At 57.6% G+C, this 115,343-nt stretch carries 107 protein-coding genes and 4 riboswitches (2 of these 111 running past the window's edge); of the genes, 59 read left to right on the forward strand and 48 right to left on the reverse strand.

Annotation, left to right across the window (positions count from 1 at the left end; all coding sequences use genetic code 11):
* On the forward strand, window positions 1-731 hold the 3' portion of the coding sequence (locus FB556_RS09865) for an MsnO8 family LLM class oxidoreductase (RefSeq protein WP_141867191.1). The gene continues 292 nt to the left of window position 1, outside the view; the window shows 731 of its 1,023 coding nt (coding positions 293-1,023); its start codon lies off the left edge, out of view; the stop codon is at window positions 729-731.
* On the opposite strand, the gene FB556_RS09870 is transcribed toward FB556_RS09865, so the two are convergent.
* Entirely contained in the window at window positions 728-1,225 is a 498-nt protein-coding gene (locus tag FB556_RS09870; protein WP_141867192.1) for a MarR family winged helix-turn-helix transcriptional regulator, read from the reverse strand. The genes FB556_RS09865 and FB556_RS09870 overlap by 4 nt on opposite strands.
* A gap of 199 nt (window positions 1,226-1,424) precedes the next feature.
* On the opposite strand from FB556_RS09870, the gene FB556_RS09875 reads away from it, so the two are divergent.
* On the forward strand, window positions 1,425-2,192 hold the full coding sequence (locus FB556_RS09875; RefSeq protein WP_141867194.1) for a hypothetical protein: 768 nt from the start codon (window positions 1,425-1,427) through the stop codon (window positions 2,190-2,192).
* Between the two features lie 111 nt (window positions 2,193-2,303).
* Here the strand turns inward: FB556_RS09875 and FB556_RS09880 are convergent, their stop codons facing one another.
* On the reverse strand, window positions 2,304-3,710 hold the full coding sequence (locus FB556_RS09880) for an LLM class flavin-dependent oxidoreductase (RefSeq protein ID WP_141867196.1): 1,407 nt from the start codon (window positions 3,708-3,710) through the stop codon (window positions 2,304-2,306).
* Window positions 3,704-3,793: riboswitch (SAM riboswitch) on the reverse strand. It overlaps the preceding gene by 7 nt.
* 120 nt (window positions 3,794-3,913) lie before the next feature.
* Between FB556_RS09880 and FB556_RS09885 the strand changes: the two genes are divergently transcribed.
* The 8 genes from FB556_RS09885 (at window position 3,914) to acs (ending at window position 15,958) form a co-directional block, all read left to right on the forward strand.
* Entirely contained in the window at window positions 3,914-5,374 is a 1,461-nt protein-coding gene (locus FB556_RS09885; protein ID WP_141867198.1) for an APC family permease, read from the forward strand.
* Window positions 5,375-5,512: 138 nt separating this feature from the next.
* Window positions 5,513-5,602, forward strand: a riboswitch (SAM riboswitch).
* A 9-nt stretch (window positions 5,603-5,611) separates the two neighbouring features.
* Window positions 5,612-6,403, forward strand: a complete 792-nt coding sequence (locus tag FB556_RS09890) for an ABC transporter ATP-binding protein (protein WP_141867200.1) — start codon at window positions 5,612-5,614, stop codon at window positions 6,401-6,403.
* A gap of 2 nt (window positions 6,404-6,405) precedes the next feature.
* A complete protein-coding gene (locus FB556_RS09895) occupies window positions 6,406-7,395 on the forward strand; it encodes an aliphatic sulfonate ABC transporter substrate-binding protein (protein ID WP_141867202.1) in 990 nt (329 codons plus the stop codon).
* Between the two features lie 3 nt (window positions 7,396-7,398).
* A complete protein-coding gene (locus tag FB556_RS09900) occupies window positions 7,399-8,274 on the forward strand; it encodes an ABC transporter permease (RefSeq protein ID WP_141867204.1) in 876 nt (291 codons plus the stop codon).
* 329 nt (window positions 8,275-8,603) lie between these two features.
* Entirely contained in the window at window positions 8,604-10,745 is a 2,142-nt protein-coding gene (locus FB556_RS09905; protein WP_141867206.1) for an HNH endonuclease signature motif containing protein, read from the forward strand.
* A 103-nt stretch (window positions 10,746-10,848) separates the two neighbouring features.
* Entirely contained in the window at window positions 10,849-12,375 is a 1,527-nt protein-coding gene (locus FB556_RS09910; RefSeq protein ID WP_141867208.1) for an FAD-dependent monooxygenase, read from the forward strand.
* 49 nt (window positions 12,376-12,424) lie between these two features.
* A complete protein-coding gene (locus FB556_RS09915) occupies window positions 12,425-13,678 on the forward strand; it encodes a type III PLP-dependent enzyme domain-containing protein (RefSeq protein WP_141867210.1) in 1,254 nt (417 codons plus the stop codon).
* Between the two features lie 67 nt (window positions 13,679-13,745).
* A riboswitch (SAM riboswitch) is annotated at window positions 13,746-13,833 on the forward strand.
* Between the two features lie 238 nt (window positions 13,834-14,071).
* Complete coding sequence (acs, locus tag FB556_RS09920; protein ID WP_141867748.1) at window positions 14,072-15,958, forward strand: acetate--CoA ligase; 1,887 nt, start codon at window positions 14,072-14,074, stop codon at window positions 15,956-15,958.
* Between the two features lie 27 nt (window positions 15,959-15,985).
* On the opposite strand, the gene FB556_RS09925 is transcribed toward acs, so the two are convergent.
* The 8 genes from FB556_RS09925 to FB556_RS09960 form a co-directional block, all read right to left on the reverse strand.
* A complete protein-coding gene (locus FB556_RS09925; RefSeq protein ID WP_141867212.1) occupies window positions 15,986-17,227 on the reverse strand; it encodes a winged helix-turn-helix domain-containing protein in 1,242 nt (413 codons plus the stop codon).
* Window positions 17,227-18,036: a hypothetical protein gene (locus tag FB556_RS09930; RefSeq protein WP_141867213.1), complete on the reverse strand. Its 810-nt coding sequence runs from the start codon at window positions 18,034-18,036 to the stop codon at window positions 17,227-17,229. Before FB556_RS09930 ends, FB556_RS09925 begins: the two co-directional genes overlap by 1 nt.
* 149 nt (window positions 18,037-18,185) lie before the next feature.
* Window positions 18,186-19,079, reverse strand: a complete 894-nt coding sequence (locus FB556_RS09935) for an alpha/beta hydrolase (protein WP_141867215.1) — start codon at window positions 19,077-19,079, stop codon at window positions 18,186-18,188.
* A 187-nt stretch (window positions 19,080-19,266) separates the two neighbouring features.
* Entirely contained in the window at window positions 19,267-20,073 is an 807-nt protein-coding gene (locus tag FB556_RS09940) for a hypothetical protein (protein WP_141867217.1), read from the reverse strand.
* 70 nt (window positions 20,074-20,143) lie between these two features.
* Window positions 20,144-20,953: a DUF2382 domain-containing protein gene (locus FB556_RS09945; protein ID WP_246057373.1), complete on the reverse strand. Its 810-nt coding sequence runs from the start codon at window positions 20,951-20,953 to the stop codon at window positions 20,144-20,146.
* Between the two features lie 211 nt (window positions 20,954-21,164).
* Window positions 21,165-21,785 carry a DUF3618 domain-containing protein gene (locus FB556_RS09950; RefSeq protein ID WP_141867219.1) on the reverse strand — a complete coding sequence of 207 codons (621 nt, stop codon included), beginning with the start codon at window positions 21,783-21,785 and terminating at the stop codon, window positions 21,165-21,167.
* Complete coding sequence (locus FB556_RS09955; RefSeq protein ID WP_141867221.1) at window positions 21,782-22,267, reverse strand: phage holin family protein; 486 nt, start codon at window positions 22,265-22,267, stop codon at window positions 21,782-21,784. Before FB556_RS09955 ends, FB556_RS09950 begins: the two co-directional genes overlap by 4 nt.
* Window positions 22,264-22,926, reverse strand: coding sequence for a hypothetical protein (locus FB556_RS09960; protein WP_141867223.1), 663 nt, complete (start codon window positions 22,924-22,926; stop codon window positions 22,264-22,266). Before FB556_RS09960 ends, FB556_RS09955 begins: the two co-directional genes overlap by 4 nt.
* A gap of 321 nt (window positions 22,927-23,247) precedes the next feature.
* Between FB556_RS09960 and FB556_RS09965 the strand changes: the two genes are divergently transcribed.
* Complete coding sequence (locus tag FB556_RS09965) at window positions 23,248-24,531, forward strand: MFS transporter (RefSeq protein ID WP_141867225.1); 1,284 nt, start codon at window positions 23,248-23,250, stop codon at window positions 24,529-24,531.
* On the opposite strand, the gene FB556_RS09970 is transcribed toward FB556_RS09965, so the two are convergent.
* On the reverse strand, window positions 24,528-25,625 hold the full coding sequence (locus tag FB556_RS09970) for a Zn-dependent alcohol dehydrogenase (RefSeq protein ID WP_141867227.1): 1,098 nt from the start codon (window positions 25,623-25,625) through the stop codon (window positions 24,528-24,530). The two genes, FB556_RS09965 and FB556_RS09970, sit on opposite strands and share 4 nt — an antisense overlap.
* 223 nt (window positions 25,626-25,848) lie before the next feature.
* On the opposite strand from FB556_RS09970, the gene FB556_RS09975 reads away from it, so the two are divergent.
* Complete coding sequence (locus tag FB556_RS09975) at window positions 25,849-27,264, forward strand: aldehyde dehydrogenase family protein (RefSeq protein WP_211344022.1); 1,416 nt, start codon at window positions 25,849-25,851, stop codon at window positions 27,262-27,264.
* 177 nt (window positions 27,265-27,441) lie between these two features.
* Window positions 27,442-28,413 (forward strand): AraC-like ligand-binding domain-containing protein, encoded by a 972-nt coding sequence (locus FB556_RS09980; RefSeq protein ID WP_141867229.1) that lies wholly within the window; start codon window positions 27,442-27,444, stop codon window positions 28,411-28,413.
* A gap of 1 nt (window position 28,414) precedes the next feature.
* On the opposite strand, the gene FB556_RS09985 is transcribed toward FB556_RS09980, so the two are convergent.
* Window positions 28,415-28,705 carry an MGMT family protein gene (locus FB556_RS09985; RefSeq protein ID WP_141867231.1) on the reverse strand — a complete coding sequence of 97 codons (291 nt, stop codon included), beginning with the start codon at window positions 28,703-28,705 and terminating at the stop codon, window positions 28,415-28,417.
* A 320-nt stretch (window positions 28,706-29,025) separates the two neighbouring features.
* On the opposite strand from FB556_RS09985, the gene FB556_RS09990 reads away from it, so the two are divergent.
* The 4 genes from FB556_RS09990 to FB556_RS10005 all read left to right on the forward strand — a co-directional run bounded on the left by FB556_RS09990 (window position 29,026) and on the right by FB556_RS10005 (window position 34,857).
* Complete coding sequence (locus tag FB556_RS09990) at window positions 29,026-29,877, forward strand: Rieske (2Fe-2S) protein (RefSeq protein WP_141867233.1); 852 nt, start codon at window positions 29,026-29,028, stop codon at window positions 29,875-29,877.
* A gap of 80 nt (window positions 29,878-29,957) precedes the next feature.
* Complete coding sequence (locus FB556_RS09995) at window positions 29,958-30,485, forward strand: DUF488 domain-containing protein (RefSeq protein ID WP_141867235.1); 528 nt, start codon at window positions 29,958-29,960, stop codon at window positions 30,483-30,485.
* Window positions 30,486-30,529: 44 nt separating this feature from the next.
* Complete coding sequence (locus FB556_RS10000; RefSeq protein WP_141867236.1) at window positions 30,530-33,049, forward strand: excinuclease ABC subunit UvrA; 2,520 nt, start codon at window positions 30,530-30,532, stop codon at window positions 33,047-33,049.
* Between the two features lie 296 nt (window positions 33,050-33,345).
* Entirely contained in the window at window positions 33,346-34,857 is a 1,512-nt protein-coding gene (locus FB556_RS10005) for an MFS transporter (protein WP_246057374.1), read from the forward strand.
* Between the two features lie 86 nt (window positions 34,858-34,943).
* On the opposite strand, the gene FB556_RS10010 is transcribed toward FB556_RS10005, so the two are convergent.
* On the reverse strand, window positions 34,944-35,819 hold the full coding sequence (locus FB556_RS10010) for a siderophore-interacting protein (RefSeq protein ID WP_246057376.1): 876 nt from the start codon (window positions 35,817-35,819) through the stop codon (window positions 34,944-34,946).
* Window positions 35,820-36,031: 212 nt separating this feature from the next.
* Between FB556_RS10010 and gatC the strand changes: the two genes are divergently transcribed.
* From gatC to FB556_RS10050, 8 genes are all read left to right on the forward strand, one after another.
* Complete coding sequence (gatC, locus tag FB556_RS10015) at window positions 36,032-36,337, forward strand: Asp-tRNA(Asn)/Glu-tRNA(Gln) amidotransferase subunit GatC (RefSeq protein ID WP_141867238.1); 306 nt, start codon at window positions 36,032-36,034, stop codon at window positions 36,335-36,337.
* Window positions 36,334-37,878 (forward strand): Asp-tRNA(Asn)/Glu-tRNA(Gln) amidotransferase subunit GatA, encoded by a 1,545-nt coding sequence (gene gatA / locus FB556_RS10020; RefSeq protein WP_141867240.1) that lies wholly within the window; start codon window positions 36,334-36,336, stop codon window positions 37,876-37,878. The genes gatC and gatA overlap by 4 nt, the downstream gene beginning before the upstream one ends.
* Window positions 37,875-39,380, forward strand: a complete 1,506-nt coding sequence (gene gatB, locus FB556_RS10025; RefSeq protein WP_141867242.1) for an Asp-tRNA(Asn)/Glu-tRNA(Gln) amidotransferase subunit GatB — start codon at window positions 37,875-37,877, stop codon at window positions 39,378-39,380. Before gatA ends, gatB begins: the two co-directional genes overlap by 4 nt.
* A gap of 49 nt (window positions 39,381-39,429) precedes the next feature.
* Window positions 39,430-40,194, forward strand: coding sequence for a dihydrofolate reductase family protein (locus FB556_RS10030; protein WP_141867243.1), 765 nt, complete (start codon window positions 39,430-39,432; stop codon window positions 40,192-40,194).
* Window positions 40,187-40,690 (forward strand): flavin reductase family protein, encoded by a 504-nt coding sequence (locus tag FB556_RS10035; protein ID WP_141867245.1) that lies wholly within the window; start codon window positions 40,187-40,189, stop codon window positions 40,688-40,690. Before FB556_RS10030 ends, FB556_RS10035 begins: the two co-directional genes overlap by 8 nt.
* Before the next feature lie 63 nt (window positions 40,691-40,753).
* Entirely contained in the window at window positions 40,754-41,503 is a 750-nt protein-coding gene (locus tag FB556_RS10040) for a hypothetical protein (protein ID WP_141867247.1), read from the forward strand.
* Window positions 41,504-41,578: 75 nt separating this feature from the next.
* Window positions 41,579-42,937 carry an MFS transporter gene (locus FB556_RS10045; RefSeq protein ID WP_141867249.1) on the forward strand — a complete coding sequence of 453 codons (1,359 nt, stop codon included), beginning with the start codon at window positions 41,579-41,581 and terminating at the stop codon, window positions 42,935-42,937.
* Window positions 42,938-43,088: 151 nt separating this feature from the next.
* Window positions 43,089-44,528, forward strand: coding sequence for an MDR family MFS transporter (locus tag FB556_RS10050; protein WP_141867250.1), 1,440 nt, complete (start codon window positions 43,089-43,091; stop codon window positions 44,526-44,528).
* Here the strand turns inward: FB556_RS10050 and FB556_RS10055 are convergent.
* The 3 genes from FB556_RS10055 to FB556_RS10065 all read right to left on the reverse strand — a co-directional run bounded on the left by FB556_RS10055 (window position 44,525) and on the right by FB556_RS10065 (window position 48,988).
* The gene (locus FB556_RS10055; protein ID WP_141867252.1) at window positions 44,525-46,507 is read right to left on the reverse strand and encodes a BCCT family transporter; all 1,983 of its coding nucleotides are present in this window, start codon (window positions 46,505-46,507) and stop codon (window positions 44,525-44,527) included. The genes FB556_RS10050 and FB556_RS10055 overlap by 4 nt on opposite strands.
* Before the next feature lie 107 nt (window positions 46,508-46,614).
* Window positions 46,615-48,189, reverse strand: a complete 1,575-nt coding sequence (locus FB556_RS10060; RefSeq protein ID WP_141867254.1) for an arylsulfotransferase family protein — start codon at window positions 48,187-48,189, stop codon at window positions 46,615-46,617.
* A gap of 43 nt (window positions 48,190-48,232) precedes the next feature.
* Window positions 48,233-48,988, reverse strand: a complete 756-nt coding sequence (locus tag FB556_RS10065) for a DUF8175 domain-containg protein (RefSeq protein ID WP_141867256.1) — start codon at window positions 48,986-48,988, stop codon at window positions 48,233-48,235.
* A gap of 214 nt (window positions 48,989-49,202) precedes the next feature.
* Here FB556_RS10065 and FB556_RS10070 point away from each other — a divergent pair, with 214 nt between their 5' ends.
* Both FB556_RS10070 and FB556_RS10075 read left to right on the forward strand, forming a co-directional pair.
* The gene (locus FB556_RS10070) at window positions 49,203-50,495 is read left to right on the forward strand and encodes an O-acetylhomoserine aminocarboxypropyltransferase/cysteine synthase family protein (RefSeq protein ID WP_141867258.1); all 1,293 of its coding nucleotides are present in this window, start codon (window positions 49,203-49,205) and stop codon (window positions 50,493-50,495) included.
* A gap of 9 nt (window positions 50,496-50,504) precedes the next feature.
* The gene (locus FB556_RS10075; RefSeq protein ID WP_141867260.1) at window positions 50,505-51,017 is read left to right on the forward strand and encodes a CoA-binding protein; all 513 of its coding nucleotides are present in this window, start codon (window positions 50,505-50,507) and stop codon (window positions 51,015-51,017) included.
* Window positions 51,018-51,189: 172 nt separating this feature from the next.
* On the opposite strand, the gene FB556_RS10080 is transcribed toward FB556_RS10075, so the two are convergent.
* On the reverse strand, window positions 51,190-52,512 hold the full coding sequence (locus FB556_RS10080) for an HNH endonuclease (RefSeq protein WP_141867262.1): 1,323 nt from the start codon (window positions 52,510-52,512) through the stop codon (window positions 51,190-51,192).
* Window positions 52,513-52,732: 220 nt separating this feature from the next.
* Here FB556_RS10080 and FB556_RS10085 point away from each other — a divergent pair, with 220 nt between their 5' ends.
* Window positions 52,733-53,341, forward strand: a complete 609-nt coding sequence (locus tag FB556_RS10085) for an STM3941 family protein (protein WP_141867264.1) — start codon at window positions 52,733-52,735, stop codon at window positions 53,339-53,341.
* Between the two features lie 19 nt (window positions 53,342-53,360).
* Here FB556_RS10085 and FB556_RS13770 read toward each other — a convergent pair whose 3' ends face one another.
* Entirely contained in the window at window positions 53,361-53,483 is a 123-nt protein-coding gene (locus FB556_RS13770) for a hypothetical protein (RefSeq protein WP_281280493.1), read from the reverse strand.
* A 23-nt stretch (window positions 53,484-53,506) separates the two neighbouring features.
* Here FB556_RS13770 and FB556_RS10090 point away from each other — a divergent pair, with 23 nt between their 5' ends.
* The 3 genes from FB556_RS10090 to FB556_RS10100 all read left to right on the forward strand — a co-directional run bounded on the left by FB556_RS10090 (window position 53,507) and on the right by FB556_RS10100 (window position 56,355).
* On the forward strand, window positions 53,507-53,983 hold the full coding sequence (locus tag FB556_RS10090) for a Fur family transcriptional regulator (protein WP_141867266.1): 477 nt from the start codon (window positions 53,507-53,509) through the stop codon (window positions 53,981-53,983).
* 106 nt (window positions 53,984-54,089) lie between these two features.
* A complete protein-coding gene (locus tag FB556_RS10095) occupies window positions 54,090-55,601 on the forward strand; it encodes a catalase (protein WP_141867268.1) in 1,512 nt (503 codons plus the stop codon).
* A 79-nt stretch (window positions 55,602-55,680) separates the two neighbouring features.
* Window positions 55,681-56,355: a mismatch-specific DNA-glycosylase gene (locus FB556_RS10100; RefSeq protein ID WP_141867270.1), complete on the forward strand. Its 675-nt coding sequence runs from the start codon at window positions 55,681-55,683 to the stop codon at window positions 56,353-56,355.
* Here the strand turns inward: FB556_RS10100 and FB556_RS10105 are convergent.
* Window positions 56,352-57,170, reverse strand: a complete 819-nt coding sequence (locus FB556_RS10105) for an SDR family oxidoreductase (RefSeq protein ID WP_141867272.1) — start codon at window positions 57,168-57,170, stop codon at window positions 56,352-56,354. The two genes, FB556_RS10100 and FB556_RS10105, sit on opposite strands and share 4 nt — an antisense overlap.
* A 164-nt stretch (window positions 57,171-57,334) precedes the next feature.
* Here FB556_RS10105 and FB556_RS10110 point away from each other — a divergent pair, with 164 nt between their 5' ends.
* Window positions 57,335-58,714, forward strand: a complete 1,380-nt coding sequence (locus FB556_RS10110; RefSeq protein WP_141867274.1) for an aldehyde dehydrogenase family protein — start codon at window positions 57,335-57,337, stop codon at window positions 58,712-58,714.
* A 36-nt stretch (window positions 58,715-58,750) separates the two neighbouring features.
* Window positions 58,751-59,683: an MBL fold metallo-hydrolase gene (locus FB556_RS10115; RefSeq protein ID WP_141867276.1), complete on the forward strand. Its 933-nt coding sequence runs from the start codon at window positions 58,751-58,753 to the stop codon at window positions 59,681-59,683.
* Window positions 59,684-59,939: 256 nt separating this feature from the next.
* Here the strand turns inward: FB556_RS10115 and FB556_RS10120 are convergent, their stop codons facing one another.
* The 4 genes from FB556_RS10120 to FB556_RS10135 all read right to left on the reverse strand — a co-directional run bounded on the left by FB556_RS10120 (window position 59,940) and on the right by FB556_RS10135 (window position 64,599).
* Window positions 59,940-61,334 carry an MFS transporter gene (locus FB556_RS10120; RefSeq protein WP_246057378.1) on the reverse strand — a complete coding sequence of 465 codons (1,395 nt, stop codon included), beginning with the start codon at window positions 61,332-61,334 and terminating at the stop codon, window positions 59,940-59,942.
* 131 nt (window positions 61,335-61,465) lie between these two features.
* Window positions 61,466-62,665 (reverse strand): cytochrome P450, encoded by a 1,200-nt coding sequence (locus FB556_RS10125; protein WP_141867278.1) that lies wholly within the window; start codon window positions 62,663-62,665, stop codon window positions 61,466-61,468.
* A 15-nt stretch (window positions 62,666-62,680) separates the two neighbouring features.
* Window positions 62,681-63,661 carry a PDR/VanB family oxidoreductase gene (locus tag FB556_RS10130; protein ID WP_141867280.1) on the reverse strand — a complete coding sequence of 327 codons (981 nt, stop codon included), beginning with the start codon at window positions 63,659-63,661 and terminating at the stop codon, window positions 62,681-62,683.
* 146 nt (window positions 63,662-63,807) lie between these two features.
* Window positions 63,808-64,599: an IclR family transcriptional regulator gene (locus FB556_RS10135; protein WP_141867282.1), complete on the reverse strand. Its 792-nt coding sequence runs from the start codon at window positions 64,597-64,599 to the stop codon at window positions 63,808-63,810.
* Window positions 64,600-64,729: 130 nt separating this feature from the next.
* Between FB556_RS10135 and FB556_RS10140 the strand changes: the two genes are divergently transcribed.
* Complete coding sequence (locus FB556_RS10140) at window positions 64,730-66,013, forward strand: MFS transporter (RefSeq protein WP_170200438.1); 1,284 nt, start codon at window positions 64,730-64,732, stop codon at window positions 66,011-66,013.
* Between the two features lie 279 nt (window positions 66,014-66,292).
* Here FB556_RS10140 and thrC read toward each other — a convergent pair whose 3' ends face one another.
* Both thrC and FB556_RS10150 read right to left on the reverse strand, forming a co-directional pair.
* Complete coding sequence (gene thrC / locus FB556_RS10145; protein ID WP_141867286.1) at window positions 66,293-67,714, reverse strand: threonine synthase; 1,422 nt, start codon at window positions 67,712-67,714, stop codon at window positions 66,293-66,295.
* Window positions 67,715-67,719: 5 nt separating this feature from the next.
* Window positions 67,720-69,012, reverse strand: coding sequence for an adenylosuccinate synthase (locus FB556_RS10150; protein WP_141867288.1), 1,293 nt, complete (start codon window positions 69,010-69,012; stop codon window positions 67,720-67,722).
* Between the two features lie 617 nt (window positions 69,013-69,629).
* Here FB556_RS10150 and FB556_RS10155 point away from each other — a divergent pair.
* The 4 genes from FB556_RS10155 (at window position 69,630) to FB556_RS10170 (ending at window position 73,121) form a co-directional block, all read left to right on the forward strand.
* Window positions 69,630-70,244, forward strand: a complete 615-nt coding sequence (locus FB556_RS10155) for a TRAP transporter small permease (RefSeq protein WP_141867290.1) — start codon at window positions 69,630-69,632, stop codon at window positions 70,242-70,244.
* Window positions 70,241-71,614: a TRAP transporter large permease gene (locus tag FB556_RS10160; RefSeq protein WP_141867292.1), complete on the forward strand. Its 1,374-nt coding sequence runs from the start codon at window positions 70,241-70,243 to the stop codon at window positions 71,612-71,614. The genes FB556_RS10155 and FB556_RS10160 overlap by 4 nt, the downstream gene beginning before the upstream one ends.
* Before the next feature lie 15 nt (window positions 71,615-71,629).
* Complete coding sequence (dctP, locus tag FB556_RS10165; RefSeq protein ID WP_141867294.1) at window positions 71,630-72,757, forward strand: TRAP transporter substrate-binding protein DctP; 1,128 nt, start codon at window positions 71,630-71,632, stop codon at window positions 72,755-72,757.
* A 106-nt stretch (window positions 72,758-72,863) separates the two neighbouring features.
* Window positions 72,864-73,121, forward strand: coding sequence for a PspC domain-containing protein (locus FB556_RS10170; RefSeq protein WP_141867296.1), 258 nt, complete (start codon window positions 72,864-72,866; stop codon window positions 73,119-73,121).
* 36 nt (window positions 73,122-73,157) lie between these two features.
* On the opposite strand, the gene FB556_RS10175 is transcribed toward FB556_RS10170, so the two are convergent.
* Window positions 73,158-73,616, reverse strand: coding sequence for a general stress protein (locus FB556_RS10175; protein WP_211344023.1), 459 nt, complete (start codon window positions 73,614-73,616; stop codon window positions 73,158-73,160).
* A gap of 303 nt (window positions 73,617-73,919) precedes the next feature.
* On the opposite strand from FB556_RS10175, the gene FB556_RS10180 reads away from it, so the two are divergent.
* The 3 genes from FB556_RS10180 to FB556_RS10190 are packed head-to-tail and all read left to right on the forward strand — an operon-like array spanning window position 73,920 to window position 77,293.
* Window positions 73,920-74,768: an ABC transporter permease gene (locus tag FB556_RS10180; protein ID WP_141867298.1), complete on the forward strand. Its 849-nt coding sequence runs from the start codon at window positions 73,920-73,922 to the stop codon at window positions 74,766-74,768.
* Complete coding sequence (locus FB556_RS10185; protein WP_141867300.1) at window positions 74,761-75,636, forward strand: ABC transporter permease; 876 nt, start codon at window positions 74,761-74,763, stop codon at window positions 75,634-75,636. Before FB556_RS10180 ends, FB556_RS10185 begins: the two co-directional genes overlap by 8 nt.
* Before the next feature lie 7 nt (window positions 75,637-75,643).
* Window positions 75,644-77,293, forward strand: coding sequence for an ABC transporter ATP-binding protein (locus FB556_RS10190; protein WP_141867303.1), 1,650 nt, complete (start codon window positions 75,644-75,646; stop codon window positions 77,291-77,293).
* A 553-nt stretch (window positions 77,294-77,846) separates the two neighbouring features.
* On the opposite strand, the gene FB556_RS10195 is transcribed toward FB556_RS10190, so the two are convergent.
* A complete protein-coding gene (locus FB556_RS10195) occupies window positions 77,847-79,058 on the reverse strand; it encodes an MFS transporter (protein WP_141867305.1) in 1,212 nt (403 codons plus the stop codon).
* 336 nt (window positions 79,059-79,394) lie between these two features.
* Window positions 79,395-79,488: riboswitch (SAM riboswitch) on the reverse strand.
* Between the two features lie 423 nt (window positions 79,489-79,911).
* On the opposite strand from FB556_RS10195, the gene FB556_RS10200 reads away from it, so the two are divergent.
* Complete coding sequence (locus FB556_RS10200; RefSeq protein ID WP_170200439.1) at window positions 79,912-81,606, forward strand: choline/carnitine O-acyltransferase; 1,695 nt, start codon at window positions 79,912-79,914, stop codon at window positions 81,604-81,606.
* A 12-nt stretch (window positions 81,607-81,618) separates the two neighbouring features.
* On the opposite strand, the gene FB556_RS10205 is transcribed toward FB556_RS10200, so the two are convergent.
* The 6 genes from FB556_RS10205 to FB556_RS10230 all read right to left on the reverse strand — a co-directional run bounded on the left by FB556_RS10205 (window position 81,619) and on the right by FB556_RS10230 (window position 87,003).
* Complete coding sequence (locus FB556_RS10205; protein WP_141867309.1) at window positions 81,619-82,770, reverse strand: ABC transporter ATP-binding protein; 1,152 nt, start codon at window positions 82,768-82,770, stop codon at window positions 81,619-81,621.
* 138 nt (window positions 82,771-82,908) lie between these two features.
* On the reverse strand, window positions 82,909-84,243 hold the full coding sequence (locus tag FB556_RS10210; protein WP_141867311.1) for an ABC transporter substrate-binding protein: 1,335 nt from the start codon (window positions 84,241-84,243) through the stop codon (window positions 82,909-82,911).
* A 50-nt stretch (window positions 84,244-84,293) separates the two neighbouring features.
* The gene (locus FB556_RS10215; RefSeq protein WP_141867761.1) at window positions 84,294-85,187 is read right to left on the reverse strand and encodes a carbohydrate ABC transporter permease; all 894 of its coding nucleotides are present in this window, start codon (window positions 85,185-85,187) and stop codon (window positions 84,294-84,296) included.
* Between the two features lie 32 nt (window positions 85,188-85,219).
* On the reverse strand, window positions 85,220-86,215 hold the full coding sequence (locus FB556_RS10220; protein WP_141867313.1) for a carbohydrate ABC transporter permease: 996 nt from the start codon (window positions 86,213-86,215) through the stop codon (window positions 85,220-85,222).
* A 158-nt stretch (window positions 86,216-86,373) separates the two neighbouring features.
* The gene (locus FB556_RS10225; protein WP_141867316.1) at window positions 86,374-86,595 is read right to left on the reverse strand and encodes a helix-hairpin-helix domain-containing protein; all 222 of its coding nucleotides are present in this window, start codon (window positions 86,593-86,595) and stop codon (window positions 86,374-86,376) included.
* 9 nt (window positions 86,596-86,604) lie between these two features.
* Entirely contained in the window at window positions 86,605-87,003 is a 399-nt protein-coding gene (locus FB556_RS10230) for a DUF3151 domain-containing protein (protein WP_141867763.1), read from the reverse strand.
* A 127-nt stretch (window positions 87,004-87,130) separates the two neighbouring features.
* Between FB556_RS10230 and FB556_RS10235 the strand changes: the two genes are divergently transcribed.
* From FB556_RS10235 to FB556_RS10260, 6 genes are all read left to right on the forward strand, one after another.
* Window positions 87,131-88,135: a methionine ABC transporter ATP-binding protein gene (locus FB556_RS10235; RefSeq protein ID WP_141867318.1), complete on the forward strand. Its 1,005-nt coding sequence runs from the start codon at window positions 87,131-87,133 to the stop codon at window positions 88,133-88,135.
* On the forward strand, window positions 88,132-88,812 hold the full coding sequence (locus FB556_RS10240) for a methionine ABC transporter permease (protein WP_141867320.1): 681 nt from the start codon (window positions 88,132-88,134) through the stop codon (window positions 88,810-88,812). Before FB556_RS10235 ends, FB556_RS10240 begins: the two co-directional genes overlap by 4 nt.
* Before the next feature lie 50 nt (window positions 88,813-88,862).
* Window positions 88,863-89,729 (forward strand): MetQ/NlpA family ABC transporter substrate-binding protein, encoded by an 867-nt coding sequence (locus FB556_RS10245; RefSeq protein ID WP_141867322.1) that lies wholly within the window; start codon window positions 88,863-88,865, stop codon window positions 89,727-89,729.
* Between the two features lie 249 nt (window positions 89,730-89,978).
* Window positions 89,979-90,290, forward strand: coding sequence for a hypothetical protein (locus FB556_RS10250; protein WP_141867324.1), 312 nt, complete (start codon window positions 89,979-89,981; stop codon window positions 90,288-90,290).
* A 276-nt stretch (window positions 90,291-90,566) separates the two neighbouring features.
* A complete protein-coding gene (locus FB556_RS10255) occupies window positions 90,567-91,319 on the forward strand; it encodes an OBAP family protein (RefSeq protein ID WP_141867326.1) in 753 nt (250 codons plus the stop codon).
* 27 nt (window positions 91,320-91,346) lie between these two features.
* Window positions 91,347-92,402 (forward strand): SDR family oxidoreductase, encoded by a 1,056-nt coding sequence (locus FB556_RS10260; protein WP_141867328.1) that lies wholly within the window; start codon window positions 91,347-91,349, stop codon window positions 92,400-92,402.
* An 85-nt stretch (window positions 92,403-92,487) separates the two neighbouring features.
* Here FB556_RS10260 and FB556_RS10265 read toward each other — a convergent pair whose 3' ends face one another.
* The 4 genes from FB556_RS10265 to FB556_RS10280 all read right to left on the reverse strand — a co-directional run bounded on the left by FB556_RS10265 (window position 92,488) and on the right by FB556_RS10280 (window position 97,124).
* Complete coding sequence (locus tag FB556_RS10265) at window positions 92,488-93,603, reverse strand: hypothetical protein (protein ID WP_170200440.1); 1,116 nt, start codon at window positions 93,601-93,603, stop codon at window positions 92,488-92,490.
* Between the two features lie 278 nt (window positions 93,604-93,881).
* The gene (gene aqpZ, locus FB556_RS10270; protein WP_141867332.1) at window positions 93,882-94,613 is read right to left on the reverse strand and encodes an aquaporin Z; all 732 of its coding nucleotides are present in this window, start codon (window positions 94,611-94,613) and stop codon (window positions 93,882-93,884) included.
* A gap of 143 nt (window positions 94,614-94,756) precedes the next feature.
* Window positions 94,757-96,730 (reverse strand): BCCT family transporter, encoded by a 1,974-nt coding sequence (locus FB556_RS10275; RefSeq protein ID WP_141867334.1) that lies wholly within the window; start codon window positions 96,728-96,730, stop codon window positions 94,757-94,759.
* 205 nt (window positions 96,731-96,935) lie between these two features.
* Window positions 96,936-97,124, reverse strand: a complete 189-nt coding sequence (locus tag FB556_RS10280) for a hypothetical protein (RefSeq protein WP_141867336.1) — start codon at window positions 97,122-97,124, stop codon at window positions 96,936-96,938.
* A gap of 177 nt (window positions 97,125-97,301) precedes the next feature.
* Here FB556_RS10280 and FB556_RS10285 point away from each other — a divergent pair, with 177 nt between their 5' ends.
* Window positions 97,302-97,790: a heme-binding beta-barrel domain-containing protein gene (locus FB556_RS10285; RefSeq protein ID WP_141867338.1), complete on the forward strand. Its 489-nt coding sequence runs from the start codon at window positions 97,302-97,304 to the stop codon at window positions 97,788-97,790.
* Here the strand turns inward: FB556_RS10285 and FB556_RS10290 are convergent.
* The 5 genes from FB556_RS10290 to pyrE are packed head-to-tail and all read right to left on the reverse strand — an operon-like array spanning window position 97,787 to window position 100,732.
* A complete protein-coding gene (locus tag FB556_RS10290) occupies window positions 97,787-98,122 on the reverse strand; it encodes a YqfO family protein (RefSeq protein ID WP_141867340.1) in 336 nt (111 codons plus the stop codon). The two genes, FB556_RS10285 and FB556_RS10290, sit on opposite strands and share 4 nt — an antisense overlap.
* Window position 98,123: 1 nt before the next feature.
* Entirely contained in the window at window positions 98,124-99,146 is a 1,023-nt protein-coding gene (fbaA, locus tag FB556_RS10295; RefSeq protein ID WP_141867342.1) for a class II fructose-bisphosphate aldolase, read from the reverse strand.
* A 42-nt stretch (window positions 99,147-99,188) separates the two neighbouring features.
* Window positions 99,189-99,830: a TrmH family RNA methyltransferase gene (locus FB556_RS10300; protein WP_246057380.1), complete on the reverse strand. Its 642-nt coding sequence runs from the start codon at window positions 99,828-99,830 to the stop codon at window positions 99,189-99,191.
* The gene (locus FB556_RS10305) at window positions 99,827-100,135 is read right to left on the reverse strand and encodes a hypothetical protein (protein ID WP_141867346.1); all 309 of its coding nucleotides are present in this window, start codon (window positions 100,133-100,135) and stop codon (window positions 99,827-99,829) included. The genes FB556_RS10300 and FB556_RS10305 overlap by 4 nt, the downstream gene beginning before the upstream one ends.
* Window positions 100,136-100,168: 33 nt before the next feature.
* Complete coding sequence (gene pyrE, locus FB556_RS10310) at window positions 100,169-100,732, reverse strand: orotate phosphoribosyltransferase (protein ID WP_141867348.1); 564 nt, start codon at window positions 100,730-100,732, stop codon at window positions 100,169-100,171.
* Between the two features lie 122 nt (window positions 100,733-100,854).
* On the opposite strand from pyrE, the gene FB556_RS10315 reads away from it, so the two are divergent.
* Together FB556_RS10315 and FB556_RS10320 are read left to right on the forward strand one after the other, a co-directional pair.
* Entirely contained in the window at window positions 100,855-101,325 is a 471-nt protein-coding gene (locus FB556_RS10315) for a hypothetical protein (RefSeq protein WP_141867350.1), read from the forward strand.
* 13 nt (window positions 101,326-101,338) lie between these two features.
* Window positions 101,339-101,716 (forward strand): hypothetical protein, encoded by a 378-nt coding sequence (locus tag FB556_RS10320; protein ID WP_141867352.1) that lies wholly within the window; start codon window positions 101,339-101,341, stop codon window positions 101,714-101,716.
* On the opposite strand, the gene FB556_RS10325 is transcribed toward FB556_RS10320, so the two are convergent.
* From FB556_RS10325 to FB556_RS10335, 3 genes are all read right to left on the reverse strand, one after another.
* Window positions 101,708-103,225: an MDR family MFS transporter gene (locus tag FB556_RS10325; RefSeq protein ID WP_141867354.1), complete on the reverse strand. Its 1,518-nt coding sequence runs from the start codon at window positions 103,223-103,225 to the stop codon at window positions 101,708-101,710. The genes FB556_RS10320 and FB556_RS10325 overlap by 9 nt on opposite strands.
* A 170-nt stretch (window positions 103,226-103,395) precedes the next feature.
* A complete protein-coding gene (locus FB556_RS10330; protein WP_141867356.1) occupies window positions 103,396-103,983 on the reverse strand; it encodes a CueP family metal-binding protein in 588 nt (195 codons plus the stop codon).
* A gap of 102 nt (window positions 103,984-104,085) precedes the next feature.
* Entirely contained in the window at window positions 104,086-104,535 is a 450-nt protein-coding gene (locus FB556_RS10335; RefSeq protein ID WP_141867358.1) for a DUF3810 domain-containing protein, read from the reverse strand.
* Window positions 104,536-104,754: 219 nt separating this feature from the next.
* Between FB556_RS10335 and FB556_RS10340 the strand changes: the two genes are divergently transcribed.
* The 4 genes from FB556_RS10340 to FB556_RS10355 are packed head-to-tail and all read left to right on the forward strand — an operon-like array spanning window position 104,755 to window position 108,091.
* Window positions 104,755-105,576, forward strand: coding sequence for an exodeoxyribonuclease III (locus FB556_RS10340; protein WP_141867360.1), 822 nt, complete (start codon window positions 104,755-104,757; stop codon window positions 105,574-105,576).
* Between the two features lie 8 nt (window positions 105,577-105,584).
* Complete coding sequence (locus FB556_RS10345; protein ID WP_141867362.1) at window positions 105,585-106,541, forward strand: DUF8083 family protein; 957 nt, start codon at window positions 105,585-105,587, stop codon at window positions 106,539-106,541.
* 14 nt (window positions 106,542-106,555) lie between these two features.
* Complete coding sequence (nadE, locus tag FB556_RS10350; protein ID WP_141867364.1) at window positions 106,556-107,374, forward strand: ammonia-dependent NAD(+) synthetase; 819 nt, start codon at window positions 106,556-106,558, stop codon at window positions 107,372-107,374.
* Between the two features lie 48 nt (window positions 107,375-107,422).
* Window positions 107,423-108,091, forward strand: a complete 669-nt coding sequence (locus FB556_RS10355) for a DUF6308 family protein (protein WP_141867366.1) — start codon at window positions 107,423-107,425, stop codon at window positions 108,089-108,091.
* Window positions 108,092-108,127: 36 nt separating this feature from the next.
* Here FB556_RS10355 and FB556_RS10360 read toward each other — a convergent pair whose 3' ends face one another.
* Complete coding sequence (locus FB556_RS10360; RefSeq protein ID WP_141867368.1) at window positions 108,128-108,412, reverse strand: NADPH-dependent FMN reductase family protein; 285 nt, start codon at window positions 108,410-108,412, stop codon at window positions 108,128-108,130.
* Window positions 108,413-108,553: 141 nt separating this feature from the next.
* Window positions 108,554-110,242 (reverse strand): potassium channel family protein, encoded by a 1,689-nt coding sequence (locus FB556_RS10365; RefSeq protein WP_246057382.1) that lies wholly within the window; start codon window positions 110,240-110,242, stop codon window positions 108,554-108,556.
* A gap of 204 nt (window positions 110,243-110,446) precedes the next feature.
* On the opposite strand from FB556_RS10365, the gene FB556_RS10370 reads away from it, so the two are divergent.
* From FB556_RS10370 to FB556_RS10385, 4 genes are all read left to right on the forward strand, one after another.
* Window positions 110,447-110,710, forward strand: a complete 264-nt coding sequence (locus FB556_RS10370) for a hypothetical protein (RefSeq protein ID WP_141867370.1) — start codon at window positions 110,447-110,449, stop codon at window positions 110,708-110,710.
* Window positions 110,711-110,820: 110 nt separating this feature from the next.
* Complete coding sequence (locus FB556_RS10375) at window positions 110,821-111,078, forward strand: hypothetical protein (RefSeq protein WP_141867372.1); 258 nt, start codon at window positions 110,821-110,823, stop codon at window positions 111,076-111,078.
* 377 nt (window positions 111,079-111,455) lie between these two features.
* On the forward strand, window positions 111,456-112,841 hold the full coding sequence (gene nhaC, locus FB556_RS10380) for a Na+/H+ antiporter NhaC (RefSeq protein WP_211344024.1): 1,386 nt from the start codon (window positions 111,456-111,458) through the stop codon (window positions 112,839-112,841).
* A 34-nt stretch (window positions 112,842-112,875) separates the two neighbouring features.
* Window positions 112,876-114,000, forward strand: a complete 1,125-nt coding sequence (locus FB556_RS10385) for a histidinol-phosphate transaminase (RefSeq protein ID WP_141867376.1) — start codon at window positions 112,876-112,878, stop codon at window positions 113,998-114,000.
* Window positions 114,001-114,248: 248 nt separating this feature from the next.
* Here the strand turns inward: FB556_RS10385 and FB556_RS10390 are convergent, their stop codons facing one another.
* On the reverse strand, window positions 114,249-115,343 hold the 3' portion of the coding sequence (locus tag FB556_RS10390) for an MFS transporter (RefSeq protein WP_246057384.1). The gene runs 378 nt beyond the window's last position; 1,095 of the gene's 1,473 nt are visible here — the last part of the coding sequence; its start codon lies off the right edge, out of view; it ends in the stop codon at window positions 114,249-114,251.

The following is a 115,343-nucleotide window of genomic DNA, read 5'->3' on the forward strand; positions in this document are numbered from 1 at the left end:
GTACCTTGCAGGCGCTGCTGGGCTCTCGATTCGATGCCGGGTTGGGCGCGTCGGTGGGATTCACCAAACCCGTACGTGCCGCATTACGTCAGCCCGATAACGCCAAAAACTCTTATCCCGACGACGTCGATCAACTCATCGCCTATTTAGATGGCACCGGCCAGATCACCGCCTACCCGCAGGATGATTCACAGACCGATCTGTTTGTGCTCACGGGTGGCGGCTCGGCCGAGTTCGCCGCACAACGCGGCATGGGCCTGGTACTGGGTGGACCGGCCGTGACCAGCGGGCTCAAGGCCACCCCAGACACCAATGCGTCCGTTGCGGCCTATCGAGAAAACTTTGCGACCTCACCGCAGCGCCAGCAGCCACCCCATGTCATCGCCTCGGTCAATATTGCCGTGGCAGAAAGCCACGAGGCCGCCAAAGACCTGGTGTTATCCGAGGCCTGGGCGCTCACCAGATCCCGCAGTGTCGGGGTTTTCCAGCCGCTCGAGGACCCTGCCAGCATCCGATTGACACACCCCTCACAGCAAGAACAGCGCCGACTCGACCGAGCACTCGCCACCACCATCTACGGGACCCCGAACGATGTCGTCGAACAAATCCACCAGGTGCTGGCCTATACGCAGGCTGATGAGGTGATGGTCACCGGCAATATTTGGGATCCAAAGAAACAGCTTGCGTCAGATCAGTTACTTATAGAAGCCTGGCGTGCTGCGGCAGGCTAACGGGTTTTCGGCCGATCGGTGACTTCACCGGTCGGTGAGACGGCTTCGGCAATTCGGGCCGCAGCCTCCCCCAGTGCACGGGATTGTTCCTCGGTCAGCTGGTCAAAGATCGCCTGGTGGACGGCCTCGACGTGGCCGGGAGCCATCTCGACAACTTTCTGCATACCTGCATCGGTGAGTTTGCCCAGGGTATACCGACCGTCTTCTGGATCTGGGATGCGTTCGACCCAGCCGGATTTCATCATCCGGGAGATGACGCGCGATAAGTGCGACAGCGTCATATTGGTGATGCTGGCCAGCTCAGACAAGCGGATCTGGCGATCCGGGGCTTCAGAGATCTGCGACAGCGCGTAGTACTCGTAGAGACTCAAACCAGTATCCTCGCGCAATTGGGCGTCGAGCTTGACCGGAAGCCAGGTCATCAGCGACCACACAGCACGCCATGTATAGTCTTGATCTTCGGTCAACCAGCGGGTTTCGGGTGTGTCAGACATGACACCAACCCTACATTACTTGACGCAGAAAGTTACGGCGGTCAGGTGGGCCTACATAGCGCGAAGTTGATTGACCTTGCACACGATTTTGATGCCGCTTGTGGATCACCACGGGTGTGCACTGGTAGCGAACGATAGGCGGTGTCTGAGCAAGCTTGCCTTGACCTTGCTCCGGTTGACTCGCAATACTGGTGTGCAAATGAGTGAAACCAAAGGTCTAGAAATTAACTGGCTCGGGGCAACAGGTTCCGCCCTCGGGTCTGTCACGTCAGCTGTCCTGCTGTCCACGCTCGGGGCCTCCGGTACGGTCATCGGAGCGGGGCTCGGAACGCTCATCATTGGTGTGGGCGGCAGTATCTACGCCTACTATCTCCAGCGAGCGAAATCCAATATTGAAAAAACGGCGGACAAGGCCAAACGCACTCGTCGGTTCTCGAAACGCCCAAAGGACCAGCTCGCGGACAACGCACCGATCACCGCTCAGAAGGATGCTACCCACGCTATTGGTGCAGCCCGTGCACAGTCTGCAAAACCCGGGTTGAAAGACGTGCTGCGGGACATGCCGTGGAAGCGTGTCGCATGGTGGGTTGCTGGGCTCTTTGTTGTGACGATGGCGATCATCTTGGTATTCGAACTTGCAACCGGCCGTCCGGTATCGTCCTACACCGGTGGGACCAGCCCGGCTAGCAGCGGCACGTCATTCACCGGGGTCACCGATCCGGCTCGCGACGATCCCGAATGGACACCAGATCAACAGCACCAGCCGGGGATCCAAGACCAGTCTGAGATACCGCAGCCCACGCAAGCACCGACCGACGGCGAGGAAGACTCTGTTGTTCCGGAAAATGAACCCACAGCAGCACCAGAAGCGCCTCGTGAGCTGCCCCAGCAACAACCCGAGCAGGCCCCACAACAGGCACCCCAGCAGGCGCCTGTGCAGGAAGAACCTGCCGAGCCAGTTGACTAACGTGGGCTGGTCCGTCTAGCACTATCTGCCACGTCAGCAGCTTCCAGATACATCGACCCCAGTGCCACAATGACCAGGCAACTGGGGTCGATGCATTTACGAGGTTGAACGCTAGACTGCGGCGTTGGCGCCGAGTTTATAGCCGGCACCGATGTGGTTTTCTGGGAGACGGTCGCCACGGCCAAAGAGTTTGTGGCGTAGCGTGCCGTCGGAGTATTCGGTCTTGTAGCGACCGCGCTCTTGCAGCTCCGGGACAACGTATTCTACGATGTCTTCAAATGTGCCCGGAGTGATGTGGTAGGCCAGGTTGAAACCATCAACATCCGTCTCATCCTGAATCTTGATCAATTCTTCAGCGACCGTTGCACCGGATCCAATGAGCACCGGACCGAAGCCACCCACGCCGGTCCATTCGGCAAGCTTGCGAACAGTCCACTCCTCGCCGTCACCGGAGGCTTTCCGGAAGGTTTCGGCAGCAGACTGGATGGCGTTGGATTCGATATGACCGATCGGGGCATCGAGATCATATTTTGCAAAGTCCGTACCCATCCACCCGGACATCAGTGCCAGCGCGCCTTCAACATCTGCGTATTGGGCTAGCTCGCGGTATTTCTCTTGGGCTTCTTCATCGGTGGCTCCGGTGATAATGGTTTGCATGCCAAAGACCCGAATATCATAGGGGTCACGGCCTACTTCAACCAGTGCCTGACGGGTCTTGGCGATCGAACCCGCCAACAGCTCATAGGTCGGTGAGTTCAAGAACGTGGCTTCAGCGTGCTTCGCGCTGAACGCGCGCCCACGAGTGGAGGCACCGGCCTGGTAAATGACCGGGGTGCGCTGTGGCGATGGTTCAGTCACCGCTGCTCCTGGCACCTTGAAGAATTCACCATCATGTTCAATGTTGTGCACTTTGGTGTGGTCCGTGAAGACGCCGGTCTCACGGTTGAACTGTACGGCGTCGTCTTCCCACGAACCTTCCAACAGCTTATAGATGACTTCTAAGTACTCATCGGCATGATCGTAGCGACGGTCGTGTTCCATCTGGTCATCGTTGCCCATGTTGCGGGCCGCCGATGGTAGATACCCGGTGACGACATTCCACCCCACGCGGCCGTTGGTCAGATGATCCAGGGTGGCCAGACGACGGGAGAACGGGAAGGGGTGTTCATAAGCCGTACCGGCGGTGACGCCGAAACCAAGATGCTCGGTCACGGCTGCCATCGCTGAGACCAACAAGAAAGGGTCATTGACGGGTACCTGAGCGCCGGATTGCAGCGCAGCATTCGCGTTGCCACCGTAGACGTCATAGGGGCCCAAGACATCAGCAATGAACAGGCCATCAAACAGGCCCTTTTCTAGCGTCTGCGCCAGGTTCATCCAGTAGGACAGTTTGTTGTAATCGCGTGATTGGTCCCGCGGGTGACGCCAGAGACCTGGTGATTGGTGGCCGACACAGTTCATGTCGAAGGCGTTAAAGAGGATTTGACGTTGTGATGACACGATGAGTTCTCCTTCCATCGGTTCTGGCGGTAGCACCTTCCCCTACAGGGTGGTTGCTGCGGCGTCGTCGAGCCAGATCTCTTAGCCGCTCTGGATGGTTTCCACTACCGATTCAAACACATGTGTGACCAACATTGCCAGTCGCATCGTCACATTGTTGCGCAGCACATGGTGCCGCGGTCGTATACTCAGTCGGGTCAATTTGTACGAAAGGTAACAACATGTCAACGCAAACCACAGGTCAGCAGCCGGTTAAACTGGCCAAAACGCTGACCAATATCGACGCGCTGGCCTTAGGCTTTGGCGCCATGATCGGTTTCGGTTGGGTTGTCCTCACGGGCGGCTGGATTGAAAACGCCGGCACCATGGGGGCCGTGGTGGCCATCCTGGTCGGTGGCGCGATCATGGCCGCCGTCGGGCTGGTTTACTCGGAACTCACCTCGGCCATGCCATTGGCCGGCGGCGTGCATCAGTACGTGTTGCGCGGCTTGGGTCCGCGTTTCGCGTTCATCGGTTCGTGGGCGCTGGTGGGCGGCTACGTCACGATCGTCGCCTTCGAAGCCGTCGCGTTCCCACGCACCGTGGCCTATATTTTTCCCGAAATTAACGCGATTCCACTGTGGGACGTGGCCGGTCATACGGTGCATCTGACGTGGGCGATGATTGGCGTGATCGGCGGCCTGGTGATTACCTGGCTCAACGTGCGCGGCGTCAAACAGGCCTCAATTGCCCAAAACTTTACGGTCATCTTCCTGCTGGTCGTCGGTGTCCTGATGATCTTCGGCTCGACCACCCGCGGCCAAGTGTCAAACATGGAGCCGTTGTTCACCCCGGGTACCGCCGGGTTCTTCACCGTGCTGATCGCCATCCCGTTCCTCTTCATCGGTTTCGATGTCATCCCGCAATCGGCGGAAGAAGTCAACGTCCCGGCGCGCAAAATCGGCCGCCTGGTGATCATCTCGGTTGCGATGGCCACCGCCTGGTACATCATGGTCGTGGTGACGACGTCGTCGGCAATGGGTGTCGAAGAACTGGCACAAACCGATATCGCCGTCGCCGATGCGTTCGGTACGCTGTTCAATTCCCAGGTGATGGCCAATATTCTCATTGCCGGTGGGATTGCCGGGATCTTGACCTCGTGGAACTCGCTGTTGCTCGGCGCTTCCCGCCTGGTGTACTCGATGGCCAATACCGGCATGCTGCCAGCCTGGTTTGGCACACTGCACCCGAAGTACAAAACCCCGGCCAACGCCCTGTATTTCCTTGGGGGCCTGTCGCTGCTGGCACCATTCTTCGGCGAAAACATGCTGACTTGGCTCGTGGACTCGGGCGCACCATCGATCATTATCGCTTACTTTATGGTCTCGGTGATCTTCATCGTGCTGCGTCGTCGCGACCCTGACATGTCCCGTCCACTACGGATCGGTGGCGCCGGCCGAGGCGGCGAGATCATCGGCTGGGCTTCGATCATCCTGACCGGCGTGCTATTTAGTGTGTACCTACCCGGCATGCCATCAGCACTGGGGTGGCAGCCGTGGCTAATCTTTGCGATCTGGTGGGGCATCGGCGCACTGTTCTTCTTCAAAGTGCCCACGGGTGTCACACCCGGCCCGGATGCCGGTCAGCGCGTCCTGGAAATCGTGCAAGAACGACGGCGAGCGAAACAAAACTCAGAGCGCTAACGGGCTGAACCTACGTTGAACCGGCGTGGTGCCCTAGCCTGTTTTCAGGTAGGCACCACGCCATTTTTACATCCTATGACGCCTCGCAGCATGGCCGTATTTTCACTTTGGCTTGCACTATGACTATGCTAGATGCGGTAACCATCCAGAGCGACTGAGAGACTTGGCTCGTTGACGTCGCAGCAACCACCCGCACGGGCAGGTGCTAACGCCAAGAGTCGATGGAGTGAATTTTTCATGACTCATGCAAATACCTCTGCCGTGGTGTGCCGCAATGTTGGCCGTGCTTTCGGGACCAATGGCACCAGCCGTCAGATCCTGACCAACATTGACCTGGAGATCGCCGCCGGGGAGATCATCTCGATTATTGGGGCTTCCGGCTCCGGGAAGTCGACGTTATTGCGCGCCCTGGGCGGGCTCGATGTGGGATTCACCGGCGAAGTGCTCATCGATGGCACCGCGGTCGCGGCCTACGATCCGCGCTGTGCGATCGGTTTCCAAGAGCCACGTTTACTGCCGTGGGCAACCGTGACCGATAATGTCGCGATCGGCCTGCCCGAAGGCACACCCAAATCAACGGCTACCGCTCGCGTGGCCGAACTCCTTGACCTCGTCGGTCTCGCGGAGGCCGCCGATCACCGGCCGCGTGAGATCTCCGGTGGGATGGCCCAGCGCGCTTCCCTGGCTCGGGCCATGGCACGCGACCCAGAGATCCTGCTGCTTGATGAACCCTTCGGCGCGCTTGACGCGCTCACCCGCATCAAGATGCAGCAACTCCTACTCGACGTCCACGCCCAAACCGGCACCACCACCGTGATGGTCACCCACGACGTCGACGAAGCCCTGCTGCTCTCCGACCGGATCGTGTTACTCGACGCCTCACCCCACACTGAAGGCGCCACCATCGCCAACATTTTTACACCGCCCGCACCTCGCCCACGCGCCAGCCACGACCCGGCTCTGGTCGTGCTGCGCGAAGCACTCCTTGCTGGCCTTGGTGTTGAACCACTTGCATCCTCGAAAGGTTAATCATGTCACTTCCACGTAAAGCGCTCACCTCAGCCATCCTCGCTGCAGCACTGGCGCTGACCGCGTGCGCTGGAGAAAATGCCGACGCCGATACCAACGCGGCTGACGCCGAGACCCTGCGCATCGATTACGCAACCTACAACCCGCTGTCGCTGATCATCAAGGAGCAGGGCTGGTTGGAAGACGAACTCGACGGCGACGTCGAATGGGTCTTCTCCGCAGGCTCCAATAAGGCCAACGAAAACCTCCGTGCCAACGCGATCGACGTGGGCTCCACCGCAGGCTCGGCAGCTCTGCTTGCCCGGTCGACCGGCACCCCGATCCAGACGATCAGCGTGGTCGGCAACGTGGAATGGACCGCCCTGGTGGTGCCGAAGGATTCGGATATTGAATCCGTAGCAGACCTCGAAGGCCGTTCGGTTGCTGCGACCCGCGGCACCGACCCATACTTCTTTCTGGTCCAAGCCGTAGAAGAAGCCGGTCTGGACCTATCGGATGTTGAGGTTCAAAACGTACAGCACGCCGACGGTTTTAGCGCGCTGAATAACGGCTCGGTCGACGCCTGGTCCGGTCTGGACCCCATCATGGCCGGTGGTGAGGCCGACACCGAATTCCTCTACCGCAATGTGGATCTGAACACCTACTCATTCCTCAACGCCACCGAAGAGTTCATCGAAGAATCCCCCGACGTCGCCCAAGTTGTCGTCGACACCTACGAGCGAGCACGCACCTGGGCGCTGGAAAACCCAGAAGAAACCGCCCAGCTACTAGCCGACGAAGCCGATATCGAACTCGACGTCGCAAAGATCGTGATCGAAGAACGTTCCGGTTTTGACATCAGCCCTGTCCCAGGTGATGAACAAGCCGGCGTCCTGGCCGCTATTGCCCCAATCTTTGTCACCTCAGGCGATGTTGACAGCCAAGAAGATGTCGACGCCGCCCTGGAAACGCTCTTTGCCCCACAATTTGCTGAACAGGCCAGTGCGGAGTAACCCATGACAACGCTTGAACAAACGGAACGTCTTCTCGAGACCACGTCACCAGCAACCCCACCCGACACAGACGGGACAGGCACAGCCCTGAACACCACGAACCCGGCCGATACAACCCGATTCATCGATCGCAAAGGCGTCAAGCCGGCCGTCGGTTTCCTCGTACCGGTTGTGCTGCTGGTCGCCTGGTGGGTCGTCGCCGCAGCCGAAGTCTTCACCGCCGTCCAGCTGCCCCCACCGGTCGCCGTATTCGAAGCCGCCGTCGGTCTTATCCAGCGCGGGGACCTGTGGTCACACATCGGCATCTCCGTCCAACGCGTGCTACTTGGTTTTGGTATCGGTGCCGTCCTGGGCATGATCTTCGGCGCCATCCTTGGACTATCTCGCTGGGCTGATGCCCTGCTGACTCCCCTGCTGGGGGCCCTGCGCGCCGTGCCATCGCTGGCCTGGGTCCCGCTGCTGATCCTGTGGATGCAAATCGGTGAAGACTCCAAGGTCACGCTGATCGCCATCGGCGCGTTCTTCCCGGTGTTCACCACGCTCTACGCCGGTTTGCAGCACGTCGACCCGCACCTGGTCGAAGCCGGCCGCGCGTTCGGGTATAAGGGCTTCCGCCTATTCAAAACCGTCCAGCTGCCCGCCGTCGTCCCATCTATTTTCTCGGGCCTACGTCTAGCACTGGCCCAAGCGTGGCTGTTCCTGGTGGCCGCCGAACTCATCGCCTCATCCATGGGACTGGGCTTCCTGCTGACCGACTCCCAAAATAACGGCCGCACCGACCGCCTCATCCTGGCGATCATCTTGTTGGCCGTGCTCGGCAAGATCACCGACACCCTGCTGGGCCTAGCAGAAAAACGTGCCATCGCCCGCTGGACCTAAACTCGGCCATTATTAACCAACGACGCCGTCCGGAGTTTTCCGGACGGCGTCGTCGTACTTTGTGTCGGGGCCGTCATGCGGCAGGGAGTTAACCGTTGACGGCGACGGTATTGGCCACCGCAGACTTCACGCGGCTCGGTGCGGTTTCTTTCAGCCGGATTATACCGTCTGAGGTATCCGTGGGGTCGTATTATCCACAGGTCACTTCGCTGGACCGTATCTGTCCACATCCCGCAGGCTACCGCCCAGCCGAACTGCGCCCCTGTCTAGGCTGAATATCACAGCATCACCCGCGAACTGCTCAGTAGGTGAACACGGTGGTAACCAAGATGCCTGACACACAAGAGCTCTTATCTGATGACCAATTGAACGAGCTATCCATAGGTCAGATACAGGCCCTTCACTTGCGACTAGCCCAAGCTCAGCAGGCCAGGTTGGCCGATCCCCATGCCTATGAGCACTTCGCACGGCATGCTGTAGCAACCGGAGCCGATTGGAATACCACCTGGGCAGCGGAGGAGTCCGTACAACAGGATAGCGCAGACCATGAAACGAGCGCGTCGCAGCCTGTCTCAAAAGGTAAGTTCGCAGGCCCTACCCCGGTCGCGCCCGAAGCGTTTTACGATACTTTGCCGGGGCTCGTCGATAACTTCGTGACCACTATGCGACTGTTCGATGCCATGCTGATCGATGTGTCGCGAATCGTCGAGCATGCGTATCGACTCGATCGCGATACCATGCTTGGCATTCCCGCAAGCGTCGACTTATTCAAAACTGGTAAACGCTGGTTGGCCCACCGCTTTGGCGTTGATACTCGCAATATCACCAAGTACTTCAACCGCGCCGAACTGGTGACCGGGAAACAAGCGCGCTTTGACGGCGTCACAAAGGATCCGCTCTTTCCAAAGATGGCCCAAGCCTATGCTGCTGGGACAATTCCATCCGAGAATATGGATCGCATGTCACAGGTTGCCAACCAGTTCTACGATTTCTATCACGCGGTGGGATTAGATAAAAGCAACGCGACCGATATCTTACAGACCATGGATCCGATCTTTACCGATGCAGCCCAGCAGATGACGCCTCAGGAACTGTCACGGCAATCCACAAAGTGGCTGCAGCAGATCGCTCACATCGTTGACCCCGATGGTCCCCCACCAGAGCAACGTCTCACCAAGACCAAGAACTCGCTAACGACTCGAATAGTCAGCGGAAAACTTCGCATCAACATCGTCACGGATGTGGTCAACCTAGAGCTCATTGAAGCGCTGATCTTGGCCGGGCTCAACTTCAAGTCCAATCAGCATAAATTCCGTTCAAACACCAGCGAGCAGCATGACGCTTCGAATGGTACAAACGATCCGTCGTCAACCGAACACCATGATGACGCCGCCCAAGAAAGCGCCCCAGAACCGGAGCCAAGCGCTGCCTCAGCTAGCAATGACGGACGCTTTGGTGATTTCGATTCCGACGGCTCTACCTCGTTTGAGGATACGGTCTCCGCTGAAGAACGGCTAGGGCAATTTCACCAGCACATGGATGATGCGGTTGACGACGCTGAAACCTTTATGGAAACTCAAGATGGCGAAAAGGTCTCTCGGGAGCAGGTACGCACGCTCGATCCGCGCAGCCGCGAGGAGAAAGCTCACGATATTTTCTTCACCATCCTGAAGGCCCAGGGCAAACGCTCCCCTGGAGCCGAAGGAATGGCCGAATATAAACGTGCACCATCGATTCTATGGACCGTCATGGATTACCAGACCCTCATCGATATGCTCCGCGACACCCTCCCAGAAACTTATCGTCTCGATGATGACTACCGGCGAAACCCGGGGATGGCTGGTTTCAATCCGAAACCACCGCCACGCTTCGAACCGTGGCAGGCACTCATTAACGACAACCTTCCGCCTGACACCAATGACCCTGAAGCATTCTTTGGAGCAGATCCACTGTTAGGTAGGTACTGGTCGAATACCGCAGACCCTCCAGACGACCAGCCGGACAGTTCCCTTGAACCGACACCTCCGCACGCACAACAGCGCGGTCACCCGTATGTGTCGCATCGCTACCAGACGGGCAGCATCTCACCCAGCGCAGTACTCAAGGATCTATGCGACGCGAAAGTTATCCCCGCCGTTTTCGACCAAGCTGGCGTGCCATTATTCCTCGGCAAAGGAAAGCGACTCTTCAGCGATTATCAAATCCTAGCGGCCGCAATGCTCGGTGGCTGTCGAGGCCCTGGGTGCCGTGTCCCTCCCGTATGGACGGAAGGCCACCATGCCATCTATTGGGGCGACGGCGGTGGCACCAATACCACCAACCTCATTTTGTTATGTAATGCCTGTCACGACCACGTCCACCAAGGGGTCTGGTCACCAACGTGGGATGACCACGGTGTCCTCTATTGGATCCCCGCCCCGTGGCTTGACCCAAGCCAGACACCGATACGAAACACTTACTGGGATGACTAACTGCCACCACTGACAGCGTCCGTAGAATTGCCGGTAACCTTCGAACTTGGGCACAAGTTGGTTGTTGAACCATCGAAGAACGGCCCATCGGAAGATAAGCACGATGCGCTGCTACCGTTCGTCAGAACAACTCGTAGAGGCGGAGCGATGGACTGCTGGAACACTTACTTTCGCTCCCGCCGCCCATATACTTTTAACCATGGTTGATTCGACCGCTTCCCCTGATGTGCTGGTCGTGGGTGCTGGCCCCACGGGCCTGACGGCAGCCCTTGCGGCCATCCAAGCGGGCATGACCGTGCGAATCATCGATCAACGAATCGAACGCACGCAGTATTCCAAAGCGCTGGTCACCCACGCACGCACCATGGAAATTTTTGCCGCGTTGGGCATAGCCGACGACGTCGCCGCTGCCGGTCGCGAGTTGAAAGCCCTCAATCTCCGTGGTTCATTCGGCGTCCGCGGCCGGGTTGCACTGGACGAGTTGGACTGGGGCGATACCGCCTATCCGCACTGGCTCATCATCCCCCAATTCGAGGTGGAAAACCTATTAGAACAGGCCTTGGCCCGCCATCAGGTCGCGGTGGAATGGGGAACTCAGCTCACTGGCCTGCAGCAATCGGCTGCGTCGGCGACGGCGAAAGTATCGACACATGACCAGCCCAAGACCGTCACCTCATCATGGGTTGTCGGTGCCGACGGCGGCCACAGCACGGTGCGCGCCAACATTGGTTCTAAATTCAAACGCGCCGAGGCCGAAGCGTCATTCATTCTCGCGGATGCCTATACCACCGCACACCTACCCGACCGAGAAGCCCAAGCTGTCCTCGCCCCTGAGGGCTTCCTCTTGCTCATCCCGTTGCCGACGCACGGGTTGTGGCGTATCGTGGCGCATCTGCCGTATGTCTCTGAAGATTCGGCCGAGCCGATTAGCCCAGAGCTACTCGATGGGCTCATTGCGTCGCGCGCCCGCATTCACTTTGGCGCCCACGATATCGAATGGACCTCGCGATTCTCGCCCTCCTACGGCATTGCTTCCCCGTTGCGCTCAGGCAGGGTATTTCTGGCCGGCGACGCTGCCCACGTCCACAGTCCCGTCGGCGGGCAAGGCATGAACTTTGGGGTCCATGATGCGCACAATATGATGTGGAAACTGGCTCTGGCACACCGCCTGGAGTCAAAAGATGCCGCAAAACTGCTTGACAGCTACGAATCTGAACGGCGTCCGGTGATCGAGCGCATGGTGGCTCGGGTACAACGAATCACGACCCTGGTCACGGATTCCCGACGCGCCGGACGTCGCGTTTTAGGAACCGCGGCGCCCACGCTGTTGCCGCGCACTGCGGCCCGGCAATTCCTGGGTCAAACCATGGCCGGGCTCAATATCGCCTACCAGCACGGACCACTGGTGCTGGGTCGTGACAAGCTCTCCGGCAAACGTGCGGCCAGTGCCATCACCCGCCACCAGCCACCCGGCACCTGGTATTGGTATACCGACAACAACGCAGTCCAACTGATTCGGCCCGACGGCGTCGTCGCAGTTTCTGGCGCGACACGCCAGGAGGTCAACAAACGCATCGACCGCAATGCCCTACTCAAAACCATTCTTGACGTCGTGGCACCGACAAGCTGAGCGACTCTGAATCGCTAACGTGTCCTACCTGTGCGCGTAGGATCGAGCCATGGCTTCATTAGGATCTCGCATCGCAACGCAGCGCCACACCGCTGTGGAACAGCTCGCTCCGGCGCTCACCGACACCACACCCGTGTTGGGTGTGATCGATTACAACATCCTGGACCAACTGATTGAACTCGTCCACCAGACGTATTCCGAAGAATGGTTCCGGCCAGCTGTTTCTGTCGGAACGATCGGCATACCCGGGGTCCTAGAACATTTCCGCGCGCGTGGCATCGGCGTCTTAACAAGCTCGGCCGTCGAGCTCGAAATCGCTCGGCACAGTGGCTACCCGCTGGTAGACGTCATCCACAACGCCCCGGTCAAGACGCACACTCAGCTCCAAGATGTCACAGACGGTGCCGTGAGCTTCAGCATCAGTAACTTCGCCGAATTGGCCAGGGTGGATCAGCTGCTGCAGGACACCGAAAACTATGCGGGCACGATCGGGTTGCAGATCACCCCGCAAGCCTCAGCAGATGATAATGCCACGACCTTCGCACACGTAGGGATCGGGCTGCGGGATCACCGCAAAGATCTCATCGAAGTCTTCCTCGAACGGCCCTGGTTGACGCAATTACACGTGAGCTTTGATACGCCGCCCACCAGTCTGCAACAAACCGCTGAACAGGTTGCGGCGATCTATCAGTTCGCCGAAGATATTGAACACGCGGTCGGCGGCCCCCGCATCCAAGGACTACATTTTGGTGCGGGCGCGTCCATGCAGTCCGGTGACGAGGAACAGGATCCCGCACTGGATAATCATCGCTTCGTACACCAAGCGATGATCCCGGACCTGATGTACGGAAAATATCAGTTCACCATCGATTTCAGCGAATTTCTGACCGCCAGGGCCGGGATGATCCTGGCCCGGGTGGAATACACTAAAGACCTCGACGGCCGGATGATCGCTGTGGTGCACGCCGATGCTCAGCCACATCCCGAAACCAGTCGCATCATCGTCTTCGATGAACATGGCAACCACAAAGACGACTTCCAACAGTACTATTACGACGTCGCTGGTCCCAACGGGCTGGTCGCCCAGAGCGTGCCGCTACCCGCAGTTCAAGAAGGCGATGTGTTAGCGCTCCTCGATATCGGTGCTGCCGCATTTGGGCCACGCTCACACTTTACCGCGCCCATCTACGGCATTCGCGCCGACGGATTACTAACCGAATCCAGCGTGCTGTCCGCTGGCCGATCGACTCATGACCTCACGGAAGCCGCTGGGATTTATCAGCCCGAGAAGCTACTGCACTAAGCTCCGCGGCGCAATGTGACGGCGTCGTTTTTCAAATTCCATCGGAATTGCCTAAAGTAATGGGCGTAACCCATCCAGAGCGGCTAAGAGATCTGGCTCGACGACGCCGCAGCAACCACACATTGTGCAGGTGCTACCGCCAGAACCGATGGAAAGGTTAAATTCTTGACGCAATCCACCACCGCCCCCACCAACACGACCATTGTGCACCGCACCGGACTGGCCGCCAAACTGTTCGACGAACAATACGCGCCACTGCCCAATGGCCTACCCGGCCCCCTCCCCCGGGCCATTGTGGACGCCGCCGACCCAGACGTAAATCCCGGTCGCGCACCAGGCCTGGCACACCACCGCGACGACGCAACCGGCCAGCAGGTCGATGAGCATCACCGGATGGCCTACTGGGAAGCCGCCGGCCAACGCCTCACCTGGGACACCCCGTTTTCCACAATCCACTCCTGGACAAAACCCGACCCGGAAGCTGAAGCAGGCCCGGTGGCCCGCTGGTATGAAGACGGTACTTTGAATGTTTCGGTCAACTGCTTAGACCGTCACGTCGCTGCCGGTCACGGTGACAAAGTCGCACTGTATTTTGAAGGCGAACCCAGCGACCGCCGCGCCGTCACCTACCAAGACCTACTCGAAGAAGTGTCCCAGACCGCCCATGCCCTCACCGAGCTGGGTATCAAACCCGGCGACCGCGTGGTCGTCTACCTGCCGGTGATTGTCGAAACCGTGGTCATCGCTCTGGCCTGCGCCCGCATCGGTGCCGTCCATTCACTGGTCTTCGGCGGGTTTTCGGCCGATGCGTTGAAGTTCCGGGTCGAAGACACCGGCGCCAAACTGCTGGTCACCTCCGACGGCCAATTCCGCCGCGGCAAAGCCGTGCCCGTCAAGCGTGCCGCCGACGAAGCCGTGGCAGGTGAAAACAACATCGAACACGTGCTGGTGGTCAACCGCACCGGCCACACCGACATCCCCTGGACCCCAGGCCGCGATGTTTGGTGGGACGATATCGTCGCCAAGCAACCCACAACTCACGAGCCGGAATTTTTCGACGCCGAGCATCCGCTGTTCATCATGTACACCTCGGGCACGACCGGCCAGCCCAAGGGCCTGGTGCACACCTCCGCCGGTTACCTGGCCCACGCCTCGATCACCTACGACTATTTATTCTCGAATCCTGATGTGACCAAACGTGCCGACGACGTCCACTGGTGCACCGCCGATCTAGCCTGGGTCACCGCGCACACCTACGAAATGTACGGCCCGCTATCCAACGGCGCGACCCAAGTGATCTACGAGGGCGTACCCAACGCCCCGCACACCTCGCGCCACTTTGAGATCATCGAACGCTACGGGGTCACCAGCTACTACACTGCGCCCACCCTGTTGCGCTCGCTCATGGGCTGGCACGAATCCGGCCCCTCCGAGGAATACGATCTTTCCTCCATCCGGCTGATCGGTACCGTCGGCGAGGCCGTCAACCCCGAGGCCTGGACCTGGGCGCGCAACCACATCGGCCGCGACACCCCCGAGGGCGTGCCGATGGTCGATACCTGGTGGCAATCGGAAACCGGCTCGACCATCATTTCCCCGCGCCAGACCGACACCACGTTCAAACCTGGTTCCGGCTCACGTCCATTGCCCGGCGTCAACGTTGCCGTCGTCGACGACGCCGGCAACCCGTCGGAAGCCAACGAACAAGGCGTCATTGTCGTCACCCGGCCCGGCCCCGGCGCGGCACGCACCGTGTGGGGCAACCCGGCACGCTTCTACCATTCCTACTGGGATACCTACCACTGGGCAGAAACCGGTCGCGGCTGGTTTTTGGCCGGCGACGGTGCTAAAACCGACGACGACGGCGATATCTGGATTCTGGGGCGCATCGATGACGTCATCAATATCTCAGGACACCGCCTGTCGACCATCGAGATCGAGTCCGCGCTGGTGTCGCACCCGAACGTCATCGAAGCCGGCGTTACTCCGGTCCCCCATTCAAAAACCGGACACTGCGCGATTGCGTTCGTAGTGCCGCGCGGGGATTTCACCGACGACGCTGCCAAAGCCGAACTCACCCAGCTAGTCGCCAAGCAGATCGGTCCCGTGGCGAAACCAGCTGACATTGTATTTGTACCGGATGTCCCCAAGACCCGCTCGGGCAAAATCATGCGACGATTGCTTACCCAGCTCTACACCGGTGACACACTCGGCGATACGACCTCACTGCAAAACGAACCAGCCGTTGCCAAAATCGCTGAGGTACTCAAAAACCGTTAAGTTCAGGGCGTGGTGGCCGCGCGACCGTCACACCATGACAGCTTTGAGCGGTCCCACCAGGTCGCCGTGGGCGTCGTCGGCAAGCACCACGTTGTTGACTCCAAGCCATTGGGCCAGGACGTGCAGTTCGGCGCCCAGCTCGTTGACGACGGTGGACTCGTCCGGCCGGGTTGAATCCACAACCTGCGGGCCGGGTTGCTCTGCGTAGGCGGACGCCACGACGAGCGCTCCTCTGACGCGGTCATGTTTGAGATCGACGCGAGCCATCAAGTGTTCGCCTAGCAGAAACGGCAACACGTAGTAGCCATATACGCGCTTCGGTGCGGGCGTATAGATCTCCAGCCGGTAGTGCATGCCGAAGAGTTCAAATACACGACGCCGTTCAAACACCAACGGATCAAACGGCGCCAACAACGCCCGCGCCTGGACTTGCCGGGGCACCCGGGCTGCAACATGCATCCACATTGGCCGGTCCCACCCGGGCACCGTGACCGGGATGACTTCGCCGATGGTCTCCAGTGCTGCGATAGCTCGCCGGGTTTCGTCGTGTTTCAGTCGGAAGTAGTCGGCAAAACACCGGACCGTACCAATGCCGTGGGCTCGAGCTGCGATTCGGATCAGCTCGGTGATCGCGGCTTCTCGCGCTATCGGCGACTGGGCGCGCACCGCAGGCGGCAGGACTCGCTCGGTCAGGTCATACACTCGTTCAAACTGAGCGTTGCGACGGGCCGGGGTGAGTCTTGCCGTGTCGAATAAGATTTCCAAGGCGGTTTTGGCCGGTGTCCAGGACCAGCCCCAGTGGTGGCGCGGTCGATGGCTATGTTCCGGGTCCAGGTGGGCTTGGATGTCTCGACTCGTCAGTGGCCCGTGCTCGGCCACTACACTGTGCACCCGATCCAGTAGCCCCGGTTGTGCATCTTTGAAGCGTTCGATGTCCATGCGGCCCCAGCCCCGACGATTCCAGGTCAACAATGGGAAGGTAGTGGCGGGCACGTAAGAAGCTTCGTGGGCCCAGGTCTCTACTATCCGTCGCGGTGCGCGACCCGTTGCGCGATCCACCAGGGCAGTGTCATATGGTCCAAGCCGTGCAAACAACGGCAACAGGTGTGCTCGTGCCAGGACATTGACCGAATCAATTTGTACGACTCCGAGGCGTTTTACCGTATCGGTGATGTGCCGCAGTGTGACAGTTTCGGGCCGCTGACGATCCAGTCCTTGCGCTGCGATAGCGACACGACGGGCCTGGGCCAGGCTGAGTCTTCGCACCATTAGAACCCCGCCAACAAGGCAAACATATCATCGACGCTCACCCGCCGGAATGATTCGGTACGCACGAGTCGTTCTCCTTGTCGCCGTAGGCGTTGTGCAGCCTGCAAGCGAACCGCCTCACGGTCGACCTCGTCTTTGCGCTCCAAGACAGATTCAACCCACCGATCGATGTCAGCGGCAACCGAGGGGCCTGCACGGCCCATGGAGTCTGGTGCTGCTCGATATTTTTCTAAAATAGCTTCGCGGTCGAGGGTCCGAGGAATATTGGCTTCGAAAGATGGATGGTCAGATGACAAGACGACCTCGGCACCGGCACAACGACCGCTGGCGTGATAGACGAAGCACGAGGCTAGAAGGTTTCGGGCCGAGCCGATGTCTGCAAAAGTATTGGCACTGTCTTTGAGCAGTTCAGGATCACCCGGCGGACTGTCTGGCACCGCTAAACGTGTGATGCCGCGATCTACTATCGCTGCCAACAGGTCGGCCGGACGCGATGCATCACAGAAGACTTCTTTGCGTGGGGGCCAGAAATCGAACGAACTATGATCCCCGAATCGACCTCCGACGTGGAACATGTAAATTTCTGGGTACATCGGCTCGGCATCTCGGCGTGCGGGGTGGATGTCATAGAAATGCACAATGGCCGCTTGGATGAGCAGGCTCGCGCCGAAACTTCCGTACGGTTCGGTGATCAAGAATCCGTATCGGTCATGTTTATGGCCCTCGGGAAACAGCGCCTCGAGGTCAGCCCCCTGCTGGTGAATCGAGATCTGCAAGTTTTCTGGTCTGAGCTGATGTGCGACGTGCACGGTGTTCCTCCCAGCCCTCGAAGTCGACTATGAGTTGTGAGTCTAGGGACCGAAGGCAGATCATTCAATATGCAGCGGATGGTCCTCAGGAGACTCGACCACCGTGCGCGATCGATTCAAGTAAGGCTCTACGTCACGTCCGCAGTGGGTCAGGCGTGGGCAAGGGACCGGCGCAGAAATGCGAGCTGGGATTTGATGACTTCGTCAAAACGCTCCAAGAATCCGTCGAAATGGCCGGCCGAAAAGGTGCGCAGCTCAGCAATCGGCGCGCGTTGCGCTAATCGACGCATGGGCGATGAGGGCACCATAGTGTCGTGGGTAGCGAGTCCGATCCACAGCGGACAGGTGATGTATTTAGCATGCCGGATCGGGCGGATCCGAAACGGCGGCTGAGTCGGTTTGACGAGAATATCGTTGCGCCATAACGACTCTTCGGCACGTAAGGCCTCAAATCCTAGCGCAGCCTCTTGTTGATTGAACAAGGCCAATTGGCGAGATGGCGCGGTCACCGGCATCCGAATCGGTTCACGAATCCACGAGGCCCGAGCCGCTGCAGCCATACGGCGCAAGGAATTCCCTACGCCCGAGGCGGCAGAGAATTGCAAGCCGTCCAGAAATGGGCACAACGTCAGTACTGCTGCCACCTGTTTATCCTCAGCAGCCACGTTGATGACGTGTCCACCGCCAAAAGAAAACCCCCACAGGATGATCTGTGCGGGATCAATGCCCTGCACCGAACGCGCGAAGGCCACGGCGGCATGAATATCTTCGCGTTGCTGTTGGTAGTCAACCAGCTGACGGGGTTCACCCTCGCTATCGCCAAGGTAGCGGTAGTCAAACAACAGGGCGGCATAACCTGCAGTTGCGAATCGTTCAGCAAATCGAGGATATGCATCTTTCCGCGTCAGGTTCACACTCGGGGCCAATACGACGCAGGGCACCGCCTTCCGTGTGCTGAGCGGGCGATACAATGTCGCCGCACACCTCACGCCTTTAGAGGTGAAGGTTCGTTCTTCTGTTTGAAAATCGGCGTGCCGTTTCATGGGCGACTCCTGTCGGTTCCCAGATGCCAACCGGTGCGGTTCACCGATTGCGCCACAACGTCGAAGTTATCCTCATCTTACCTTGCACGAAATACGATAATGACGGGACCCGTCAGCAGGATCCCGTCATCATCGTGTGCAGTTTTCTATTTCGTCATGTTGTAGCTGTTGATTCCAGTCTGTGAGGTTAGCGAACTACGTCACGCTCATCGCGGTGTTTTGTATGCACACTGCGCGAGCCTGCGGCACCGGTCAGACCGGCAACCACTGCACCTACGAGTAGACCTCCAACAGCCCACCATGCACTGGCTGCAACATCGTCTTGAGCTTGCTGAGTGGTATCTTCAAGCTGCTGTTGCGTTTGATCCAGCTGCTGCTGATCCACTGGTGGGTCCTCGGCGGCTGCACCGAGATCCTCGGTGGTTACTGCACCACCTTCCACCGCGCCCTGGACGACGTTGCCTACCGCACCACCAAGGGTGCCAAGCACGCTGGTACCTAACCAACCGATGAGCACCAGGATCGCGACGATCGACGTGGCCCAGGTGCCAATCCCGTGGAGGAAACCAGCACGGACTGCGAGCGTTCCCGCTACGAAACCGGCGAGGGCTAGCGCTACTAACAGCGCTACCGCACTCCAGATGCCCACGGCCATGCCGCCGACTCCCTGGAATCCCAGGCCAATACTGACCAGTCCGAAGACGAACATCAGCGCGATAAAGGTGACGACACCTGCAAAGATTGCACCCCAGGAGACATTTGCACTGCCATGAACGCGCTCATCGGTGCCGATAAATGCATCACGGGCAGTATGGTCCGGGACGGGATCATGAGCGGTGGTGTACTCCCGAGTCGTGTGCTCACGAGGAGAACGTTCCTGATCGGGTTGGTGAGACACTGCCGATGCACCAGCAGCCTGCGCAGCGTGCTCACCACGTTCAGCTTCTGATCGCCTTCGAGGTTCGTCGCTACCGGGTGGATTGGTCTGAGTCATGATGACCCCTTTCCGTTCCAGGACCCTGTTTCAGGTCGATGTGAATCTTACGAACTTCCCAGTCCACCAATTAGCGAGTGGTACCACGACGATCAGTGTCACCGTCAGTTTCGACGTCAATTTCTTCCTTACGGACGTCGCCTTCAACAGTTTCGGTATCTACAACCTTGCGTTTGCCGACGTTGACCTTTTCGGTGGCAACGGTTTCTTTGCCAACGACCGGGCGTTCTTCATGCAGGGTGATAGTTTCTTCTACTTCCCCGGTATCGTCGATCGTCCCGGCGCGTGCCGCAGGTGAGCTTTCGTCAATTTGTTCGCGTTCAACGACGAGCTCTTCGCGTTCTACTGGGACCTCAACTTGTTGGCGTTCGGTTACGACGCGTTTGCGCAATCGAGCTTGACCAACGACACGCTCTTCTTTACCTACTACCAGGTGCTCTTCGTGAGCGACAGCTTGCTCGCCGACATCCTGGCCAGCTGCAACGCCTTGAGTATCGGCGGCTGGGGCGCCAGCGATGCCTTCTGTATCGCGAGTCGGAGCGGCAGTACGGTCGGCTCCGAAGTCGAGGCTGTAGTATTCAAAAATCTGGCGCTCTTCGGATGGTTCGATGTGACCGTCCGGATCAACATTTGGAGCGTCTTTGATGAAGTCCTTGGTGTATGGGACCTTCAGATCGCCATCGGCAATCCGGTTTGCGGCCTCAAGCGGGACAAACGTCTCCTTCATGCCAAACAGTCCGGTAGCGACAGTGATAAACCGCGGTTCTCCGGTCTGATCATCGAGGTAAACCTCTTTGACGTCTCCCACCTTGTCGTTGTTCTGGTCGTAAACGGTGGCACCGTCGATGTTCTCTAGATTGAAGTTGTTAGTCATTGTCATGCACTTCCTTTCTGAGATGCTGGGCCAATGCGGATCACGATTGGCCCTTGGTTGCGACTCTAACGGCCGAGTTTTTCACTGACAACAGCCGTTTGCCTCTTGGTTTTCGCAGCGATGAATCGTGTGTTACCGCCACGGATAGCCTGATAATGCGCTGTGCATCGCGCGGAGTCGCTGGGGCTACGAGATAAAATCATTCCAGGTGTGAACCCTAGGATTCGCTGGCGGTATCTTTGACATGGCGTGCAGCTCGTTGTGAATCGTCTTTGAGGTCTTGAGCGTGGCTTTGGCCTTCCTCTTTGACGTTTTGTACACTCTGGGAAGCAGTGTCCTTCACTGCTTGTGCAGCCTGCTGAGCCTGTGGTTTCAGGTGCTCACCAGCCTCCTGCGCAACGGACTTCGCTTCATCAACCAGTGGTTGTGCGCGATCTTTGACCTTTTCAGCAGCGTCTTGCTCTGTGCGAGACGCCGGGATGAGCGAGGCGGCTAGCCAACCTGCCCCAAAGGCAATGAGCCCGGCGGCCAAGGGGTTACCACGGGTCCCAGAACTGATTTTGTCTGGGAGAGTTTGGACGGCTTCACCCGCCTGGTGCGCCATATCTTGCGCTCGTTCACCGGCTTGCTGCAGTGCACCAGAGTCACTGCCGGCGTCCTCATCGGGTGTGCCCATGATCGACTCGCGAACATTTCTGACACGGTCTCGAACGCGATCTTTTTGACGTTCTACCACTTTTGTCGGATCGACCTTTTCGGCGAGCGCATCAACATCTTGGCCAAGTGCGGCTCGGGTCTGTTCAATATCGGTTCGAATTTGCTCAGGATTGTTACTCATGGGGTCTCCTTCCTGGGATCAATGGTCGCAGGGATCTCTTCGAGGGTCTCCTGTGTCTTCGGCAGACCTTTGATCTGTTCGAGTTTCTTCTTGCCAACCATCACCAGAATTGCCGCGATAATGGCCCATACGACGGCGACGATAAGTGCCGCCCAACCGAGGTGCATGACGCTACCAAGGGCCCACATCAGGGCCGTCGAGAGGAACAGCAGCACAAAGATCGCTCCGATGGCTGCTCCAACTAGCATGCCGATACCGGCGCCTGCCTGTTTGGCAGACTCGGTGGCTTCGGCTTTAGCTAACTGGATTTCTTGGCGAACCAGGGTGCTGAGGTCTTTGGATAACCGGGCGAACATTTCGCCTAGTGATTCGTTTTCGGCCCGGCGTTCGGCCCTGGTATCGGGTGCTTCAGTGGCACCTGTGGTGATATCACGTGCGGCTCGATCCGGATGGCCGGCATCAGATACGTGCCGGGAATTCATAGGCGACCTCCCAAATCTGTACGTGGGTGTTCTACATCTGGTTGAACACCGAGTGTTTCAGTCCCGCGCACCGGCTGGGTTGCCGAAGGGCGCGGAAGGTGGCGATCGGTGGTGCCACGGTGTTGGGGCGTTGAGTTGTCTTCGGAGCCGGTATCCCGAAGTCCGCGAGTGAGTCGACCGGCCAACAGCCCGGCACCGGCGGCCAGAAGTAAGAAGGTACCGGGACGGCGCGAGGCAAATCGACGGACGTCGTCCAACAGATCCGCAGGTTCTTTGGTCTCCAGATGCCGGGTCAATGCTTCGGCGCGATCGGCCACGGTAGAGACCGCACGAAGTACCATGTCCGACTGCGGGCTTTCGCCGCGGCTGATGCGCTGCAGGTCGTCAGTCACGGTGCGGGACTGCTCGGCTAAGCGTTGTTGCTGCGTCGAAGCTTGCACGCCGACTTCATCCTGAACCGACTTGCCCAATGATTTTGCCTGGGTCATCGCTTCGTCTTGTACAGCGTGAGCCTCGTCCTTGGCGGTGCCAGCCAAGTCACTGGCTGCCGACTGCGCGTGATCTTTGAGTCGATCCGCTTCTTGTCGGGTGGCCTCTTTGGGATCCTTACCGGTCCCGGTCGAAGCCAGGGGATTTGATGCTTCCGGATTCGTTGTCATAAGTGTTCCTCCGTTCTGATTCCGACGGCGTCTCCGTCGGTACCGTTGGGGTCACGAACAAACCGTGAATGTATCGCTTCCATTTTCGACACTAACGAAACGACTGTGCGTCCAAAACAGCTGTTGACCGACATTTTCTTAACTTCTTTGGATTCCGTCTGCAATTTTTCGACATTTCCCATGCTGGCATGGGTTTTCCGCATAATTCTCGAGAGCATTTTGCTCGTCCAAATCGTCAACATTTGTGCAATATTTGAGCGTATCCTGGGAGGTCAAGACTTGTTTCCCTCATACAGCGTAAAAGTTAGCTTAGAAAGCAGCATGTCAGACCAGCCCCGAACGACGAAACCTTTTGCCAATGCGTTCCAAATTTATGCGCCATCGCTTATCTATGCGATCGGACTGGGCGCGATCATGCCGGCCATCGCGGGAGCCTCAAGTCGATTTGGCGTCTCACTTGCCGTCGCAGCTAGTACTGTCACGCTGATTGGTATCGGCTCACTGATTGCTAATGCCCCGGCCGCTCAATTAGCTTCCCGCGCCGGAGAACGTCTGACCATGATCTTCTCAGCGCTAGTCGGCACGCTGGGCGTCACGCTCGCGTGGGCGATGGTGGCCGGCTGGTTTCCGCTTCAGCCCCCATCTGATTTCGTCGGCTATATGGTTGGCATTTTAATGATCGGGATGGCCGGGGCCGGCTTCAATCTGGCGCGGCAGTCCTATCTGGCGGTCGCGGTGCCCGTATCCCATCGAGCTCGAGCGATGTCGCTGCTGGGCGGCATGTTGCGCATCGGGTCATTCGTCGGACCATTTCTTGGCGCCCTGGTGCAGAGCTTTATGGGCATGCAGGGCGCGTTTGCCGTGGGGGCAGCATGCATGGGCATCGCCGTCGTCGTGTCATTATTCATTGAAGAGCTCGTGGAACCCAACACACCGTCGCACCTGGAATCGACGACGACCAACCCGATCGAGATCATCACGAACCCCACGATGACGTCACTGGCCAAACAACACTGGCGAGTACTGCTGTCCACGGGGCTCGGCGTGCTGTGTCTGGCAGCAATGCGAGCCTCGCGGACCGCGGTGATCCCGCTGTGGGCCGGGCATCTGGGGCTCAGTCCCGCTCACGCTTCGTTGATTTACGGGGTCGCCGGAGCAATCGACCTGGTGATGTTCTACCCGTCCGGGCTGCTCATGGACCGCAAAGGTCGCCGGGTGGTGGCCATATCCTGTTTAGCCGGGCTGGCGATCGGCACGGCAGTCGTGCCATTTACCGGCACCGCCGGCTGGCTCATGGTGGCCGCAGTGCTCATCGGGTTGGGCAACGGCTTTGGCGCCGGGATCGTGATGACGCTGGGTGCCGACTACTCCCCCGACATTGGACGACCGAAATTCCTGGCCCTGTGGCGGCTGCTATCCGACACCGGCACTCTCTCTGGTCCCCTGCTGATTTCGGCGGTTACCGCCGTCTCGACGCTCGCTTTTGGCATCTGGTCGATTGCAGTTCTGGGGTTTGTGGGTGCCGGCATCTTCGCGAAATCCCTGCCACCCGGGCCGGGATCGGTCGCCCGACAAACCGAGGCACCCACCAAACCTGGGAACTAGGAGAAGTCAGTGATGACGACGCGATTCACTTTCGGGTCGCGAATCATCTCGTAGCCTTGATTGACCTCGCTGAGTTTAATTTCTGCCGATACGAGATCGTCGAGGTTCAGACGCCCTGCTTGGTATTGCTCCACGAGCATCGCCATGTCACGCTTCGGCACGCCCGATCCCATAAACACACCTTGTACGGCCTTACGTCCGAAAGCGTTGTGCATAGGGACCGTGTCAAGCGTATCGGTAGGTGAACCCATACCGATCTGATAGAGCGTTCCACCGCGGTCTAACATGTCATAACCCTGCTGTGCCGTAGCGCCAATACCGACGACGTCGAAAACCGTACGCACACCGTATCCACCGGTCAATTCCTGAACGGCAGCCACGGGATCAGTTTCTGCAGAGTTGATCGTATGCGTTGCACCGAAAGCCTGAGCGGCATCGAGCGATTCTTGATTGACGTCGATCGAGATAATCTTGCCGGCACTGGCGAGTTTCGCACCCGAGACAACGTTCAGTCCGACGCCGCCAGCGCCGATAATGACAACGTCTTCACCGGGTCGAACTTTGGCAGCGTTCAGCACGGCGCCAGTTCCGGTGATCACTCCACAACCCAGTACCGCAGCTTGAGCGAACGGCATATCGTCCGGCAGTTTGACCAACATATTTTCGTGAATCAATGCCTCCTGCGCGAACCCGCCCAGTGCCATGCCTTGAGTCAGTGGCTGACCCTCAGCATCGGTCAACCGGGGTGCGTCGTCGGCACCGCGGACCGTGAGTTCTGGTGAACGACATAGTCCAGGCTCACCATCGAGACACTGTTCACATTTACCGCAAAATTGCACAAGGCAGGCTGCGACATGGTCACCAACAGCGAATTCGGTGACATTTGGGCCAATCGAGGTAACAACGCCCGCGACTTCGTGCCCGAGCACTGCCGGAGGCGGGTAGTTGACCGCTAGGCTCATCTCCATGTGGTCTGAGCCGCATAGGCCCGAGGCTTTCACCTCGATACGTACTTCTTGATCGATCGGATCGGCGATCTGGATGTCTTCTTCAACCCAGCCGGCGCCGAGTTCTCGCACAACCATTGCTTTCATGGCAAGATACCTCCATATTCATGCAAACGTGGTGTAGTCCACGTAACGTCACTGTAACGAACCTCTCTTCTCCTGCGCGTCCGGAATGCCGGCCCGTCAACAGGCTTGCACAGAATTCCAACAATCCTGCACGGGAGTGCTACTTAACCCAGGTCACATTCTGGCAATCTGGAATAATGAACAGGTCCCTCGGTGGACTACCAGACAAAATACGGAGGAATGCATGCCCACAACGCTGACGACACACGAAAACTTACTGGATGCCATCACTGTGGACGACGGTCACCCCATCTACGATCCTGCCAACGGCGAATTGATCGGCAAGACAAAAATGTCAAAACCGCAAGACGTCGATGCCGCCGTCGCGAAAGCCAAAGCGGCACAGCAATCGTGGGGTGCCCTCTCCCCTGCCGAACGTTCCGAATACCTCCACAAAGCCGCCGACGCGGTCAAGGCATCCGCTGAAGCTCTCGCACAGATCCTGGCCCGCGAAGTGGGTAAGCCACTGAACGGCCCGAATGCTCGTTTTGAAGCTGGCGCGTGTGAAGCCTGGCTGCGCGCCAACGCTGATTTCTCACTCGAAGACGAAGTTTTGGTCGATGATGAATCGGGCAAAGCAGTGTTGAGCTATGTTCCGCTGGGCGTCGTTGGAGCCATCGGTCCGTGGAACTGGCCGATGATGATTTCGGTCTGGCAATTGGCTCCATCGCTGCGGATGGGGAACACTGTGATTTTAAAGCCGTCCGAACATACTCCATTGTCTGTCCAGGCCTTAGTCGCGGTGCTGAACCAAGTCCTGCCCGAAGATGTTCTGCAAGTCGTACCCGGTGCCGGCGATATCGGTCAGGCGGTTTCGGAGCACCCTGACATCGACAAGATCATGTTCACCGGCTCGACCACAACCGGTCAAGCGATCATGCGAAGCGCCGCTGCAGATCTGAAGCGCCTGACTCTGGAACTGGGCGGCAACGATGCCGGTATCGTCCTGGACGACATCAATATCGAGGAAATGGCTGAAGACATTTTCTGGGGTGCGTTTATCAACACCGGCCAGACCTGTGCGGCACTGAAGCGTCTCTACGTTCCTGCCGCAATCTATGATGAACTCGTCCAGGCGCTTGGCAAAATTGCCGCCGAAACCCCGATGGGACAAGGTGTCTCCGAAGAAAATGTGTTGGGCCCGTTGCAGAACGAAGCCCAACGGAATATCGTGGCCGACCTTGTCGAAGAAGCCCGCAAAGCTGGAGCAACCATCGTCACCGGCGGTAATCCAACAGCCGATGAGGCAGGCTACTTCTACCCGGCAACTATCGTGGCCGATATTGACCAACAGAACCCGTTGGTGCAAATCGAACAGTTCGGGCCCGCCTTGCCGATCGTCAAATACGATAACCTCGATCAGGCCATTGAATGGGCTAACGAACTTGAAGTGGGCCTCGGTTCCTCGGTGTGGTCGTCCGATGAACAGCGTGCTCGTGAAGTCGCCAACCGTCTCATCGCTGGTACGACCTGGATCAATAAGCACGGTGCAGTCGATCCCCGTGTCCCATTTGGCGGGGTCAAGAAATCCGGCATGGGCCTTGAATTCGGTGTGGAAGGCTTGAAGCAAGTCGCCCAACCGAAAGTCACTTCGTACTAACGCAAGCCACTCTTACTACAACAAAGCGCTGTTTCGAACGTCGGTCGAGGTTCGAAACAGCGCTTTGTTGTTCGTTCTGTGCGACGAGAGTCCCGCATCGCCCGCCTACCTGGCTAGAATGTCGAAGGTAGAGTGCTCAAGCTGAACACTCATATGTACTCCACTAAAGAGTAGGACATGACGAGGCGCTTCGACGATGATTCATCTGTAACTATCGCGCCCATGCCGGAACGGAATCTAGATTTTCTCGCGTGGACGGCGCTCGTGCATGAAAATTTCCCACACATTGACCTGACCACATCAATTCCTGATAATTTCAGAGCTGGTCAACACTACGTCGCCCTCGATGACATTCAGCTGTTCGATATGGCCACTGGCCCGCACACAGTAGAACAGCAAAGGGTACTAACAGACTCCGCAGGACCGCAGCTATGCAAGCTATCCCTGCAATTTTCGGGCACTACTGAGCTCACACAAGACGGAAGAAGCTGCATATTAGCGCCTGGCGACTTAGCACTCTATGTTGCGCATCGCCCCTATCAGCTTGACTATCTAGAAGATCAACGAAGCTTAATTATCCAGTTTCCACAGGATGCGTTACACCTAGTTCAGCAGCAGGTCGCCGAGGTCACGGCCATCCCGATCAACGCTAATACCGGACTTGGTAGAGTCGCTGTTCCTCTCTTTGAACAGCTGGCTGCTAACCTGCATATCTTGCAGGGTCCACACGCGCTACGGCTGGTCCGCTCCGCATTGGAAATGCTAGTGACTGTCCTCCATGAAGCGTCTCGGCCAGGGGAAACTACGAGCCGAGAAAATCCGCTATTCGACCAAGCAGTGGCATTTATTGCCGATCACCTCTATGACCCAGAGCTGGGACCGCAAATGATCGCCGACTACTTTTATGTCTCGGTCCGACAGCTGCACAGTAAGTTCGCTGAAGAAGGCGAGACTGTAGGTACGTTTATACGGAATGAACGCTTAGGACGCATCAGAGAAGATTTGGCAGATCCAACTCGACAGAACGAAACTGTCCAAGCGATCAGCGCACGCTACGGGCTAACGGATGCCTCATACGTGTCGAAACTCTTTAAACAGGCCTACGGACAGACACCATCCCACTATCGGCACAGTATCTTCGGGAATTAACTCAGTCGCCTTCGTCAGGGGCCCAGCGATAGCGCTTCATATCGATTTTGTCCCCTGGGATCTCCAGACCTTCGTCCCGCAGCATCGGAAGTTGTTGGGGTTTCGCTACGGTACCGTCGGTGCGCACGATGCGCTGCCATGGAAGGTCCCCGCCATCCTCTTTTAATACCCAGCCAACGATCCGCGGGCTGGGGGCATCCGTCATGGCCGCGATGTCGCCGTACGAAGCCACCCGTCCGCGCGGCACGCGCGCAATGGCCGCACGGATGCGCTCATGTGTTTCCTCATCCATATCCCTATTGTCACACGGATGACTAAAACCATCATCGAGGAAAATCCGACCAAGTGGCGACAGGATTTGGGCGACATTGCTCTACGATTTTTCGCAGACCCCCGCATGACCATGCCGAAGCTTCGACGTTCAAATTGCTCACCAGTATGGCCGGACCGGCCCAAAACGTGAGGACCACACACGAGATCTGTGGCCTGCGGCGCACATCGGGGGATGTCAAAACCGCCTGTCAAAAGCTAAAGTGGCGGTACTACGACCGCTACACCATATTGGTGAACAGCAGCTGATCTATCATCTGTTTGAAGAAAGAGGAACAGCGCATGTTTGGGATATCACGTGTCGTCAAACGTATCGAAGAAGAAAAATCTTTAGACCAAATCTCTGAACCAGTCTCGAAGGTGGTCTCAAAACTTACCGACCCGGATGCGATCAAATATCTGCTGTCCGGTTCCTGGTTAGGTCATCAACTGCACCCGATGCTCACGGACTTACCAATTGGTGCGTGGATGATGGCGAGCACACTGGATATGACCGGTGGCAAAAAAATGCAGCCGGCGAGTCAACGGCTCGTAGCGCTGGGGATATTGTCCTCCATTCCAACCGCAATGACAGGAGCCTCCGATTGGGCGGACTCCTACGGTAAAGAACGTCGCGTCGGGATGGCGCACATCCTGGGCAATGTCTGGGGCACTGCTTTCCAAACTCTGTCTTGGGTGGCTCGCAAGAACGACCGACACAAACTCGGGGCGGGGTTGTCGCTGCTTGGGTTAGGGTTCACCGGCAGCGCGGCTTATCTTGGCGGACATCTCACCCTGGATATGGGCGTTGGTGTCAGCCATGCCGCATTTGAACAGCGCACTAAAAAATGGACGGATGTTGCTGCCGAAGAGGATGTACAAGAGGGCCAGCTCATTCGCGTGACCGCCAATAAAACCCCTGTGGTGTTGACTCGTCACAAAGGCGAACTGCGTGCGCTCTCTGCCACGTGCGTTCACGCCGGTGGACCGCTGGATAAAGGCCGCATCGAAGGCGATTGTATTGTGTGCCCATGGCATCACAGTAAATTCCGTATCTCCGACGGCAGCCCGATGCGCGGTCCTGCAGCAGCGAACCAACCTAGTTGGGAAATACGCGCCCAAGAAGGTCGCGTCCTAGTGAAAGCAGCCAACTAACGCGACATCGTGGGTGACGCATCGGAACATCGTGCTCGTGTGCTTCCGGTGCGTCCCGTGTTTTTAGTGAAGGATCATTTGTGAACCCAGTGTTCTATACGATTGGGCATTCGAACCGTACAATCGAAGAGTTCCTCGAGCTACTGCAGGAACACCATATTGAACACGTGGTAGATGTGCGGAAGCTTCCCGGCTCGAAACGCTATCCCCACTTTAACGCCGATACTCTTGGTGAGTTCTTAGCAGAACATGACATTGGATTTTCGCGCAGTGCAGGACTCACCGGACGACGCAACGTCAGCAAAGAGATCCCTTTCGAGGTCAATGCCTGGTGGCAGAATCGCAGTTTTCATAACTACGCTGACCACGCCTTAGCTGATGAATTCCAGAACGCACTGACAGACCTAGAAAGCTTGGGGTTACAAGTAGCTACGGCAACCATGTGCTCTGAAGCGGTCTGGTGGCGTTGTCACCGTCGGATCATCGCCGATTATCTCCTGATCAACGACCACCACGTTGAACACATTATGGGGCCCGGCCAGCTCATGAGCGCCAAGCTGAGTGACGGTGCCGTTGCGCAAGATGACGGCACAATCCACTATGCATGAGGCAAGGACCGCTAGCGTGGAAGGATCACAAGTGAAGGGTGGCCATGACAACATCTAGTGACACTGACGTCGTGCGCGTGGTGGATGCCAAGCTGCACAACCTCAAAAATGTTTCGGTCGAATTCCCGCGCGGCGCGGTTGTCGCTTTCACCGGGGTCTCAGGTTCTGGAAAATCCTCTTTGGCGTTCGGCACGATTCACGGCGAAGCACAACGCAAATATTTGGAGTCAGTGGCACCCTTTGCGCGGCGCCTCATCGGCTCGGCAGTCGACCCGCAGGTCGAACTCGTCGAGGGTATGCCACCCACGGTTGCACTAGAACAACGCACCTCGGCTGGTGGGGCTCGCTCCGACGTCGGTACCGTCTCGGCGCTATCGAACTCGCTGCGTTTGCTGTTTTCTCGATCCGGTGACCACCCCGACGACATCCTGGACCGCACACATGGCATTGCCGGTGGCCGCCTGACGGCCGGACATTTTTCGCCCTACACGACCGAGGGCATGTGTCCGGACTGTCAGGGCGTGGGCAAACAATACGAACCGACCGAAGAACTCATGGTGCCGGATCCTAATGTGAGCATCCTGGACGGCGCGATCGCAGCATGGCCCGGGGCGTGGTTAGGTAAAAACTTCCGGGAAATCCTTGAAACACTCGGCGTCGATACTGCTCGTCCCTGGCGAGAGCTGGATCAGGCCACCCGAGATTGGATCCTCTACACGGACGAAACGCCAATTATCACGGTCCTCCCGGTTCGAGAGGCCGGTCGAACCCAGGGCCCATATGAGGGCAAATGGGAATCGGTCTCTGGGTATCTGCGGCGCACTGTTGCTGCGACCCAATCGGATAAGAACCGGGCGCGAGCGCTCGCTTTCTTTACCTCTCGCACGTGCCCAACCTGTCATGGCCACCGTTTGAACCCCGCTGCACTGCAGGTCCGCTACTTGGATGCTGCTATCTGGGAGCTGACACAGCTGGATCTCAACGCGCTGCTAGACCTCTTGCAAGGGCGTTATGACCACATTACGTCGCTGGATCCACGCAACGACGGCCCAGAAATCGGGGCCGAACGCATCCTGCTGCCAACAACCCTTGCTATCCTGAATGCGGTCACGGAACTTGGGCTGGGGCATCTCACGATGGATCGCCCAGCCAATACCCTGTCTACCGGCGAATTACAGCGTCTCCGGCTCGCATCGCAAGTCCATGAGGGACTCTTCGGTGTGGCCTATGTCTTAGACGAACCCTCTGCGGGACTGCACCCGGCCGAAAAACATACCCTGTCAAAACTCTTTGCGCGCTTTATCGCCGACGGCAACTCCGTATTGTTGGTCGAACATGACATGTCGTTGGTGGCTCAGGCTGACTGGATCGTCGACGTCGGGCCCAAGGCCGGGGTTCGCGGTGGTCGGATTGTGTATTCGGGACCGACGCACGGGCTGGGCAATGTTGAAGAGTCTGTCACGGCCCGCTTTGTACACCCCGAACCGCTACGGCTCAATGATTCGGCACGTCATGCCGCCCGGGGTGCGTTGCACCTCACGGGTATTACAGCTCGCAACATCGTGGACCAGGACGTGACCATCCCGTTGGGTCAGCTCACCGCGGTCACCGGCGTGTCCGGGGCGGGCAAATCGACCTTGGTGACCCACGTTATCGGCGGGTTGGTCCAAGAGGCCGTCTCCACGACCGTCACCGATGAACCGACCGAAGAAGATGCATCGACTGAAGACGCCATTTCGGTTGCGTCGGTGGAAGGGCTCGAGCAGATTAAACGGCTGGTGCATATCACCCAGCGGCCCATCGGTCGCACGCCGAGATCCGTGGTGGCAACATATACCGGACTGTTTGATCGAGTGCGCCGAATCTTTGCCGACACCGACCAAGCCCGACGACGTGACTGGGGCATTGGGAGATTTTCGTTCAATGTTGCTGAAGGTCGCTGTTCGGAGTGCTCTGGGCTCGGGCAGATTGAAGTGGAACTCATTTTCCTTCCGGGTTCCTATGCGACCTGTCCGGTGTGTCACGGCCAACGGTTCAACCAAGAAACCCTCGAGGTTTCCTGGCGTGGATACACGGTGGCGGAGATCCTGGCGCTCTCGGTTACCGAAGCCAAGACCGTTTTCGACGATGAGCCACAGGTTCTGCGCGCACTCCAGGCGCTTGAAGCCATTGGGCTGGGATATATAACCCTGGGTCAGCGAGCCACCGAACTCTCCGGTGGCGAAGCTCAACGCGTCAAACTTGCCACCGAACTGCAGCGCAACACCGTGGCTCACACGCTTTACCTCTTGGATGAGCCCTCGACAGGGTTACACCCTGCCGACGTGAATCTTTTAAACGCGCAATTGCATCGGCTCGTAGACCAGGGACACACGGTCATACTGGCAGAACATCATCAAGCAATGATCGCTACAGCAGATTACGTCATCGACCTTGGACCGGGCGCAGGCGCAGCTGGCGGCCGGGTGGTCGCTGCCACGACTCCTGCAGGTCTGGCCGAGACTGAAGAGTCGGTCACTGGACACTATCTGGCAGCTGAGGCCACGATCACGGTCACGGATTAGCAATATCACCATTCCGCTGTTAGCGACTCAGAAAAGCATGATGGGCAAAAAAGCAACAGTTGATCCTCCATTATTTTTTGTGACCAACTTGCGGTGCACCTGTGACGGAGTGGGCAAATTTATCTATGACTTTCAGTTAACTCACCCTGCAACCGCCCAATCAACTTTGTGACGCTTTCGATTCACCTAGTGCCCAGCTTCACGAAATCCACGACTTTTTGTGGAATTCGCAGATTTGCGCGCCACCAAAAAGAGGAGGAAAGTGGATTCGTTGGAATGAAAGGTGAAACACAGCTATGCGTCCACAGGTCACAAATAGCGCAAGCGGATCGTCTGCCCAGCCGACCCGCAGTGCACAGGAAATTACACCTAAAGAACGTCGCCGCGTCCTGACGGGAACCCTGGTGGGGACCGTCATCGAATGGTACGACTTCTTCATTTATGCTCTTGCCGCAAACATCGTGTTTGCGCAACTCTTCTTCGCTCCGGCTGGTGAGGAATTCCAGCGCATTTTCTCGCTGGTCACCATTGGGCTGTCATTCTTATTCCGCCCGTTGGGTGCCGCCATCGCAGGCCGTCTGGGTGACCGGTTTGGACGCAAACCTCTCCTGGTGGTCACGCTCATCATGATGGGGATTGCAACCACCACGATGGGGCTGCTGCCCACCTACGACCAAATCGGCCTGTGGGCACCATTCCTGCTGCTCGCACTCCGTATCCTGCAGGGTATCTCAGCAGGTGGCGAATGGGGCGGCGCAGTACTTATGTCGGTGGAGTACGCACCGAAAGGTCGCCGCGGATTCTACGGCGCATTCCCACAGATCGGGGTGCCAACCGGCATGCTGCTAGCCTCCGCAGTGCTGGCAGTCGTGACCTGGATTGCCCCCGGTCAAGCTTTCTACGACTGGGGATGGCGCATCCCTTTCCTCTTGTCACTCGTCCTGGTCATCGTCGGGCTCTTCGTTCGCTCCGCAGTCGATGAATCACCGGTCTTCAACGAGATCGCTGAACTCAAGAGCAACGATAAAGCAGCTGGCAAAGCTAACGTCAAACCACCGAAACTCTTCCCGAAATTCGGCATCATCGTGATGTTCGGCATCCTGCTGATCGCAGGCAACGGTGCCTCCGGTTATATGATCACCGGAGGGTACATCCAGGGTGTTGCGACACGTCCAATTGACGACGGCGGTCTGGGCTACGACCAGGTCGGCGTCCAGCTTGCTGTACTCGTAGCCGCTGCCGTGTGGCTCATCTCGACCCTGACGTCCGGCTGGTTGGCAGATAAATACGGCCGACGCCGCATCATGGCACTGGGCTGGTTCGTCCAGGCTGCCGGGATCATCCCGCTGTTTGAATTAGTCAAAAACTTTGGGGTTACCGGCGTACTGATTGGCACATCACTACTGGCGGTTGGTCTTGGTATGACCTACGGGCCACAAGCCGTCTGGTACGCCGAACTCTTCCCAGCCTCGGTCCGCTATTCGGGTGTCTCTATCTCCTATGCTCTGGGCGCCATCCTGGGGGGCGCGTTCGCTCCAACGATTGCCGAGCTACTGCTGAACGGTTTGGGCACAACCTGGGCAATTGTGATCTACCTACTCGCGATGGCCGCTCTGGGTCTTGTCGGTACGGTCATGCTCAAAGAAACCCGCGATATTCGCATCGACTACCAGTTCGAAGCCAGTGGTGATTGGGATAAATGGAATAACCGCGAACTGCCACTGTCCGAGTGCCTCGTGGCAGACGAGCCACACCAAGCTGCCCCGGCGATGGCTGAAACCGCCTCCGCAGAACCCGCGAAGTCCTAAACACATAACAACAGCGAACCCTCTCAAAGCCCCCACACAATGGTGGCTTCTTGAGAGGGTTCGCTGCTGCTTCGTCTATTGCAGGTCTAGTACTGCAGCCCGGGTTCGGAGTAAATCTGCCCGATCGGCAGTTTCTTTTCTGCCTGGAAATCATCTTCGGCCCGCCCGTAAGCCCAGTAGGCCGACAGCGACGTGTCGGCACGATCGACGCCGCGCTCATCGTGCAGATAGACGCGCAGAGATTTCATGATCTCGCGTTCACCGTGCACAAAGGCCTGGACTCGGCCGTCTCGCCAGGCAACGTCTTTGACGGCCTGTTCGATGACGGTGGATTCGGGGGTGAAGGGTCCACCGCGATGCAGCCAGGTCACTTCGACACCGGCTGGGGCGGTCAGATTCCACTCGTCGTCGGCGGTGGCGACTTCAATGAGCGCGTGCCCCACGGCGTCGTCGGGCAGAGCAGCCAGGGCTGCACCAATGGCTGGGATGGCCGCCTCGTCACCGGCTAGCAGGTGCCAGTCGGCGGTGGGATCCGGCTGGTATTTGCCGCCCGGTCCGGAAAATTGCAGTAGGTCGCCGACTTCGGCCTGTTCAGCCCAGGGTCCGGCCAGCCCATCGGCACCGTGAATGACGAAATCCATTTTCAGGGTCTTGGCGTCGTGATCCACCGAGTGCACGGTGTAGGTGCGGCGCAGGGGCAGCTCATCTTTGGGCAGGGTTTTGCGCAGCTCATCTAAATCAAATGGCGGCTTCAGGCCTGATTCAGGGTTCTGGGGCAGCAGAAGTTTGACATATTTATCCACCGCGTCGGAATCCTGGAAGAGCTCGAAATCTTCGCCACCGAACGTGATGCGTTTGAACGTTGGGGACAGCTCCTCGACGTCCACAACCTCCATGACCATTTGGCGCGGACGTGGGCGGCGGGGACGAGTGCTCACTTCACGAGCAGACTGCTGAGTCAAGAAATCTCCTTGAATTAGAACATAGGGTTGTTACCTAATATATAAGGCTAACCTCAATACCAGGCATTGTGAAGCGAAGTCTCGGCGAGCACAATGGATTCGGCTGCTCCTCATGAAAGAAAAAAATGCTGGACATATCACAGGTCCTATCCTGTGCGACCCCGACGGGTTTACACTGGCATCACACCCAGCCCTCAAGGCAAAGGAGCACCATGTCCGACCTGACCCGGGACCAGCTCACCCACCTGGCCCAGCTGGCTCATGTGAATCTTACGGAAGAGGAATTGGATCGGATGTCAGGAGAGGTGAGCAAGATTCTCGACTCGGTTGCCAAGGTCCAAGAAGTTGATACCAAGCACGTGATGCCAACGTCGCATCCGATTGCTTTGACGAATGTATACCGGGACGACGTCGTCGGTCCCGTGTTGAGTCAGCACGAGGCGCTGACCGGTGCGCCCGAGGTCGAGGCGGGGCAGTTCAAGGTGCCAGCAATTTTGCACGCGGAGGGTGACCGATGAGCCCGGCAGAGATGATTCGACTGACCGCTTTAGAGATGGCCGAGCACCTGCGGGCCGGGACGTTTACATCGGTGGAGCTCACGCGCGCGCATTTCGAGCGCATCAATCAGGTTGATGGCACCGCTGATGAGGGCGTCCACGCGTTTTTACATCTCAACCAAGACGAAGCGCTGGCCGTGGCAGCCGAGGTCGATGCGATCCGGACGGCCGGTGGCCCCGAGGCGGATGAGCTTCACCCGCTGGCCGGGGTGCCGATTGCGATTAAAGACAACATTGTCACGATCGGCCAGCCCACGACTGCGGCGTCGAAAATTTTAGAGGGGTGGATGCCACCCTATGATGCCACCGTGGTCCGCACGATCCGGGCTGCGAAACTGCCGATTCTGGGCAAGACGAACCTGGACGAGTTCGCGATGGGATCCACCACCGAATACTCGGCCTACGGGGTGACGCGTAATCCGTGGGATCTGAACCGCGCGCCCGGTGGTTCCGGTGGCGGTTCGGCGGCTGCGGTCGGGGCCTTTATGGCACCGCTGGCCTTGGGCAGTGACACGGGCGGTTCGATCCGTGAACCGGCTGCATTCACCGGAACGGTCGGCACCAAACCAACGTATGGGTCGGTGTCGCGCTACGGGTTGATTGCCATGGCGTCGTCGTTGGATCAGATTGGTCCCGTAACTCGTACCACCGCTGATGCTGCCGCACTGCATGAACTGATCGCCGGGCATGATCCGAAGGACTCGACGTCGTTGCACACCCAGTGGAATACGCTGCTGGAGGCAACCACTGATCAGGACTTGTCCGGGGTCCGCATTGGCGTCCTCGAGGAATTTCAGGGTCCGGGTTTCTCAGCAGAAATCTGGGAGAAATTCCAGGAAACCCTAGACCTGTTGCGTGACGCCGGTGCCGAGGTCACTACGGTCGACTGCCCACACATCCCCTACGCCTTACACGCGTACTATTTGATTGTGCCCTCGGAGGTGTCGTCGAACCTCGCGCGCTTTGATGGGATTCGTTATGGCAACCGGGTGGTCCCCGACGGTGGCGGGACCGTGGCCGAGGTCATGGCCGCGACCCGCGCCGCCGGTTTCGGTGATGAGGCCAAGCGCCGCATTATGCTGGGGACTTTCGCCCTATCGGCCGGATATGTGGACGCCTACTACGGAACCGCCCAGCGGGTCCGCACGCTGGTCATCCAAGATCTGAAGCATGCATTTGAGCACGTTGACGTGTTAATTTCCCCGACGACGCCGACGGTGGCCGTCAAACTGGGCGATCAATTGGAAGAACCGTTGAGTATGTATCTCAACGACGTCGTCACGATTCCGGCGAATCTGGCGGGGATCCCGGCGATTTCGATCCCGGGTGGCACCGCGGAGCATGACATGCCGGTGGGTCTGCACATTCAAGGCCCGGCGAAATCGGATGCCACCGTGTATCGGGTGGCGTCGGCCATTGAAGCCCTGATCGAAGCCGAACAGGGCAAGCCGTTTTATGACCGGGCGCCCGAGGTGCCGCAAGTTCAAGGAGCTCGTTCATGACCGCAACCACCACGCTGACCTTCGCCGACGCCGTGGCACACTTCGAACCGGTGTTAGGGTTTGAAATCCACGTGGAGCTCAACACGGCGACCAAGATGTTCTCGCAAGCCCCCAATGCTTTCGGAGATGAGCCCAATACGAATGTGACCGAGGTGGATTTAGGCATGCCCGGAGTGCTGCCGGTGGTGAATCGCACCGCGGTCGAATCGGCCATCAAGCTCGGGCTGGCCCTGAACTGCACGATCGCGCCGCGCTCCGAATTTGCGCGTAAGCACTATTTCTATCCGGATCTGCCCAAGAACTTTCAGACCTCACAGTACGAACAGGCGATTGCCCACGACGGCTGGGTCGATGTCGAACTCGACGACGGCACAGTCTTCCGGGTGGAGATTGAGCGCGCTCACCTGGAAGAAGACGCCGGCAAACTGACCCACATGGGCGAATCGGGGCGCATTCACTCGGCCTCGTACGCACTGGTGGACTACAACCGCGCCGGGGTCCCACTCATTGAGGTCGTGTCCAAACCGATTTCGGGTGCCGGTGACCGGGCCCCCGAACTCGCGAAAGTCTACGTGCAAACGATTCGCGAAATCGTCCGTGCCTTGGGGATCTCCGATGCTCGCATGGAGCGCGGCAATCTGCGTTGCGACGCCAACGTGTCCCTGATGCCCAAGGACGCCACACAGTTTGGGACTCGCACCGAAACCAAAAACGTCAACTCACTGCGGGCCATCGGGTATGCGGTGGATTATGAGATCCGCCGCCAAGCCGCCGTCCTGAGCGCGGGCGATCCGGTGGTGCAACAGACTCGCCACTGGCAGGAAGACACCCGCACGACGACGCCGGGCCGCACCAAATCCGACGCCGATGATTACCGGTATTTTCCCGAACCCGATCTGGTCCCAATTGAAGTGGATCAAGCCTGGCTCGATCGTCTGGCCGCCCAACTGCCGGAATTGCCTGTGGAGCGTCGTCGGCGACTCAAAACCGAGTGGGGTCTGTCGGATGCGGTCTTCCGGGACATGGTCAACGCCGATGCGTTGGATGTGGTCGAACAGACGATTACGGCCGGGGCCTCCCCCGGTGCCGCCAGTAAATGGTGGATGGGTGAAATCGCCCGATTGGCCCATGCGGCAGATGTCGCAGTTACCGAACTGGGCATCACCCCGCACCACGTCGTTGAGCTCGAAACCCTCACCACGGCCGGTACGATCAATGACCGGTTGGCTCGTCAAGTGTTGGGACATGTGGCCGACGGCGAGGGCAGCCCAGCCGAAGTGGTCGAGGCGCGTTCGTTGGCGGTGGTCTCCGACGATGCGGCTCTCACAGCGGCAATCGATACAGCGATTGCCTCAAACCCAGACGTTGTCGCAAAGGTGCAAGCCGGGAAAACCCAGGCGATCGGAGCCCTGATCGGCCCGGTCATGCAGGCGACCGGTGGCAAGGCCGATGCCGGACGCGTTCGTCAACTCTTAGCCGAAAAGCTCGGGCTGCAAGCCTAGCGCCGATCAAGCACAGACAGCACCCGCCCCGGATTCGTACACTGACACCATGCGACTTCTTACCCCTGGCAGTACAGTAGATGACCCAATGGACACCTACCTGGCGGTGGACCGCAGTGCCCCGCGCCACGAGTGCTGGGTCACCGGACACATGGTTGCCGGACTTGATGGTACCGCAGCAATCGGCGGCAAGGTGGGCGCGTTATCCACCGACGTCGACCAGGACCTCTTCCGGCGCATGCGCCAAATCGCCGACGTCGTGTTAGTCGGCGCCGAAACGGTACGCAAGGAAGGTTACGGGCTCGTTCGGTTATCGGATGAGGCAATGGCCGCCCGTGAGGCCCTGGGCAAACCGCCTACTCCCCCGGTGGCCATTGTCAGCGGCAGCCTGGATTTGAATTGGCAGCTCAAGCTGTTTCGGGAAGCACCCGAATATGCCAAAACCATGATCATCACCAGCGAATCGGCCGATCCGGATGCCCTGGCTGAAGCCAAACAACACGCCGAAATCATTTTTGCCGGCACCACCCGTGTCGAACCCGACGTCGCGCTGCAGGCCTTCGCCCAACGCGGGTACCAGATCGTGCTGTGTGAAGGCGGTCCAACGCTACTCGGCGAGTTCGTGGCGGCCGATCGGCTTGATGAGTTGTTGTTATCAATTGCCCCGGTCATGGGTGGCGATAATCTCCCGGTTGGCGTAACCCCCGAGGGCGCTGGGATCGCTCGGTATGAACTCCAACACGTCATGCACGAAGACCACACCCTGTTTTTGCGATACGAGGCCCTTCGAGACGAGGATCCCCACGATGTCTAACCCCTTTGCGACGCTGATGAGCTCCGAAAACACCTCGCTGATCGTCGTCACCACTGCGGCGGAAAATGTGCGCGCTGGCTGTGTGGTCAGCTATCACACCCAGGCCAGCATGAAGCCTCAGCACTACAACATCTGGTTATCCAAGGCCAACCACACGTATAAAATCGGGCTGCTCGCCGAGACCTTCGGTGTTCATTTCCTGACCCAGGACGATCTGGCCTGGGCCGAACACTTTGCGACCATGTCGGGTCAAGACACCGATAAGTTCGCGGACCTCGAGGTCGAAATGCGCCAGGGCGTGCCCCTGCTGACAGCTCTCCCAAACAGGATGGTCATCGAACAGATTTCGATGCTCGACGACGGCGGCGACCATGTCTGTGTGACCGCCCGCGTGATCGAAGCTGAAAGCCCAGGGCACTTCACGCCGCTTCGACTCAGCGACATCGGTGACCTCCGCCCGGCACACGATAGCTCCGAACGCATTATCCAACCCTAACTTCGCGGGTTTCCTCGCTACGTCCTGTCAGGCGTTGGTGGCCGCAGTGTCTAGACTGGAGACATGAGTATCTCTGTTTCCGCTGTGCTGCGTACCAGCGCAATTGCCTTGACCGCCGGTCTGCTGCTAGCTGGCTGTTCTTCCGATGACGCCGAAACCCCCAACAATGGGAGCAGCCAATCAGCTGTCGAGAGACCGGAAGCCCCAGCTGAAACGGCACAGGAAACCGAGCTCGTCGAGACGTTGGAAACAGATTTTGACGTCACCCAAGCGATGACCATGGAAGACCAGTGGCCGGATATCTACGCGATGGCTTCCGCACTGTCGGGCACCGAAGACCCTGACCTGTGTCAGCAAGCCGGTGCGACCCAATATAATCTTCTGCTGGATGCTCAGCCGGCCGGAGTGCGCGCTACGTTCGACGCCGAAGCCCACCTCGATGAACACGCCAGCGGAGAAACCGTCACCGTGTTTTATGGCAATGACGCCGCAGGCACCCAAAAACTCCATGAAGTATACGAGCAAACGGATACCGCGTGCGTGAAAGAAGACGGCTCCGAGATCAAACATGATGTCACCTCAGCTGAGGCAGCCGGTAGACAGGTCGAGGTCCACACCTGGGAAGTTGTGGTCACAGACCAGCTGACCGGGCGCATGGTCGATGTGGTCTCCGAGGAGATTTTCCTACGCTATGCGGCCGCCTATCCTCCACAAGTCATTGTCGAGGATCTTGACGCTGATGCGGCCGAGCAATTCAATGACGCCGCCACCGAGCGGGCCCTGGAAATTTTTACAGCAGCCGTGTCCAAATAACACTACGGGTGGGTCATACCGCTTTCGTTGCGCATACCCTCTGCGCTGCCGTCCTGCGCAGTTTAAGATAAGGGTATGACGCAAACACAGTATGTGCCCTCGGGTAGCGAGGTTGTGCAGTCCCTACCGTGGAAATGGAATGTCCAGGGCCGGATTTTTATCATCGGTGGCCTGGGCTTTATGTTCGACGCTTGGGATGTCTCCCTCAACGGGATTCTCATTCCGTTGCTGTCCGAGGAGTGGAACCTTGAACCGGGCCAAGCCGCGTGGATCGGGACAGCCAATCTGCTGGGGATGGCACTGGGCGCGTTCGTGTGGGCGACCATCGCCGATAGGATCGGGCGCAAAGCCGCCTTTAGCGCAACGATTGCGGTGTTTGCGGGCTTCACGATCGCCGGAGTTTTTGCCACCGACATCGTAGTGTTTGCCCTGTTACGGTTCATGGCCGGCTTCGGGCTGGGTGGTGCGATCCCGGTGGACTACGCCCTGGTTGGTGAATTCACCCCGCGTAAACACCGCGGCCGGGTCCTGACCGCGATGGATGCCTGGTGGCCGGTTGGTGCCGCATTAGCCGGTTTCGTTTCCGCCTGGTTTGTTACCATGTGGGCCGACTGGCGCCCGCCACTGCTGGCCATGGTCTTGCCCGCTATCCTGTTGATCTTTGTGCGGTTGTGGATCCCGGAATCGCCAATGTTTTTGATCCGCACCAACCAGCACGAAAAGGCCCGGCAGGTCATCGACGGATTGGTCAAAGCAACCGGCACCACACCTGTGCAATACCGGTTGGACACGATGCAAGACGTCCCGAAAATGTCCGCCGGCGCGGTATTTGAGCAGCTACGAGGTGTCTGGAAATTCTCCTGGCGCACCACCTTGGCCGTGTGGCTCCTGTTTTTGACTGTGATGTTTGTCTACTACGTATCGTTGCAGTGGCTACCAACGTTCCTCATGGACGCCGGATTCGCCCAAACCCAAGCGTTTCTGACCACCGGTGGCATGGCTGCCATCGGGCTCGTCGGGGCGCTGGTGGCGACCTTCCTGGTAGAAAAAACCGGCCGCAAACCACTCCTGGCCGTCTCTGCGGTCGTAGGTTCCATTTTGTTGGTCCTCGTGGCAGCTTTCCTGCATGTGCCGGCCGCGGTCTTACCGTTGGTGCTGATCTATGGGTTGATCATCCAGGTGGCTATCCCGGTCATGTACGCCTACGCCTCGGAAGTGTACCCCACCAGCCTGCGGTCGTCGGGCTTCGGTTGGGCCTCAGCGGTCTCGCGCATTTCCGCCGGGATCGGGCCGCTGCTGTTTGTCACGCACCTGATCCCAACGTTCGGACTGACCGGCGCATTTACCTTCGCTGCTGCCACCGTTGTGGTCGCCGTCATTGCCATGTTCTTGCTGGCGCCAGAGACCACGGGCAAAGATTTGCAGGATGTGTAGTTTTCGTGTTGGATCAAGGGGTGAATATTCGTCAGGCTCACTGACGAGGTCTGCACACCTTCTGGCAGGATTCACTTATCTCCTCAAGGTCCCACCACATCCGGTGGGTATCTTGTGTTGTTCTGTTATCTTGTGAAAGGTCGATGCAGTCATGTCTCACCCCACGACGCAACCTGCCAGCCCGTTTCGCGTGATCGCTATCCTGTCGGTCGCAGCGTTCGTGGTGATCCTCAATGAAACCATCATGTCGGTGGCCTTGCCCCGACTAATGCAGGAATTCGATATCACCGAAGCCACCGTCCAGTGGGTGACCACCGCGTTTATGCTCACCATGGCCGTGGTCATCCCAACGACCGGCTGGATTCTGACTCGGTTTCGAATCCGCAGCGTCTATCTCGCGGCGATGGCCATCTTCACCGTCGGCACCGTGGTGGCTGCACTGGCACCGGTCTTTCTGATGCTGGTGATCGGCCGAGTCATCCAAGCGATCGGCACGGCAATCATGATGCCGTTGCTCATGACCACCGTATTAAACCTGGTGCCATTTGAAAAACGCGGCCGCGTGATGGGGATCGTCGGAATGGTCATCTCCGCGGCCCCGGCGCTGGGCCCGACCGTGGGCGGCATCATCCTAGAACAACTCGATTGGCGCTGGATGTTCTGGACCGTGCTGCCGATCGCCGTGTTGACGCTGATCATCGGCGGAGCCATGATGCGCAACATCACCCAAACCCGCCCGATGCGGTTAGATATGCTTTCCGTTGTGTTGTCGGCCGTTGGGTTCGCGGGCCTCATTTACGGACTGAGTTCATTAGGTGAGGCCGCCCGCGGGGTCGCCATCGTCCCCGCCTGGATTCCGCTGGTCATCGGTGGGGTGTCGCTGACCATCTTCGTGTTGCGCCAGCTGGCCATGGGCACCAACGCGTTCCTGAATGTCCGCGTGTTCGCCGTCCCGACCTACGCGTTTGCGATCATGTTGACCATTATTTCTTCGATGGCAATGTTCGGCACGTTTATCGTTCTGCCGATCTATATCCAACAGGTCTTAGGTTTTGACCCCCAGGTGGCCGGCATGGTCATGCTGCCCTCGGGTGTGCTCATGGGTGTGCTGGGGATTTTTGTGGGACGCATGTTCGACGCCGTCGGCGCTCGCCCACTGCTCATCCCCGGCTCAATTATTGCCGCAAGTGGACTGTGGGGCATGGTGACCCTGCACGCGCACAGCCCACTGTGGACGGTCATTTTGTGGAATATTTTGATGGCGGTGGGCATCGGCATGATGATGGGGCCGCTCATGACTTCGGCGCTGTCTGCCCTGCCCGGCAGTCTCTATCAACATGGTTCGGCGATCTTCTCAACACTGCAACAGGTGGCCGCCGCCGGTGGGACTGCCCTGTACATCACCGTCATGTCCGTGGCCGCGGTGGTCGGCGCCGGGCAAGGTAAAGACCCGCTGGCAGCCCAGATGACCGGTATGCATAACGCACTGATCTGTGGCGCGGTACTCATGCTAATCCCGGTCATCGGGGCGATCTTCTTCCGCGCGAAACCCCACACCGACCAACCGGCAGCGACACAGCCGACCGACTAGGCGTCGTCGTCGGTGGTACGACGGCGTTGTGCCTCCCCGCGCTCGTAGCTGGTGCGCGCGTCATGGACTTTGCGCAGGTCGCGCATCCGTTTGCCGGGCGCATTCCGCGGGCGTGGTCCGGTTGTGGCGGCGATACGGTAATCGATTGGCTCGCTGTCTGGTGTCAGTCGGTCTGCACCTTCCGCCTCATCAAGGTGATAGAGGTCTCCGACGTGTTCGGAGAACAGTTTCATGCGGCGCTCCAACTGGGCTTGGGTAGCTAGCGCTGAATCGAGTCGCAGCCCGCGGTAGACGGCGAGCGCCATGAACACCATGATGATCGAAAACGGCAGGGCGGTGGCCAGCGAGGCTGCCTGGAGGCCTTCGAGTCCTCCGGCGAGCAGCAGTCCAATGGCGATCGCACCTTCGAGTCCGGAGAACATGATCCGTGACCAGGTCGGTGGGTTCGGGTGGCCTCCTGCGGTGAGCATATTCATGACCAAAGAACCGGAATCCGAGGAGGTAATAAAGAACAGCACCACCAGGATGATTCCGATGACCGAAAAGACCGTACCCAGCGGCAGGTCTTGTAACACGGTAAACAGTGAGCCTTCGGGTGAGACTTCGCCGTCGACCACCAGGTCGCGTTCGCCAAAGAGCTGACGGTAGATACCAGAACCGCCTAGCACACCGAACCAGATCATTCCGACCAGGGTGGGGACCAACATAACGCCGATGATGAATTCACGGATCGTGCGGCCGCGCGAGACGCGAGCGATGAAGATGCCCACAAACGGTGCCCAAGCGATCCACCAGCCCCAGTAGAACAGGGTCCAGCTGGAATACCAGGTGCTGTCTTCAGCGGTCGCATACGCGCCGACGTCAAAGGACATTTCAAGGAAGTTCGCCAACCAGACACCCAGCGATTCAATGAAGTTTTCGACTAAGAACAACGTGGGGCCGAGTAACAGCACGGAGACCACTAAGACGCCCGCCAGGGATAAGTTAATCGAGGAGATCCACTTCATGCCTTTGCCGATACCAGATACCACCGAGGCGGTAGCGATGAAAGTGATGACGATGATCAGGATGACCAGCAGTGTGGTGTCTGCCTGATCGACGATCCCCAGGTGTTGCAGCCCGGTGGCAATCTGTTGCACACCTAGGCCCAGCGAAGTGGCCACCCCGGCCATCGTGCCGAAAATGGCCAGCACATCAATCGTGTCACCCATCCAGCCTCTGACGCGTTGGGCACCGATCAGCGGTTCAAAGACCCACCGGATCGACACTGGCCGACCGCGGCGGTGGATCGTATAGGCAACCCCCAGGCCCAGCACCCCGTAGACCGCCCAGGGGTGCAAGCCCCAGTGCAAGAAGGTTTGGGCCATCCCCATTTGGGCGAGTTCTTCCGGGCTGCCTTCCCACCCTGGTTTGGGGTCTACGGTCGCATAGGTCAACGGTTCGCCAACCCCGTAGAAGATCAGCCCGATGCCCATTCCGGTGGCAAACAGCATGGAGAACCAGGCGCCGCGGGAGAACTCGGGTTCGTCTTCGGGTGCCCCCAGCTTGATCCGCCCGTATTTGGACAGTGCCACATACAAGCAAAAGATAATGAACCCGAACATGATCAGGATGTAATACCAGCCCAGGGTGTCAACGATCCAGGATTGAGTACTCAGCAGGGCCTGGCCCGAGGCGTCGGGAAAGATAATCGAGATCGCGGCGGTCAGCAGCAGCACGATAATTGCCGGGTAGAACACCCGCGGTGTGATCAGCCCGCGTTTCAGGCGCACCCCCTGGCGCAGGAGTTTCATGGTCGTGGCGTCATCGGAATCCATGTTGCGGATCTGGACGTCCCACGGCAAAACGTCGGAACGGTCTTGGGCCTGTAAATCCTCGACCTGCTCGTCGACTTCGGGGTCGGTTTTGACCACCGGATCAACAACTTCTGGCGGTTTTTCCTCCTCCGAGGGCTTGCGGTCATCAGTGTTGTCCGACATGGGGATGTCCTTTCCACGTGATACTGCTGGTGCAGTCGATGCTGCTGTGTTGGTTTCCCATCCTAGAGAAGTCACCTTGCAGAAGATAACTCGTGGTCAACGCACCATCACCGTTGCCCAGTGCCGGTACCTAACACCGCACCGTCGGCGTCCAGAGCTTCAATGACTACATAGTCGTGTGAGCCCTCAAGTGGGATAGCGGTTTCGAATCCAGTTTTGTCGACGACGGCGAGTTCACGTGTACTGCCCGCATCATGGCCGGTAAGCACTCGCCACTGAGCGACTTCGGTCGCGCCGTTCCATGAAACGTACACGGTCTCAGCGCCCTGGCCGTTTTGTTGTACAACGACGGTCGGATCGGTCGTAGGATGGCCTTCCCAGTCGCCCTTATACGCTCGGTAACTGCCACCGCCCCCGTCGGAGTTCTCGTGGCAGGCATCGCCATGACATACATCGTAGATCAGCTCGCCGTCGTGAGTATATTCCGAGTAGTAGGGTTGTTGGCCCCAACCGATAAACATATTGCCGTTTTCCAATAGCTGCGTGTTCGCCATAGAACCCGCCGGACGTTCTGTTGGGGGAAGATATTCGGTCGCCACACGGGCGGTCATCGTGTCGTCGTCGAGGCTTAAGCGCAACCCGCGGGATGATTTGTCGCCGTCGGCATTGCGTGCGTGGTTATCAAACAGTGTGAGCGTGCCATCAGTGTCGCGGGCTGCGCTATGTTGCCAGGCAAACACGGCGTCGTCGTCGAGGGCAAAATCGCTGGCGACTCCCCCGAGCGTCCATTCGATGTCGCCGGTGTCGCGGTTAATCTTATATACCGCATTCGTATGGCGTGCCGAGGCCAGGATCGCCCCGTCGTCGTCCACCGTGGCCGAGTTGATGTGGAAATAATCAAACGGGTTATCAAAGGTGCCGAGTTCAGGTTGGTCTTCTTCGGCGTCGGCGCCTGCTTCGTCGTCGAAGTCCAACAGGCCCTCCGTGAGCGGAACATGATCCACGGAGCTCCATTCAAAGACCACCTCACCTGTAGCAATGTCGATTTCCTGAATTACGCCGTCGTGAATCCAGCCCTCGCGCGGGCCGCCGACATGCGAGAGGTCAGCGGGCTTTTTGACATACGCTAATACCAACATGGTGCCGTCATCGGTGATGACCGCGTCGTGGAAATCGGTTTCGTGGGGTGGCAACGAGCCGCCGGTCGTGACCGTATCGAAGACCTGATACTGGTCATTCATCAGAAAGATATCGCCGTAGCCATACCCGATCGCGGCAGGACCTTTGAAGTACGTCAGGATCGTCTCGCCCCGGTACTGCTGGGGACGCAGATCGAAGTGGCCGGTATCATCGACATGCAACTTCGACGGATCCATCCACACGAGCTCGCCGGTGGCATCCAGAATCATGGCCGCACTGGAGGGCGTTTCGGTCTCATAGTCAACGGTCAGAAAAATGTACTCATCGGATTCGGCGTACTCCTCACCCCAGGCCGGGCCCTGAGTGAATTCCAATTCTGGGGGTTTCAGATCGGGCCGAGAGACGAAATCATGGTGCGGAACCGGTGGCTCATCCGACTCGGTTTCGGCGTCGGCACTACCGCATCCGGCGCACACCAGCGCGAATACGGCCGTCGCGCCGACAGCAACCAACCGGCGACGGGATTTGGTGTGCGTCTCCATAGCATCTGGTGTACACGATCTCACCCCGTGCGGGCAATGGCACCTAGGCGGACCAGTGCTGGTAGCCGATGAGATCCGGGATCGGCTTCAAGGAGATACCCAGTTCGGTATCGGTGGCAGCAATCTTCCAGTCGCCGTCGGCCCACACCATGTCCAAGACCACCGAGGTCCGGGAGGTTTCGGTGCCGTCAAAGGACGTCACAGCCATGTCGATCTGGGCGGTATCGCCGTCGTAATGAACCAGTCGGAAACCACCCAGGGCGGTGTCTGCCTCGGCGAACACCGTGGTGAACAGTTCTTCAGCTTCGGCGCGGTGGGCTTCGGCGTGCTCACCGGCAAAGATGTCGGGTATGTCTTCCCAGTAAGCGGGGTTGGTCAGTTGGCCGGTGTAGGCCGAGGCGGCAAACAGCATGCCGCGCGGGGAATGTTCAAAACAGCTGAATTCGCCGTCGGAGGCAGCATTTCCGGGACCGTAGGTTTCGGAGACTGGCAACCAGGCGCCGCGATATTCGACCCATTCGGCGTCCGGAGTGTCAGCAATCGAGCCTTCCAGCGCCACCCCGCCGAGCCCGCAGACCGAATCGGTCGGGATGTCCGTGTAGGTAGCCGGCTGGCCGAATTCGTTGTCGTTAGACAGCGTTGAGAAGATAACGGTGATGACAACGGCGGTGGCGGCAACGGCGATGCCGATGATGGTCAGCACACCCTTGCCCGTGGTCCAGAAGTTAGATTCCTGGAGCTGTGGCGGGTTTTCGGAACTGGTGGGCTGCCGCTTTGGCTTGGAGTCTGGCGTGGTCATTACTGCTGAGTCTAATCGGCACCACGGCACACACCCTAGGCGCTCCCCCGTCAGCGGAGCTCACAGTTCGCGCAGATACAGCAGCAGTGCGCCTGAGTGTGCTGTCAGAGGATGAATCGTAGTTAGAAGTAATATCAGCATGGTCTTGGCCACAGATTTAGGACAATAGGCACAGACCACAGCCTCACGCTGAGAATTTAATGAAAAGGATGCCATGGCAGATCACAAATTTGGGTTCCGTACCCGTGCCCTCCACGCCGGTGCCGTGCCGGATGCGGTGCACGGTGCTCGTGCGGTGCCGATTTACCAGACGACGTCGTTCGTCTTTGAGTCGCAGCAAGATGCTGCCGACTTATTCGCCCTACAGAAGTACGGCAGCATTTACTCGCGGATCTCCAACCCAACTGTGGCAGCTTTTGAAGAGCGCATCGCCTCACTGGAAGGTGGCATCGGAGCGGTAGCTACTGCCTCCGGGCAGGCCGCCGAGTTCGTCACCTTCGCGGCCTTGGCTGGCTCAGGTGATCACATTGTGGCCTCGTCCAAGCTCTATGGTGGTACCGTCACCCAACTGGATGTCTCTCTGCGCCGGTTTGGTATTGACACCACCTTCGTGGACTCGACTGAAGTCGACGCGTTTGCTGCGGCCATCCAGCCGAACACCAAGGCCATCTACACCGAGATCGTGGCGAACCCTTCCAGCGTGATTATGGATCTGAAGGGTCTCGGCGAACTGGCTGCCGAACACGGGATCCCGCTGGTCGTCGACTCGACGTTGACCCCGCCGTATTTGATCCGTCCACTGGAGCACGGTGCAGATATTGTCATTCACTCAGCCACCAAGTTCTTGGGCGGTCACGGTACGACCCTGGGTGGCGTGGTCATTGAGTCCGGAGAATTCCCGTGGGATAACGGCAACTTCCCGCTAATGACCGAACCGGTCCCGTCGTATAACAACCTGTCGTGGTACGGCAACTTCGGTGAGTTCGGGTTCCTGACCAAACTACGCAACGAACAATTACGCGATTTCGGGCCCTCCCTGCCAGCCCAGTCGGCTTTCCAATTGCTGATTGGTGTGGAGACCCTGCCGCAGCGCATGGACGAACATCTGGCTAATGCGATGAAAGTGGCCAAATGGTTGGACGAAGACGACCGGATCGCCTACGTAAACTACGCCGGTTTGGAAGATAACCCCTACTATGAGCGCGGTAAGGAATTGCTGCCACTGGGTGTGGGCTCGGTATTTAGCTTCGGTGTAAAAGGTGGCCGTCAGGCTACCGCTGACTTTATGTCTAATCTACAGTTGGCATCACACCTGGCCAATATTGGGGATGCGAAAACCCTGATGCTGCACCCGGGTTCGACCACCCACCAGCAGCTGACCGATGAGCAGCTGGATGCCGCCGGTATTCCGGATGATCTGGTGCGCATTTCGGTGGGGATTGAAGATGTCGACGACATCATCTGGGACCTCGACCAGGCGTTGACTGCAACCGTGAAGAACGCCTAAGGAGTAACGATGACTGCTGTAACTGAACGCAAATGGGTCAGCCCGAGCGCCGTTGAGCGCCTGAAGATCCTCCAAGACACAAAGACCATCGCAATCGTGGGCGCTTCCGATAAACTCGAGCGCGCTTCATATTTCGTGGCGACATACTTATTGTCGTCCTCTACCTACGACGTGTATTTCGTCAACCCAATCCTGGCTGGCAAGGGCGGCACCATTCTGGGCCATCCCGTGTACGCTTCGCTAGCCGATATTCCGGTCAAGATCGATATGGTCGATGTGTTCCGTCGTCCAGACGATACCCCAGCGATCGCCAGAGAAGCCGCCGAGATCGGTGCCAAATACTTCTGGCTGCAGCTGGGTATTTGGTCCGATGAGGCCGCCGAAGTTGCTGAAGACCTTGGTCTGAAGGTCGTGATGGACCGCTGCGTGAAAATTGAGCACGCACGTTTCCACGGTGGTCTGCACCTGGCTGGTTTCAATACCGGCGAGATTTCCTCGAAACGCCAGCGTATCGACGCTTAACACACTCGATTATTAATACCGGCCGTAGGAATCCTTCCAGCGGCCGGTATTTTTCTCGGCGAGAATAGTTCAGCAGCAAGCGGTCCCCTACGAACGAGGTTAACTTCGCGCGTATCCGTACTTCACGCAGTCGAGTACCAAGACGTACTTGCGCTGCATAAGCGTAGTGTGATTAGGCTGCGGTAGCCCAAGCGATATCAATAGCACCGACCGGTGCGGGTGGATCGCTGTTCCAGTGTTTGATCTCGGCGAGTGGTGGCCGGGTCTCGACGGTGTAGGAATGCCCGGTGGGAGTCGTGACGGTGAGCTCATCGGAGCTGCCAGTGTATGACGAACCCCGGTTCTCTTTGCGTCGGTTACAGCGTTTACACAGCCCGGTGGCGTTTTCCCAACTTGTGGGTCCACCTTTTGCCCAGGGGTGGCGGTGATCGGCGTCCTGGACCGGGCTATTACACCAGGGCGTGGCACAGGTATCGTCGCGAATCCGCAGCATTTTGGCCATTCCCTCAGGGAAGCGGCGGCGCTTGGAGTCCATCGCCACGAGTTGCCCATCCGAGGGCCGCGTATACAACCGTCGAAGAGATTTCGTGACGTTGGGGTCGGCCAGCCAGTTTTTTACCGTCCCTGCCGGTAGGGGGCCCTCGCCGAGCAACCAGGCCGGCAGTTCATCCGCACCGAACAGCGTCGTGTCATGCATCACGACCACGACCTCAGCGGCCACTCCATCGGCGGTGGTCTGACCGGTGAGTAACTCCACGAAGATATCGGTCATCACCTCGTCGCGTCCCAACGGTGTGCCATCGGTGTCCAGGGCTTGGCCCTGGTCGAGACGTTGGTTGGTCAGGCGCGTCAACGTTTCCATGACCGCTGCCCCTTGGTGGGCGGGCAGCTCGGCGGTGACATATACTAGGCCATCCCCTGCTGGATCCTTACACACCCGGCGTTGGCGTTTGTTGTCCTCGACGCGGGCCTCGGCGGCCGCCCGGTCCAGCCGGTAGGCATGCCCCTGGATCAACCGACGTAACTGCGAGGTAGAAGCCTTGCCGAGCCGGTGGGCGATGAGTACATCAATCTCTTTGCGGTGAGCATCCGAGAGATGACTCGTCTGCTCGGCCACCACTCGGGTGTGATACTCACTGACCCGGCCTTCGGTCAGGGCCGCCAGGGTGCGCGGCAACACGCTGCACAGTGCGATGGCCGTAGACGTCAACGCGGCGCCCACAAAGGGGGATTCCCCGCGGGCAAACCCCACTTCGGCTTCAATGCCCTTGAGCTGCAGCGAAGTCGGGATCTTCAGATGAGATTCTTCGACTTGTCGATAGTCAACAAACCGAGACGTCGTCACGGCTTGATCGCCCCGGACCATCCGGACGGCTTGCTCCATGAGCTGGATCCGATCAATGCACGCTTCCTGGGAATCGGGCTCCGGCAACGAGCGCAGCACAGTGATTGCTCGCTGCACCGCGTCGCCTGCGACTACATCCCGTGTTTCCATATTCCCACCCTAGTCAGAGGGTAGGACACTGTAAGGGATAGCTGGCCTCCGGTGGACAACCAAGCCCGGCACCAACTCCTGTGGAAAACCGCCACATGTTGTGAGATCGTTTGCTACACACCCTCCTGACAATGGGCAGTGCAGCGGGGTTGCGTCCTCGCACGTTCTAATTGACACGTAATATGTGCATTCGAACCGGCTCAAGGTAACGTTTGGATGCATGTCTAACGATGCTATTCCTGCCGAACCGATCATCCGCATCCCGTGGCGAAAGGGCCGCCGGATGTTCGTGTTGCTCGGATCGGGTGCACTCGTCGTCGCTTCCGCTTTGGCATTTCTCCTGAGTGTCGGCACCTTGCTCGGTGGGTCGACACAGACTATTCGTGCCTGGCTTGTGTGTCTGGTCGGGATTGTCGGTGTGGTGTTCTTTGGGGCTATCGCAACCGGATCGATGAAAAATTATTTCGGCCACAAAGACACTACCGCCCTGGCCCTAAGTCCTGCCGGAGTAACAGACCAAACCCAAATCATTGGACCGCTGCCCACGATGACCTGGTCGATGATCGAGCAATACAACATCGCGGAGTACCAACGCCAACTCTTCTTAATATTTCAACTGCGCGATGTTGAGGCCTATCAGCGCGTGATTGGATCCTCACGAACCATGCGGACGGCGTTGAAGTTCAACTCGAAGATTTTCGGGATGCCGGTGCATGCCATCACCATCAAGAACTTACAGGGCCGTCCCGAGGATGTCCTTCATGCGCTGTACCACGTCACGAATGTGCCACCCGGTCATCCCATTGGTGTGCCCGACCAGATGGCATAAGTTGTTCACCGAACTGTGCTCACGGTCTGGTGACTGCGGCGTCATCAGCCGTTTGATGTTCGGCTAGGTCGACCGCCAACCAGGCCGACGGGTCCAGGATGTTTTCAGGCAGTGTGGGGCGCACACCCCTTGTTATGAGCATTTCACCATTGTAATAATGGCGGTATGAAGGCAGCAGCAGGAGATCCTCAATCTCCGTTCGCCGGAGATCCTCTAACCAACTGGAGTCAAGCACTCCGTGCCGCCGGGCTGCGCGTCACGCGCCAACGTCTTGCGGTGATCGATGCCGTGATACGAAAACCTCACGGCACCATCGAAGACATTCATGATGAAGTTCGCTCCGACCTTCCCAGGATTACTATCCAGTCGGTGTACTTCGTCATGAACTCCCTGGTGACAGCAGGCATAGTGCGCAAGCTGGAGCTGCCAGGCTCCCCGGCTCGTTATGAAGTCGAAGGCCACGATAACCATCATCATGCGATATGTCGCTTTTGCGGCCGAATCGAAGATGTTGCCTGCGTGACCGGTACAGCCCCGTGTTTACGTCCCGAAGCTCACGTCGATATGACCATTGAGGTCGCAGAGGTGATCTTCACGGCAGTGTGTCACGAGTGTGCAACAACTCAGCAGGCTCGAGTCTAATGCTGCACCTTCCGGAATTCAGTATCCGTCTACGTCCATTGACCGCCATGAACAGTTCTTCGAAATATGAAAACCACAGAACACGTTGATGAGAAAGGCATGACCAATGACTAACCGAAAAACCCCGCACAGCACCGGATCCACCACGATGGCAGGTATTCCTGCTGTCAGTGACCGGAACTCGCTGACCGTTGGCCAGGACGGCCCTGTGCTGCTGCACGATAGCCACCTGGTGGAAACGCTGCAGCACTTCAACCGCATGAACATCCCAGAGCGTCGTCCACACGCTAAAGGGTCTGGTGCATTCGGTAAATTTACTGTCACCGAAGACGTGTCCAAGTACACTTCGGCAGCCGTCTTCCAGCCGGGTACCGAAACCGAAATGCTCGCCCGTTTCTCAACCGTTGCCGGTGAGCTCGGCTCGCCAGACACCTGGCGTGACCTGCGTGGCTTCGCACTGAAGTTCTACACCACCGAAGGCAACTTCGACTTGGTTGGGAACCACACGCCGATTTTCTTCGTGCGTGACCCCATGAAGTTCCCACACTTCATTCGCTCCCAGAAACGCCTGCCGGAAAATGGACTCCGGGACAACACCATGCAGTGGGACTTCTGGACCCAAAACCCAGAGTCCGCTCACCAGGTTGCATACCTGATGGGTCAGCGTGGGCTGCCGCGCACGTGGCGCAACATGAATGGATATGGTTCCCACACCTACATGTGGGTCAATGCCCAAGGTGAACGCTTCTGGGTCAAATACCACTTCCTGACCAATCAGGGCATGGAATTCTTCACCAATGAAGAAGCCGAGGAAATGGCCGGTGTGGATGCCGACTATCACCGTCGTGACCTATACGAAGCCATCGAACGCGGCGACTACCCGTCCTGGGATCTGTGGATTCAGGTCATGCCGTTCGAAGAAGCCAAAACCTACCGTTTCAACCCGTTTGATCTCACCAAGATCTGGTCGAAGAAGGACTACCCGCGCATCAAGGTCGGGACCATGGAGTTGAATCGCAACCCCGAGAACTTCTTCGCCCAAATCGAGCAGGCCGCCTTCTCCCCTGCCAACATGGTGCCAGGCATGGGCATGTCGCCAGACAAGATGCTGCTGGGACGCAACTTCGCCTACCAGGATGCACAGCGCTACCGCATTGGAACCAACTTCCAGCAGCTGCCGGTCAACGCGCCAATCGTTGATGTGCACACCTATAACTTCGAAGGTGCGATGACCTACCATCACCAGGGCAATATGCGCCCGTATGTACCGAACTCGTTTGGTGATTCCTGGTCGGATGAAGAAGGCCGCGTCGACGCTACCTGGGAAACCGACGGCGAGCTGGTTCGCCAGGCTTATACCCTGCGTGAAGACGACGATGATTTCATCCAGGCCCACATGCTCGTCCGTGAGGTCATGGATGAAGCCCAGCGCCTAGAACTCGTCGACACTGTGGCCGGTTCCCTAGAAACCGTCATCGAACCAGTCTTGTCCAATGCGATCCAGTACTGGAAGAACATTGACGACGAGGTCGGTCGCCGCATCGAAGAGAAGGTTCGTGCCGGTGCCCTGGTCGGTGACCAGCAGCCAGGTGGCGATCCACTCGATCTGAAACGCTAACGATCAGCTGAAAACCACGCTACATTCCGGTGCCCCATCCCGGGGCACCGGAATTCGTGCTTAATGAACAAGGACGACTATGAGCACACAGTTACCTACCAACTGGACCCCGTGGCGGGCCGACTCCCCTTTGGCAGGACGGCGGCCAACAAGAGCCGATTTCGCCACCGCGATTGACTCTGGCCTCGGGCGCGAAGATGTGTTGCCATATCCCACCGATGAGGCTTCCGCAGGATTGCTCCGCATGCTCATTGTCGGCATTAACCCAAGCCCGTGGACGGCGGCGGTCAACGCGCCTTTTGCGCGTCCGGGCAACCGGTTCTGGCCTTCGCTCGCCGAGGCCGGAGTGCTGCCGCATAGGGTAGATGCCTCGACCGGGCTATCCCGGGGCGATGAGCGCCTTCTTGCCGAACGTGGCATTGGCATAACCAACTTCGTCTCCCGACCGAGTGCACGCGCTGACGAACTGACCGCCGAAGAATTACACACCGGGGGCCAGCAGCTGGTGGACCGCGTCAACGTGTTGCAGCCCCGAGCAGTCGCAATCGTTGGTATTACCGCGTTTCGGACGGCGTTTTCACTACCGAAGGCACAACTGGGACGCCAAGATATCGAGACCATTGCAGGCTGGCCCGAGCGCGTCCAGCTGTGGGCGTTACCGAACCCCAGCGGACTCAACGCTCACGAAACCATCCAAAGTATCGCTCAGAAGTGGCAAGCGGTGTGGGATGTCTCCGCAAAAAGCTCACACTAAGCTTGGACGGGCTGCTGCGAACCATCTCGGAACTGAGCAGTTTCCCGGTACGCGGTCAGCCCACCGTCGACTCGCAGATCAGTGCCGTTGACCCACCCGGCTTCAGGACTCAATAGGTACGCGATGCACTGGGCGATATCGGCCGGTGCCCCGAAACGTCCTAGAGTGGTCGCAGCCGAGTTCACTTTATCGCAGCCGTGGTCGTTTTTGAAGTCCTCCAGGATCGGGGTCTCAACCGGACCGGGGCTGACCGAATTGACGCGGATGCCGTCGGCAACAAATTCAGCGGCAAAATACTCGCTCAGCAGGCTCACGCACTGTTTAGAAAATAGGTACGAGTGTCCCACGATATGGTCGTCAGCTAGAGCCTGGGTCATTGCTTGCTGCCGGTCGGCAGCTAATGCGAACTCCGCCAACTGTGCCTTATCTGCTCGCCACTGGTAAGCCACAGCGGAAGCTAAGTTGACAATCGATGAGCCACGTTGCAGCTGGGGACGGACCGCTTGGATCAGATCTCGGACACCGAAAACGTTGATGTTCAGCACGACCTCTGCCGGTGCGGTACCGGGGACACCCGCGATATTCGCCAACCCGTCAATACCTGCCGGAGCCGTCTCGCGAATCTTGTCAGCAATCTGGTTGACGCCGGTCGGGTCAGAAAGGTCGCCTTGAATAAAGGTACCGGCAAAGTCTTCTACGGGGGCTCGATCCACACCGATGACGTGATAGCCCCGCGAGCTCAGCAGCTGGGCAGTCTCCTTGCCAATACCTGATGCAACTCCGGTGATAACTATTTGTGGGCTGTTTGAGGTCATGGTGCAGCTCCTTTACCTTTGATGATTGCCAACCATATATAAGCATCATGCAGCATGGACGCACGGTCTACCCCATATTTTCTATCCAATGGAAAGTTCTGAGCATTTCGGTGTTTGGGTGGCGACACTGGAAGCATTCAGAACGTTAGATCGGAGGGAGTGTCATGTCGGCACCGACGTACGCGGTATATGATCCTGCGACACTGGAGCTCGTAGGTGAAGCGCCACAGCACACCGAGGAAGACGTGCGCCAAGCCATCAGGCACGCACAACAAGCCAGCACCAGTTGGGCGGCTGATCGGGAGTCCCGGCGGGCAGCGCTACGACAGATCGCCACCTTGATTCGTGACGACGCCAACCGCCTTGGACGGTTATTGTCGCTGGAACAGGGAAAGGTCCTGGCCGAAGCCATCGGCGAGTTCAAGACCGCAGCCGACCTGTTCGCGTACTATGCCGATCTGGAATGGGACGCAACCGAGACGCTGCCACCACGACAGGGTCGCACTATTGAGGTGCAAAACCGCCCGGTGGGCATTGTGGGGACCATTACCCCGTGGAACTTTCCAATCTCGCTGCTGGCGGTGAAGCTAGCCCCTGCTCTTGTGGCAGGGTGCACGGTGATCGCAAAGCCCTCCCCTACAACACCGCTGTCGACCATTGCACTAGTAGAACTGATGAATCAGGCGCTACCCAGTGGTGTACTGCAAACACGTACCGGCAGTAATCGCACGGTCAACGTCGCACTGAGCACGCTGCCAGAGATTCGAAAAATCTCATTCACCGGCTCCACCGACGTCGGTACCGCCGTCGCGGCCCAAGCCGCCGAAACAGTCAAACGCGTGACCCTGGAGCTTGGTGGCAACGACGCCGCCCTGGTTCTAGAAGACGCCGATATCGAGCACACGTCTCAGGGCATTCTCAACAGTGCCTTCCGTAACGCCGGGCAGGTGTGCATGGCCGTTAAACGCGTCTACGTGCCGCGCAGTATTGCCACAGAGCTCGCCGAAGCTATGGCAGCACAGACTCAAGAAATTGTCATCGGCCACGGTATCGCCAAAGAGACCACCATGGGCCCGATGCACAACGAATCCCAGTTATCCACCGTACGCTCGTTGGTCGATAACGCGGTATCCTCAGGGGCTCAAGTGATCGCCGGAGGCTCTTCCAGCTCCGAGCTACCAGGGTACTTCATGGATCCGACCCTCGTGATCAATGCCCACGCCGAAATGCCACTGGTCTATGAAGAACAGTTTGGTAGCGCACTGCCAATTGTCATCTACGACGATCTCGACACCGCCGTGGCTGAGGTCAATGCGGGTCCCTACGGCCTTGGTGCTTCGGTATGGTCTCAAGACCTGGATCGCGCCAAGGGTCTGGCTGGGCGTTTGGAATCCGGCACCGTATGGATTAACCAGCACACAGTCGTCGAGCTCGACGCACCATTTGGTGGGTGGAAAACCTCGGGGCTGGGTCGTGAACGAGGCCGCTGGGGACTCAACGAATACCTTGAACCTCGTACCGTTAACACCTTCATCGGCGCGTAGTTCAGCCGCGTCGAACAACCATTGCTAGGACATATTATGGAGAATAAGTCTTCAACCGAACTCATCACCCTTGGCACTGCTGCGGGGCCAGCCATCCGAGGTAGAGAAAATGGGATGGCTAGCGCCGTCGTCGTCGACAACCAGTTTTACATGGTGGACTTCGGCCTGGGGTGCGTTCGTTCTGCTCATGAGGCGGGCCTGCGCGGTAAGGACTTCAAGGCCGGGTTCATCACGCACCTGCATTCCGACCATGTGGCTGAGTTCCCCGCATTTCTCATGTGGAACTGGGGCGCACCGGTCGAGGGTTTCGCCCACCCGATTTCTATTCACGGACCCGGACAGGACGCCAACCACCCGCTTGGCACCAAACTATCGGGTACCCGCGGTCTTGTAGACCACACGTTGGAAGCATTCTCCTATGACTTGAATATCCGAGTCACCGATGAAGCCCGACCGGTGATGTCAGACCTTATCAATCCCGTTGAGATTGCTCTGCCCCAGACCTCAGCGGCGGAGCCATTCTTGGTCTACGAGGATGATCACGTCAAAGTGACTGCTGTACTAGTGGATCACCCTCCGGTCCATCCGGCATTTGGGTTCCGTTTCGATACAGCCGATGGTTCAATCACGTTCTCTGGGGACACCGCTGAAAGTGCGGCGCTGGCCAAGCTGGCTGATGATACGGACATCTTGGTGCACGAAGCAGTGAACCTTGAGTTCTTCGCATCGAGGGGTTTCGATGCAGCGTTTTTGAACCACCAACAACAATCCCATACTACGCCTGAAGGCGCCGGTCGGGTCGCGACTGCTTCAGGGGCAAAGCGTCTTATCCTCTCCCACCTGGCAGGGGTAGCGACTCCGGCAGAATGGGCGGCTGGTGCAGCAAGCACCTATGCGGGCCCGATCGATGTTGCCACCAGTGGTCAGCGGTTTAGCCTCGTCGCCGACACTACCTACGCCACCATCTAGTCGCGAGCTTAATGTTCCTGGCCGTGTTCGGCAGCGTTTCAAGCGCTGCCGAACACGGCCAGAATGCTTTTAATAGGAGAAACTTTTCTGCCAGGAGTCCTTTATGCACCATACTTCCTGCAGGCGTACGCTGACCGCACCCCATATATACACTGCACCTCGCGGGTGGCTCACTCCAGAAACGCCAAAGCCGGCAGCTCATCGAGTGTTCCGATGAGCTGCCGGCTGATGGACGAGCCGGTGGGTGGGTATGGCCTTAGATGAGGTCCAAGCCCAGCTTCTTGCGATCACGCTGCTGATTGATGCCCAGGGCAGCCAACAGACCGATACCGCTCATGACACCACCGGTGATCAAGAAGGATAGCTCGTATCCCATGGCCGGAGTGGCGGCGGCTCCCACGAGAATGCCAACAAACATGGGGGCACACAGCCCGCCCGTGGTAAGAAACGCGTTGGTGAATTGCAGCATCGCACCACGCTGACCGATGCTTGTCATCTCGGCTGCTACTAAATATGTCAGAGCAAAGAGAGCTGGTGCGGTACCAAAACCGAATGTGAAGCAGACTATCGCTAGCAGCGGTGTACTTGCCATAGTGCCTAGCAGCACCATGACGCCCGAGAAAATCGTGGACAAGCTCAGTACGAGTCCACGGGAATACCGTGTAGACCATCCGCGGCTACCTAAGACCTCTGTCAACCAGCTCAGTCCAACGGTTGCGATAGCGCCCCATAGGGCTGGTAAAGCGATAAGTGAACCCGACTGTTGAGTATTGGCGCCCAGGACATTTTCAAAATATGCCGGTAACCAAGTGGTTGCTACCGTAAAGGTCCAATAGCCGAAGAAGGAGCACAACACGGCCAGGATCCAACTTGGGGTCAGCAATGAACGACGGTATTTAACTTTGCTGTCAGCCGCTGCGGCTTGGGCCGCTGCTACGGGGTCTGCGATGTCATCGACAGGGTACCCTTCGATCTCCCGTTCGGCTTTGACAGAAGTATAGGGGCCCTCTTTTCCAATGAAAAGCCAGATCGCCGCCCAGACCACGCCGATAAGAGCGACAAAGATAAATGCGGATTTCCAGCCGAACGAGGCGGTAATCCACGCCAGGACGGGCGCGAACGCCACAATGCCCAGGGTCACTCCGGCTGAGGCAAGAGCTGCGGGGGTCGCCCCTTTCGCCGCGGGGAACCACTTGTACACCGCGTGCATGGTGATCGGCGCCAACGGGCCTTCACCAGCGCCCAGCAACAGTCTGCTCAACCAAAGGGCCGGCAACGACGCAAAGATGATCACTGGGACTTGAGCGATCGACCAGATCACGCACAAGATCAACAAAATCCATTTGGCTTGGACGCGGTTAGCAATAGGTGCAGCTACCAGCTGTGCGATCCCGAAGAGCATGAACACGGCACTGCCTAATAAGCCAAACTGGGCTTCGGAGATGTTGAGATCTTCCATCAAAGGCATCGCGACAATGCCGAGGATCGCCTTATCGGCCCAACTGATCATCATCAGGATCAGGAGCATTACGGTGATCAGCCAGCCGTAGCGTTTTCGGCGACGGGCACTCCACGTAGCTGGATCTGCGCTTTGCATCTTGTCGGCTGAACCCGTTGGGGATGACGGTCTAATTGATATTTGGTTAGCCATGAGCTGTTCCTATCGAGAGGTAACGTCGAAGAAAGGTGACGTGGTCAAAAGCCTGCGGCAAACAGACAGGTCAAATAAGCCTCCCGGTGTTCACGAGACCACCGGGAGGCCTCAGAAAGTAAGACGCTACGTTAGCGCTTCGGAGAGACTTTTAGCGGAACCGATTCAAAGCCGCGCAGCACGTTGTGAATAAACGGCACCGGCTCGTCAGCAAGTTCGAGGGTTTCGAATTTCTCGAGGAGTTGTTGTAAAACGATTTCCATTTCGAGCCGAGCGATTGGTTGCCCCACGCACTGGTGAAGTCCCATACCAAAAGCGACGTGGCCCGAGGAGCTGCGGTCTAGGCTAAACTCTGCGGCATCGTCACCCCACTTGGCGGGGTCACGGTTGGCTGCGCCAACAAACACCAGAACCTTTGCACCTTCCGGCAGATCTACTCCGCCTAAAGTGGTGGCAGTGGCGACAGTGCGGTGGAATTTCTGGAAAGGTGATTCCACGCGAAGGGCTTCGTCGATGGCAAATTTAGCCATCGACGGGTTTTCGCGTAGTCGTTGCCACGCTTCAGGGTAACGGGCCAGCACCGACAGGGTGTTACCGATACCGAAGATGGTGGTGTCGACTCCGGCGGACAGCAAAGCACGAACCAGCAAAGCGGCTTGTTCTTCAGTGATCAATCCGTCGTTAATGCGCTCGTAGATCTTGGCACCAAAACCGCTGTCGTCCAAGGATTCGCGCTGGCATAGTTTCATGACGGCCGCTGAGTGCGCGTCGCCTTCGGCGAAAGCCTGCTGATAAATGTAGTTTTCGGGACCGAAAGCATTAAAGACCATGTTCCCGTACGGCAACAGGTGTTCGCGGCCTTCTTGTGGCAGACCCACAGCATCCGGGAAGACGCGGATCGGGTACTTCTCGGCCAGGTCCGTGACGGCGTCGAAACGATCGAACTGTGTCAAGTCGTTGACGATCTCGACTGCCGGCGCGGTAAACGGTTCCCGCAGGGCGCGAACTGTCGAGGGGTTAATGACACCCGTAAGTGCGCGGCGCATGACGGTGTGAATCGGCGGATCCGATTCCAAGATGCTTGGTGGTCGCCAGGCTTCGTCTTTGCGAATATCGTGCGGACCCAAGCCTCCAGAGGAGATGAAGGTTTCGAAATCCATGAGCACTTCGTAAACCTCGTCGTACCCGACGATCGCATACGAGCCGGTGGCTTCCAGATAACTTACGGGTCCGGTCTCGCGCAAACGCTGTAAGAACGGGTAGGGATCCTTCAGTGCGGCTTCGTCGAAGGGGTCTTCAGTGAAGACTGCTGGTTCAATGGTGGTGGTCATAACTACTCCTCGGACTCACAAATCAAGAACTAAACGACTGCAACCAGCGGCTGCGCGAGATACACAGGGCAGCATGACTTCGCCCGCTGCTTTATCTTCTTCGGTCAGGACAGCATCACGGTGCTCTGGTTCACCTGCGATGATGCGGGTTTCGCATGTGCCACAGACTCCAGCACGGCAACTGGAGAGAACGCGAGCGCCGGCTTGTTCCACGGCATCTACGATGGTTTCGTCTGGTTGCACGGTGACGGTTGTGCCGGTCTGGGCGAGTTCAACTTCGAATGGTTCGCTGTTTGCTGCGGCTCCAAGTTCGGTGGCGACAAAACGTTCGATGTGCAGTGCTCCGGGAGGCCAGCCCATGCAAAGGTCTTCGATTGCGTTGAGCATTCCGCCGGGCCCGCACGCATAGACCAACATGTGGGCGCGTGGCATAGCAAGGACCTGGGTGAGGTCTAACATGTTGTCTTCATCGTTAGCGTAGATGCGGATCTTCTCCGGCCCATATTTGGTCACCAGCTCGTCGAGAAATGCCATGCTGGTGCGAGAGCGTCCACCGTAGTGCAGCACCCACTCTTTGCCCGCTGCTTCAGCAGCTTCCATCATCGGAATGATCGGGGTGATACCGATCCCACCGGCAATAAACATGTATTTGCGCGACTTTACGAGCGGGAAGTTGTTGCGGGGTGCTGAGATGGTCAGTTCGGTCCCGGGCCACAAGTTATCGTGTACAAACGCTGAGCCGCCGCGAGAGTCAGGTGTCCGCAGTACGCCAATTTGCAGCGTGGAGCGGTCTGCTGTGGGCGAGCAGAGAGAGTATTGCCGAATCAGACCGTTTTCGAGGTGCACGTCGACATGCGCTCCGGGCTCCCAAGCGGGGAAGTTAGCACCATCGGTACGACGTAGCACCAAGGTGACAACTTCATCTGCGGCACGGTCCACCGAGTCAATGACGGTATCGATCGTAGCGGGGGCTTTCGATGGTGCTGTGAGAGTCACGCGTTAGCTCCTTGTTGTTGGAAGGGCCACGGCTAAGCGGGCTTGGGTTACACCCAGGCTAAGAGTAGTGCATATCACAGGAAGAACTGCTTTCCATCCAATGGAAAGAAACTTTCGTGTTGCTATGACGCCCGGGGCTGAGTTGCTTACGATAGCTCAACTGAAGTAAGCCTGCGGGCTATCCCCCTGGCAGCAATGCGCAGGACGGGGACAACAGATCCGATCGCGGGCGCTTTTTGGTGGACAACACCAAGCGCAGCAACTGCATAGCCCATCGCATCAAGTACCGGTACCGCCACAGCGTGATTGTCTAATCCTGTTTCCTGGCTCGAGATCGCATAGCCAGATCTTTTCACTTCGGCGACGGCGGCCTGTAATGCGGCCGGAGAGGTGATCGTGTACTTGGTCAGGCTGGTCATGTTGTTGATGGCTTGCGACATCAGATCCTGTCGGGAAAAAGCCAACATGACCTTGCCGGCGGCTGAAGCATGAAGCGGCAGCGGGTCGCCCACCTTTCGAAAGGGGGTCCCAACCTTGGTGCCGGAGATACGCTCCAGCAGCAGCACCTTCGACGATTCCAAAACAAAAAGATTCACCACATTATGCGTCACAAATAAGACGTCTTGCATATGCGGGGCAGCAATTTCTGCAATGTTCTGACGTATCGGAGCCAACAGCCCCAGTTTCCACAACCGTTGTCCAATAACGTATTCATTATGCACTCGCTCTACCGCGCCCCACTCGACGAGCTCGGCCACGAGACGGTGAGCAGTCGATACAGGCAAGTTTGCACGTCGCGCCATCTCGCTCAAAGACAATCGCGGGCGTTCGGGACTGAAGGCAGCTAGCAGTGCCAAGGAACGAGCGGTCACCGTTTCAGCTTTTGTTGCCGTATCTTGCGATTGACGTCGCGGCTCCCGTGGACGCGGGTTGGCCATAATGCCCTCCTTCGATTCGTCGCCTTATTGTACGGTGCCATCCAGTAGCTTTCCATTAGATGGACAATTATCCACTCCCAGGGCAGAGATCCAGGCAAACTCAAGGACGGAAGTCAAAAGGAGCCCAGTTGTGACACACTCGTCCGAGCACCAGGTCTCGTCACCCACCCTGCCTACGACCCGCGCCTGGGTCACTGTAGTAGCAGTGGGAGTCGTTGCCGCTGCCCACATTTGGAAACTACCCGTTGCATTGCCGCTGCTTGAGGCAGAACTTGGCATGAGTTTGATAACTGCAGGCATGTTAGTCGGGATCATTCAGCTGGCCAGCATGGTCGGTGGTCTTTTCGTAGCCTGGGGCGGAGAACTCGCCGGCCTCCGCCGCTTGATCATGCTAGGCCTGCTACTGCTCGCGATAGGCTCGTGTTTGGGTGCCACCACCTCGTCGACGCACTTCATGATGGTTTTTCGGGCTATCGAGGGGATCGGTTTTCTGCTGTGTACGGTCTTGGCACCAGCACTGATCCGACGCATTTGCCACCCCGCTCAACTCAACATTGCCCTGTCTTCTTGGGGCGCATTTCAGGGCACCGCCACGGTGATAGGCTTCGCCGGCGGAGGTCTCCTTCTGGAGCTCGTCAGCTGGCGGGTACTGTGGGTGGTGATGGCGGCTGTCACGATCGTGCTCCTCGTACTGGTCGCACGTTTTACCGAAGCGGATCCACCCCTACCAGACGATAAGCCTCTTCGAGGCTCTTTTAGCCGGATTCTCAATACGGTGCGTACGTGGCGCCCCTGGGTGGCCGGACTGGCATTTGCGTCTTACACATTGCAATGGATGGCGGTGATGGGATTCTTACCGACGGTCTTCGTCGCCGTCGATGTGGAACGGTTACCCGCCGCGCTGCTGTCCGCCCTGGTGGGCGGAGTAAATATTCTCGGCGCTTTAATGGTTGCCACTTTACTCAACAGAGGTTTTCGGCCACGCCACATCATTAACGTCACGTTTCTGGTGATGTCGATGTCATCGATCGCGTTCTTTGCATTTGATTGGGCCGCCAGTCCCCTGGGCTTCGCCGGACAGCTGGCGTGCGCGATTGCTTTTTCGATGATAGGCGGCACGATCCCGGCATTATTGAGTCGGATGGCGGTTGACCTCGCGCCGCAGGAGGGTTCGGTGGCCGCTGTCATTGGCTTGATGCAGCAGATCTTCAATGTAGGCAATTTCTTTGGACCTGCCGCCTTAGCATGGGTCGTCACTGCAACCGGCTCGTGGGAGGCCTCTTGGTGGGTCACGTGCTCATGCAGCCTGATCGGCATCGTCGCAACGTTTTATCTCACTCGCCAACCGGATGCTCCATCATTGGATACTCATAGCAGGCAAGAGCAGACGGCTCTTGGCGGAGGTTCATGTTAAAAACCAGGGCCCCCGTAGAAACCGGGGGCCCTGACACTCATCACTCACACCTTGAAGAGGTAGTTACTACTATAGTCTTCTACCCTGGGAATTACTTGAGAATCCCTGTAAATTCGCTCAGAGTTTTGCAGAGCCTGCAAAGGCTGAACGCCCCGGCTGAAAACTTGCGTTTCCATCCGGGGCGTTCATTATTCACTCACACCTTGAGGTACTTAAAATATAAACATATCCGCCTTGAGAAGCTGTGAGAGTTCCCTGCTGAAACCCTGAGAACTGTTCTTAGACGTAATGCAGTGCGATGTATTCGCGCAGCGCCTGAGCATCAGCACCGATCTCCACGGTGTGCTGTTCCAGTTCCAAGAGCTTGGCGTACTCGGGCAGCAGCTCGGGCTCGAAGCCAAGCGCCTCGTTGACGATGTCCGTAAACTTCTCGGGTTTGGCCGTCTCTAATACCAGCATCGGCTGGTTGGGCTTTTGGTAGCCGCGAGCCACCGTGACACCGTCTGCGGTATGTGGGTCGATGACGACTTTGGATTTTTCATAGACCGCTCGGATAGCGGCCACGCGATCCTCGTGGGTCGAGGTCCCCGAGACCATGCCGAATTCTTTGTGGAAGCGCGGCTGATGTTCCGACAGGTCCAGAGTGCCTGTCGCATCCAACTGTTCCCAGATTTTCGCTAAGGCATCTGGGTCCTGACCAAGCACCAGGTAGATGAAGCGTTCGAGGTTGGACGCCTTGGAAATATCCATCGACGGCGATGAGGTCGCCAAGGTGTTCTCGGCCGAGCGTGGCTCATATTTACCGGAGCGGAAGAACTCATCCAAGACATTATTCTCGTTGGTGGCCAGTACCAGGGTGTCGATGGGCAGTCCCATCTGCCGGGCCAACTGGCCGGAGAAGATATTGCCGAAGTTACCCGAGGGTACGGCAAAGGAGACATTGAAGCCTTCGCGCTGGTCTGCTGGGATACCGTTGGTTACCCGCAGCCAGGCCCAGAAGTAGTACACCGACTGGGCAATCAGCCGGCCAAGGTTAATCGAGTTGACGGTCCCCAGGGAGTGCTTGGCTTTGAACTCCAGATCACCGTTGAGTTCCTTGACCAGGTTCTGCGCGTCGTCGAACACCCCGTCAATGACAATGTTGTGGATGTTGTCATCGGTCAGCGTATACATTTGCGCGCGCTGGAATTGCGACATCCGGCCCTTGGGGGACAGCATGAACACACCGATGTTGGGCTTGGATCGGAACGCATATTCGGCGGCCGAACCGGTATCCCCGGAGGTAGCGCCCAGAATATTCAGGGTCTGGTCGCGCTGTTTGAGCACATACGGTAAGGCTTCACCCAAGAACTGCATGGCCATATCTTTGAAGGCCAAGGTTGGTCCCTGGGAGAGGTCCACCAGCGCGGTCATCTGATCGATCGGAGTCAGTGGGACGATGTCTTCGGAATTGAACTGCTCCCCATAGGCCGCCTGGCACAGTTCGGCCAGGTCTTCGCGTGGGATATCGGTCCAGTACAGGCCAATGACTTCGGTGGCCAGTTGTGGGTAGGTCAGCTCGCGCCAGGATTCGATCGTTGCCACATCGACGGTTGGGATGTCAACCGGCACGACTAGACCGCCGTCGGGAGCCAGGCCTTCAAGTAAGACATCGGAAAAGTTCGACGGCGCCATGCCGCCGCGGGTGGATACATATTGCATAAGCGTTAGTCTTCGTAAATCAGATCGCGAATTTGGATAACTTCATCGCGGCCTGGGCCAACGCCCACACCGGAAATGCGCACACCCGCGAGCTCTTCGAGCTTGTGAATGTAGTTGCGTGCGTTCTCTGGCAGGTCCTCGAGGGTTCGGCAACCAGAAATGTCTTCTTCCCAGCCGGGGAAGTATTCGTAAATCGGTTTGGCGTGGTGGAATTCGGTTTGCGTCATCGGCATGGAGTCATGGCGAACACCGTCGACGTCGTAGGCCACGCAGACCGGGATTTCTTTAATGCCGGTCAGCACGTCGAGTTTGGTGACGAAGTAGTCGGTGAATCCGTTGATCATGGCGGCATGGCGGGCCATGACGGCGTCGTACCAGCCGGTGCGACGTGGGCGTCCGGTGTTGACCCCGAATTCACCACCGGTGATGCGCAGCTGTTCGCCCATGTCGTCGAACAGTTCGGTGGGGAATGGGCCGGCGCCCACGCGGGTCGTGTAGGCCTTGACGATGCCGATCGTCCGAGTGAAGCGGGTTGGGCCGATGCCGGCACCCACCGAGGCGCCCCCGGCGGTCGGATTCGAAGAGGTCACGAATGGGTAGGTGCCGTGATCGACGTCCAAGAAAGTAGCCTGGCCACCTTCCATGAGCACAACTTTGTCGTCATCGAGGGCTTCGTTGAGCATTTGCACCGAGTCAACAACCATGGGACGTAGTCGCTCAGCGTAGATCATGAAGTAGTCCACGATCTCATCGACGGTGAAGGCCCTGCGGTTGTAGAGCTTGACCAACAGCTCGTTCTTTTGACGCAGCGCGCCTTCAATTTTCTGACGCAGGATCGACTCATCGTAGAGGTCCTGCACGCGGATGCCGAGGCGGGCGACCTTGTCTTGGTAAGTCGGACCGATCCCGCGGCCGGTGGTCCCGATCGCGCGTTTGCCTAAGAATCGCTCGGTGACTTTATCGAGCGTCTGGTGGTAGGGCGCGACCAGGTGCGCATTCGCTGAGATTCGCAGGTGCGAGGTGTCGTGGCCGCGAGCTTCCAGACCATCGATTTCCTCAAAGAGTGCTTCGAGGTTAATGACCACACCATTGCCAATCACAGAGATGGCTTGTGGCGATAAGATGCCGGCGGGCAGCAGTTTCAGCTCAAACTTCTCGCCGTTGACGACCACGGTGTGCCCGGCGTTGTTTCCACCGTTGGGTTTGACCACAAAATCAACCCGCCCACCGAGTAGATCCGTTGCTTTGCCTTTGCCCTCGTCGCCCCACTGGGCTCCCACGATTGCGATTGCTGGCATAAAATTCATCTCTCCCAAGGGGGCGGCGTGTAACCGCCCCACAACATAGAAAGGTTCTCGCACCCGAAAGCACGCAAGTTTTGGGCCGAGAACAGTTACAACCAGAGTTTACCAAATCACCGCGCACCCCAGCGGTTTGCGAATGACTCCTGTCACGCGTCGTGTCATTGCCCCTTCTAATCAGCGAAAGACCCTCACCTTTTAGATTCTGCACCCCGCCCTAAAGCACAGGCTCCCGGCTCCACAATCTCGCTTATGCTGACAGGAAACATGTGCAAACAGCCAGCCTCATTGTGCAAATCGACAACTAAACCCAACCCTCGTGTGATGAGCGATAACCCGCATCGTGACGCAGATCCAGCGCGGGAGCGTCAGCCTTAGGTCCGCTGCGCCATCCATCGCACAAGTGCGACCCGTCACACTCGAGTCGACGCCTCCCAGAAAATCTGCCCTCACAGGGACAAGCGAAACTGCATGAACGTTCAGTTTCATATATGATCTCTCAAGTCTCTGATTTGCTGTGAACTACCTCACCGCGCATTGTGCGTCAAGGTACGGTCACCTGCAGATCCGTCTTTTTGGGCACGAAGAACTCGAGCACACGAAGGAAACTCATCATGGAAAAACTGATTCGCGGTATAGCCCGTACGCTTGCCGTGCTTTCAGCGGCTGCCATCGTGGTGATGGTTATTGCGATCTCGATTGACGTGTTCGTACGTAACACCACCGGCGGCTCGTTGGGCGGCATGATCGAAATCGCCGAAACTGCGATGGTCACTGCTGTTGCTTTTGGTCTGGCTTGGGCCGGGGTCAATGGCGAGCACGTTGCGGTCACGCTGGTTACCGACCGTTTTGGCCCCCGGCTGGCAAAACTCACCAACATCTTCGTTTGGATCGTGGTTGCCGCGTATACCGCCTGGCTGAGCTGGGCCAACATCCTGCGCTCGATCGACTCGTGGCAGTCCCAAGAAACCCGCTTTGGTTTAGTCCAGTGGCCGATGTACCCGATGCGCTGGGTTTTGACGCTAGGCATCATCTCGCTCTTCGTCGTCGCCATCGTCAACCTCATCCGCAGTCTGGGTGGTCAGCAGCCCATGGGCTTCGCCGACGAAATCGAAGCAGCGCTGGCCGATGATTCCATCGTGGATCGCACCGACACTCACCCCGCCGCGGCCGTGACAGAAGATATCGCTGACGCCACGGAGCACACCAAAGGAGAGCACAACTTATGACAGTTGGCATGGTCATCGTATTAGTCCTACTGCTGATGCTCGCCCTGCTGTTATTGCGGGTGCCGGTCGCAGTTTCGCTTGGTGTGTCGGGTGCACTTGGACTTGCCGCGCTGCGCGGACTAAACCACACCACCCTTGAGCTCGGGGCCAACCCGTTCTCGCAAACCGCAACGTTTTCGCTGACGATTATTCCGATGTTCATCCTGATGGGGATGTTCGCGGTGCGCGCCCACGTGGCCGACTACGTGTTCAAAATTGCCGACCGTGTCCTGGGGCGCTTCCCCGGTGGGCTGGGTATTGCCACGGTTGCCGCTTCGGCTGGTTTCTCTGCCGTGTCCGGCTCCTCAATCGGGACCGCTGCCACCATGGCGCGGCTGTCCGTGGGCGAAATGCGTGCCGCAGGGTATCCCGCAGCAATGGCCACCGCGCTGGTTGCTGTTGCTGGAACCTTGGGCTCAATGATCCCGCCGTCGACATTCCTGGTGCTGTATGCGATCTTGGCGCAGGTGTCGGTTGGTGAAATGCTGGCTGCGGGTATCGTACCCGGTGCGCTATCCGCCATCGCTTATGCCCTGTGGATCATGTTCGCCGGCTGGCGCATGCAAAAAGACGGCAAGGTTGTCACCGACGCCGATAACGTCCACGACGCGCTGACCCAGGCGTCAGATATCGCCCGCGAACACAAAGAACAGACCCCGCTGGCCAAACTGCCATGGCGCGGTCTGCTCTACGTGGTCATCCTATTTGCCATCGTGCTAGGCGGGATGTACTCCGGGATCTTTACCGCAACCGAATCCGCCGCATTTGGTGCAATCGCCGCCGTCCTCATCTTGTTCTGGGAACTGCGTAAAGAAGGGTGGAAAGGTATCTGGCAGGGCATCACCGGTGCGCTAGAATCCACCGCTTCTACCACCGCGATGGTGTTCTTTATCGTGATCGGCTCCGGCATCCTCACCGCATTCTTTGTTGCCGCTCGGGTCCCGAATATGATCACCGAAGCGGTGCTGTCCTGGAACATGTCCCCCACCGTGGTCATGCTCATTTTGTTACTGAGCCTCGTTCCGTTGGGCATGGTGTTGGAATCGCTGTCGCTCCTGGTGATCTCGGTGCCGCTGCTGCTGCCGGTGGCCATCGAGTTCGGGTTCGATCCGATCTGGCTGGGCATTCTGATCGTCAAGTTCATTGAAATCGGCATGGTCACTCCACCGGTCGGCATCAACGCCTTCGTGGTCGCCGGCACCACCGGTATCCGTGCGGAAACGGTATTCAAAGGGATTGTGCCGTTTTTCATCATCGACCTGGTGCTGATCGCGATCTTCTTCTTTATCCCCGACATCATCTTGTTCTTGCCGAGTCTGGTGCAACATTAGGAAGGGTAAAATACTATGAAATCAAGATTCTTCTCTCGTTTGGCCAAGCTCGCAGTCACCGCTGCCGTCGGCGCCCTGGTGCTGACTGGTTGTGAACAAGGCATCGTGAAAGGTGCCGACAATTTCTACTTCAACGTGGCTAACGGGGCGCTGGATGGCACCCAGCACCACCGGGTGGCCGAAGAATATTTCGACGCCGTTGAAGAAGCCTCTGACGGTCGCATCGAATTCAACCGCACCTCGTTTGAAGCCGTGTGTGCCATGAACGAAGTTGCCGACTGTGTTCGTGACGGTCGCGCCGATATCGGGTTAACCGTCGCCGACTACACACCACACCTGCTGCCAACCCTGTCGGTCATGTCGATCACCTTCTTGAATAACGACATCCAGGCATCGGTTGAAGCACTCTATGACCTACACCAAAACTACGAGCCCGCTCGACAGCAACTAGAATCGGCCAACCTTGAGTACATCTCCACCTGGCCGGTAGGAGCCCTGCTCATCGGGTCAAAAACTCCCGTGAATTCTCTCGACGATGTCAAAGGGTTGCGCGCCCGGGCCGCCGGTCCGGTGACCCAGCGCTCGCTTGAGGCAGCCGGAGTCAATGTCAACGCCTTCACAGCTGCCGAGACCTACGAGAACCTCCAGCGCGGCGCCATCGACTCGGTTGCTGCTTCGCTGGACTTCGGGGTGAACTATAAGGTCACCGAACAGCTCCCCTACTGGGCTGATCCAGGCCTGGGCCAGTACACCGCCTACGGCATGTGGTGGAATAAGAACTCCTACGATTCATTAACCCCAGAACTCCAGGAGATCGTCGACGACGTCACCCGCGAATTCAATGAAGGTCGCACCATCGAAATTGCTAACGCAGAATTAGAAAACATCTGCCAAGGCATGCTGGACTCCCCCGATGTCGAAAGCTTCCACACTTGGCCCGAAGAGGAAACCCAAAAGTGGATCGACGTCGCCGCGGATGAGGCCGAGTCCGCCTGGCTGGAGATCATGAATGATTACAACTTCGCCGACGCCGATCGCTACCTCGAAAAATACATCGAAACCTACAAACAATACGAGTCCCCTGACAACCCCGTCGACGCCGGTATTGCCTGTGCTGGCAGATGGCAGGAACTGCACAACTAGGTACTCGCTCGACCCGGACACGTGGCAGAACGAGCCGGGAAAAAGCGTCACGAGCCGGCCAGATTCGTGCTTGTTGCGGATCAAGAATTAGCGTAGCGTCACTGTCATGAGCGCCATATTTGATTCAATCCGAAGCATCCGGTTCCGTCGCGGCCCACAACGCATCCTGGGCGGGGTTGCCGGAGGCATTGCGTCGCGTTTTGGACTTAACGTGTGGCTGGTTCGACTCTTGGTGCTGGTGTCATTTCTCTTGCCAGTTCTCGGTTGGATCCTCTACGCCGTCATCTGGCTGATCACACCATGGCGGGATAATAGCATTCCTCTCGAGCGGATGCTCAACAAGAACCGCCCGTCGCAACGCTGAACGCTGCTGCCCACCAGCTTGAGACCTTGCGAAATACTAGAGCCCGAGGATCTGGCGGGCCTCCTGCACCCGTTGGGTTGGGATAAGAACCTCATACCGGGAAGCCTCCAGGGCTCGCGCCGAGGAGAAATCTCGTTTCCCGCGGGTCATCGCATGCCCTACCGCACCAGCGATTGCACCGAAAATTGCGCCGAGGATGACAGCAGTCAGGACGATAGACAGCCAACCGACGACGGCAAAAATCCCGAATAGTAACCCGACGAAGAGTCCAAACCACAGGCCAGATAGAGCACCAATACCGGCGGCTTTACCGGTGGTCATGCGACCGGTCACTACTTCCACAGATTTCATGTCGTGCCCGACGATTTGAACGCCCTCCACCGGGAAGCCGGCATCAGAGAGCTTATCGACGGCGTACTGGCCTTCGGTATAGTCCGTGACTTCCATGATCTTCGTATGTGGTGGTGCGGGTGGTTGCTGAGCATATTCAGTCATTGAAAACACCTTTCACTTGGATCGTCTGGATTCACTCGCGACTCTAACAAAGGCGAATTACGAACATAAGGGTGCAACCTCGACCTATCTTGACAGCTGCGTGCCGTTGACCGACCAGCGCCCCAAATCTTGTAGCCGACCTGGCGCATTGTTATGTTCAATGTCATGTAACGTTAGTCACGCTCACACTCGGGGACCGCGAACGCATATGCTGCACCTACTGTACGTGGCAAAGCAATTCGACCAACCTGCCACTGGGAGACAAGACTTTCACCGCCTATGAACAGTGCGGAGGGTAGCAGCATGAGAAACGAGATTCTGCGTCGCGTGGGAATCAGCCTGCTGATCGTCATTGCGGTGTCCATTGTCGTGTTTGCTCCGACACTGTTGCTCCCTGATGCTCCGGGACGAATGGATGAATCGCCCGTCTCACAGTACTTCGGCTGGTTAGCTGGGCTGTTGGACGGGAAACTGCTAGGAGCACACGTTATAAACACGCTGGTGCTACTCGTTGCCGCCGTCATCATTGCGACCCCGCTGGGGGTCTTGATTGGCATAGCTTCCGCGCGGCGCAGGCTCAGAAGACAGAAACACCGTCTGCACTGGCTCTCGCTGGTGTTGACGGCGCTGCCGGAGTTCATTGTGGGGCTTGCGCTGCTTGGAATTTACGCCATCGTGGTACTTCCGATTTTGCCGGCTGTCTCCGCGCCCAAAACGCAGGTTTGGGAATCGCCGATCCAACTGATGCTGCCACTGGCCACCTTGGTCCTGGTGGCCACGCCGTATGTTGTGCGTACGACCAGGTCGGCGCTGGTCGAAGCACTGGATTCAGCCTCAGTTGAAATGGCCAGGCTCAAAGGTGTCCCAGAAAACCAAGTCGTCACAGGCCATGTGCTACCGCATACGATCGGCCCCGTTGCCAAAGCCATAGCGGTGCAGCTGACCTGGCTGATCAGCGGCGTGGTCATCATTGAATACCTTTTCCAATATCCCGGAATCGGTCAGGCGCTCGTTGCTGCCGTCACCCAGCGCGACGTACCAGTCGTCCAAGCCATCGCCCTCCTCGTCGTCGTCGCATGTGTTGTTGTCCACCTCCTGGCCCAGCTGGTGGATGTTGCGGCGAGCCCGCGGCTCAGGAGAACTCATGCGTAGACAACAATCGCTTCAGGCATCTGCTGCCCCGCCCCGGCCGCTCATCCGTCGAGTGTGGCAGCAGCCCTCCGGCAAAGTCGGCATGGTGCTAACAGCCATCATGCTGGTCATAGCCGTGGGCGGTTATCTTTTCGCCGACGTCATCACCGGTCATTACCCCACCGATGTCATCGGCCAGCCCTTCGATTCAGCCGGGATCGCTGGCACTGACATCCAGGGCCGGTCCGTGGCTTCCCGAGTCCTCGCCGGTGGGTTGACATTGCTAGGGTATTCGCTTGTAGCCACCATCATCGGTCTGGCACTGGGGACCGTGTTGGGTTTGCTCGCAGGATATCTCGGCGGAGTGATCGACTGGATCATCATGCGGGTCAACGACGTCGTCCTAGTCTTCCCCGCGCTAGTCCTGGTGCTGTTGGTCATCGCGGTTTTTGATCCCGCCGCGTGGATCATCGTCCTCGTCCTCGGACTCGTGCATGCACCGTGGGTCGCCCGGAGGATTCGAAACACGGTCCGGTCGATAACATCCCAGGACTATATCCTGGCGGCGCGCATGTATGTGACGTCGCACTGGACCATCCTCACACGGGAGATTTTGCCGCAGATCACAGGGCGACTTGCCGCCGAATTCGCTCTGCGTCTGACGTATTCGATCGGTCTGATGGCGTCATTGTCGTTCCTCGGAGTCGGTATCCAACCGCCCACCCCGGACTGGGGATTGATGATCAAGGAAAATCTCGTCGCGCTGACCAGTCAACCCTGGGGCGTGCTGCTACCGATCATCGCAATCGCACTGTTAACCACTGGCACCCGCCTGCTGGCTCACGCCATCGCCCAAGCCACCGCACTCACCGCGAAGCACACCAGTTAGAGGCACCATGACCACCCAAAACCCAGTCCTCACCATCCAGAAATTGAGGGTAGCCACCGACGACGGCGAAATCCTTCACGGCATCGATCTGGAACTCTACCGAGGCGAAATTCTCGGGCTGATCGGCGACGCAGGTTCCGGGAAAACCACGGTCGGACTGGCTTGCCTTGGGTATTTCCGCAACGGGTTGCACTATGTCTCCGGCCGGGTCATTATCAACCCCGTTGACGGCACCGAACCGTTCTACCTGTTTGATCAAGACGCCGAAACCCTGCGCTCGCTGCGCGGCCGCCGACTGGCCTACGTGCCAGCAGACCCCGCGATGGCGCTGAACCCAACGATGCGCGTGGGCGACCAAATCCACGAGGTCCTGACCGTCCACCACTATGCAGATGATGACGCAAAATGTCGCGCCCGGGTCGACCAGGTCCTGGACGAGGCAGGATTACCCCACGACGAGGCCTTCCAGCACCAGTGGCCGCACGAATTATCTGGCGATCAACCTCACCGAGTTGCGCTGGCGATGGCCTTTGCGCTGACGCCCGACGTTGTGGTCTTCGATGAGCCTACCGGCAGCCTAGATGTTCTGCCCCAGGCACGCGTCCTGGACACGTTTCGACGCCTGACTATTATCCATAACGCTGCCAGTCTCTATATCACCCACGACCCGGCGGTCGCAGCGTCGCTGGCCCACCGGGTGATGGTCATACATCGTGGAGAAATCGTGGACACCGACGCTCGGGAGGGACTCCTCACCGACCTGGATAGGTATTCTTCGCGTAGTCTCGTATCCGCCGTGTCGGAGCCGACCCGCGATCATGCTCTGGAGACTTCGGTGGAGTCGCCTTCGGCCTCGGTTCTGACCATCGATGAACCAGTCCACCTCGACCGGGCCACGGGGGAACGCGAGCACCTTATCGCCGTCGACGACCTGGCGGTCTCCTACCGTGAACACACCGTGCTGGACCGGATTGACCTGGGCGTCGAAGCAGGCGAATGCACATTCATATTTGGAGAAACCGGAGCGGGCAAGACCACCCTGGCCCGATCGATTGCAGGGCTGCTCCCTCGGTATAAAGGGACGGTCACACTCCGCGGCAAGACACTGGCTCGTAAGATCCGCCGGCGCAGCCTGACCGACCGCCAAGACCTGCAGTACATTTTTCCATCCCCGAGCGCCTCGCTGAACCCACACCACACGCTCGGCCAATCGCTGTCGGTCCCCCTAGATGCCTCAGGTCGCTTGCCGGTCGAACAGCGTCGGGTCGTGGTTGAAGAAACACTCGAGGCCGTGCAATTAGACAGCTCGTTTTATAATCGACGACCTGCAGAGGTATCGAAAGAACAACTCCAGCGGGCCGCCATCGCCAGAGCCCTTGTTGCTGCCCCGTCGGTTTTGGTCTGCGACGACATCACCACCGACCTGGACGTCTCCGCGCAAGCTTCGATCATCACGTTGCTAAACTCGCTGCGAGAATCTCGCGGACTGACCATCTTGTTCTTAGCGCGCGACATCAGATTGGCTCGCCATGTGGCCAACCGTCTTGCGGTACTCCACCACGGTCAGATCGTCGAGCACGGCACCGTGGACGACGTACTGGAAAATCCCAACCACAGCTATACCGAGACCGTGCTCGCCAACGTCATGGAACTTTAGTGCGACTGCACAAGCGCGCTTGATGTCGAGGTGCCGGTGCACAGCCCCCTGCCAATCCAAGGTCTTAATTACGTGGTTTCAGTTCACCGGGAAAGCCGACAGTTCGCCCTCTCGGCTTGACCAACTCAATGCCTTCGCTGCCTGCTGCCTGAGCCTAGCCGTCAGTTACAGCCAACAAAATGAGCTGGAACAGTGCCTGAGTAGATCCAACATGCAGTTCCTTGATATTCCAGACCTGAGCAGCTCGTTGATCAACCGGGACCCTGTCTCGGATTAATAATTTAGGAATGAGCCCTGTGAACCGTTGGAATCTCGGCAAGGGACTCAATAACAAAGGACCCGATGACAGCACATACTTGCCGTCATCGGGTTCCTCAGTGAATTAGCTCCGCGTTCCATAGAGCTTCCCGCGCGATCTCATGATCCGACATTAATAATCGCCAAGGTTACTTCCACCGGACAATATCAATCGAACGCGACAGTGCAGTCATGAACATGGCCGCTACAATCATCGCTGCCGTCCCGCAAGGCTACCCCCGGTTATGAGTGCACCTTAGACGAGGGCGGGTTCTGGCTCAACTACTGCGGTCGTCTTGGGCTTTCTTAAGCGGGGGGTGTTCAGTACCATCGTGCAGACAATCGTTAGGCCAAGCCCAATCGCCCCTATAACAAGCATGAGATCTAAACTTCCGGTCCTAGCTACTAGGATCCCACCCAGAGCGGGCCCAATAGCACCACCAATTCCGTTCATCAGGTTAAAGGAGTTCATCACTTGGTCGGATCGTGGCAAGTCTGCAAGGCTTGCCATTATGAAAGGCAGCGCGAAGGTCCAGGCAAATTTAAACAGGATTGCTGCAAGGGCAAAGCGTGCAGCATGTGGGGCGCCGATAAACAACAGTACAGAGATCGCCATAGCCCCCAACCCTAGGGTCGTCAGAGCTGACCGATACTTCGTGTCTCCGATAAGGGTCGCTAGCAATGCCGAGGCTACTCCGGCGATCGTGGCGAACGAAAGTATAAGACTCGTGGTATCAGCCGAGATACCACCTGCTGAAGCCAAAAGACCTGTGAGCGCCCATACACTGTGGAGGGAAGCGTAAAAAATGAGAATGGCTGCCAAACCAAAGATCGCTGGGGCCCATCTAAAGGACTCGCCAATGTCTTGTTTTACAACCGATCCGGCGTCTTCATCCCTAAAGCTAATCCCTCGGACCGAGGGGAGAGTAAGGAGACACAAGGCAATAATCCCAGCATGAGCCAGATATACGCCGCCAAGGTCCATTCTGGCAAAAGTCCAAGGGTAGAGGCCGAGCATAACTGCAGCCATAGCGAGCTGTGCTGTCACCCATATACCTAAAGCTCGACTGCTATTGGCCATTCTGCGACAAAATGCAAGGATAACGACCACCATGGAACCTGCTGCCAAGGCTGTTAAGCCTCTTGCACTTGCTAACAGCCCAAAGGTAGTGGCAATTGATGAGAGTATATTTCCGAAGACCATCAATGTTGTCAGCAAAACCATGATGGGGACAAGACTCACGCGTTTAAGCCATAAATACGCAGGAAGCGTCGCCAAACTGAGTACGCCCATTTCGACTGAAAACAGTAAACCAATTTTATCTGCCTCCATATCGTGAGCTTCAATAAGTTGGTCGGTCATCGCCGGGTAAGTAAGTAACACAGCGTACATGACCGCAGAGAATGCTGCGATCATGACATATGCCCCACGGTGAGAAATCACCTGAGGGGTAGTTGAAGGGTTCATTAGATCCTGCTTTCGATCACCATTGTTTTGTATGTGTCATTAAGGAGTCTTATTGTTGGTTTTCTTGGTCCGTGCAAAATAAACGAAGTTGGTGGCACACCTTGCCGCCCCGGCCCCCGGAGCCCGTACTCCGCTGGAATGTTCCAACCGGATAACCAGGGTCAAGAACTCGGCTGAGGTTGGGCAGGTAAGCGGAATGTATCCGCCCATATCACGGCGTCTTCATCGAGACAGTGGTAGTTGGACCATGAGATGTGCTGAGTTAGAGCGCCAGCCCACCTCACAAGGAGATGGACCATGAATGTTAATGCTTGGTGCAACGGAATCATCAAAAATCCTCCATCGTTCCTGGCATGAGCACCCTTGCCCGATCATCGGAGGGTTGCTGCGGCGTCGTCGAGCCAGATCTCTCAGCCGCTCTGGATGGTTTATCTGCCTAGCACTGTACATGGTGGGTCGTTTGCAATGCCAGGACCACACCCGTATCTCGTCAAAGTTGGACATATTGCGGCGAGACGAAGCTCTTCAGTCTCCCACCCACTGGTACAGGGAGGGATGCCCCGCTCAACACTTCGGCACAGGAAACTCCACTGTGAGCAGTCTCGGGTTCGTCTCCTCATGAGCAGCTCAATCAATTCGGGAATGCTGATATTTTCGCCGCCGTATTCCTGCGCTACGGTCAGGGCGGTGAATCCTGAGTCGGCGAGTAAACGCACCTGGTCACAAGGGAGCTTACGATTCAATTCACGAGCCCAAGCCCCGAGGACGTGCAGTCGCGCCTGCATCGGTTTCACCCCGGAACCGGAGAAGTAGACTGTAGGCATCACTCATGACCGTGTTGAGGAGCTTTTTCGTGCGCACGTATCCACACCACTTGACCACCGATTTACCGGAATTGCCGGTGCCGAGGCTGGACGAATCGTTGGAACGATATCGCACCTCGTCGGCGGCGCTGTATGGTCCAGAGGGCGAAGCCGACGTCAACCAGGCGATCGCGGATCTTATGATGGGTCACGCTCCCGCACTGCAACAGACATTGGAAGAATACGCCGCTACCATGACCGAGGCTGGCTCGAACTGGCTGGCCGAGCAGTGGATGGAACGCTATCTGACCAACCGGGAGCCGCTCCAGCTGACCACCAACGTGACATACCAACTCAACTTATCCACCGCTGCCACCGGTGTGGACCGCATTGTCGAGCTGTTGCAGCGAATTGGTAGCATCCATATCCTGCAGGCCAAACGGGCAACCCCGGCAGAGCTTGATGTGCAAGGACGACGTATGTCCATGGACGGGTGGGCGGAGTTCAACGGCGGTATCCGAACACCGGCCATTGATGAAGATCTGTGGATGCGCGCCGGCACCGGGCCGACGTACCGCACCATCGGGCTCCTGTACCAGGGACGAATGTGGGAGGTTCCGCTCACCGGTTCGGCGGGCAAACTCTTAGAAGCCAGCCAGCTGCGAGCATCCGTGGAGAAGGTCCTGCACCAGACGGCGCCGGCCCACCAGAACTTTGCCGCGTTCTCCTCAATCGGGTCCGAGCTGTTATCGCTTGAGGCGCCGTGGGCGGCCGAGGAAAACCGTTCGATGTATAACCGATTAGTCAATATGCTCTTCACGCTCACCCTTGATCCAGAGAGCAGCGACGAGCTGCAAACGTTGAAGCGGTGGGCGTTTCATCCAGGATATGCGTGGGTCTATAAGCCGATAAGTTATCTCGTTGCGCTGGAGTCGGATCTAGTCGCTGCCCATGTGGAACATTCGGTGATGGAGGCAGGTACGCTGGCGACCGCGGTGGCGCGCATGCAAGCCGTGGATTGTGAAGCGCTCGACGCCCAGTATGATGCCTATGCGACAAAACCTCACGAGTTAGTGTGGCACGGGGTCGAAAACGACCTGGTGGACACGGAAGCTGCGACCCAGGCGATGTATGTTGAACGCGTAGTCGTTCGGCGGGATGAAAACCTCCCATTTCCCATTAGTTTTGAAGCCGGGGCCCAACTCATCCTCATGATTGCTCAGCTGTTGACCTACGGCTATATCCGAGCGCAGTCCGCAGTATTCGATATGCGCCATTTCCGTGCAGGTCGCACCGAAGTGGTTCGCCCGGTGACGGTGCAAGCCGTGGACTTTGTGACCGCTTTAGTCCAAGGCCGGGCGACCGAAGAACAATTTGCTGCCGCGCTGACTGCGCATCGAGACTGGATCAGCGCCGCTAATACTGGCAAAGTCTTTGACCGACACCTAATGATGCTGCAGTACATTGCACAAGAACTCGGCGGCGCTGACGCAGATTTTTTCACCAAGCACACCAAAGCTCGTCAGAATTTCCTGTCAACCTCAACCCTGGGCGGCGCGGATGCGATTCTTCGCAGTCTGCTTGCCCCCGCCGATGACAACGGTTTCGGGGTCAGTTATGCACCTGCTCAGCAGGGCATTGAGTTCATAGTGACTTGGGTTGAAGGGACTCGGCAAGCTGAAACCTTTGTGAGTAAGTTGGCACCGGCAGCCGAACTCCTCTACAACTTCACCGAAGCTATCTAACCTTGCGCCAGCTTATGCGTCTTCGCGTTGCAGCGCTGCGACGTCAGCAAGTTGGGCATGCGGCGTATCTGCTGGGATCGCTTCATTGAGGCGTAAGCCAGTTTCGGCATCAAAGACGTGTAAATATTCAATGTCCGGGACGATGTGCACAGTTTCGCCCTTCATCGGGGGTTTACGGCCGTCGACACGGACGATCGTGGGTTGTAGGGTCTCGAAGCCTTTAGGGATGCCATAGATATACGCATCGGCACCTAATTCTTCGGTGACGATGACTTCCATTTCCAGTCCCCCGGCGTCGGGAGCGACGACGCGAAGGTCTTCGGGCCGCATACCCAGAATGACGGTGGAGCCCGAGGCGCGTTGCAGTATGCCGTCGGGCACCGCAAAACGTTGGCCTCCGATGTCGACACTTGTGCCGTCATGACTGGTTGTCAGCAGGTTCATGGATGGGGAACCAATGAAACCGGCGACGAACACGTTGGCGGGCCGCGCATAGAGGTTTCGTGGCACATCGACCTGTTGCAGGATCCCGTCTTTTAACACGCACACCCGGTCGCCCATGGTCATCGCTTCGACCTGATCGTGAGTCACGTACACGGTGGTGACTTGCAGGTTTCGGGTCAGAGCTGCGATCTGGGTGCGCGTTTGGACACGGAGCTTGGCATCAAGGTTCGACAGGGGTTCATCCATGAGGAACACTTTGGGGGAACGAACAATCGCGCGTCCCATGGCTACGCGCTGGCGCTGCCCACCGGAGAGTGCACGCGGTTTGCGGTCGAGGTAGTCTTCCAGGTCGAGCAGTTTGGCGGCTTCGAGGACCTGGCGGTTTCGTTCCTCTTTGGGTACGCCCGCGATTTTCAGCGAAAACGCCATATTATCTGCGACCGTCATGTGCGGGTAGAGCGCATAACTCTGGAAGACCATGGCGATGTCGCGGTCTTTGGGCGAAACATCGGACACGTCTTGCCCATCGATGAGGATGCGACCTTCGTCGATCTCTTCTAATCCCGCCAGCATGCGAAGCGCCGTGGATTTCCCGCAGCCGGAAGGTCCCACCAGCACCAGGAACTCGCCGTCTGCGATCTCAAGATTCAGGCGGTTGACGGCCGGCGGAGCATCGGCAGAGTAGATACGGCTGGCAGATTCATAGGTCACAGATGCCATAGTGGCGTTTACCTTTCACAGGCTGATGTGGTGGCCTCGGGCGCTCGAGTCAGTGTCGAGCGGGGAGGCTGAGCGGTGAGGTGAACCCACAGGCGCGGGGTGCGCCCGTGGGTTCATTTGAGTTGGTGAGGCAGGAGGTTACTGTTCTACTTCGCCGGCGAGATCCGATTCGTAGAGCGACTCCAGCTCGGTTTGTACGTTCTGCATGGTCTCTTCGACATCAGCATCTGTGGTGAGGATGTTTTGTAGGGCCTGTGAGAGTTCGAGATCTCCGCCAGGCACGAACAGTCGGGCGTTGTCTTGAACACGGGCACGCTCGAGCTGATCCACTGCGGTTTCAAACTGTGGAGTTTCTTCATAGACCGCGGACATGTCAGCATCGACGTGGACCGGGACGTACCCGGTTTCTTGCGAGAACTTGGCGGTGGATTCAGCACTGGACATATGGCCTGCGAACATGGCTGCGGCCAGCTGACGTTCTGGAGTGCTATCAGAAGCGATCATCAGGCCGGCACCACCGGTTGGGGTCTGGCCTTCACCTGCGGGACCACCTGGCAGAAACGCGGTACCGACCTCGAAGTCAGCAGACTCCAGGATGCCGCCGAGTGAACCGGTTGATTGAATGATCTGGCTTGCCGCCCCGGCGGAGAAGTCATCAGCTGGGTCGCCGGAGGCCACATTGGCCCAATCTTTGGTCGCATCTTGGGCGAATTGTAGGGCTTCGATCGTCTCTGACGAAGAAACCGGGGAGAAGTCCCACTCATCTGACCAGGCGCCACCGTAAGCCCACACCAGGTTAGCCATGGTCCAGGCAGGGTATTGATCCTGTGGAGGGAATGCGAAGGCCGAGTTGGCCACATCGGCTTCCATGAGCTGTTTGGAAACTTCGGCGACTTCTTCCCAGGTTTCTGGTGGGGCGTCGATGCCCGCTTTTTCGTAATGATCGATGTTGTAGTAGAACAGTGGCGTGGAGCGAGCATAGGGCACCCCGTAGTGCGAGCCTTCATACAGGTAGTCTTCATAGAGTGCTTCGACATAACCGGAAGGATCGACGTCGGCGGCTTCGAGCAGGTCGTCGACCGGAATCAAGGAGTCATTGAGGTAGTTGGGGAACCAGGTGGCATCTGACAGGACGACGACGTCGGCTTCGGCATTACCCTGTGCGGTTTGAAAGCGCTGGGAGGTTTCTTCGTAGTTGGCCCCTGATGTCACCACGTTGACGGTGATACCGGTTTCTTCGGTGAACTCTTCGATGAGTTCGTTTTCAATATCTTGGGAACCGCCCGGGTGGTTGGTCCAGAAGGTAATTTCTTCGGCCGGTTCGACACCTTGGAAATCGGTTGCTTCGGCGTCGTCATTGGCTTCGCCCGAGGTGTCTGGCCCACAGGCCGTCAGAGCTAGCATGGCAATACTCAGCACGGTGGTGCCAAGGGTAAGGCGGCTCCTGCGAGCGCGTCCGTTGTGTTGTGTCATAACGACTCCTTTATCTTGAGGTAGCGATGAGGGGGTGGTTCGCTGGTGCCTTATTTCACGGCACCCTGGGTAAGACCTGCAACGATGTAACGCTGCAAGGCCGCAAAAATGATGAGCACGGGAATAATGACCAGCACCGCGCCGGCCATGAGGATGCCGTAACTACCGGTCTGACTTTCGATGGACTGCAACAGGTTCAGTCCCACCGGCAGGGTCATCTTGTCAGGGGAATCGATGATGATCAGCGGCCACAGGAAGTTGTTCCACTCATTGACGATAGTGACCAGCGCGACTGTCGCAATCGCTGGGATGGACACGGGCACGGCGATCTGCACGAGTTTTCGCAGGTGTCCTGCGCCATCGAGTTCTGCCGCTTCGAACATCTCTTTGGGCAGGGCCATGAAGTGTTGTCGTAGCAAGAAGGTACCAAATGCCGTCCCCAGCCCGGGCAGGATGATCCCCCACAGGGTGTTGCGACCGCCCAGGCCACTGATGGTCAAATAGTTTGGCAGCATCGAGACTTCCGGTGGCACCATGAGGGCCACCAGGATCCCCAAGAAAATGAGGTTCACGCCCGGCACCCGGATGAACACCAGCGCATAGGCGGTGGTGATGGCAAGAACCACTTTGATCGTGGCCCCAATAACGGTCACGATCACGCTATTGCCCAGAACGGTCAGCAGCGGGACGCGGTTGGCCACGGCCCCATAGTTATCCAAGGTCGGATCCTGAGGCAACAAAGCCGGATCCAGGGTCACGATTTCATGCGGGGGTTTGAAACTGGATAACACCATCCAGGCCAGGGGCAACACAATGATCAACAGGGCGATGAGAATCGGCAGATAACCGACCAGCATCGTATCGGCGAGGTTTTTCGGAGCAAAAGCCTGCCGCCATTGAGCTGGTTTGCGCTGGCGGCGTGTCTTGGGCGCTGCCGGATCCATGGCTGATGGCAACCCGGGTGTCGTATTCGAGGTCACTGGTAGTGCACCTTCCTTTCGACATAGCGCAGTTGCACGGCCGTGATAATAAACAGGGTGAAGAATAAGACGACGGCGATCGCAGCCGAGTAGCCGGCACGCTGATATGCGCCAAACGACTGCAGGTAGATCTCAAAGATGATCGTGTTGGTCCCGTGCCCGGTGGGGGTCATCGTCCGCAGTACATCAAAGGCATTGGTCATTGAGAAAATGATGTTCGTGACCAACAGGAAAAACACTGTGGGAGTCAGCAGCGGCAGAATAATGGAGAAGAATCTGCGAACTGGACCAGCTCGATCAATCGTGGCGGCTTCGATGAGTTCTTGGGGAATGGACTGCAGCCCCGCCAAGAAGACGACGGCGCAATACCCGAGGTTCTTCCAGACATACACCAGGATGACCATGGTTAAAGCCCAGTCCTCATCGAGGTACCACTGGGGTGATTCGATGCCGAAGAAGTTCAAAATGTGCGACAGTGCGCCCAGGGTCGGGTCGAAAATAAAGTTCCACACCATTGCCACGCCCACACCAGATAAGACGTAGGGGGAAAAGATTGCGGTACGAGCCACGGTGCGGCCCGGGAGCTTTTTATTCAACACCAAGGCAATCAACAAGCCCAGGATCATGGAGCCCAGGACGGCGCCCGCGGTGAAGATGCCGGTGACCCGCCACACTTCTAACCCGGACTCTGAGGTGAAAAACCGGACATAGTTGTCGAACCCAACCGAGGTGGCGGTTGCCGAGCCAAGCCGCCAATCGAGGGTCGAATAATACATGTTGCTCAACAGCGGATAGTAAATAAACGCCAGAATCAGCAAAATGTTGGGGCCTGCGAACAGCAGGAATAAGGACCAGTTTTTGGAGAGGCGACGGCGTCGACGCTGTTTTCGTGCTTTAGCTAATTCGGGTGATTCCGACGAGTCCTGCGCAACGGAACGAGTCGAACCCACTACATGGCCTTCGGTTCCGCTCCCGTCTCGGACTGCCGTCATAACCCCTCCCTCATTAGGCACGCGTCTTAGTGTCTAATAGTAGAGCAAACCTCCGGGAGAAGTGAGGTAAATCTCGGGTGAACAGATGGCGAACCAGGGCGACACGCCACGCGAGGGGCATATGCGACGACCTGGAAGCCCTGTGAGGAGTGGCAGCATTATAGCGTGTCTTCCTGAAAAGCCAACCCTTCGGCGGCTAGTGCTTCACCGAGAATGCTGATGGCTTTGGGGCCAACGCCGTGCAGGGTTAACAATTCCTGTTGAGTGTGCTGACTGACTTTGGCCAGCGAATCCACACCGGCCTGATGCAGGGCACGCGCAGCAGTCTTGCCGATCGCATCAGGTAGATCTCCGACAGGACGGACATCCGGTGTGGACATGGTGTACTCCTACTTTGAGGCTTCGATCTGTTCGGCTGCAGTCGAGTCCGAGTCGTTCAGGAATTTATTGATGCGGTCGACCTCATCGGTCTCGCCAATCGCAGCGGCCGCACGGCCCAGCGAATACAGTGCACGCAAGAACCCACGGTTCGGCTCATGCGACCATGGGATAGGACCGGCACCCTTCCAGCCCGCACCGCGCAGCGAATCCAGCCCGCGGTGGTAGCCCACCCGAGCATAAGCATAGGATTCCAGCGTGCGTCCGTCGTCCCAGGCATCTTCTGCGGCCATGGCCCAGGCCAGGGAGGACGCCGGGAAACGCTGTGCGATTTCCTCGGGCAGATCGCCGGCTTCATAGCGAGCTTGGACCTCGGGTTCTTCGGGCAGCAACGTCGGTTCTGGTTCCATCAGATTCTTACCAATGAGTGATGACACGTTTATTTCCTTCCACTAAGCCAATAGGGCCGAGTCTACGCGGTGTGCGGGTGGCAGTGTTTATACTGAGTCAAGCACGTAAACCCCACACAAGGACACCATGATTTCCGTTCGAGAGCTTACCAAGGTGTATCGACAGCCCACCAGGGACGTCGTGGCCATCGACGACATCAATCTAGATATTGACGACGGCGAAATTCACGGGATTATCGGCCGCTCGGGTGCAGGTAAATCCACCCTGGTCCGATGCCTGACCCTGTTAGACCGTCCAACCAAGGGCCAGGTCATTGTCGGCAGCCAGGATCTCACCGCGGTGTCTGACACCAAGCTGCGCAATGCACGCCGTCGAATTGGCATGGTGTTTCAGCACGCGAATCTCTTATCCTCGCGCACCGTGGCCGAAAACGTGGCGATGCCATTAGAAATCGTCAACGCCAAGAAGGCCGAGCGTCGCGCCAGGGCGTTGGAGCTGCTCGAGCTGGTGGGACTCCAAGGCCTGGAAGATACCTACCCGGCCCAGTTATCGGGTGGGCAACGCCAGCGCGTTGGGATCGCCCGGGCGCTGGCTGCGGATCCGGATGTGTTGTTGTGTGATGAGCCCACGTCAGCACTGGATCCGAATACTACCGACGATATTTTGACACTGATCCGGTCGGTGGCCGACCGACTGCATTTGACCGTCGTCGTCATTACTCACGAAATGTTGGTGGTCAAAAACCTGTGCGATTCGGTGTCACTGTTAGAGGCCGGCAAGATTGTGGAATCCGGCAAACTATCGGAAGTTGCTGCCGATGTGAACTCGCAACTGTCGCGCTCGCTACTGCCGCTGCCAACGCACCAGCCGGTCACCGCGGACCTGGTGATTGAAGTTGTTGGCAAGGCGGATGCCGTCAATACCCCGATCGGTAGCACGATTGCCGCCGAGAATCCGGTGACCGTGGACATTGCCGCGGCCAATATCGAAACGCTGGGCACCACGCGTTTCGCTCACTACCTACTGGGGATCAACAGTGACCAGCCGATAAACCTCACCGGTATTGAAGCCACCCTGGCCCGTCACGGGTTCTCCGTGCGGGTGCGCGCTGCCCGAGGAGTCCAAGCATGAACTGGTTTGAAGAACTCCTAAACAACCGCGCCCTAGAAACTGCCCTGCCCGAGGCCATCTGGGAAACTGTGGTCATGGTCGGCATCGCCGGGGTTGCCACTGTCGTCATCGGCGGGGTCATCGGTGTTATTTTGCACCTGACCCGTCCCGGCGGTCTGGTGCCAATGCGCACGCTATATGCGATCTTGTCGTCGATCATTGTCAACATCACCCGCTCGATTCCGTATGCGATTTTGATGGTCGCGCTGATTCCATTTACCCAGTGGCTCATTGGCAGCTCGATCGGACCGATTGCCGCCACCGTGTCACTGACCATTGCCACCGCGCCGTTCTTTGCGCGCCTAGTCGAAACCTCGCTGCGCGAAGTGCCATCCGGTACGGTGGATGCCGCCCAGGTCATGGGCATGTCCAACGGCCAGATTGTCACTAAAGTGTTCTTGCCCGAAGCCTTACCCGGGCTGATTTCCGCGATCACGAACACCACCGTGGTGCTCATTGGGTACTCGGCGATGGCCGGACTCATCGGTGGCGGCGGGCTTGGCCGACTGGCCTATAACTACGGCTACCAGCGCTTTGATTCCCAGGTCATGATCGTGACCATCATCGTGATGGTGATCGGCGTCCAATTGATTCAGTGGATTGGCGATAAAATAGTAGCGGCTGTCGACCACCGCTGACCTAGCTCAGCGCACGGTCACAAGACGAAAAAACCATGTCAGGAGTACACATGTTCAAATCATCACGCACCTCCCGCCGGTTTGCGCTCACCGGTCTTGCTGCGGCGTCAGCCCTGGTGCTGGCCGCTTGCGGTGGCGGATCCGACGAGGCCGAAGGCCCGACCGCCAACGAAGATGGTGTCACCACCCTGACCGTCGGCGCGACCCCGGTCCCCCACGGTCAGATCCTGCAGTACGTTTCCGAAGAGCTGGGCCCAGACGCCGGCCTGGAAATTGAAATCGTAGAATTCGACGACTACCAGCTGCCAAACCGTCAGATGGACGAGGGCAACCTGGATGCCAACTACTTCCAGCACATCCCGTTCTTAGAACAGCAGATCGAAGATCACGGGTATGAAATCTCCCACGGCGAGGGCGTGCACATCGAACCGTACGCGCTGTTCTCCTCCCAGCATGACAACGTCGAAGACATCGGCGAAGGGTCGACCATTGGTATTACCTCCGACGCCGGAAACCAACCCCGTGCTTTGCTGCTGCTAGAAGCCGTTGGTCTGTTAGAAAACATCGAAGAGGACTCCGCGGCGCTGACGCTGACTGATGAGCAAAACCCGATGGGTCTGAAATTCGAAGAAAACCCACCAGAAATCCTGGCCCAGGTAGTGGACGACTCCGCTATTGATGCAGCAATCATCAACGGTAACTACTTCCTCGAAGCGGGTCTGAATGTCGAAGACGCGCTGATCGTTGAAGAAGCCGAGAACTCCCCATACGCTAACGTTCTGGCCTGGAACACCGCCGATGACGGCAATGAAGCCATCCAGAAACTCGATGAACTGCTCCACTCCCAAGAGGTAGCAGACTACATCACCGAAACCTGGCCCGAAGGTGAAATCATCCCGGCCACTGCAAGCGAGTAAGCCCGAATCCTTACAAACACGGCGCGGTATCTGTCAACAATGTGGCAGGTACCGCGCCGTTGGGTTAATGGGTATGACAAACCGCCATGGTGGCGCTTCTTCAGGTCGTCGCGTACTCTGCATTGACCGATATTTCGGGCACATGTTGTACTGAAAGACAACGGCATACGGTGAAATTCACCGCATCCTAGCAACATCTGAACACAATCACCGTGCAGCACACTGGGTTGCACAGGTTAAGGAGTGCTCATGAAAACACCATTCAAAAAATCCGCCGCCCTCCTGGGGTCCGCCCTGCTGGCCGTCACGCTCAGTGCTTGCGGCGCCGACGACGACACCAGTCCGGTTCCGGAAGAACCCAGCACCGAGCAATTCGATGGTTTTGAAGACGAAGCCAACCAGCCCGATCAAAGCGGCACGCCACTTGACGAAGACGGCGCCCCAGGCACTTCCGAGGGCGAAGACCCCGACACCAATCCCAATGAAGATGAAACCGACGACATGGGACCTCGAAATGAAGAAACCGATGATAACGATGAGCGTGATCCCCAGGATAACTAGCGGAAGCCCGCTCATCCGCCGACTGGTCTTACTTCGCATGCACGAACAATAAGATACCGAGGGCGGTGCGTTACCCACGGGGGTGACGCACCGCCCTCGTCATTTCTCTGATCAAAAGGTGGCGCACGCCCGCGGTATGTCCAACAATGCGATCAAAACCGCACAACGTGTTGACCAGGTGTGCTCGCCCAGGCGTCTCGCAGCGCTCTCTGGCATGGAGCGTGCTGTCTTAGCTCAGCTGTTTTCTCAGCTTCGCCGGCTCGGTAGAGTCACCTCATGGGACAGAATCATTTGAAAAGTATTGGCTTGGGGATTGCCGCAGGTGCCGCAACCGCAGCCAGCATTATCGCCGGCCAGAAAATTATGACCACCGCCAAAATTAGTCAAGGCCATCCACTCAAACACCGCATGTTGGATATCAGCTCTAATCTGATGCAACACAAATACCCTCTCGATGCGATGAGCACCTACCTCAACGGCTTTCATTTCTATGCTGACGACATGGGCCGCCAGGTGGAAGCAACACACTTTTGCATTCACTTACGCCACGACCTGCACCAGTGCGTTATCTTCGACAGCAACGAACCCGATGCACGATTGATTGGCATCGAATACATCATCAGCGAAGAACGCTTCAAGACACTTGATGAAGAAGAAAAGCAGCTGTGGCACAGCCACCACCACGAAGTAAAGTCCGGGACCCTGGTCGCGCCCGGCGTCCCACAGCTTGCCGAAAAAGCATATTTCGAAGATCTCATTACCACCTATGGCAAGACCTTCCACACCTGGCAATATGATCGCGAAGATTTTCCCTATGGTATCCCCCAGCTGATGATGGCTTTCACCGCTGATGGGCAACTGCGCGACGACCTCTTAGCAGAACGCGACCGGGTGCTTGGGATCTCAACTGAAAAGATCCGGCAGCAGCGCGCCGACATTCCCACACCCATGGTCCAGCCCGGCGCCAACGCTTGGGAAAGTGGTCAAACCGCGCAAACGTCGCTGAAATTCATGGAAATGCAAGAGTAATCCGTCCATCACCGTGAGGAGTCAGGCATGAAATCAAAGGTTCGGCTCAAGGGCGCCGTCGTGGTGATCACCGGCGCATCCAGCGGTGTCGGTCGTGCCACCGCGCGCCAGTTCGCCCAAGCTGGCAGCAACGTCATCCTGGCAGCCCGTGGCGAAGTAGCATTAGAAAAAACTGCCGAAGAGTGCCGGAAACTCGGTGCCAAAGCACTCGCCGTCCCCACCGATACGACATCGGCGCAGGCGGTCGAGGCACTGGCCCGGCAGGCGGTAGAACGTTTCGGTCGGATTGACGTGTGGGTCAATAGTGCAGCCGTGCACCTGTTCGGAGCGGTAGAAACTGTGCCGCTGGATCACTTCCAGCGAGTCCTGGAAACCAACGTAATGGGCTACGTCCACGGCAGTCGGACCGCGATCCACCACATGAAAAACCAAGGACACGGGGTGCTGATCAATGTGTCCTCTGCGACAGCCAACGTGCCCCAACCCTTCGCTGCCGCATATTCCATGTCGAAAGCCGCAGTCAGTGCACTGTCGGTGAGTTTGCGTTCCGAGCTCTGGTTGGCTGAGGAACAGGATATTCATGTCGTCACCATCCTGCCGCCGGCGGTGGACACCCCACTGTTTAGTCGGGCGGCAAACTACAGCGGTCGCAAGGTTCGCGCGATGCCGCCAGTCTATGCACCGGAGACAATCGCCAGAACCATTGTGAAAGCTGCAGTCAAACCGAAGGCAGAGATTGCGGTGGGTGCCGGTGCCAAACAAATGATCAAACGACATCGTGCCGCACCGGAAGCCACCGAACGTCTCATGGCACTCCAAGTGGATCGCACCCACCTGTCTCGAACGCAATCGGCTCCCGATACGTCAGGGAATCTCTATGAATCCACTACCGCAGACGATGCCATGACAGTGCACGGTGGATGGCACGGAAAATATCGGCAACGTCGTCGCAAGGCCGTTGGTATAGGATTACTTCTGGGTGCGGTCGGTGCCGCAGTGGTCGCAAAGCAATGTGCAGAGCAATCCATAGCGACAAAGACTATCAAGGCTACCGCAAAGAAAGCCGCAAAATTGGTTGCCTAAATCGCACTCGCGGTAGGCCCAAAGTAGCCACGTTGAGCCCTGCTGATATAACAGTTCTCAACATAGCTTGAGGCTGGTCAACCCGTTAGAACTGACCGATTACGTCAACATCGTAGGCAAGCACCATTACAGCAGTGGCAGAGCCCCCAATGCTCGTGTCATACGTCATGGAACCACCAACCTCGACAAGCATTTTCACGTGATCGTCTTGGACAACGTTTGAAAAAATATCAGCGGTACCGACTAGGGCAACCGTGTTGATGTCATAGTTGTACCGTCGCGATTGCTTCGTTGCGCCGGTATTAACGCGAATCGAGATTTCACCCATGTTCGCATCAGCTTGCGTAACTGCACCGTACACAACGTATTTTTCCCCTTTGTGTGCATCTGGGTTTCGTTGGACCAGCTGCCAATCACGTTCGGAGATAGATTTGTAGTTAGCAGGATCGCGTTTAGCCGCCTCTTCTTTAGCTTCTTTCCATTTCTCGTGGCTAGCCGAGACCGCAGGTGACGATTCGGAAATGTACGATGACGCATCTTCGATCGCAGTAGTATTCTCAGCCAATGCTTTTCTACTGCTCCCATCAGGTGTTTCCTCGAGTGCTTCTTCCAAAGTCTTTACGTTGCCGGATAACGCTTTATACGTATCCTTATCGTCAACTTTGCCTTTAGTCTTCTTCAGAAGCGCTTGGGCTTCGTCCAGTACTTCGGCAGCCTCCGTCGTGGCGGTGATATAGGCATCTCGGTCGCCTATCGCATCGAGTAAGGCTTCTGTTGGCGCACGAAGAGCCTCGTCGCTTTCGCGGAGTTCTTCGGTTCGATCTTCGATACTAAAGCTCATGACTCCGGGAGCATCCGCATTCATTAAGGCACTGGCTTCTCGCATGTGAGCATCGAGTTCTTCTTGCAATGCCGGCTCTAATTCCCCAGCATCCTCCAAGGCATCTGCAGAAGCTTTGTGACTCGAGCTGAGTTTATCTAATGTCTCGTTATAAGTCTCAAGTTTCTCAGAATTATTCGAATACGCTATCCCCGCCCCGCTGCCGATTAAGGCTAACGCGACAACAGCAGAAAGGCTGGTTATCAGAAGCTTCTTCTTACGCTGCGGTCTTTTTCGTTTGGTCAGAGCATACGGCGCTGGAGGTGGGGGCGGAACGTTTAGATTACGTCGATTCTGAGATGGCTGTGATTTCGGTGTCACGAAGGATTACTCGCAATTCTTAACAACTCAAGGTGGTGATGAGAAGCCACACCCTACGTCGTGAATAGACACTCATAACGATAAGGATAGACAGACTTCAGAAGATAACCATACTTCAAAACAGGACCCAATCATCAGATAAACGTCCTATCATGTCGATATAAACCGTGCCTCAGCTTGATTTATCCCTCCTGCTATCCGGACTGTGGACGCATCTCGAAGATCCATTCAAAGCTCGGGGGTCTCGGAAGCGTCAAGCAAGACGTAACTGTGCAGGATCACAGCTCTTCTAAAGGCGCCGACTTAGCTTCTTGGACACCCTCTAGCAGTGGTCGGAAGACTAATCCTGCAAGTACCGCACCAAGGGTAGGAAAGATCAGAAAAACCCAGAGTTGCATCAGTGACTCTCCCCCACCGTAAATTGCGGCCGCGATCGAACGCGCTGGGTTAACTGAAGTATTCGACACGGGGATCGCAATCAAGTGGATGAGCGTCAGGGTCAGACCAATGGCAAGGGGCGCGAACGCCACGGTGGCTCGAGACGACGTCGTTCCGATGATGATAAACAAAAAGACCGCGGTAAGAATCACTTCGACCATGATCACCGCGAGCAATCCGTAACCATCCGGCGAAGCTTCCCCATAACCGTTCGAAGCAAAATTCCCCAGGTCTACTCCCTCACGGTTCGTAGCGATGATGAAGAGCAGCGTCGAGGCTAAAGCACCCCCAAAGATTTGAGCAATGACGTAGCCGGGGACGTCTTTCCAGGCGAAGCGTCCGGCTGTTGCCAGCCCGATGGTGACGGCGGGATTAAAGTGACCACCAGAGACTGGGCCGAAAGCGTAGACACCAACCACTACCGTCAGGCCAAAGGCTAACGCGATGCCATAAAATCCGACGTGCTCTCCGGCAAGTACTGCGGTGCCGACACCGCCGAAAACAAGTAGGAAAGTGCCAAGAGCTTCGGCCGCGATGCGAGCAGATGTCGTGGGTTTAATTTCAGTTGCCATGAGCCGCTTCTTCCCTCTTAAACATCAGGTGAATACATCATATGACATATGCCACGAAAAGAGGTCCGGTCAGAAACAGTTTTGCAGCTCAGGAGCCGGGGTCACGCCGTAGCCCTTTCTACCTGTCTGCCATCTCGGCACGCTTATGAAGAGCGGTCTTCGGTGTCGTCTTGTGTACCGGAGGGCCCTCGTTGCGTTGGGATTGTTCCGGTTTCTGGGTCCCAGCCGTCTGCCCATTCCCCGGTTTCAAAGTCATAGCCCACTGGTTCACCGTGCTCATCGGTGCGCTGATACCACTCCGTGTAATCTTCGTGTGCCGAATCAGTCCCACCGCTGGCTCCTGCACCAGGCACTGATGCCACGACTTCTAACCGGAAGTCATCGCCATATTGGCCCACACCTTCGCGGACCGCTTGGCCGATGGCATTTTCAGCGTATCGGCGCCGAAGAGCGTAGGGGTCGGTCCGAAGTTCTTTCAGCCACGCGACTATGACGAGCAACATGATGACTGCGAATGGCACTGCGGTGATGATAACTAGAGATTGCAGGCCTTCTAGCGCCGTCTCATCACCTAGCAGCAGCATCACCATGGCAATGCCGCCCATCACAACACCCCAGAACAGCACTACTGCCTTAGGCGGATCTTTGCGTCCTCGAGTCGTGAGGATGCCCATGACCACAGAGGCTGAATCAGCGGCAGTGATGAAAAATATCGCCAGGATGACCATGATCAAATAGGGCATCCATTGAGCAAATGGGAGGTTGTCCACTACAGAGAACAACACCTGGGGCACTGCCATGTCGTCACTAAAGCCCGGTTTACCTTCCCGGTACATCCAAATCGCCGATGCGCCCATGACTCCGTAGGCGACGATCAATAGGGATGACGGGATGAGTATGACGCTGAGGATAAATTGTCGGATCGTGCGTCCGCGCGAGATGCGCGCGATGAAGATGCCGACAAAGGGTGACCAAGAGATCCACCAGGCCCAGTAATACACGGTCCATGCGGCCTGAAAATCAATGGTCTCTTGGCCCCATGCTCCGGAGCGTGCCATGAGTTCAAACAGGGAGCCGAGGTATTCCAGCGTCGCCGATGGTAAGAGGTTGAGTAAGAAGACTGTGGGGCCAAGTAAGAACACGAAGGCGACAATGCCGATCGTGAGCACAATGTTGATGTTCGATAAATATCGAATGCCTCGCGCCACCCCAGAGACGGCTGACAGGATAAATCCGACCATGAGCACAGCAATAACGAGTGCCAAAACCGTATTGGTAATTTCAGAAACACCGGCCACGATCGTGATGCCCTCACCGATTTGCAACGCGGCGATGCCTAGAGCTGCAGCAGTCCCAAATAGTGTGGCGATGATCGCGAAAATATCCACCAGGCGACCAGCAAAACCATCTGCATAGTCGCCACCAAAGAACCTGCGGAAGATCGAGGACATCAGTAGCGTTCGGCCACGACGATAAGCGAAATAAGCAATAGCTCCACCGACTAAGGCGTACATGGCCCAGGCATGGAAACCCCAGTGGAAATACGTCTGAACCAGTGCAAACTGCATCGCTTCGGTTGATTCTGCCGGGATCGTCAGCGGGGGCGGATTAATGAAATAGTTCAGAGGTTCCGCCGGCCCCCAAAACATCACGCCAATGCCCAAACCTGCCGCGAACAACATGGCGACCCAGGAGAAGGTCGAGAACTCTGGCTTCTCGTCATCTTTCCCGAGGGGAATTTTGCCGTATCGTGTGCAGGCCAGTGCTACGAGACTAAATAATACAATGCTAGCTACTGCACTAAACAGCCAGCTGAGGTTGTTCATGACCCAGGTATAAGTAGCACCGGATACTTCTGCCACGCTCGCCGGATTGGTGAGCCCCCAAATGACGAACGCAACGGTGAGGAGACCCGCAACGCCGAAAATAATTTTATCGACACTATATTTGCGTCGTTGTTCATCAACACTGATGCCAGGGACCAAGGCGGGGTGGATATCGTGCGGGTACTCGGGGCGAACGTAGTCCCATGATCCAGGCGCACGTCTTGCCTTCCGGCCGCTCCGTTGAGCAGTTTTCAGGGCCTCGTCCCCTGGTGGGGCGGCTTGTTCGTCCACGGTCGTACCTTTCGGTAGCTTGCATAGGTATCAGTTCACCAGGTCATAGCAAGATTAACGAACTTTTGGCCGCAAACCTGTACATTACGACTGATAAGGCAGCCAGGTTTTGACTCCGAGTTCATGAGCTAAGCCTCGAATAACTCGTTATGTCGCAGCAATCGGATAGCCCAATTATGACTGCGGCGCATTACCTAGAGCTAGGTTAATCCCGGCGATTGAGACGATGCTCCAGATCATCGACACGACGTTTTAGCCGTTCGATCTCATCTCGGTCTGTTGCGGTGGTGTCATTGGATCGCGGTCGCTGGGCGATGGTATTGGCAACCATAATGATGCCCCACATGATAATGGCAACGATGGCAATCCATGCCCACCACGGAATCTCAGCCACAATGTTCCTCTCCTGCTCAGTCGGGAACCCGGCATCATGCCTAGCCAGAAGGGCATTCCTGACATCTTGAGTTCAGTGTAGTGACTCGCACCAGCAGATACTAGATGTCACCTTGCCTGTTTTGATTGGAACAAGACCCCTGCCGCTGCTGCCACCGAGCAGTTAGGGTTGAGCAGTATGATCTTGCACGAATTAGTCGCACCATATGAATTTCTGATCGGAACGTGGCAGGGCCAAGGTCGCGGTCACTACCCCACCATTGAGGACTTCGAATATAGCGAGACCGTCACGTTTTCAGCGGTCCCCGGCAAACCGTTTTTGCGGTATGAACAGCAAACAGCCAACCCCGCTGGCGGACCAATGCACAGCGAGGTTGGCTATTTTCGACCACGCGAAAGTGGTCATATTGAGTTTGTGCTCGCCCAGCCGATGGGTCAGACCGAACTGTTAGAAGGAACGGCAACCACCCATGACGATGGCAGTCTGACGATCGTACTGGGCTATTCGCAGATCCATAACACCACGACCGCCAAACTGGTTGAGCAAACGGCACGGCACTATGTCTTTAGTGCGGACCGCACTGCGTTTCGTTTTGAGTTTGATTTGGCCGCGGTCGGCGAGCAGCTGCAAAATCACCTGCAAGCCGACCTGCGCAAGATCTCTTAGAGCTCGTCTGCCATAAAGACTTCTGTCACGTAGTAGGCGGGCTCTTCGTAGGGGTGCGCCGCGATGGCCGCGTCAATCACGCTGCGGGCAATCTCGCGCGGTGCCAGAACTTCAATTTTGTGTTCGGGCACATCGGATGGGACCCCCACCGCCCCAATAGTCGGCTGCGCCCCTTCTACCGGGGTGAAGCGGCCAACACCGGTCGTGGACCAGCTGGCGCCACGGTAGTTGCCCAACCGTCCGGCGCCGGCTTCATCAAGAGCCTTGCGCACATCTTCGGCATTGCCCATCGGCACGTAGATGCTGATCTGCACCCATTTTGTGGCGGCCATCTTACTTCAACGATTTTCCGGCTGAGCCCAAGTTCTGGCAGGCTTCGACCACACGCGCGGCCATGCTGGCTTCGGCGGCTTTGCCCCAAGAACGCGGGTCGTATTTCGATTTATCGCCGACGTGGCCATCGATCTTCAGCACGCCGTCGTAGTTATGGAACATGTGGGTGGCCACCGGACGGGAGAACGCGTACTGGGTGTCAGTATCAACGTTCATTTTGATGACGCCATAAGACACCGCATCAGCAATGTCCTGGGCCGAGGAGCCGGAACCCCCGTGGAAGACCAGGTCGAACGGGCGCTCTTGGCCGAGTTCGGAGCCAATGGCATCCTGGATTTCTTTGAGCAGTTCAGGACGCAGTTTGACGCTGCCTGGTTTGTAGACGCCGTGGACGTTACCGAAGATCAGCGCGGTAATGTAGCGGCCGTTCTCACCGGTGCCCAGGGCTTGGACGATCTGGCGGGCGTCTTCGACTGTGGTGTAGAGCTTTTCATCGATTGCAGCGGCATAGCCGTCTTCTTCGCCGCCGACGACGCCGACCTCAATTTCGAGGATCTGTTTGTTGAATTTAGTGCGCTCGAGCAGTTGTTCTGCGATGCGCATATTTTCTGGCACGGTTTCGGCCGAGCCGTCCCACATGTGGGAGTGGAAGATGGGGTCGCGGCCGGCTTTGACCTCGGCTTCGGAAGCATCCAGCAGTGGGATAACCCAGTTGTCAAGTTTATCGCGCATCGCGTGGTCGGTGTGGATCGCAATACGCACACCGTAGTTCTTGGCGACTTCTTTGGCGAAGGCAGCAAATGCCAGGGAGCCGGTGACCATGTCGTTGATGTTCGAACCGGAGAAGTAGTTTGCCCCACCGTTGGAAATCTGGATGATGCCATCGGATTCGGCTTCGGCGAAACCGCGCAGGGCTGCGTTGAGGGTTTGTGAGCTGGTCACGTTGATCGCAGGATACGCATATCCGCCGGTCTTGGCGGCGTCGATCATCTCGGCGTACTGGTCTGGGGTGGCAAATGCCATGAAAGCTCCTTGGGTATGAAACTTGGGATTCTTCGGGTAAGTCTAGCGAACTGGTGCACCGTGTTGTCGGATCCAGGAGTGCATGGCAATACCTGCGGCAGACCCGGCGTTGATTGACCTCGTCGAACCGTACTGGGCGATCGACAAGGTGGCTTGCGCGGCGTCGTGGATTTCCTGGGACAGCCCGGGGCCTTCTTGGCCGAAGACCATGACACAGCGTTCGGGGAATGCGAAGGTCTCGATGGGCACCGAGTCGGGAAATAAGTCCACCCCGAGTACTGACAGGTCCTCGGATTTGGCCCATTCGAGAAAGGCTTCGACGGTTGGGTGGTGGTGGACATGCATGTATTTATCGGTCACCATCGCCCCGCGGCGGTTCCAGCGGCGTCGTCCAATAATATGGACGGCGGCCACGTTGAACGCGTTGGCCGTACGGACGACGGTGCCAATGTTGAAGTCGTGCTGCCAGTTTTCAATCGCAATGTGCAGCGGGTGGCGCTTGGTGTCCAGGTCGGCAACGATCGCCTCCACGGTCCAGTACCGGTAGTGGTCGGCGACGTTGCGGCGGTCGCCCTCGGCTAGGAGTTCTTGATCCCAGTGCTCGCCCGTAGGCCATTCACCTTCCCATGGGCCGACGCCGACTTCGCGCTCTTCCCAACCGGTCTCGCGGTGTTCTGTGGTCATTTCGTGTCGTTTAGCACCCATGCGGCGCCGGCAGCGGCGGCGGTTGAGACAAGTACGGATGGCCAGGCGCCGATCTTCTTGGCCAGCGGGTGGGAGGCACCAAAGGCACCCAGGTAGATGGTGGTAAGGAGCGCGGTGGTGCCGGGCCCGGAGGTGCGGTACCAGCGACGTCCGGCAGCAATGCCTGCCGCGCCCAACACGACGCCACCCAGTGGACGGATTTTGGTAGCGCGAGCGGAGACATACCTGCCGATCATGCCAAGTGCCACAAGTCCTACGGTCGGTTCGGCTTTCTTTTGAGCCATCAGGAGTCCTTTCGGTTTGGGGCTTGCGAGCAGCTAGTCGGTCAAGCCCAGGTCGTTTTTGGTAAACGCGTACAGGTACGGGACGCCGGCTTCGGCGGCTACGTGTTCTGCCGCCCCGGTGTCACGGTCAACGATCACGGCAACGGCTTGGATATCGCCGCCGGCCTTGCGCACCCCGTCGACTGCGGTCAGCGCTGAACCGCCGGTGGTCGAGGTGTCCTCTAAAATCACCACTTTGCGCCCGACCACTGAAGGGCCTTCGACCTGGCGAGACATCCCGTGGGTTTTTTGTTCCTTTCGCACCACAAAGGCGTCAATGTTCCGGTCCCCGGCGGCGTGCATGACGGCGGTGGCGACCGGATCGGCACCCATCGTCAGACCGCCGGCGGCCTCGAACTCGATTCCGGCGTCGTCCAATAGACCCAACATCACCCGGCCGACCAGCGGTGCAGCCTCGTGGTGCAGGGTGATACGGCGCAGGTCAATGTAGTAATCAGCTTCTTTTCCAGAAGACAAGGTGACTTTGCCGTGCACCACGGCCAGTTCGCGAATCAGTTCGGCAAGCCGCGCACGGTCGGCATCAAGATCATGGGTCATGGGCTCTATCTTACGTTGCTCATAGCAGGTGGCGACCCTAGGTTGCATTCACGTCTTGACCCGGTTTGCTCGGGTAGGGTACGGGATAGAAGTTTTTACGGCATTTACGAAAAGGAACCTTCATGTCGATCAAATCCATGGGCAAAATCGCCGCCGTTGTAGCCGCCACAGGCCTGGCATTGACCGGTTGCGCCAATGACGACGCCAACCAAGCTCGCGCTCAGGAAGAAACCTGCGGGGTGCTGATGGGCTCGAGCAATAAGGCCAATGAGGCTGCCAGCCGCGCGATGCAGTCCGGCGGCTCAGGTGGCCCACGTGCGGCTCGCGTGATTGAGTCAGCCGCCCTGGATCTCCGCAACCATTCGTTTGATCGGTCCGACGACGTCCAGGTTCCTGGAACTGATGAAACCGTTGCCCTGCGCACGATGCTGCAGGTTCAGGCCGAACTCTATGACGAAATGGCCACTGCTATCGAAAAAGATCCGGCAGCGATAAACTCCATGAATCCGGATGACATTGAAGTCAACGGCATGACGATCACCGAAGCCAACGAAATTGTGGGCACCTACTGCGGCTCCTACTTCAATTCCTAATCGGTCGACATAGATGCGGCGTCTAGTCGTTCCGGTGATTGCCGGGTTGGTACTCGTTGGCTGTGGTGATGCTGCAGCCAACGAGACGTGCCAGGATCTGCAGGAGCTTGAACAGCGCATTATCGAAGCGGACCCTGACAACACCCAACTGTTAACTGAGATTTACGACGACGTTGTCGACGTTGGTGAGCGGACCGAGGGTGAACTGGGTGCTGCGCTGCTGAAGATGCAACCGGTGTTCGAACAGTTTGAAGCACTGGTTGGTGACGACGAGCAGGCCGCGATTGCAGCTCAAAAAGCTCAGGCTGCTCAGACGGAAGAAGAGATCGCGGCCATTAATGATGCCGCGAAATACATTAACGAAACCTGTGAGCTGTCGGTTCTACTCTGAGACCGTGTCAGGTTTCGAACTGTGTTGTTCTCCTAGTCCGGCCGGTTCGGTCGGGATCTTCTTGATAAATAAGGACAGCACAAATGCCACAGCGCTCAAGCACCCGGTGGCTAAAAACGCCGAATTCGCGCCGTCGGCCAGGGCTATTGTTTCAGGTACGCCTTGGGCTTGAGCCTCTCCGGAAACGTTGCTGTAGATGGTGATCATCACGGCGGTGCCGGCGGCCCCGGCCAGCTGTTGCAGGGTGTTGAGGATTGCCGAGCCGTGGCCGAATAGGTTGGCTGGCAGGGACGACAACGCCGTCGTCATTAATGGACTAAACAGCCCGGCGAGACCGATCGAGAAGATCACGTGGATGGCGATGATCAGCCAGATGTTGGTGTGTTGATCGACGGTGGCCAGCCAGAAGATGGAGCCGGTGACAATGGCCATGGCAGGGATGATCAACGGGCGCGGGCCGAAGCGGTCATAGAGGCGGCCAAAGAATGGTGAGAGCACACCTTCAAGCAGACCGCCGGGTAGCAAGACGAGGCCGGCGACCAGTGCGGTGACCAGTAGCGAGCCTTGCAGGTAGAGCGGCAGGGTGTTGACAGTGCCAAGGAGCGCGCCGAAGAGCACGATGAGTACTGCCAGGGAAATCGTGTAATTCCGCACGGCCAGGGGACGCAAGTTGAGCAGTGCGCGGTCGTGTTTACCCAATGCGATCTGACGCCAGACGAACAGTGCCAGGCTGATGATGCCTGCGACCAGGAGCATGAGGCCGATGCGCGCGGCCTCGCCGCCGTCGATGATGATGCCTATCGAGCTGACGCTATAGACCAGGCCGCCGAAGGCGACGGCGGAAAGGATCACGGACAGGACGTCGAGCGGGGTGTCGCGTTGTTCGCTGATGTTCGTAAGTTTTGCAGCTCCGATGATCCCGGCAAGAGCCACGAGTGGGACCATGAACCAGAAAATACCGTGCCAGGATGTGAAGCTCAAGATTGCGCCCGCCAGGCTGGGGCCAAGTGCCGGGCCAACGGCCATGACCACGGAGATCAGGCCCATGATCGTGCCGCGGCGATGGAATGGAATGAGCGTCATTGCAACGGTCATCAGCAATGGCATGACGATTGCGGTGCCGATGGCCTGTGAGACGCGGGCGGCCAGCAAGATACCAAATGAGGGCGCTAGGGCTGCGATGACCGTACCGATCAGAAACGCTGCGATCGCGAAGATGAAGGTCGAGCGAGTGGTGAAGCGATCGAGCATCCACCCGGTAGTGGGCATGACAACGGCCAAGGTCAGCATGAACCCGGTGAGTAACCATTGGGCGGTGGCGGCGGTGATGTTGTAATCGGACATCATGGCTGGCAGCGCGATGGCCAGGGTGGTCTCGTTGAGGAGCATCACAAAGGCAGTGAACAGCAGGATCGATAGCACAACGACTGTTGAGCGCGGCAGTTTATCGCCGGAGACGGGTGCTGGTTCTTCGAGTTTGGCAGGCTCGGGTGTGAGCTTTTCAGACATGGGTTCAACCTCAGGGTTGCCACGGCCCCTTCACGGGGAGGAAATCAGGACAGCGTGCCCGACAAAAAGCTAGTCTAGCGCGTCAATTGGCCACGTGAAGGCAGGCTCAAAGCCAGAAGGGGGCGGAGGTTTGAATACCTTACGATCCCAACTGCTAGGCCAGCGGTTGGTTAGGTCAGCTGCAGATCGGTGATGCAGGTGGCCGCTTCGTCGTCAGAAGCGAACTCCGTGGTGCCGGTCAGGTCCTCGTAGCTGATCTCAATCGTGCCGCTGGTATCCACCGGTACCCAGACGCCGACAAACCCGTTGTCGAAGGTGCTGCGTTGTTCATCAACGAGCACTTCACCCGACTCATCCGTGATCGTCACGTGAACGTCTTCCTCGCTCATCTCGCCGACGCACGTCGTCAGGCTGTGGAAATGGCACTCATGGGTCTGGTTGATGAAGGGGGCAATCGACAGATAGAAGGAATCTTCCGGCAGCTCCAGTGCTGTTTCTTCGGCCGCCGAGGCCAGTACTAATTGCTCGGGCATGACCGAAGCGATGAGATCGGTCGGGCGTTCAGCCAGTGGCACCCGGTCTAGGTGATCAATCATCTCGACGGCGTCCATACCCTGAAGCCCGTGGGTTTCGATGAGTCCCTGCACGGATGTCTCGGTTGCGTCTGAATGGTGTTCTTCACTGTCACTTGAACATCCAGTTAACAGTAACGCGCCAGCCAACAGAGCACCGGCTGTCACTTGTACACCCTTGCCCATGAATGATCCTCCCAAATGCCGTGGTGCGCCTGATTCGGCGCCCTCCCCTATCCTAAACTCAGCGTGTCCCAGGAGTAGAACCGTTCGTCAGGAGTGTCGGTCTCACTTCTTCGACTGAACACGGTAGCCCCATAGTCCCAGGAGCATAATCACGATACCGATCGGGGCGACGATTGCAGTCAACGTTGCGACGTCGAGCGTCATCGTACTACTCGGTTGGTTCGCCGTCATCGGCGTGTTCACGGTAGCGTCCCAACTACCGTTGATCCACAGCACCACCATTGTGCTCAACAGGAGGCCAACTCCGAATCCAACTGCGCGGAGCCACCCTTTGGGAGTGTCCAGATGTTCCATGATCTTCACTACCCAGACAGCCACGGCGATACAGAGGAACAACCACAGAAAATTACCGATCGATGTCGGGACCTTACTCACCAGACCGGATGCTACGAGCGATCCTGCCGCTAGGGCCGCTGCGCCCATGACAATCATGGGAATTACGTTGGTCACCTCGGACCACCACGAATCGCCCTTTTTCCTGTTTTTGGACATAGCAGTTTAACTCTTCCCGTGTGTTTCTTCGAGACGTGTGGGCTGTTTTTATAGTTTCAGCCTCATGCCTCATCGCACCCCAGCGCAGCTTACCTGTTCGGCATCTGCATGAGCTCACGTTTCGGAGCGCGAAACCCGCACCTCTTCAATATTTTCGCCCCGGCCGTAAGTTCTCCACACCACCGCCCCGCAGGCAGCCAGGCGGGTAGGCTGGAGAGTATGAAATTTGCGACTTGGAATGTGAATTCACTGCGCGCCCGAGCTGATCGGGTCGAAGACTGGTTAGACGAACACGACGTCGATGTCCTGTGCATTCAGGAAACCAAATGTAAAGACGACAACTTCCCCTGGGGCATGTTCGAGATGATGGGTTACCAGGTGGCTCACTTTGGATTCTCCCAGTGGAACGGGGTCGCCATCGCCTCCCGCGTTGGGCTGGACGACGTCGAATATGGTTTTCCCGGCCAGCCTGAATTCGGCAAAAACGGTGTCGACCCGGAAGTCGAGGCCCGCGCGATCTCGGCCACCGTGGGCACCAAGAAGACCGACGTCGAACCATTCCGTCTCTACAGTCTGTACGTTCCAAACGGTCGCGCGCTGGAAGATGAGCACATGGAATACAAGATTCGCTACCTCAACGCGCTGCATGAGCACGTCACCGGCGACCTCACCGAGGACACCCGGGTGGCGTTGACCGGGGATTTCAATATCGCCCCGTATGACGAAGACGTCTGGGACATGGAGTTCTTCTTAGAAAATGGACTGACCCACATCTCCGAACCAGAACGCGCGGCCTTCCGTCAGTTCGAAGACGCCGGGCTGATCGACGTCGTTCGCCCACGCCACCCCGGACCAAAAACCTACACCTACTGGGACTACCAGCGCCTGCGGTTTCCCAAGAACGAGGGCATGCGCATTGACTTCATCCTGGTATCTGAGAACTTGGCCGCCGATGTTGAGGACGCCTGGATCGACCGCGATGAACGCAAGGGCGAGGGCGCATCCGACCACGTCCCGGTGGTAGTCGAACTCGACGACTAGGAGCATGCATGAGGCATATGGCATTTTTGCGAGTCTACGTGCCGCTGGAAAAACTCCACGAGCGTCTACACCAGCTGGCCCGCAACGCCGCGAAACTGTCACGTGCCGATATCGAGGCTGAAGCCGCCGAAAGACTCAATCAGCGGCTTCAGCCCGATTCCTTCTCACTGGCCCCGCGCTCCTCGGATCCCCCGATCATCCGGGTGCTAGAAGCCGTGGACCTGGCCGGTAAAACCCGGCAGTACTTCCACGTGAACTATCTGGAGCGTGCGGCCTTTGAATCCCAGTACATGCGGCGCAAATACTTTGACGACGAGCTCTACAACCGCTTGGTGCCGCCCAAGACCCTGGACACGTTAGAAAAGATCAGCGAACTCCAGGCCGATGCGGGACTGATCAGCCGCCCGGTACCCAATATGCGCATGGAACTGTGGCAGGTGCCGTTAGTCTGGCTGGCGGCTTTCACCGGCGATCCCGAAGACTACGACTACCAGTCCACCACTGAATCGATCGTCGATGGCACCCGGGTGGTGCGCCGGGTGCGGGACTTCTATGTGGCGTTTCACCAAATTTCTTGGGTCTACCGGTACTTCGACACCTATGGGCCCGACCCGCAGAAGCACCCCTATCGCAAGGCTCTGGTCAAGCTGGACAGCTGGATGGCCTCTTACAACATTCGTCGACCATTCGAAGGTCTGCTGGAGCTCGACTATGGCGCCCTGACCCAATACGCTTGGCCCGATGAAGCCGGCAAACTGTTAGCCGAAGGGCACGCCGCGATTGAAGAGGTGTCCCAGCTCGAAGACGACCTGGAAAACGAGTTCCTGGAAATCAACGACGACTACGGGATCTTTCCTGGAGTGCCCCCGGCTATGCTTAAACGAGCAGCCGATACAATGCAGGCAAAATACCAAGCGGCCGCCCGAATATGGGAGCGTATTAGCCGCTACGAACATGCCAACTAGCAGGAAGGTCACCAATGCAACGCCAGATCATCAACACCCTGGGTGTCCAAGCCGATATCGACCTCGATTCCGAAATCGTTCGCCGCGTTAACTTCATGGTCGACTACCTGCACCACACCCGAGCCGGTGGCCTGGTTCTAGGTATCTCCGGCGGCGTCGACTCCACCGTCGCAGGGCGGCTGGCACAGATGGCCGTAGAACAATACCGCCGTGTCAACCCCGACTGGACCGGCAAGTTCTATGCCATGCGCCTGCCGTATCATATCCAGGGCGATGCCGACGACGCCGTTGCCGCCATCGAATTCATCCAGCCCGATGTGGACATTGAGATGCAGATTGGTTCAGCCACCGATGCCCTCGGTGCAGCCTTCAAAGACGCCACCGGTGGGGAACCCTCCGACTATAACCTCGGCAACGTCAAAGCCCGCATGCGCATGATCGCCCAGTACGCGCTGGCCGGTGAACACGGTGCGCTGGTGGTAGGCTCCGACCAGGCTGCCGAGTCAGTCACCGGGTTCTACACAAAATTTGGTGACGGTGCTGCAGACCTCATGCCCCTGGCAGGCCTGACGAAGGCCCAAGTCCGCGACATCGGCAAGCGCCTCGGCGCAGACTCCCGGTTGATCGATAAAGTTCCCACCGCAGATCTGCTCACCGATAAGCCCGGCCAGACAGATGAAGACGAGTTGGGCATGACCTACGCGGACATCGACGCTTACCTGTCGGGTGAAGCCATCAGTGACGAGGCCCGCGAGAAACTCGAGACGACCTACCTGCGGTCTGAACACAAACGCCATCTACCAGTCCGTCCATCCGACGACTGGTGGTACTGAAAACCTCTCGATTATTCAAACTCACTCACTCACAACTAAGGAACATTAATGTCGATTCTTGACGCGCTTGCAGAAATTCCAGAAGAACAGGCCATCAAATACGTGAAAACGTATTATGGGAGACTTACTCCAGACGACGAAGGCTACGATGTCCCTTTCCACGGCTCTTACTTCGATGATCTTGACCGCAATCTACTAAATGACGACGAAAACTTAATCACTGGATCCGATCTTTATGCTTTGACGATGTTGGAAGTTGAAATAGAGCGCAAAGCTGGGGTCGATCTTCTAATCTACAAGGCGGAAGAAATCACGCAGCTTCTGTCCTGCATACCCAACACTCCTCTCGCAGAATTATCACGCGCCGAATTTGAAACCCATGTAAGCAACAGCTCTCCAGCTGCAGAACTCTGGCGAACCTTTTATAGCATCCCAAGCATTGGCTCTACACGTGCGAGTAAACTGCTAGCGCGGAAGCGCCCTCACTTAATTCCGATACACGACAGATTCATCAAAGAAGTCACCGGAGTCTCGGCCCGAAACGACTGGGAACAATGGTGGGTAGCGTTAACCGACGAAACTCAGGAATTACAACAACGCGCCGAGGTTCTTCGTGCCAGTATTAATCGGCCAGATCTGTCAACACTAAGAGTTCTAGACGTCATGTTCTGGTACTCGAGAAAGTATGGAATTCACTCGAACTTACCGAGCAGATAGAAACCTCAGCTACTGGTTCCAAGAAATGCGTGCAGCTTATTCAATTCGCGATACTTTATAAGCTGCTGCGAGCGAGCCAAAGCACATAGTGATGATTGGGTCGATAGCACTGCGCTCCATGAAGTTCACGGCTTTGCCGTCAGTGTCCAACATGTGGCGTTCCTCGGCAGTCAATAACGTCGGATCCTTTTTCTTCAGCGGTCGAACCCGCATCGCCATCATGACCCGATGCATCAGGTTGAGTTTGCTGTAATCGATCGCGCCCCGCAGATGAAACAGTTTCAGGTGCTGCAGTATCTCGAGCGTCAACGTTTGGCCCAAGCGCTCCCGAATGTATGTCACATTGTGCGGCTCGGTGTGCTGCATTCTAATGGGAGGCCACGACCGGCGACTATGCTTTGGCCGGAGCTCAAGTCCCTCACCTGCTCAACGCGACGTGACTTGTTCAACGGTGCAGTCGATTTAGCGCTTCTTCAAATACTTATTGCGAAAGGCGCGCTCGGCGTGGCGATCCCCCAATAGGATCAGTTGGTTGGCGTGATCCGTGGCCAGCGTTTCAACACCGGTGACTTCCCCGGAAGTATTCAACGCACCCACCACATGGCAGCCTGTGGCTTCATAGATTTTGTGTTCATCCAGCTCTGCTCCTTGCAGTCTTCGTGGGAGCTCGACGGTGAAAAGTTCACTGCCCTCGGCTAACACCACACGGTGCGTGTGCCCCAGGGTGTTCCACATGCCGGTCGCTCCGATCGCAGCATAGGACAGCACACTATCGGCGCCGGCACGATACAGCGTGGCCACGTTATATTCCGACGACGAGCGGGCAATGATCTGCAGGTCCGGGCGCAGCCTGCGACAGTACAGCGTCAAATACACGTTGAGGTCGTCGTCATGGGTGGTGATCACCACGGCCGAGGCCTCCGCTAACCCGGCGCTTTCCAGCACTTCGATATCTGCGGCATCGCCGGTGACCGCGTGTAAATGTTCGGGCACGCGGTCTGCCACCTGTTCGACAATCGAGTAGGTCTCCCCCGAGGTTTCAAACGCTGCAGCAACCGCACGGCCGACCCGTCCCCCGCCCAGAATGAGCACCGGACCTTCAAGCGTCTGTGGGTTCTGGAACTGTTGATCGTACTGTTGCAGGTCTGCCTGGCTTCCGGCGATCACCAACACCATCCCCTCACGCAAAGGATCCGAGGATTTCAATCGCAGCAACTTCCCGCGTTGCAGCACCGCCAGGATACGTGTACCCGACTGAATGTGCGCTTGCGCGTCAGCAAGAGTCAGGCCCAACAAGGAAGTTCCCTGCACGGCGGCCTCGGCCACCAGGGTGTGCCCGATCGTATCCAACACGTGGCTTTCGCCACCTGTGCCTAGCACTCGCGCGGCTAACTCGGTGCCGAGACTGTGGCTGAGTTGCATCACGTAATCGGCGCCGGCGAGTTCTAGGACGTCTGTGGATGCTGTCTTATCAGCGGTCACCGCGATGCGCACCTTGTCGCTCACCGCGCGCACCGTAAAAGTGACGTTGGTGTTCGTTGTGTCTGCCTGAGTTGACACCACCATCAAAGCGCGCTCAACCCCGGCACGGCGATAGGTCGCCAACGAGTCGATCGGCCCCACCATGACCTGATACCCCTCATCTTGTAACTTGATGGCCTCCAGCGGGTCATCCACGAGAACCACCGTGGGGATTTCGGCGCGTTTGGCTCGCGCGATTAACGTCTGGGTCACGGTATCCAGCCCAACGAGCACGATATGTCCGCGCAGCGTCTCCGGTACGCGTCTGGCAATGCGTGACCGTTCGCGCTGTTTCAACCAGGGCGTGACGACGAACTGGATAAATAAATATGGCAGCAGCATCAGGATCACCACCACCCCGGTGGCCAACACAATGATCGAGAATAACCGCCCCGCCGTCGAGGTGAACGTGATGTCGCCAAATCCTAACGTGGACATGGTGGTGATCGTCCAATAGATCGCCCCGGCCCAGTTATATTCACGGCCCTCGTGCTGCATCAGCACATGGAAAATGGAGCTGTAGACAAATATCAGCGCCACGACCACAAGCACAGCCAATAAAATAGTGCGCCGCCGACGACGCTTTTGTCGCGCTTCAACGGCTTGCAAGTCACGAGACATGTACTGCATCGAGGGTTCAAACCACCTTTCACGGTGCACAAGACGAGCACCACATGGCAGCATCCTAATGGCTGGGTAGCCGAGTCATTGCAAATGCTTCCCTCCTACCAACCAATCGTGGCGAGGCGGTGGAAACCCTAGGGAATCGGCTGGTTAAAGACTATGGTGGAAGGACCCCTCCTATCAGGCTACTTGGGAGGAAAGGAGAGGGATATGAATCCTCGAAATACAGCACCAGATCAACGTCCACTGCGCCCGGATCCTGAGCATGAGAAATCCGCCACGCAGTCCGGGATCTTCATTGCCTTCGCCGAACTCTTCGGTGCCGCAATTATCTTGGCATTTGGAGTCAAGTTCCTCACCGATCCACTCCAACCAGACGCAGTATCATATGTCGCGTTCGTCATCACCGCAGGCCTGCTCATCGACGGTGCCCGGCGACTGTTTCGAATCTCTACGGGCAGGGCGAAACGCTAACGTTTGTGCCGCCACGAGCGTCGTGATCCAGCAAGGAAAACACTACCTTTGTGACCCGCAACTCACTAAACTAAAGGTACGCCATCAGGGCGTGAAAGGAGGATGTAGCCATGAGTCCTCATAAAATTGCCCTACCTGGATTTCGGAAGCAGTCCGATGATCCAAAACAACCTTCACAACTCGGTATGTTCATGGTGTCCATGGAGCTTTTAGTAGCCGCGATGCTGCTGGCAATCGGTGTCCACTTCCTCATAGTGGCAACAGAACCAGATGCAGTCGGCTGGGGTGCGATAGCGCTGGTTGCTTTGATTATGGTCGATGTCGTACGTCGACTGATTAACATCGCCACCGGAAAAGCCCCAGACTAACCAGCGAACATTCCATCATCAATCATTCGTCTCCCGTACTGTACAAGTATCGGGAGACGAACTCTGTGGCCAGCTTTAGGGTACTGATTGGCCCGCGAGCCCACAGTAGCGTCAGGCGAGTCCGGTCGGAGTAACGCAAGCCCGTGAAGTGACCCCTACGACTTCAATCACTGAATGAGTTGAGCATTCTGAGACTTAGGTCACCGCAATAGCGAACATTTTGCCCGATACCACCCGAAATAGTTTGCACAACTTGCGCCCCTTGGGGATTATGTGGTCTATGTCCCAACTCACACTCTAGATTGATCTCTTCTTCATAGCCGTCACTCTGGCTCAACCATGTAAGGACTCCTATGCAGGTTCGTAAACTCCCCTCTGTGCCCATTGCGCTACTGCCGATCGCTGTGCTGGTGATCATGGCGCTAGTATCCATCACCGTCTGGGATATCGGTATGCACATTCCGTTGATGAGCGCCGTTGCAGTGGCCGTCATCGTTGGCAGATTTCTGGGTTATACGTGGCAAGACCTCGAACACTCACTCGTCCAAGGGGTCAGCCGTGCCCTACCGGCCGTATTTATTTTGTTCCTGATCGGCACGATCATCGGCACCTGGATCGAAGGCGGGCTGATCCCGACCATCATCTATTCCGGACTGACCGCCATCTCCCCCGCCGTGTTCCTGCCGCTGGCCTGCCTGGTGCCAGCCGTGGTATCACTGGTGTTAGGCACCTCATTGACGACGATTGCCACCGTGGGAATTGCCTTCATGGCCATCGGCGAGGGCATGGGATTCCCACCCGCACTCGTAGCTGGTGCAGTCATCTCGGGGGCATTTTTTGGCGACAAACTCTCACCACTGTCTGACACCACCAACCTGGCCGCAGCCATGGGCGGGGTCAAACTGTTTGACCACATCCGCCACATGCTCTGGGACACCATCCCAGCACTGGCCATCAGCGCGATCCTCTACGCCTTTATCGGCAGCTCGATCTCTGGCAACTCCGGTACCGACACAAGCCAGCTCGAACAACTCCTGTCCGGCCTCGACTCCCAGTTCGTCATTCACCCGCTGCTGTTGCTCGTTCCCATCGCGGCCATCGGTTTGATGCTGCTGCGCGTACCAGCCATCCTGACCTTGCTGATGATCTCCCTGCTGGGTGCTGCCACCGCTTTCGCGGTCCAGGGCAGCACCATCACTGACATCATGCAGTCGATGAGCGCCGGCTTTGTATCAGAAACCGGTGTTGAGTTCCTTGACGGTTTACTGTCCCGTGGTGGCATCGAATCGATGCTGGCCACCATCGCCCTGGTCATCATTGCCACAGCGCTCGGCGGCATTTTGGAAGAAACCGGCGCGTTCAAAGTCCTGGTCGGCTCCATGATCAGCCGCATCAAACGCCCAAGCTCCATGGTCGCAGGCTCCCTGGGCGCAGGCTTCACAGTGGCGTTTGCCTCCGGTGAGCAATACGTTTCCATCCTGCTACCAGCCCGCGCATTCGTGGAACCGTATCAGAAGATGGGTCTGGACCCGGTCAACCTGACCCGTGCCGCAGAGGCCGTCGGCACCGTGGGCATCAACCTCGTGCCGTGGTCGGTGCCAGCGGTCTTTGCCGCAGGCGTGTTCGGACTCGCGCCAGCCGAGTTCATCCCGTTTATCTTCTTCGCAATCCTGGTCCCGCTGATCAACCTGATTTATGCCTACACCGGATTCACCATCAAACGCACCGCACCGGTCGAAGACAAAACCTTCGTCAACGCCTAAGCCAAAGCACAATTCTCACAAGGAATTTACCTCCATGACCCAACACACCGTTGCCGCACTTTTTCGTCGAGCCTTGGACACCGTCCCGACCTACCAGCCTGGTAAACAGCCGGCAGTTGTACCAGGACTGACGCCGTATAAACTCTCATCCAACGAGCTGCACCTGCCGCCGCTGCCCGAAATACTCGAGACGATGGCCGATGTTCCGAACCCTGCCGGATATCCCGACCCCACCGCGAGCGCTTTGATCGCCGGCCTCTCGGAGTACTTGGATGTCCCCACTGGTCACATCACAGTGGGAGGGGGTGCCTCCGAGATTATCTCAGCACTGGCTCGGGTGACGACGGAAACCGGGACCGAAACTGTCTACCCGTGGCCGAGCTTTGAGCTCTACCCGCAGACTGCGGCACTCAACGGCGGCACACTGAAACCGGTAGCGCTCACGGCAGCGCACGAACACGATTTGACCGCCATGGCGGATGCAATCACCGAACAGACTCGCATGGTTCTGCTGTGCTCACCAAATAACCCAACCGGCACGAGCATCAAACAGGACAACTTCGAAGCGTTTATGGAGCGCGTCCCGTCGGACGTGCTCGTGGTGATCGATGAGGCGTATTGGGAGTTCTGCACGGATCCAGACGCGCTCGACGGTCTGGCTGCTGCGAAAGCTTATGACAACGTCGTGCTGGTACGAACGTTTTCTAAAGCCCACGGCCTGGCTGGCTTTCGCGTCGGCTACGCGGTGGCGCAGCCTCATGTCATCACAGCGTTGCGCAAAGCGATCCTGACTTTCAGCGTTGCGCAGTTGAGCCAGAACGTTGCCCTGGCATCGCTGCACCAAGTCGACGTCATTCAGGCTCGCGCCAGGTCTGTTGCCGCAGCACGGGATGAGTTCGTCACGGCGCTCCGCTCCCAAGGTTGGGAAGTTCCAGATGCTCATGCGAACTTCGTGTGGCTACCACTCGGGGATCTCGCGGAACGGTTTGAGGATGCGTGTATTGCACAAGCCATCGCAGTTCGGAAGCTCACCGACGGCGTACGTATCAGCATCGGGGCACCCGAGGCGATGCAGCGCGTGGTGGATATCGCCGGGAAGTTCCGAGACGACAATGACCCTTCCTCTAGGACCAAAACTCCGGCCATCCAACCCTACTGAGATAAAGCATCAAAACGTCCGAAGCACCGTAGTTCGCAGGAGGAGACCGGCGGAGAGTACAGCTTGATATACGGCGAAGCGGGATCCGGCTACAGGGGTGCTTCACAATATGTCTGCCAATGGACGGACCGGGCCAGACCTGCGGCCAAAGAGCCTCATACATACAGCGTTGTTTCTCGTAGCATCAGACACTCATATGGGTGGCCCCGAGACTAGAAGAGAAGTACTACCGCCCCAGTATGTTCAGCTCATGATGCATCTGAGACTTCTGGTGAGTTGGTTTCCGAGCTGATGGGTGCTGCGATATCTTCAAGAGATTTCTTCTCAGCATCGACACTCAGGAAGATTGCGATAACACCCGCGATGAGCATCAGCACTGCCCCAATTGAAAATGCGATGGCGGTATCGAATGGTTCCCCGGTCTCGACCATATTGGCAAAAACCAGTGGGCCGGAGATACCGCCGGCGGCCGTACCGATCGCGTAGAAGAACGCGATAGCCATCGCCCGAGTTTCCATTGGGAAGACTTCTGAGACCGTCAGATATGCGGAGCTAGCTCCCGCGGAAGCGAAGAAGAGTGTGGCACACCAGCAGGCGGTTAGTGTCACCGCCGTCAGCAGTCCGGCGTTGAAAACCCATGCGGTGATGAGCAGGAACGACCCGGATAAGATGTACGTTCCAGAAATCATTGGGCGACGTCCCCAGGTATCAAAGAACCTAGATAGTAGCAGTGGCCCAAGGAAGTTGAAGACGGCGAGGACTGCGTAGTAATACCCGGTGCTGCCCGAGGGCACATCGTAGAACGTGGCCAGGATGGTAGCGAAGCCGAAGGTGATGGCGTTATAGATGAAGGCTTGGCCGATGAACATTGAAAAGCCCAGCACGGCCCTTTTCGGATAGCGACCAAATAGGGTTTTGGCAATCAGACCAAAGCCGATGGCTGGTCGTTGATGAATCGTAATGGTCTCGGTAACCTCTGGCAGTTCCTTACTGGTTTGTTTTTGTACCTTTGTTTCGATCTCCCGGACGATTTTTTCGGCTTCATCTTCCCGTCCGTGGATGAAGAGCCAGCGAGGGCTTTCCGGAACGGTTCGCCGTACCAACAGAATGACCAGGCCGAAGACGAGACCAAGGAAGAAGGTCAGACGCCAGCCAATATCTCTTGGAAACAGGCTCTCATCCAGAGCAATGATTGACAGCAGTGCCCCACCGGCCGCTCCGACCCAAAAAGTCCCGTTAATGATGATGTTAATCCGGCCTCGGTAATTGGCCGGGATGAGCTCATCAATTGCAGAGTTGATGGCCGCGTATTCGCCGCCAATACCCGCCCCCGTCAAGAAGCG

This window comes from Enteractinococcus coprophilus, from assembly GCF_006716305.1.
GTDB lineage: Bacteria > Actinomycetota > Actinomycetes > Actinomycetales > Micrococcaceae > Yaniella > Yaniella coprophila.

Excerpts from the sequence above, each read along its gene's own strand:
- FB556_RS09890 (WP_141867200.1), top strand. The coding sequence starts at position 5,612 with ATGACTCATGCAAATACCTCTGCCGTGGTGTGCCGCAATGTTGGCCGT.
- FB556_RS10000 (WP_141867236.1), top strand. The coding sequence starts at position 30,530 with ATGACAACATCTAGTGACACTGACGTCGTGCGCGTGGTGGATGCCAAG.
- FB556_RS10080 (WP_141867262.1), bottom strand. The coding sequence starts at position 52,512 with ATGGAAACACGGGATGTAGTCGCAGGCGACGCGGTGCAGCGAGCAATC.
- nadE (WP_141867364.1), top strand. The coding sequence starts at position 106,556 with ATGCAACGCCAGATCATCAACACCCTGGGTGTCCAAGCCGATATCGAC.
- FB556_RS10375 (WP_141867372.1), top strand. The coding sequence starts at position 110,821 with ATGAGTCCTCATAAAATTGCCCTACCTGGATTTCGGAAGCAGTCCGAT.
- FB556_RS09885 (WP_141867198.1), top strand. The coding sequence starts at position 3,914 with ATGTCAACGCAAACCACAGGTCAGCAGCCGGTTAAACTGGCCAAAACG.
- FB556_RS09990 (WP_141867233.1), top strand. The coding sequence starts at position 29,026 with ATGTTTGGGATATCACGTGTCGTCAAACGTATCGAAGAAGAAAAATCT.
- FB556_RS09895 (WP_141867202.1), top strand. The coding sequence starts at position 6,406 with ATGTCACTTCCACGTAAAGCGCTCACCTCAGCCATCCTCGCTGCAGCA.
- FB556_RS10300 (WP_246057380.1), bottom strand. The coding sequence starts at position 99,830 with ATGACCACAGAACACCGCGAGACCGGTTGGGAAGAGCGCGAAGTCGGC.
- FB556_RS10330 (WP_141867356.1), bottom strand. The coding sequence starts at position 103,983 with ATGGGCAAGGGTGTACAAGTGACAGCCGGTGCTCTGTTGGCTGGCGCG.
- FB556_RS10185 (WP_141867300.1), top strand. The coding sequence starts at position 74,761 with ATGCGTAGACAACAATCGCTTCAGGCATCTGCTGCCCCGCCCCGGCCG.
- FB556_RS10355 (WP_141867366.1), top strand. The coding sequence starts at position 107,423 with ATGTCGATTCTTGACGCGCTTGCAGAAATTCCAGAAGAACAGGCCATC.
- FB556_RS10325 (WP_141867354.1), bottom strand. The coding sequence starts at position 103,225 with ATGTCTGAAAAGCTCACACCCGAGCCTGCCAAACTCGAAGAACCAGCA.
- FB556_RS10175 (WP_211344023.1), bottom strand. The coding sequence starts at position 73,616 with ATGACTGAATATGCTCAGCAACCACCCGCACCACCACATACGAAGATC.
- acs (WP_141867748.1), top strand. The coding sequence starts at position 14,072 with ATGGCCTACTGGGAAGCCGCCGGCCAACGCCTCACCTGGGACACCCCG.
- fbaA (WP_141867342.1), bottom strand. The coding sequence starts at position 99,146 with ATGGCATTTGCCACCCCAGACCAGTACGCCGAGATGATCGACGCCGCC.
- aqpZ (WP_141867332.1), bottom strand. The coding sequence starts at position 94,613 with ATGGCAACTGAAATTAAACCCACGACATCTGCTCGCATCGCGGCCGAA.
- FB556_RS09880 (WP_141867196.1), bottom strand. The coding sequence starts at position 3,710 with ATGGAAGGAGAACTCATCGTGTCATCACAACGTCAAATCCTCTTTAAC.
- FB556_RS10065 (WP_141867256.1), bottom strand. The coding sequence starts at position 48,988 with ATGACCACGCCAGACTCCAAGCCAAAGCGGCAGCCCACCAGTTCCGAA.
- FB556_RS10100 (WP_141867270.1), top strand. The coding sequence starts at position 55,681 with ATGAGCACACAGTTACCTACCAACTGGACCCCGTGGCGGGCCGACTCC.
- FB556_RS10045 (WP_141867249.1), top strand. The coding sequence starts at position 41,579 with ATGACGCAAACACAGTATGTGCCCTCGGGTAGCGAGGTTGTGCAGTCC.
- FB556_RS10035 (WP_141867245.1), top strand. The coding sequence starts at position 40,187 with ATGTCTAACCCCTTTGCGACGCTGATGAGCTCCGAAAACACCTCGCTG.
- FB556_RS10340 (WP_141867360.1), top strand. The coding sequence starts at position 104,755 with ATGAAATTTGCGACTTGGAATGTGAATTCACTGCGCGCCCGAGCTGAT.
- FB556_RS09965 (WP_141867225.1), top strand. The coding sequence starts at position 23,248 with ATGTCAGACCAGCCCCGAACGACGAAACCTTTTGCCAATGCGTTCCAA.
- dctP (WP_141867294.1), top strand. The coding sequence starts at position 71,630 with ATGAAATCAAGATTCTTCTCTCGTTTGGCCAAGCTCGCAGTCACCGCT.
- FB556_RS10235 (WP_141867318.1), top strand. The coding sequence starts at position 87,131 with ATGATTTCCGTTCGAGAGCTTACCAAGGTGTATCGACAGCCCACCAGG.
- FB556_RS09970 (WP_141867227.1), bottom strand. The coding sequence starts at position 25,625 with ATGAAAGCAATGGTTGTGCGAGAACTCGGCGCCGGCTGGGTTGAAGAA.
- FB556_RS09900 (WP_141867204.1), top strand. The coding sequence starts at position 7,399 with ATGACAACGCTTGAACAAACGGAACGTCTTCTCGAGACCACGTCACCA.
- FB556_RS13770 (WP_281280493.1), bottom strand. The coding sequence starts at position 53,483 with ATGCTCATAACAAGGGGTGTGCGCCCCACACTGCCTGAAAACATCCTG.
- FB556_RS10290 (WP_141867340.1), bottom strand. The coding sequence starts at position 98,122 with ATGGCCGCCACAAAATGGGTGCAGATCAGCATCTACGTGCCGATGGGC.
- FB556_RS10005 (WP_246057374.1), top strand. The coding sequence starts at position 33,346 with ATGCGTCCACAGGTCACAAATAGCGCAAGCGGATCGTCTGCCCAGCCG.
- FB556_RS09980 (WP_141867229.1), top strand. The coding sequence starts at position 27,442 with ATGACGAGGCGCTTCGACGATGATTCATCTGTAACTATCGCGCCCATG.
- gatC (WP_141867238.1), top strand. The coding sequence starts at position 36,032 with ATGTCCGACCTGACCCGGGACCAGCTCACCCACCTGGCCCAGCTGGCT.
- FB556_RS10220 (WP_141867313.1), bottom strand. The coding sequence starts at position 86,215 with ATGACGGCAGTCCGAGACGGGAGCGGAACCGAAGGCCATGTAGTGGGT.
- FB556_RS10370 (WP_141867370.1), top strand. The coding sequence starts at position 110,447 with ATGAATCCTCGAAATACAGCACCAGATCAACGTCCACTGCGCCCGGAT.
- FB556_RS10060 (WP_141867254.1), bottom strand. The coding sequence starts at position 48,189 with ATGGAGACGCACACCAAATCCCGTCGCCGGTTGGTTGCTGTCGGCGCG.
- FB556_RS10335 (WP_141867358.1), bottom strand. The coding sequence starts at position 104,535 with ATGTCCAAAAACAGGAAAAAGGGCGATTCGTGGTGGTCCGAGGTGACC.
- FB556_RS10195 (WP_141867305.1), bottom strand. The coding sequence starts at position 79,058 with ATGAACCCTTCAACTACCCCTCAGGTGATTTCTCACCGTGGGGCATAT.
- FB556_RS09870 (WP_141867192.1), bottom strand. The coding sequence starts at position 1,225 with ATGTCTGACACACCCGAAACCCGCTGGTTGACCGAAGATCAAGACTAT.
- FB556_RS10215 (WP_141867761.1), bottom strand. The coding sequence starts at position 85,187 with ATGGATCCGGCAGCGCCCAAGACACGCCGCCAGCGCAAACCAGCTCAA.
- FB556_RS09925 (WP_141867212.1), bottom strand. The coding sequence starts at position 17,227 with ATGGTGCGAAGACTCAGCCTGGCCCAGGCCCGTCGTGTCGCTATCGCA.
- FB556_RS10105 (WP_141867272.1), bottom strand. The coding sequence starts at position 57,170 with ATGACCTCAAACAGCCCACAAATAGTTATCACCGGAGTTGCATCAGGT.
- FB556_RS10135 (WP_141867282.1), bottom strand. The coding sequence starts at position 64,599 with ATGGCCAACCCGCGTCCACGGGAGCCGCGACGTCAATCGCAAGATACG.
- FB556_RS10095 (WP_141867268.1), top strand. The coding sequence starts at position 54,090 with ATGACTAACCGAAAAACCCCGCACAGCACCGGATCCACCACGATGGCA.
- FB556_RS10085 (WP_141867264.1), top strand. The coding sequence starts at position 52,733 with ATGTCTAACGATGCTATTCCTGCCGAACCGATCATCCGCATCCCGTGG.
- FB556_RS10365 (WP_246057382.1), bottom strand. The coding sequence starts at position 110,242 with ATGCAGTACATGTCTCGTGACTTGCAAGCCGTTGAAGCGCGACAAAAG.
- FB556_RS10160 (WP_141867292.1), top strand. The coding sequence starts at position 70,241 with ATGACAGTTGGCATGGTCATCGTATTAGTCCTACTGCTGATGCTCGCC.
- FB556_RS10110 (WP_141867274.1), top strand. The coding sequence starts at position 57,335 with ATGTCGGCACCGACGTACGCGGTATATGATCCTGCGACACTGGAGCTC.
- FB556_RS09975 (WP_211344022.1), top strand. The coding sequence starts at position 25,849 with ATGCCCACAACGCTGACGACACACGAAAACTTACTGGATGCCATCACT.
- FB556_RS10385 (WP_141867376.1), top strand. The coding sequence starts at position 112,876 with ATGACCCAACACACCGTTGCCGCACTTTTTCGTCGAGCCTTGGACACC.
- FB556_RS10245 (WP_141867322.1), top strand. The coding sequence starts at position 88,863 with ATGTTCAAATCATCACGCACCTCCCGCCGGTTTGCGCTCACCGGTCTT.
- FB556_RS10225 (WP_141867316.1), bottom strand. The coding sequence starts at position 86,595 with ATGTCCACACCGGATGTCCGTCCTGTCGGAGATCTACCTGATGCGATC.
- FB556_RS09950 (WP_141867219.1), bottom strand. The coding sequence starts at position 21,785 with ATGAGTAACAATCCTGAGCAAATTCGAACCGATATTGAACAGACCCGA.
- FB556_RS10050 (WP_141867250.1), top strand. The coding sequence starts at position 43,089 with ATGTCTCACCCCACGACGCAACCTGCCAGCCCGTTTCGCGTGATCGCT.
- FB556_RS10090 (WP_141867266.1), top strand. The coding sequence starts at position 53,507 with ATGAAGGCAGCAGCAGGAGATCCTCAATCTCCGTTCGCCGGAGATCCT.
- FB556_RS09935 (WP_141867215.1), bottom strand. The coding sequence starts at position 19,079 with ATGAAACGGCACGCCGATTTTCAAACAGAAGAACGAACCTTCACCTCT.
- FB556_RS09960 (WP_141867223.1), bottom strand. The coding sequence starts at position 22,926 with ATGACAACGAATCCGGAAGCATCAAATCCCCTGGCTTCGACCGGGACC.
- FB556_RS10115 (WP_141867276.1), top strand. The coding sequence starts at position 58,751 with ATGGAGAATAAGTCTTCAACCGAACTCATCACCCTTGGCACTGCTGCG.
- FB556_RS09955 (WP_141867221.1), bottom strand. The coding sequence starts at position 22,267 with ATGAATTCCCGGCACGTATCTGATGCCGGCCATCCGGATCGAGCCGCA.
- FB556_RS10040 (WP_141867247.1), top strand. The coding sequence starts at position 40,754 with ATGAGTATCTCTGTTTCCGCTGTGCTGCGTACCAGCGCAATTGCCTTG.
- gatB (WP_141867242.1), top strand. The coding sequence starts at position 37,875 with ATGACCGCAACCACCACGCTGACCTTCGCCGACGCCGTGGCACACTTC.
- FB556_RS10230 (WP_141867763.1), bottom strand. The coding sequence starts at position 87,003 with ATGGAACCAGAACCGACGTTGCTGCCCGAAGAACCCGAGGTCCAAGCT.
- FB556_RS10305 (WP_141867346.1), bottom strand. The coding sequence starts at position 100,135 with ATGGCTCAAAAGAAAGCCGAACCGACCGTAGGACTTGTGGCACTTGGC.
- thrC (WP_141867286.1), bottom strand. The coding sequence starts at position 67,714 with ATGCAATATGTATCCACCCGCGGCGGCATGGCGCCGTCGAACTTTTCC.
- FB556_RS10055 (WP_141867252.1), bottom strand. The coding sequence starts at position 46,507 with ATGTCGGACAACACTGATGACCGCAAGCCCTCGGAGGAGGAAAAACCG.
- FB556_RS10070 (WP_141867258.1), top strand. The coding sequence starts at position 49,203 with ATGGCAGATCACAAATTTGGGTTCCGTACCCGTGCCCTCCACGCCGGT.
- FB556_RS10320 (WP_141867352.1), top strand. The coding sequence starts at position 101,339 with ATGCGGCGTCTAGTCGTTCCGGTGATTGCCGGGTTGGTACTCGTTGGC.
- FB556_RS09985 (WP_141867231.1), bottom strand. The coding sequence starts at position 28,705 with ATGGATGAGGAAACACATGAGCGCATCCGTGCGGCCATTGCGCGCGTG.
- FB556_RS10240 (WP_141867320.1), top strand. The coding sequence starts at position 88,132 with ATGAACTGGTTTGAAGAACTCCTAAACAACCGCGCCCTAGAAACTGCC.
- FB556_RS10155 (WP_141867290.1), top strand. The coding sequence starts at position 69,630 with ATGGAAAAACTGATTCGCGGTATAGCCCGTACGCTTGCCGTGCTTTCA.
- FB556_RS09940 (WP_141867217.1), bottom strand. The coding sequence starts at position 20,073 with ATGACTCAGACCAATCCACCCGGTAGCGACGAACCTCGAAGGCGATCA.
- FB556_RS10285 (WP_141867338.1), top strand. The coding sequence starts at position 97,302 with ATGATCTTGCACGAATTAGTCGCACCATATGAATTTCTGATCGGAACG.
- FB556_RS10345 (WP_141867362.1), top strand. The coding sequence starts at position 105,585 with ATGAGGCATATGGCATTTTTGCGAGTCTACGTGCCGCTGGAAAAACTC.
- FB556_RS10125 (WP_141867278.1), bottom strand. The coding sequence starts at position 62,665 with ATGACCACCACCATTGAACCAGCAGTCTTCACTGAAGACCCCTTCGAC.
- gatA (WP_141867240.1), top strand. The coding sequence starts at position 36,334 with ATGAGCCCGGCAGAGATGATTCGACTGACCGCTTTAGAGATGGCCGAG.
- pyrE (WP_141867348.1), bottom strand. The coding sequence starts at position 100,732 with ATGACCCATGATCTTGATGCCGACCGTGCGCGGCTTGCCGAACTGATT.
- FB556_RS10255 (WP_141867326.1), top strand. The coding sequence starts at position 90,567 with ATGGGACAGAATCATTTGAAAAGTATTGGCTTGGGGATTGCCGCAGGT.
- FB556_RS10120 (WP_246057378.1), bottom strand. The coding sequence starts at position 61,334 with ATGGCTAACCAAATATCAATTAGACCGTCATCCCCAACGGGTTCAGCC.
- FB556_RS10260 (WP_141867328.1), top strand. The coding sequence starts at position 91,347 with ATGAAATCAAAGGTTCGGCTCAAGGGCGCCGTCGTGGTGATCACCGGC.
- FB556_RS10205 (WP_141867309.1), bottom strand. The coding sequence starts at position 82,770 with ATGGCATCTGTGACCTATGAATCTGCCAGCCGTATCTACTCTGCCGAT.
- FB556_RS10190 (WP_141867303.1), top strand. The coding sequence starts at position 75,644 with ATGACCACCCAAAACCCAGTCCTCACCATCCAGAAATTGAGGGTAGCC.
- FB556_RS09915 (WP_141867210.1), top strand. The coding sequence starts at position 12,425 with ATGGCTTCATTAGGATCTCGCATCGCAACGCAGCGCCACACCGCTGTG.
- FB556_RS10315 (WP_141867350.1), top strand. The coding sequence starts at position 100,855 with ATGTCGATCAAATCCATGGGCAAAATCGCCGCCGTTGTAGCCGCCACA.
- FB556_RS10075 (WP_141867260.1), top strand. The coding sequence starts at position 50,505 with ATGACTGCTGTAACTGAACGCAAATGGGTCAGCCCGAGCGCCGTTGAG.
- FB556_RS10030 (WP_141867243.1), top strand. The coding sequence starts at position 39,430 with ATGCGACTTCTTACCCCTGGCAGTACAGTAGATGACCCAATGGACACC.
- FB556_RS10250 (WP_141867324.1), top strand. The coding sequence starts at position 89,979 with ATGAAAACACCATTCAAAAAATCCGCCGCCCTCCTGGGGTCCGCCCTG.
- FB556_RS09910 (WP_141867208.1), top strand. The coding sequence starts at position 10,849 with ATGCGCTGCTACCGTTCGTCAGAACAACTCGTAGAGGCGGAGCGATGG.
- FB556_RS09905 (WP_141867206.1), top strand. The coding sequence starts at position 8,604 with ATGCCTGACACACAAGAGCTCTTATCTGATGACCAATTGAACGAGCTA.
- FB556_RS10150 (WP_141867288.1), bottom strand. The coding sequence starts at position 69,012 with ATGCCAGCAATCGCAATCGTGGGAGCCCAGTGGGGCGACGAGGGCAAA.
- FB556_RS09945 (WP_246057373.1), bottom strand. The coding sequence starts at position 20,953 with ATGACAATGACTAACAACTTCAATCTAGAGAACATCGACGGTGCCACC.
- FB556_RS10170 (WP_141867296.1), top strand. The coding sequence starts at position 72,864 with ATGAGCGCCATATTTGATTCAATCCGAAGCATCCGGTTCCGTCGCGGC.
- FB556_RS10210 (WP_141867311.1), bottom strand. The coding sequence starts at position 84,243 with ATGACACAACACAACGGACGCGCTCGCAGGAGCCGCCTTACCCTTGGC.
- FB556_RS10180 (WP_141867298.1), top strand. The coding sequence starts at position 73,920 with ATGAGAAACGAGATTCTGCGTCGCGTGGGAATCAGCCTGCTGATCGTC.
- FB556_RS09875 (WP_141867194.1), top strand. The coding sequence starts at position 1,425 with ATGAGTGAAACCAAAGGTCTAGAAATTAACTGGCTCGGGGCAACAGGT.